This window comes from Desulfosporosinus sp., assembly GCF_014237355.1.
GTDB lineage: Bacteria > Bacillota > Desulfitobacteriia > Desulfitobacteriales > Desulfitobacteriaceae > Desulfosporosinus.
In genome coordinates this window covers 1-97,736 of the sequence record NZ_JABZFS010000002.1, presented here as the reverse complement: position 1 = coordinate 97,736, position 97,736 = coordinate 1, and the positions used below count along the sequence as shown (strand labels likewise).

Below are 97,736 nucleotides of genomic sequence, written 5' to 3'. Positions count from 1 at the left end.
GTCAAATTGGGATTGTAATGCAAGAGCCATACCTTTTTAATGATACTATTGAAGAAAATTTAAGATACGGCAAAAAGGATGCCACTCTGAAAGAGATGATGGAGGCTTGTAAGGCTGCCTATATTCATGATTTTATTATGACTTTGCCTGATAACTATAAAACAATCGTCGGTAATAGAGGTATTAAGTTATCAGGTGGAGAAAAGCAACGGGTATCTGTTGCTCGAGTTATCTTGAAGGACCCAAGAATAGTTATTCTTGATGAAGCGACATCCTCTTTAGATTCCGTATCAGAAAGGTATATTCAAAAGGCAATGGTACCGTTGTTAAAGAATAGAACAAGTTTTGTAATTGCTCATAGATTATCGACTGTTCTAGCGGCGGACCAGATTTTTGTTATTGAAAATGGAACTATCGCGGAATCTGGGAATCATAAGGAACTGCTAAAACAAGATGGTCTGTATCGTCAAATCTATAATATTCAGTTTGGAGGGGAAACTTCTTCGGAGGAAGCTCTGTCCATCCAAAGTTGAGTTCTTGTCAAAATTTGTTTGTAAGCGAAGGTGGAAAAAGAGAAATGAAGAATCAGAGATTTAAAATGGAATTTGAAGTGCATTATCATGAAATAAATCGCTATGAGAAGGCTACCCCTCTGACGATACTTCACTATTTAGAGGATGCTGCAATTTCCCATTCTGAAGCAGTCGGACAGGGAATTGAACAATTAAAGGCTCAAAAGCACGCCTGGGTTTTGAATCAGTGGCAGCTTCAAATGGACAGCTACCCAGCATTAGGAGAAAAGGTTATAATCGTAACTTGGTCTGCTGGGTTTGAGCGCTTTTACGGAAAGAGGGATTTCTTAATCACTGACAAGAATCAAAGAATCATCGGTAGAGCTGCCTCTTTGTGGATTTTTTATAATACGGAAAGTAAGCGTCCTTCAAGGATTCCCGCGGAATTTCTTGATGCCTATGGATTCGACTCCAGGAGAGCTCTCGAACAGCCTATTGGTGAAGTTGAGATAGGTACAAGTGAGCAAGAAGGAGCAGAGGAACAGATATTTAACGTTAGACGAAGTGATATTGATACCAATGGACATGTCAATAATGCCAACTATCTTCAGTGGATGTTAGAAGTCGTACCAGAGGACATCTATCAGAAATATCATCTTGCTGCTCTGGAAATCACTTATAAAAAAGCAATAACCTACGGGTCAAGCATCCGCTCAAAGTGCATTAGTAGTGGTCTAGGAGTAAAGACAATAGGATGTAGACATGTTATACTCTGGGAAGATGCTGAAGGTCAGGAGCTAGCTTCAGCCAAAACAATTTGGGAACTAAAAGGGGTTAGCGATTGCTAACCCTATTGTTCATGTGGAGGAGTAGTCATTTTTTAGTTAACCCATGGTCGAAGAAGTCGACTAGCAAGTTTAAGGGGATTAAGCCTCTCATGATTCAAAACCTTTTGAACAATGTTATGATGGACAAGAGATACTATACTGTCTAAATGAGAATTATTGAGTCGTTCAAGTGTTCTTCGCAGCACTAAGGAGTTTCTATAGCTTTCTCTGAAGGGTCGAGTAAGGTCGGAATAGTGACCTAGTCCACAAAGATCCTGGGCTGCATAAATACCCGTCATAATGGATTCAAACTGACCAAATCCGAAGCCGGGCATTACAGCCCCAAAGCAATTACCGACAAAGAACGTATTACCGATTCGAGGGTGTTCGCACAATCCAATAATATAGCGAGTAATTTCAAAGCGATCAGTAATATGCAAAGGTTGATTGAAGTCCCTACAGACTAATGTGTAGAAATTTTCCCATAGTTTTTCCAAGTCGAACTCCCGATTTGCGGGATAGTCAGGATAAGCGAGTGTAATGCACGCTTCCTTTTCGGAATAGGGAAGAAGGAAGGCGTATCCCTGAGGGGCAATGTCATAGTTTAACCAAATGCCAACCTTATGTCGGTCAAAATCTCCTTCGACTGTTGCACCTTTTAGCGTTACTGTGAGATCGGTCTGGAAATCTTGGATTTTAGAGGTGTAGGCTGCGTCGCCAGTCGCAAGTACAATATGTGTATAATCCTGTAGTAATTGTTCATAAGAATGTTCGGAGTTAAACCTAATGGGAGTCTTAACCTGATTGAAAAGTTGATTTTCGAAGGATTCGGAATCTCTCCCTCTAAGGTTAATAAACCCCAGCTGCCCGCTTAATACTGATTGTTCCTTTTCGGAAAAGAATAGGATATGACGCATGGGGCTAAGTGCTTGTAGGTAAATCCCATGGTTTTCTGAAAGATACGCAATGGGATCGTTGACCGGTCTTGTCAAAGCGGCTATTAAAGCTTCTCCATTAACAAAACGGTCTCCAACCTGACTTCTTTTTTCAAAAATGGTAAAAGGTACTCCGTGTTTTTCTAGAGTTATTGCACAGGCTAAACCGGATAAACCGGCGCCCATAATAGCTATTTTCATGGTGTTTCCTACTTTCTTGCGAGCGAGGTTAGGAATAGTGGGTCATCTCTAAAGTAGTATTCCCTTCAACAAATGGGTTATGAATGTTTAATCTTTATAAATTCTAGTTAGAGTTCAAATAAGTTATAGAAAGAGGCTAAAACATGCGAAGAAGTGATAAGGAAATTACAGATCAAAATTTACTGGATGAGATCATGATGAAAGCACAGGTTTGTCGATTAGCCGTATCCTATAAAGATATGCCTTATATAATTCCTATGAATTTTGGTTATAAAGAAGGAGTGTTGTATTTTCATTCTGCTCACGAGGGACTAAAACTTTTGATTCTTCGAGAAAACACTCAGGCTTGCTTTGAGGTAGATATTGATACCCAACTAGTACCTCATGAGCAGGGATGTAATTGGACAATGCGGTATCAGAGTGTGGTTGGTTTCGGCGAGGTTGAATTTATCGAGGACCTAGTGGGCAAGCGAGAGGGAATGAAAATCATCATGCAACACTATGCAAATGATATAATGCTGCCTTCAGACGCCTCATTAGCAGCGGTCACTCTCTTCAAGTTAAAGGTTAATACCATGACTGGTAAACAATCAGGCCTTTAAGCAAACTTAATAACCTGAGTTATTTATTCCTATTTCACTGAAGCTGTTAGAGCTTGTTACAAAGTTCTAAAATTTGCAATGTTATCCTGAAGGAGGAACGACTGAAGGATCCAGATCCCTCGCTTGCGCTCAGGATGACGATTGCTCTTTTGCTTTTGTAACATACACTGCTAGGCATAATCCATATAATATTCGCATAAGAAGGAATAAGTAAGATATTTGTCGAAGATAATCGTGATTCAAGGTTGTTTTAGTGTAAAATATGTAAGTCAGTTCCATGGACATGGCCGCAATCTAATTTGAAAAGTGGTGTAAAATGTCAACAAATAAAATCATGGAATTAAATCAACGAGTTGCTTTTCTGGAAGGGGCTTTAGCGGATGCTAGAGAAGATAATGAAATCTGGAAACGGATTTTCCTTGAGAATAGTTGGGGTATGGTCGTTGCCGATGCCATGAGCGGTGAATTGCTTAAAGTTAATCCCCGCTACGCTGAAATGCACGGATATAGTCCTGCTGAGTTAATAGGAAAGTCAATGTATGACGTCCTTTGTGCTCCGGGGCATCAGAAAGACCTTCTGGAAATGGGGCCTAAGATTTATAATGACCGCTATGAATATAATTCCATCCATGTCAGGAAAGATGGAACTTGTTTTCCAGTCCGTATTAATAACCATGAAATAACGGTTAATCAACGAAGATTGCGAATTGTCTCTATCTGGGATATTACTGAAAGTGAGCTTAAAGAAAAGGAATTAAGTCAGTATCGTGAAAGTTTGGAGCAATTAGTCAATTTCCGAACAGATGAGTTAGAAAAAACTAATGAACAACTTCGAAGTGAAATCCGGCAAAAAGAAGCTGCCGAAAATGAATTAGCTAAAGCAAATCAAGAGATGATTAATACCCTGGAAAGTATCGGAGACAGCTTTGAAGCTGTAAATCGTCAATGGATCATAACGTATATCAATAAGGCTATGATTAAAGCCCGGGAGGCTAATGGGCTAGATGGAAATATTGTAGGATCTGATTTTTGGGAAACTCATGAACCGGGGAGCCCAGCGATTAACGACGCCTGTCTTAAAGTTATGAATGACGGGATTCCAATGCGGTTCGAAACCTATTCACAGTCCTTAGCGCAATGGGTTGAAGCCAGCATTTATCCAACAGAAAACGGAATTTCGATTTTTCTCCGCAACATTGAGGAAAGAAGAAAAATTGAAAAGTCAGTAGAGGAAGAACATCATCGTCTCTATTCCTTATTTAATAGCTTTCCTGGTCTAATATACCTTCAAGAAGAGAATCATAAAATTCGATTTGCAAACAATAGTTTTCGGGCAAAGTTTGGTCCCTGTATAGATCAACCCTGCTTTGAAGTCATAGCAAAGTTACCATTTCCTTGTCCTGATTGTATGTCTGCCATGGTTCTGAGAAGCCATTCTGCTGTATGGAAAGAGATGGTTTTTGAGGATCGCATTTATGAGGTATATTCTCAGCCCTTTAAAGATGCTGATGGATCTAGGTTGGTATTCAAGGTGCTTATTGATATTACCGACAGAAGGAGAGCCGACCGCGAATTGGCTCGTTTAGAAAGACTAAATATGTTAGGAGAAATGGCAGCGAGTATTGCTCACGAGGTAAGGAATCCGCTGACAACCGTTCGCGGTTTTCTACAACTGCTACAATCTAAAGGGGAAACCTTAGATTATCATGAGTTTTATCAATTGATGACAGATGAACTAGACAGGGCAAATTTGATACTGTCAGATTTTTTGAGTTTAGCCAGAGAGAAATCAATGGACTTTAATCAAATTAATATTAGTCAAATAGTTAAGGCTCTGTCTCCTCTTTTGACGGCGGATGCAATTAATCAAGAAAAGAAGATTGTCCTTGAACTTGAAGAAGTCCCTGACATTTTAGGAAGTGGAAACGAGCTTCGACAGTTGATTCTGAACTTAGCAAGGAATGGGCTTGAAGCGATGCAATCAGGTTCAACCTTAACTATTCGAACAACTATATGTGAAAATAATATTATACTCATAGTCTGTGATCAAGGTGGAGGGGTTGATCCTGATATTCTAGATCAATTAGGTACACCGTTTCTAACAACCAAAGAGCGAGGGACCGGATTAGGGATCGCAATATGCCAAAGGATTGCTATACGCCATAAAGCTTTGATAAATTTTGAATCAGATCATAAAGGGACAACGGTAACCGTAAAGTTTCCTTTCTAGGGAAGGATTATCTTACTCGGCCTAAACGGACTAATCATCTATATAGCTGAATAGTACTCTAGGTAATAACAGCCTTATTCAATAATAATTTCTACGATCTTATAAGATTAATTAATATACAAAAGCCACCCCGTGGGGTGGCTTTACTGATGGTTCATATGGTTTTAGAAGGCTGGGACAATCGAACCCTGATATTTGTCTTCTATGAACTTCTTAACATCTGGGGAAGTTAAAGCTTTGGAAAGCTTTTGTAAAGCAGGATCGTTTTTGCGACTGTCTTTGACTACCAAAATATTAGCATAAGGAGAGTCTTTATCTTCCATGATAATGGCATCGCTCATAGGGTTAAGTCCGCCTTCAATGGCGAAATTTGTATTGATTACTGCTGCATTGACCTTGGGATCTTCCAGTACTCTAGGAAGCTGAGGAGCATCCAGTGGAGTTACTTTAAGCTGCTTGGGATTGTCCTGGATATCATTTACTGTTCCTTTAATCCCAACTCCATCTTTAAGTTTAAGGATTCCAGCTTTAGCTAGAAGGGCCAAGGCGCGTCCGGCGTTTGAGGGATCATTGGGAATAGCAATGGTATCTCCATTTTTAAGGTCATCTAGTTTAGTGATTTTCTTGGAGTAGATCCCCATTGGTTCGATGTGAACATTTGCAATGGAAACATTCTTGAGGGAATGGTCTTGGTTGAATGAATCTAGGTACGGCGTATGTTGGAAGAAATTAGCGTCAATATCATCAGTATCTAAGTCTAAGTTCGGTCGGACATAATCAGTGTAGTTCACAATTTGGAGGTCAATGCCTTCTTTGAGTAGAGCTGGTTTAATGTGTTCGAGGATTTCTGCATGAGGTATTGGGGTTGCACCAACTTTGAGTACGGTGTTAGTTGAGGGTGTGTCAGATCCGGTTTTTGGTGCTTCGGTAGTACTGCCACAGCCGGAGAGCACGAGGGAAAGAGAGACCAATACAGCGAGTAATAGGGTAAAATAGCGGTGGTTTTTGATTCTTGACATGATTTTCTTCCTCCTATTTGTTTACTTTTGGTGTGCTGCTAATAAAGTGTGGAAAGAGTGAGGTTCATAGCCAAAGATTAATGTGTAAGCTTGCGTGCCAGCGCGGTTCCAAGGGACTGTATTATTTGAACAATCACGACTAGAATGACGACGGTGATGACCATAATATCGGTCCGGAAACGGTTATAACCATATTGAATGGCCAAGTCTCCTAACCCACCTCCGCCAACGGTACCGGCCATAGCAGTGTAGCCGATGACGCTGATTGTCGTGATGGCAACGCCTAGAATAAGAGAGGCCTTTGCCTCTGGAAGAAGGACTTTTTGGATAATCTGTTGGGGGGATGCCCCCATGGATAAAGCAGCTTCGATAACACCGTAGGGTACTTCTTTGAGGGAGCTTTCAACCACTCGAGCGACGAAAGGGGCAGCTGAGATGACGAGTGGGACAATAGCAGCGGTTGTACCAATGGATGTACCAATAATTGAGCGAGTGAATGGGATTAAGGCTACCAAAAGGATAATAAACGGAGCGGAACGCAAGATGTTGATGACGGTTCCTAAAGTTCTTTCAACCCAAGGGTTAGGCATGATATGCCCAGGTGAGGTGACGACCAAAATGATACCTAACGGGAGTCCTATGAGGTAGGCGAGCAGCGTTGAAACGACTACCATGTAGAGAGTTTCGCCGGTTGCAGGCAGAATAAGCTGGAAAAGTGAGGCGATATCAAAGCTCACGGTGAATCACCTCCACATTTAATTTGCGAGCTGCCAAATAGCGATGAGCCTCTTTGAGTTGGTCGGAGTTTCCTAGGAGTTCTATAGTAAGTGTACCAAACAAGGTGGATCTTAAGTGGTCAATACTTCCATAGAGAATATTAGCTCGGACATCGCAATTACGCAGTAAGTCCGTGATGATTGGATCCGAGGCTCGAGAACCGAGGAATTGAATGCGAACAATTTCTGAGTCTTTGTGGGTTGCAAGCTCTTTAAGAAGGTCGGCAGGGAGTTCGTTTGGAAAAACCGTTGAGATAAACTGTTTTGCGATATCTGACTGAGGTTTAATAAATACAGACTCGACGGGACCGTTTTCAACGATGCGGGCTTCGTGAATAACCGCAACATCCGTGCAGATCTCTTTGACGACTTTCATTTCATGGGTAATCATTACAATTGTTAAGCCAAGTTTTTGATTAATATCACGCAGGAGGTTTAGAATAGAAAGGGTGGTCTGGGGATCTAAGGCAGATGTGGCTTCATCGCATAAGAGGACTTGCGGTTTAGTGGCAAGGGCTCGAGCAATGCCGACCCGCTGTTTTTGCCCCCCGCTCAACTGAGCTGGGTAAACATCCGTTTTGTCTTCGAGACCCACTAGATGGAGTAATTCTTTGACACGTATCGAGATTTCCTTCTTAGAAACTCCAGCTATTTCTAAAGGAAAGGCAATATTCTCTGCTACGGTTCTTGATTGAAGGAGGTAGAAATGCTGGAATATCATTCCGATATTCTGCCGGGCTTGCCGGAGTTCCTTGCTAGAAAGTAGGGGCAGGTCTTGACCGGCAACGATGACGTGTCCGCTCGTTGGTTTCTCAAGTAGATTTAAGCAGCGAACCAGTGTGCTTTTTCCAGCACCGCTTAATCCGATAATCCCGTAAATGGACCCTGGCGATATGTTCAAGGATACATTATCAAGGGCGATGACGTCGCCTTGGCGAGAGGAGTATTTCTTTACTAATTTTTTAATTTGAATCAAAGGTTATTGCTCCTTTGTTTTAAATTCGGGAACACTTTGTCGGCAATTATACACAACAAAACTCCGCGAAGAAAACCCGCGGAGTGCCATTCGGTTTTCCTCTTATCTCCCAGATTTCTCTGCAGGAGTTAGCACCGTGCAAAATGCCGGTTGCCGGGTTTCATCGGGCCAGTCCCTCCACCTACTCTGAATAAGAGTCTACTATTAGGTTTTATTGTATCAAAATGCTACTAAAAGCTGTCTATATTTTAGCATATGGGATATAGGATTTGCAAGCGTTAAAATATTGACTCAACGCATAAAAAAGCTTGACAATAACACAACGCTTTAATAGATTAAAGTAAGACAGTGATCTTGTTTGGTGTAGGAGGGAATGCTATGTCAAGTGATGAACGATTAAGGAACCCTTTAACGGATGCCCTAGCTGAAGCAGTTTTATTGCTTAAGAGCAAAGAAGAGTGTTATCGGTTCTTTGAAGATATTGCGACGGTTGCTGAAATCAAGGCTTTGGCGCAGCGCCTTGAGGTTGCTAAGATGCTGCAGAGAAATGAGACCTATACAGCAATTACGGAAAGGACAGGAGTAAGTACTGCAACCATCAGTCGGGTAAAACGTTGTTTAAATTTCGGGGCAGATGGCTACCAACTGATTTTGCGGCGTTTGAAAGAACAAAATGAAAAGCACGAAAGCTATGAAGGAGAATTATGATGCTAAGAACTAATCTAGGGTTACGTATACCAAAAGGAATGCGGGATCTACTTCCTGAGGAAATTGCAGTGCAAGAGGGTCTGGAGAAGAAAATTCTGGCGCTCTTTCGACAATGGTCTTATGAAAAAGTATTAACTCCAACCTTGGAGTATTCTGCTTGTGTTCAGCCGGATATTGAACAAGATGATTTGTTATACAAGTTCTTTGATAGGGAAGGACGAATATTAACCCTCCGCCCGGAACTGACCATTCCCATTGCCCGCCTAGTTAGCACACGTATGAGGGGGGGAGAATTTCCGCTGCGCTTGTGTTATGGGGCAGATGTATATCGTAACACTACAGTTAGGCATAGAGAGTTCCGTCAAGTGGGTGTGGAACTTGTTGGTTCTGACCAAGAACTCGCTGATGCGGAAGTGATTGCTCTTGCGGTGGAAGCTATTGCGGGTTTAGGCCTAGAGAATTACCAGTTTAACCTTGGTCATATGGGAATCTTTTCGGGGCTCATGCTTGAAGCTGGGGTAAATGAGGGGATACAGGCCAAGCTGGAAGAAGTATTAGCTCGTAAGGATATGGTGGGTGTGGAAAGCTGTGTTAGACAAAGTGGGCTGCCAGAACGGGTTCAGGAACTATTACTGCGGTTGCCTCATTTTCACGGAGGAGAGGAAATTCTCGATGAAGTTCTAGGCTGGAGTGAGCAACCTGCAATTCGAGAAGCAGTTGAAAGGTTAAGAAAAATTTATCAGTATTTAGAGGATTTCGGAGTTCGAGAGAAGGTTTCCTTAGATTTAGGAATACTTCGCGGCTTTTCATATTATACTGGAGCGGTTTTTGAAGGGTATGTTCCAGGAATGGGTTTTCCCATTGTTGAGGGCGGACGGTATGACGCTTTATATGCTGACTTTGGAATTCCACAACCTGCAACTGGGTTTGCAATACACTTAGGGAATTTGTTAGAACAATTTCCACTTCCGGCAGTACAGGGAGCCGATGTACTGGTATATGGATCAGATGCTAAGCAGGTGATTCGTCAAAGCCAAGCTTTAAGGGCCCAGGGAAAACGCATAGAGATGGCCCTCGGAACTTTAGGAAATGATGAGGCACAGAAAATAGCGATGAATAAGAATATTGCGCAGGTCTTATGCATCGATTAAGGGCTATTCATGAATTTCTTACAGACAGAGGACAGTTTGGTTAAGACAGGTTTAATACACATTTATATTAGAATATTATATAATTACCTAGTAGGACTACATCTAGATTAAGGGGTGTAATAATTGAGTAAACTTGCGGTACTCACGGGCGGGGGAGACTGCCCGGGGCTTAATGCGGTGATTCGGGCAATTGCTAAGAGTGCACACGGATATGGGATTGAAGTGCTCGGCATTAGGGACGGTTTCCGTGGAGCGGTAGAAGGAGATTTTGTGCCTCTGTCTCTGCAGAATGTCTCGGGTATTTTACCACGTGGAGGTACGATTCTAGGAACTACGAATCGAGATAACCCTTTTGCCTATCAAACGAAAGTGAAAGGGATTATTCAACCTGTCGACCGTTCAGAGGACGTGATTCGTAATTTACAAGGTCATGGAGTGGACGCATTACTAGCGATTGGCGGAGACGGAAGTTTGAAGATTGCTCTTGAGTTTGCCAATAAAGGCCTTAAAGTCATCGGTATACCCAAGACCATTGACAATGATCTAATGGCCACAGATCAGACCTTTGGCTTTCAAACCGCGGTGGATACAGCTCAAGAAGCCTTAGACCGTTTACATACCACCGCTGAATCACATCACCGGGTTATGGTTCTTGAAGTTATGGGGCGATATGCCGGGTGGATTGCTTTGTACGCTGGGGTTGCAGGAGGAGCAGATGTTATTCTGATTCCTGAAATCCCCTACAATCTAAATCGAGTTGCATTATGCATTCAACGTCGGGCAAAACAAGGCAAGAAATTTAGCATTATTGTCGTAGCAGAAGGTGCAAAGCCTCTGGGTGGTGAAATGGTCGTGGAACGTATGATGGAGGGACGAGTCGACCCAGTTAAACTAGGAGGAATTGGTGCCAAAATAAGTAAAGATCTCGAAGAACACTATGGTATGGAAACCCGCGTGACAGTGCTCGGGCATCTTCAACGTGGTGGTTCCCCGAATGCCTATGATCGAGTGCTTTCTACGCGCTATGGGTCAGCGGCGGTGGATGCTGCACTGGAAGGGGAATTTGGGGTCATGGTCGCACTACAGGGTAGAGAGATTGTCCGAGTTCCTCTTCGTGAAGCCGTTGACCAAATTAAACTTGTACCCCTAAATGATCCATTGTTATTATCGGCGCGTACTCTTGGGATGGAGATGGGGGATTAAAAAGGATAGGAGGGAGAGCAATGGAAGATAAGTTATCTCTTGCTGAGTTTGAGAGGTTCCTGGATGAGACTTGCGACTCTTTACGAGGAGATCGGGATGGTGAAGAATTTAAAGAGTATGTTATTGCCATTGTTTTTCTAAAACGTTTGAACGACCGATTTAATTTAGAGCGTGAGTTCAGGTATAATAAACTTAAAGCCCAGGGCTTATCTCAACCTGAAATTGAAAAAGAGTTAGAAAAAAGGGAATCCTATCGTTTGTTTGTACCAAGGATAGCGCGTTGGGATGTAGTAATACATGTAAAACAAGGCCTAGCTGATTACCTATCAAAGGCTTTTGCAGAGATTGACGATAAAAATCCAAGCTGCCTAGGTCTTTTAAATACCATTGACTTTAATAAGACCACTGAAACCGGTCAAAAGTACGTTACAGATGATGATCTAATTGAGTTAATGAAACGATTTGAGAAATTAGAGCTTTCTGATGATCACTTGGCATTTTAAAGCTGGGTAGTCCTTTGTATTTTAATTACACTTCAAAATCTAAAAACGGAGAGATTGTCACGTTGACAAATCTCTCCGTTTTTTATATACGACCTCTATATGCTGAACGGATCCACCACTTAACCCGAATGCGAAGGTTTTGAGTTACCCCACTTTATCATCAGAGGATTTATCATCAGCGTTTTAATTTTAGTTTAGGGGTTGCCAGAGTAAAAGGACGTTGATATAATAAATTAATATATTAGTGCTTTAACTAGGTAAAGCGCTAAACGATATATATAGTTTAGATAAATCGTTTGGGATATTGGAGAGGGGATGCCAAGGTTGGATAAAGACTTTTTGACGATTGCGTTACCTAAGGGAAAATTACTGATTGACTCGATTCAATTGCTGAGTCAAGTGGGAATAGAATGCAGCCATGTCGACGAAGATTCCAGGAAGCTATTTTATGATCTTCCAGACAGTAAAACTAAGATTATTATTTGTAGACCTACGGATATTCCAACGTATGTAGAATATGGAGCCGCGGATCTTGGCTTTGTAGGGAAGGATACCTTACTGGAAGAAAACAAGGATGTAGCTGAATTACTGGACCTTAAATTCGGCTATTGTCGTTTTGTGGTGGCTATGTTGGAGGCGAGTGTTCCACCTAAACTTCCGAGTGGAGAGTACGATTTAAGCGGGCTGAACCATCAAAGGGTAGCTACGAAGTTTCCCCGGGTTACAGAGAGCTTTTTTAGTGGTATAGGAATGCAGGTTACTCCCATCAAACTCCACGGAAACATGGAGCTAGCGCCATGTGTCGATTTGGCAGAAATGATTGTCGATATTGTTTCCACGGGAAAAACCCTCAGAGAAAACCATTTGGTCGAGGTGGCTCCGATTCTTGAAGCTACGACTCGCTTGATTGCTAATCGTGTGGCTTACCGCCTGAAATATGAGCGAATTAGAGATTTAGTTGAACGGTTACGTGGGCATTTACAAGAGGAGATCTCGGCGAAATAGTGGGCCTCGGAAACATTGTATATTGAATGGATAGGCAAAGGATTGGGAGGATATATAGTTATGAAGGTTGAGAATCTAAACGACGTTGATTTGAAACGTCTTACACGTAAATCCTATGGAGACGATGAGCTACTGGAGCAACGTGTTGCTGAAATCATAAAGCGTGTTCGGGAGGATGGAGAAGAAGCAATCTATCAGATGACGGAAGAATTTGATCGTGTAGATTTGCGTCAAAAAGGCTTAAAAGTCACGGAGGAAGAAATACAAGGGGCCTATAAAGTGGTTACTGAGGATTTTTTACGAGCTTTACGGACAGCTAAAGGGAATATTTTACGCTATCATGAAAAGCAAAAACGAAGTTCCTGGTTGGAACCAGATCCAGACGGGAGTATTCTTGGACAATTACTTCTCCCCCTCAAGCGAGTGGGTATTTATGTTCCAGGAGGAACAGCGTCTTATCCTTCGTCGGTTTTAATGAATGCTTTACCGGCAGTTGTAGCTGGGGTTAAAGAAATTGTCATGGTCAGTCCCCCAAGAGCAGATGGTACACTTCTTCCCGAGGTATTAGTTGCGGCTGCTGAAGCAGGGGTGACTGAAGTGTATAAAGTAGGCGGGGCTCAGGGAGTTGCCGCCTTAGCCTATGGGACGGAAACTATCTACCCGGTGGATAAGATAACTGGGCCGGGAAATATCTATGTAACCTTAGCTAAAAAGCAAGTCTTTGGAACAGTCGATATTGATATGCTGGCAGGTCCTAGCGAAATCTTAATTTTAGCGGATGAGAGCGGATCTGCGGAAGAGTTAGCGGCAGATTTACTGTCCCAGGCTGAACATGATCGTTTAGCCTCAGCAATTTTAGTCTCTCCATCTCGAGAACTCCTTGAACAGACCATCGCTGCTGTGGAGCGGCAGCTCCAAGATTTACCTCGTGTCGAAATCGCTCGCGCGTCCTGGGAAACCTATGGGGCCGCCATTCTTGTCCCAGATCTCCAAGCTGGGATGGATTTGGCCAACAAAATTGCACCGGAACATTTTGAACTGGTTGTGAAAGATCCGTATTCTTGGTTAGGGCAAGTCCGAAATGTCGGTGCTGTCTTTTTAGGACGGTATTCTCCAGAACCAGTGGGAGATTACTTTGCGGGGCCGAATCATGTTTTACCAACGGGAGGATCGGCGCGTTTTTATTCTCCCCTTAATGTGGATATGTTCATGAAGAAGGTTAGTGTCATTGGATATTCGGAAGTAGCCCTTAAACGAGATGCTCGGCAAATCGCTTTACTTGCCCGCAGCGAGGGACTAGAAGCCCATGCTCGCGCGGTGGAAGTAAGGTTTAGGAATAAAAAAGATTGAGTTAGAGGTAGAGAAAGCCATTAGGAGGGCAACTTAAGCTGTTGCCCAGAAATGGCATAAAGGAGATGTAATCAATGGAAAGTAATCCAGAACGGTTCGTTCGGCCTGGAGTTCGACAGTTGATTCCTTATGAAACGAAACATATGCCAGAATGCATTAAACTCGATGCCAATGAAAACCCCTTTCCTTGGCCCGTTGGAATGCAGGAAACCCTGTTTAAGGGGAAACCAGCGTTTAACCGTTATCCGGATGGAATGGGTCAGGAGCTTAGGACACGCATTGCTAAGTATACTAAAACCTCTCCGGAAGGAATCCTTATAGGTAATGGATCGGATGAGTTGATCCAACTGATATTACTCACGTTTGGTGGTCTGGGGAAATCTCTTATTATCCACCCGCCGACCTTCGGAATGTATCAAATTTATGCACGTTTAACCGAAACTACCGTCGTGGAAGTTCCATTGTTAAACGGTCTTGACTTAGATACAGAACAGATGTTAAAGGCAGCACAAGCACCTGAGGCACATGTAGTTGTCATTTGTAATCCCAACAATCCCACTGGATCCCAGTTCCCAAGGGATGAAATTCTCCGACTTGTACGAGAAAGCGGTAAAATCGTTGTCGTGGATGAAGCTTACGCAGAATTTTCAGAGGAAACCCTCATTCCTGAAAGTGGTAATTACCCAAACCTTGTGATAATGCGAACGTTTTCTAAGGCTTTCGGAATGGCCGGCCTCCGTTTAGGGTATTTGATTGGACAACCCGAAACCATTTCCTTAATTAACAGAGTACGACCGCCGTTCAATGTTAACTCGTTCAGTCAGAAAGCTGGAATTCTGGCTTTGGATTATCTGGAAGAGTATCAAAATCAAATCGATCAGATTAAGGTAGAGACGCAAAAATTACAATATGCCTTGAAACTACTACCGAAGGTGACGGTCTATCCAACGCGTGCTAATTTTATCCTTTTTAAGCCGGAAGATCCTGACCTATGGGCGTCGGAATTGCTTAAACGTGGCTTCCTCGTACGGAACATGGGAGAACTTCCTATTCTCGGCAAATGCTTACGTATCAGCTCAGGGATGCCACAGGAAAATGAAGAGTTCATTCGAGCAGTTAAGGAGATTAGCACTCGGCAAAGCTAACTATGAAGAGGAATCAGAAAAATTCGAGATGGTATTATGATAATCTGAAACAAAAAAACATTTAGCCTGTGAGATATTTGAGAGGAGAGAACCCATGCGAGAGGCTTGTATTGAACGTAAAACTAAAGAAACAGAAATCCGTGTGCGCTTGAATCTGGATGGAACGGGAGAGGCTCAAGTTAAGACTGGGATTGGTTTCTTTGATCATATGCTGACAGCATTTGCCCGATTTGCTTATCTGGATCTTAGCCTTGAGGCCAGCGGAGATTTAGAGGTGGATGCCCACCACACCATTGAGGATTGTGGAATCGTGATGGGGCAAGCGCTTCGGGAGGCTTTCGGCGATAAAGCGGGGATTGAGCGACTTGGGGAAGCCCAACTTCCTATGGACGAAGCACTGGTTCAAGTGGCCTTAGATCTTTCCAATCGCCCTTATCTTGTCTGGGATGTGGATTGTCCGGACGGTATGGTCGGAGAGTTTCCAGTCGAGATGGCAGAAGAGTTTTTCAGAGCGTTAGCTATGCAGAGTGGGCTCACTCTACATATTAGAAAGCTTTCAGGGAAAAACCGCCATCACATTCTAGAAGCAGCCTTTAAAGGGGTGGGAAGAGCTCTAGGTCTAGCTTTGCGCCAGAATACTCGATATCGCGGAATCCTTTCAACCAAAGGAGTTTTATAGATGATTGGAATTGTAGATTATGGACGGGGAAACTTAAGAAGTGTAGAGAAAGCATTGGAAAAGGTCGGATTTGAAGCAACTATTATGTCGTCTCCAGCGGAGTTAAGCCAAGTGAGGGGACTCATACTCCCGGGAGTTGGAGCGTTTGCCGATGCAATGCAGGCCTTAGAACAAGGGGGGTGGATTGAACCCCTTACCCAATTTGCTCGCTCGGGTCGCCCTTTTCTGGGGATATGTCTGGGGATGCAGATTCTTTTCGAAATAGGAGAAGAACACGGCGAACACTCTGGGCTAGGACTTTTAACAGGGCGGGTGGTAAAATTTCCTCATGGTAAAAAGGTTCCGCATATGGGATGGAATAGTTTGGAACTGGAACAGTCCTCAATTTTAATGGAAGGGATACCAAATCAATCCTACTTTTACTTTGTTCATTCCTATTATGCAGAGCCTGATGAGAAGAAAGATATAGTAGCAACGAGTGACTATGGGATTGTCTTTCCTGCCGTTGTAGGCAAAGACAATGTCTGGGGGGCACAATTTCACCCAGAAAAGTCAAGTCCTTGGGGACTTCAGTTATTAACGAATTTTGGAAAGTGGGTGAATGAGGATGTTGCTCTTTCCAGCAATTGATCTAAAAGAGGGGAAAGCGGTACGCCTTTTGCAGGGGCGGATGGAAGATTCCACGGTTTATGCAGAAGACCCAGTTATAGTTGCTAAGGAATTTGAAAAACAGGGTGCTGAGTATCTACATATGGTTGATCTGAATGGTGCTTTTTCCGGAAAACCTATGAATGATGAGACCATACGGAGAATCGTCGGCAGTGTATCTATGAAAATTCAAGTTGGTGGCGGAATCCGCACGATGGAGCGGATTACTGAACTTTTAGAGTTGGGAGTTGAACGGGTAATTCTGGGAACGATCGCCGTAAAAAACCCTGAATTAGTTGCCGAAGCTGCGCGCCGATACGGGAAACGCGTGATTGTCGGAATTGATGCCAAGGATGGTCTGGTAGCAGTTCAAGGCTGGGCGGAAACGACAGAAATGCGAGCGGTTGAATTAGGAAAGGCTATGAAAGCCGTGGGAATTCAGACCGTGGTATTTACGGATATCTCACGTGATGGGATGCTCCAAGGCCCTAATATTGAGAGCACAGTACAGATGGCTCAAGAAACTGGCCTATCAGTGATTGCCTCAGGAGGGATTTCTACCTTAGATGATCTGCGCAATCTACAAGGTGAGGCGCAAAAAGGAGTTTCTATCGAAGGAGCCATTACGGGAAGAGCGCTCTATAGTGGAGCCTTTACCCTTCAGGATGCATTGGAGGCTGCTCGAGGGAAAACGAGCGGCATTGGGGATGGATATTTAGGACAAGACCAAGAGGTAAAAGAGAGTTAAGGAGGGAATGGTATGTTAAGTAAGCGGATCATTCCCTGTTTAGATGTCCATGATGGGCGTGTGGTTAAGGGAACAAACTTTGTACAGTTACGTGATGCGGGGGATCCAGTGGAACTCGCTGCTCTCTATGACCAAGAAGGCGCTGATGAGCTGATTTTCTTAGATATAACCGCATCCTCGGATAACCGGGAAACCATGGTGGATGTAGTACGTCGCACTGCCGAACAAGTTTTTATTCCCTTCACCATCGGTGGTGGACTGCGGACGATTGAGGATATTCGCCGCATGCTTAGGGCAGGGGCGGACAAAATTGCTTTAAATACGTCAGCGGTTCAGACTCCAAGGCTCATTCAAGAAGGGGCTCATGCTTTCGGTAGCCAGTGTATCGTTGTGGCCATTGATGCCCGAAGCAAGGCGCCGGGTCAATGGGAAGTGTATATCCATGGAGGAAGAACGCCTACGGGCAAGGATGTTTTGGAATGGGCTGCTGAGGCTGAGGCTCTTGGTGCAGGAGAGATTCTCTTAACCTCCATGGACCGTGACGGGACCAAGATTGGGTATGAATTGGAACTGACTCGGGCAGTGAGTCGAGCCGTGACTCTACCTGTCATAGCGAGCGGTGGGGTAGGAACGTTAGAGCATTTAGCGGAAGGGTTAACGCTTGGGGAGGCGGACGCTGTCTTAGCGGCTTCGATCTTTCATTATAAGGAGTACAGTATTGAGGAAGCTAAGCGGTATTTAGCGGAACTAGGAATTTTAGTACGAGGTTCGTAGTTCGATTCGTAATACGAATTTGCACGTCAAAAGCAAGTCGGGGACGGTTCGTGACTTGCATTAACGAATCACGAACCAAGACTTGGATAAGTGATAGGTGATGGTACGTATAGAAAGGTAGAGATACTATGAATGTAAATGAAATACAAGCCTTAGACTTATCGAAGATCCGCTGGGATGCCCACGGGCTTGTTCCTGCAATTGTCCAGGATGTCGAGACGAAGGAAGTTCTGATGCTTGCATATATGAATGAGGAGTCCTTGAGGCGGACTCTGCTTGAAGGAAAGGCTTGTTATTATAGCCGAAGTCGACAATCTCTTTGGCTGAAGGGAGAAACCTCCGGACATTTTCAGGAGATCGTTGATATTAAGTTCGATTGTGATCAGGACGCCTTACTGTTGAGCGTAAAGCAGACCGGCATGGCTTGCCATGAAAACTACTTTTCGTGTTTTCACTATGATCTGACTAGCGAAGGGTTTAAAGGGACCGGGGAACCAGCAGTAAGGCCTGAGCCCACACTGGGTAGAACCCTAGAGCTATTGACTGACGTAATCCACTCTAGGAATTTGGAACGACCTGAAGGAGCTTATACAACCTATCTCTTTGAGAAGGGGATTGACAAGATTCTCAAAAAAGTAGGAGAAGAAAGTGCGGAAGTAATTATCGCTGCTAAAAATTCAGATTCGGAAGAGATAAGGTGTGAAGTTTCGGATTTGTTCTATCATGTCCTAGTGATGTTGGAAGAACGCGGTGTAGAGGTTGGAGAGGTCAGTCGAGAGCTGCTTAAGAGGCGAAAGTAGAGGTTAGAGGTGGGTTATAGTAACTTATTGTTGCTCTAGCCCACCTTAAGATATTTCAGGGAAACTAGTGGCCATGCTATGGGCTATTCCCACGTTTTACTAAACTTTGGAGTAAGATTCATATGCAATTGATGTCCTGTTGATCTGTGGCAATTAAGACAGGATTTGTTTGTCATTATTGTTTCATAATGGTTAATTTTTTCGGAGTTAGCCAATATCGGTGCATCTGAATAGTCCTTAACATCCCCCAGATGACAAGCAATACAATTATTTTCTGGTATGACTGCACTAGTGGGAAGTGTAAAATTATCAGTTACATGTTGGAAAACATAATTAAGCCCTCGACTTTTGGAATGAATCCAAGCTAGTGAGCCACGTGGTTCATGGCATTCAAGGCAGTGGACGAAATTATGGGCAGACTGCTGCCAAGAAGTAACATAAGGTTCAATGTAGTGGCATTTCGAACAGAACTGGGGTTGAGATGTATAATTATACGTGCCCTTCCACACTACATATCCAATAATTAAGACGCCAATTATACTTAAGGTTAATTTTTTCCACACAAGCTTAGCCTGCTTTCTAACAATATGATTTTAGGATAAGCACTTATAAATAAATTATTCAAGTCAACATTTAATTTGAGTAATTAAGGAATATGAATAATATTAAAAATGCCCTATAGGTTAGACTTTACTGTCCACTCTATAGGGCGAAATTATACTATTAAAGCATTGTGTACTATACTGTATAAACGTTTCCAAATAGGGGTTAAATGTGCAGGTTATACTTTACCCCCTACGTTTTACTTCGCTAAGTCTTGGTATCCTTGATAAATAAGATCAAAAAGATCTTTAAGTTCCTCTTCCTCGACACAGGAGAAGGCTACTCGAATATCGCTCTCTCCTAGTGAGATGACTCCTACACCATATTGTTCAAGGAGATGTACTCGCAAGGCTTCTGCATCCACGCCTTTGAGCTTCAGACACATGAAGTAGCCTGAATTAAAGGGATAGTAGTCCCATGCATCGTTATAATCTCCGTGATCAAGAATCTGTTTGACCTTACAAGCACGTTTCTTTAAGATTTCGAATTTTTGTAGTCTTTGAGTTTGAAATTCAGTGGATTTAAGGGCTGTTAAAACAAATGTTTGAGCTGGATGAGAGGCACTGGAAATCGTTCCTCGAAGAATGCCTAACGTCTTTTTCTCTAAGGCATCCAATACTGCTGGGAATTCTGATCCATAGGTAATAAACCCTACCCGAAAGCCCCAGAGATACTCCTCTTTCGTGGCCCCATCGACCTTAATGGCTAATATTCTTGGATGAATACTGGAGATGCGGCCAAACAGGGATTCCTGAATAGAGTCCTCATAGAATAACCCAAAATAGGCGTCATCGCTAATCACGACCAGATTCATTCCTTGATCGGCGACTTCCTTAAGAGCTTCGACTATCTCTGTTGCCTCTAGTTCTGTAGGGGTATACCCTGTCGGGTTGTTCGGAAAATTAAGTAATAAAACAGCTTTTCCGTGGTCTTTCTTTGAAAGTAAGGCCTCTTTCATGCCAGTGGTATTTAAGGTCCCCTCCTCAGTATAGAAAGGAAAGGTTACAGTTTTTGCCCCTCTACGAACCCCAAAGATAAAGTTATAATTGCCCCATAATTTATCAGGTAGAACCAAGGGGTCGTTAGCATCAATAAATAAGTCCGAGATAATACTCAAGCCATGGGTCAAGGCATTTGTTACGATGGGATTACTGAAGGATTTATCCTTTAAGGATGGGTTTTCTATTAACATTTTTTCTCGCCAAAGTTGTCTTAGCTCAGGTTTTCCTGCAGGGGGAGCATAAGGATAAAGGTCCTTAGGTTCGTAATTAGATAATGTGTCTTGGATTAATGGCAGAAACATGGGTTGATCTTTCTCAGTTGCAATTCCTATCGTAGCGTTAAAACGATAAGCCTGTTGTTTAGCTTCAGCAGTTTGGGTTAAGATCCCCTTGGGATAGAACAAGTTTTTTCCGAGTGTTGATAATAATTCATAAACATAGGGATTTTCTTGTTGTATTTGATGATTTAAGGTTTGGGCAATCTCGTTCATTAATATTTCTCCCTTGCTTAATCTTTGGTGTCATCCCCGAGCCGAATTTCATAATAGCTAGCTACTAAATTGTACACTAAAACGACGATTTCCTCTACTATTTTGAGAAGGAGAAGGAATTTTTTGAATTATAGAGAAGTCTAAGGTATTGATAGATTAAATACTAGTAACACAGGGATATTTTTATCCAATCGTTAAGCCTCCACTATTAGTGGGAGTGGTACCCCCGCTTAGGTGGGAGCAGAAAAAACACGAGTTCACTGAGTGGAGCTTTTGTAATGATTGAGTTGACCAATTTGAGGAAGAAGATAAATGGAGTGGAATTATGGATAAATCTAGCCTCGAAGATCTAATTAAAAAGTTGCAAGTGGCACCCGGGATCAATGGCAAAGATGAATACTTTAATTCCGCAGTGTTAGCATTACTTATGCTAGTCGATGAAGAGTTTCATTTTGTCTTTCAGAAAAGGGCTGCTTCAATAAGACAAGCGGGAGAAATTTGCTTTCCAGGTGGGAAGTTTGATCCATGCAAAGACGCTGATTTTAAAGAGACAGCAATCAGAGAGACTGCAGAGGAATTAGGTGTTCCCTTAGATAAGATTCAGGTCGTTGGTACACTTGATACCGTCGTAGCGACAGGCACTACGGTTGATGCATTTTTAGGTGTTATAGACATTAATAGTCTAGATGATTTACATATTAATCCCGATGAGGTTGAGAGAATTTTTTCGATTCCAGTTTCCTACTTTGAAACAACGGAACCAGAGGTATACAAGGTAAATATTGTTGCCTATCCCTCATACGTTAATCAAGCTGGGGAAGAGGTTATTCTTCTTCCGGTGAAAGAACTAGGGTTACCGGAGCGGTACACAAGGCCCTGGGGAAATACTCTTAATAATGTTTATGTTTATAGAGTTGCGGGAGTGACAATATGGGGAATTACGGCAAGATTAATTAAGGATGTTATGACAAAGATGCGAATACGCACCAAGAACTAGCTCCAAGAAACCAGTGGAGCATTTCGATTAGGAATACGGTGATATTTAAATTGTGGGTAGCCAAGCATTATGGCACCGTAACATTTGTGTCCCTCTGGCAAGCCTAAAGCTTTGGTCAAAGGTGCATAGGAATTAGCTGCCGAAGTCAAGTAGCCTGCCCAGCAGGTTCCAAGCCCTTTGGAATAGGCGTAAAGTTCCAGGTAGGTCAGGGCAATTACGCAGTCGGAAGGTACAGAGGGCAGATTGGAGGGAGCATGGGTCAAAATTATATGAGGAGCTCCGTGGAAAATCCGGTCTACCCCATCTTCCCAGCTAGAAACCAAACGTTCCATACGTTTAGCCGCAACTTCATCCGGGATTTTTTTAGCCATGATCCTGGCCCAGTCAATTACCAGGGATGCCAAAGAATGAGTTTTTGAGGAATCTTCAAATACTTTCCAATGGACTTGTTGCTTATTACTTCCAGTGGGTGCAAAACGGCCTAGATCGATAAGTTCGGCAAGAAGTTCATGGTTCACTGCTTGTTTTTGGTAGTTGCGGATTGAGCGTCTAGAAGTTAGGAACTGTTTTATAGTTTCGGAATTAGGCAGCAAGTCTTTTTGTACTAGGGGGTATTCATCTATTAGCATGTTGTTAAAAGTTAAAGCACCGTGAGGGCATACTGCTACACAGTGGCCGCAGTTTAAGCAATATTCTTCAGCATTTTTCACTGGGGTAGGGAATCTGTCCTCCGTAAAATCAATAATCTTGGTTGGACATTCTCTAGCACATATTCCGTCGCGCTTACATTTTTCCTGATCGATTTTAAACAAACTCATTTACTTCCCGTCCCTTCAGCAATATTTGAACTTAACCAAAAACAAGATTCTCAAGTCTACTATGTTTCCTAACTACTAAGTGTCCGTTTTTTTCTCTGTCTTAGATTGTTCGACATTGGTATAATGATTTTCCTTTGCAACAGGAATAATTTATGCGCGTTTATCCTATGATAATAGTCATCAAAACAAAAAAGTTAGCAAAAAGTTACTCTTGAAATCCATTTAAGGGAGTGCTATGATTATATAAACCGTTGAAGGGGAAGTAAAACCGCATGACCAACCTCACAGAGAGCCGAGTAGGGTGCAAGCTTGGCAGGTAACGGAGCGAGTAAATGGGCCCCAGAGGGTGGCGCGAAAAAGCTAAGGCTTTAGTAGTTGCCAACGCAAAGCCAGCGTTATTGGGCTAAGGGTGTGTTGGCACTCTGCATGAGAGGATGCATAATGATCTATGCATCAACTAAGGTGGTACCGCAGATTTACGTCTGTCCTTAATTTTAGGATAGGCGTTTTTATTTTGGGTCCACACTTCGTTCCATACAGTACCGCGATTAAGGTGGAACGTGCAGAGAAGGAAACCCTCAATTTTTTTAATTAGAATAGGGAGGTATCTTCTATGAAAAAGCGATTAGCGGTAATGATCTCGACTATTATGACCTTGGCTCTAATGTTCTCCTTAACGGCATGTGCACCTAACAAAACTGAAACCCCAGCGGACAGTTCAGACGGGAAAAAGACAATCGGGATCGTGCAAATTGTTGAACATCCTTCGCTAAACACGATTAGAGAGTCTCTCATTGAAGAGTTACAGGCCCAAGGCTTTAAACATGGGGAAAAGATCACCATTGATTATCAAAATGCTCAAGGTGACCAGACGAACTTAAAAACAATTGCTCAAAAATTCGTAAGTAATAAATATGACCTCATTGTTGCCATAGCAACTCCTTCCGCTCAAGCAGTGGTCAGTGAAACTAAGGATATTCCCATTCTTTTCTCGGCATGTACTGATCCCCTAGGATCTGGCTTAGTTACGGATATGCAGAAGCCGGGTGCCAATGTCACTGGGACGTCAGATGCGGTTTCGGCAGAAAAAATTATGGAACTGGGTATGCGCATTACTCCCAATATCAAAACAATAGGAGCTTTATATAACTCCAGTGAAACAAATTCTGTTTCCGTAATCAAGGAATTAAAAGAGTATGCTCAGAAGAATAATATGACCGTGGTAGATGCTACCGTGACCAATTCTTCGGAAGTACAGCAGGCAGTTACTTCACTGGTTGATAAAGTGGATGCAGTTTTCTCGCCTATTGATAACACGGTTGCTTCAGCTATGCCTGTCGTGACTCAAATAGCCAATAAAGCAAAAAAACCCATTTATGTAGGTGCAGATTCCATGGTTAAAGATGGAGGACTTGCAACTTACGGTATTAATTATCAAGTCTTAGGTAAAGAGACTGGAGTAATGGCTGTAGAAATCTTGAACGGTAAAAAGGCTGGAGATATTCCAGTAAAAACTATGAAGGATATGGATATCTATTTAAATAAGACGACAGCCAAGGCAATCGGGATTAATTTACCGGATGATGTATTGAAAGAAGCTGCTCAGGTTTTTGAGAATTAAGAATTAACAAGGGGTTTAAAGTAATGAGTGTCATGGTTTTAATGGGTTCCTTTGAACTTGGAATAATCTACGCAATTATGGCTCTAGGAGTTTTTATATCTTTTAGAACGCTTAATATGCCTGACCTAAGTGTAGACGGAAGTTTTGTCCTCGGTGCAGCAGTGTCCGCCGTTATGACTCTAAGCGGGCATCCGTTTCTCGCCTTAGGGGTCGCATTTATAGCAGGATGTGGAGCAGGGTCGATTACAGCCTTGCTTCATACCAAACTAAAGATTCAACCTCTTTTAGCTGGAATTCTAACCATGTTAGCTTTATACTCTTTGAACCTTAAGGTTATGGACGGTAGGGCTAATATCCCGCTGATTAATAAGGTGACTGTCTTCAGTGCTTTACAAGAGACGGCTATAGGAGATTATAGTAAGTTAGTGTTCTCCTTAGCAGTGTTGACCTTGTTGCTCCTAATATTGTTCCTCTTTTTGAAGACGAGGCTAGGATTTGTTTTAAGAGCGACAGGGGACAATGACCACATGGTCAGAGCACTAGGGGTTAATACAGATTCTGTTATTCTAGTGGGATTAGCTATTTCCAATGGACTAGTTGCCGTGGCTGGTGCGCTGATCGCCCAGTCTCAATCTTATGTCGATGTTGGTATGGGAATTGGTATGGTCGTTATCGGACTCGCCTCAGTCATTATCGGTGAAGTCGTTTTTGGAATTAGTTCTCTCCTAAGAAGGCTCATTGCCGTGGTTTTAGGGTCAGTGCTATATCGCTTGATCATTGCTATCGCGCTTGAAATTGGGATGCCAGCCACCGACCTTAAACTTGTATCTGCGGTAATTGTAGCTTTAGCTATGGCGATGCCGATTATTAAGAAGCGCCTTTCTGTTGTGAAGCGGAAATCATCACTTCGTGGAAGGAGCAAAAAAACGGATGCTTAGAATAGAATCCTTGAGTAAAACCTTTGGAAAAGGGAGCACTAATGAAAAAGTTGCTCTCAATGAGATTAACCTAGCTCTTCAGGAAGGGGAATTTCTGACGATCATTGGTGGTAATGGCGCCGGAAAATCCACGCTCCTCAATTGTATCTCAGGAGTATATGAGATTGATGAAGGTAGAATCATCCTTGACTCGAAGGATGTTACTTTTGCTCCGGAGTATAAACGCTCAAGACATATTGGCAGGGTCTTTCAAGATCCCCTAAGGGGAACGGCCCACGATATGACCATTGAAGAGAACTTGGCTATCGCCTTTGCTAAGGGGAAATCCGTAGGATTACAACCCGGTGTGACAAAAAAGGATATGACTCTTTTTAAGGAACGGCTTGCGCTGTTAGAGCTTGGTCTTGAAAATCGAATTAAGCAGAAGGTGGGGCTTCTTTCCGGTGGACAGCGTCAAGCCCTCACGCTTCTTATGGCTACCCTCATAAAACCGAAGCTCTTGCTTTTGGATGAGCACACTGCAGCCCTTGACCCTACCATAGCAAGAAAGGTATTGAGCTTAACTCGCAAACTTGTTGCTGAGGAAAAACTCTGTACTTTGATGATCACACATAATATGAAGGCTTCGTTGGAATACGGAACTAGGACGATTATGATGCATGAAGGTAAGATTATGATGGATCTTCAGGGCCAAGAAAGAAAGGATATGACTGTCGATCGATTGATCGAGCAGTTCGAGAAACGCAGTGGAGCTGAGCTGGACAACGATCGAATGTTATTAGGCTGACTCGAAGAGTAAAAAGTGTGTAATTCAGAAAAACGCAAAAACGCCCCTAGCAGAATTCGCTGGCGGCGTTTTTGCGATTTCTCTACCGAGGATCGGTATGTGAAAATTTCCTTCTATGGCATATAATAGATAGAGAGCGAAATTCTAAATTTAAGAAGCTAAAATTGAACTGAGAGTGTAATAGGGAAAGGTTGGAGCATTCTTGAAGAAACGTCTAATGAAATTTTTGGTTTCTATGGTTCTAATAACAATACTTGGTTGTACTACTATTTTAATTGTTAACAACCATGTTGAATCAGTTGGTAAGACCTACATATTAAGCCCGAGCGACATTCCTAAAGCGGATGCTATACTCGTCTTAGGTGCCTATGTTTTTCCGAGTGGAACTGTGTCTACTATGCTTAACGACCGTTTGACCGTTGGGTATGAACTATACGAGCAAGGAAAAGCGCCCAAACTACTAGTTAGTGGGGATCACGGACGGAAGGATTATGATGAAGTCAATTCTATGAAAAACTTCTTAAAGAATAAAGGAGTACCTAGTGAGAATGTGTTCATGGATCATGCTGGTTTTAGCACCTATGAGAGCATGTACAGAGCACGAGATATTTTCCAAACACAAACGTTAATTATCGTTACTCAGGAATATCATCTTAAACGAGCAGTTTTTGTGGCTAGAGAGCTAGGGATAGATGCCTATGGAGTAGCTTCCGACAAACGTGATTATGGACAAGCTATGACTTATTATAACCTTAGAGAGATTGCAGCTAGAAACAAAGACTTTTTCTGGGCGAAGATCATTAAACCTGAACCAACGTTTCTGGGAGAATCAATCCCGGTTTTTGGTAACGGCAAGGTGACGGATGATAAATAGTTAAATAAACAGAAATTATGGTTAGGGGAATAGAGGAATATAATAAATTTCGGCGAATTCCAATTTATCAGACTATGAATAACCATTCATAGTTATAGCTGGCAGTGCCCATGCATTTAGGAAAGGTGGAAAACTGATGAATTGGAAAACAGTCAAACTTGATATTATGGATACGGGAGTAGCAGTGCTTACCCTGAATCGACCTGAAACCATGAATTCCGTTAACGATGAATTCTGTGCAGATGTCCAGGCGGCTTGCAAAGAAGCCTCGGAAAATGAGGCTGTCAAAGTCTTAGTCATTACCGGAGCCGGTAAGGGATGGTCGAGTGGTGGTGATATTTCGATGCTAGCTAAAATTAAGGATCCTATCAGCGCCAAAGAAACCTATGATTCCTCCGGTGAACTTGTAACGGCAATCTATGAAATGAAGAAACCTGTTATAGCTGCACTTAATGGAGTGGTAGCAGGTGCTTCAGTGGCTGCCTGTATGGCTTGTGACCTGATTATTGCCTCTGAAAGGGCACGCATGGGGTTTACCTTCATGCAATTAGCATTTTGTCCGGATAGTGGAGCCTCGCATTTTCTAATTCAGAAGGTAGGCTATCATAAAGCCCTGGAATTACTCTGGTTTGGTAAAATCCTTAACGCAGAGGAAGCTGAAAAACTAGGATTCTTTAATAAAGTAGTGCCCCATGAAGAGTGCTTGCCCGAAGCCATAAGATGGGCTGAAACGTTGGCTCTGCAACCATTAATGACAGTAGGCCTCGATAAGAAACTATTGCGTGAGGCAGTACGGAACGATTATTACCAACAGACAGAGTTAGAGGCCATGTATCAGGTTCTGACTTGGTCTTCAGAGGATTTCAAAGAAGGGTGTGCAGCATTTGCCGAGAAACGTAAACCGATTTTTAAGAATCGATGATAGGGCTTAGTTAAAGTTACAAATGACTAATTGACTTAGGACTCTAAGATAAGTCGACTTTATCTTAAGAGTCCTATTTATTGTGGAAATAGAACTGAAAGTAAGAAGAACGTCCAGCGCTTCCTTTACTTTATGTATTCATAGAGGTATATTAGATTTTAGCGAAAATGTTGAGGCGTTAAAGGAGGTCTACCCATCGATGAGAGTTACAGATCTAACTCATAGTATTTATTCAGAAATGCCTGTTTACCCAGGGACAGAACAGCCAATTCTTCAGAAAGCAAACACGTTGGAGAAGGATGGTTTTCAAGAGGCAAAAATCACAATGTACTCACATACTGGTACTCATATAGATGCGCCAGCCCATATGCTCGAGGATGGATTATACTTAGATCATTTTAAGATCGATCAATTTATTGGGAAGGCTATGATTATCGATTTTTCAAAGGTTAAGACCCCCTACATGGAGCTTGATCAGTTAAGACCTTATGAGGAAAAAATAAAAAGTGTCGACTTCATTATCCTCAAAACAGGATGGAGCAAGTATTGGGGGGAGCCTCAATACTATGAAAATTTTCCTTCTTTAACTGAAGAGGCAGCTCATTGGTTATCGGGATTTAAGCTAAAGGGAATTGGAATTGATGCAATATCCGTTGATGATATAAAAACAACTACATTTGCGATTCATAAACTATTCTTGAGTAAGAACATTTTGATTATCGAAAACATAACTAACTTAGAATCCATTGACAATGAAGATTTTATTATAAGTATTATGCCACTAAAAACTAAAAATGCTGATGGTTCACCCGTACGAGCATTTTCAATAGAAGATCGGAATTGCTTTTTGGGGGCCAAGTAAAAAGAATGACTAACCATAAGTGGGAGTGCAAAAGGCTCCTCATTCAATTGCGAATGAGGAGCCTTTGACTATGTGCTTATAGTTTAACCTTGACCAGGGAGTTTTTTCAGTCTTGAATTATTTGTTGCAATAATATATATTGCAGCTGCCCAAATCAAGCTGGCAATAATCGTTCCAGCATTGAAGAATCCTTTTTGAGCGGTGTAAAGGATAGAATAACCAACCGCACCTGGGAGAAGAGCGTAATATGTGAATACGACCATTGTCTTACGGATAATATAGCCTTCTTTTCCAAGGAGACCTACAACGGCTGAAGCAGCAACTACATTGTGTACGCAGATAACATTACCTGCGGCACCTCCAATGGCTTGAAGAGCTACAATCCATGTAGGATCAACCCCAATTCGTTCTCCCACACCGAACTGGAACAAGGAGAACATCATGTTGGAAACTGTGTTACTTCCAGCTACGAAAGCTCCAAGGCCACCGATCAAAGGAGCAAAGATTGGCCATGCAGATCCTGCTAACCCAGCAACAGCGTCAGCAAGGACGATAGGCATACTATCGAGACCAGCTCCGCCGCCTTTTGAATTCATGAACACTTGAACCATAGGGACTGTGAAGATTAGAGCAGAACCAGCTCCAAGCATTGTCTTTGCTGAGCCTTTCCATGCTCTGGCATAGGCTTTTCCATTCATTTTATGCATGAAGAAGGTAATAAGGGATACCACGATAAATACCGTACCAGGTAAATAAAGAGGTTGGAAGGAGGCTGTGATGTTTGTTCCCAAAATTTTTGGCCAAACAACATTCCAACTCTTGACCCAACCTAAGAAGGGCAAGAAACTGAGTCGAGTAAGCACAAGGAACAAGCCGACGAGAACATAAGGCATCCAAGCCATCATACCACTCATCTTAGTTTTAGCGGAGATGTCCTTAATTTCAATGGAGCCAGTCCAGGAGGGATCCCATTTTTCTTTGGCTTCGAAATCCCAAGCTTCTCCTTTGGGCATGAGGAAGCCTTTTTTAGCAGCTGTTACAACAATTGCAAGACCTGTTAATCCACCGATCATGGAAGGGAATTCTGGTCCGAGAAGTTTAGCTACGGCAAGGTAAGGAATTGTCATAGAAAACGCAGCGAAAAGTGCAAATTTCCAAATCTTGAGACCTTCACTAAAGGATTTATTTTTCCCAAAGTAGCGGGTCATGAAAGCTACGACGAATAGGGGAATAAAGGCACCTGCAATGAAATGAAGCGTAGCAACTTTGGTTGCGATGGCAAATCCGACGAATGAACTCCAGTCGGCATAGCCTAAAGATTGGGCATAAGCTTGTAATTCAGGAGTTTTGAGACCTGTACCAACTCCAACGAGCATTGGTGTTCCAACAGCTCCGAAAGATACAGGAGTACTTTGAATCATCATTCCAGCAACGACGGCAGCCATAGCTGGGAATCCAAGTCCAACCATCAAAGGAACAGCAACTGCAGCAGGAGTACCGAATCCTGAGGCACCTTCAACAAAGGAACCAAACAACCAAGCAACGATAATAACTTGAATTCTTCGGTCGGCGGTGATTCCAGTGAAGCCTCTCCGAATGGCTTGAATCGCTCCACTTTCTTGCAATGTATTTAATAGAAGAATAGCACCAAAAATAATGTATAAGAGTGTACCAGCAGTAATAATACCATTAATAGTTGCTGCGCCTACTTGGGCACCCGGAATTTTCCAAACAAAAAGTGCTAGTACAACTGCTGTGAAAAATGAGAGCGGCATGGCTTTACTTGCAGGCCATCTTAACCCTACAAGAAAGATTGCAACAACAGCGATGGGCAGTAGGGAAAGTATTGCTAATAATCCTGTGCTCATGTAAAGACCTCCTTGATTTTTTTGTAGAAAAGATATGATAGTCTAATTCGAAGCCAGTTCGACAAGTCACCCCCTTTTTATTTCGAGGCTCCTCTTTTCAATAATAGCCGTAATGCAGCTGCAGATGGTCGACCTATCAGACCGCACAGGTCAAAAAAATATCTAAAAGAGGTATATTCATATAATAAACTAAATCCAAAATATTTTCAATAAATAGAGTTTATTTTCACTAATGTTTATTTTTAAGGTTGAAATTATTAAATAATTACTTCAAATGCAATTCAGATAAGTTAGAAAATATAATATTTGCAGAAATGTTTACTAGGTAAAAGAATATTGAAATCTATAGATAGGTTAATAGTTCGGTATAATAAATGTTTATAATAATATGGTATTATTAATAATTACCATATTATTTATATAAAATACCATTTCCTGTCTACCTACATTTGTTCTAAAAAGTCAGAAAACGTTTCTTTCTCCGTCTCTAAGTGTAGAGTTGGTAACTTCATTTCAAGGGACATTAGAGGCTTGGTATAGTTCAGTATTGAAGACTGCAATAGTGGGGAGTCCGGTCAGCAAAGCCAAACTAACTAATGATTTGGATATTAGTGTTTTACTTGAGTACAATGTAGATATAAAACTTGAAAGGGAGGTAAAGGGATGGAACGATTAATACTGCTTTTACTTGGAATTGCGGTAATCTTCGCGGGTATAACCTATCTTCTCGGGCGAGTATTATCGCGTGTAAAGAGTATTAAATATTCACCAGCCGTACTGTGCTTAATTGTGGGTCTGTATTATCTTTACTTGGCTAAGATTGTGCGAAGCGGTGAAGGATTTGAAGACTTAGCGAATGTTCTATTATCAGTGATGTCTCTCACGGGCTTTGTATCAGGGCTAATTACAGCTTTAATCTTAGATTTCGTATTGCCTCGGTTTAAACCTTAGTAATGACATAAAAAAAAGTTTGAAGTTCTACTTTACATTGACGTTACGTAAACGTGTATATTAGTTTTAGGAGGTGATCACGTGGAATACACAGTGCAAAAATTTGCTCAGATGGCGGGTGTCAGTACTCGTACTCTAAGATATTATGATGAGATCGGAATTCTTAAGCCAGCAAGAATTAACTCTTCAGGGTATCGAATTTACGGTCAAGCAGAGGTCGATCGATTACAGCAGATACTTTTTTACAGAGAGTTGGGTGTGGGCTTGGAACGTATCAAAAGTATTGTGGCTGCGCCGTCCTTCGACGGAACAAAGGCACTGAAAGAACATCGTGAGAAGCTTCTTGAAAAAAGAGAGCAATTGGATGCATTGATTTCCAATGTTGACAAAACCATCGCCTTAACCGAAGGGAGAATTACAATGTCTGATAAAGAAAAGTTTGAAGGTTTCAAGCAAAAGCTTGTAGATGACAATGAAGCAAAGTATGGCAAAGAAATTCGCGAAAAATATAGTGATCAAACAGTGAACAAATCCAATCAAAGACTTATGGGCTTGTCGCAAGAGCAATACGACAAAATGACAAAGCTTGCCACAGAAGTTAATGAAACCCTTTATGCAGCCTTTAAAACAGGAGATCCCTCAGGGGAACTTGCTCATAAAACTGCAGATCTGCATCGTCAATGGCTATGCTATTCTTGGGCTAGTTATTCAAAAGAAGCTCATGCTGGGCTTGCTCAGATGTATGTTGACGATCCGAGATTTACAGCTTACTATGATGAAAAACAACCAGGAGCCTCTGAATTTTTAAGAGATGCAATCTTCATCTATACAGGAACGTAAAACAAGGGGACAGGTGCACTGTTTCGCCGAAAACGCGAAATGGTGCACCTGTCCCCTTATTTCGAGTTAAGATAAGATTAAATAAGACAAGATGGCCGTTCCCACAAGGATACTCTCAGGGATGATAAGCATTTGCAGAACCTTATTTAGATCAGCTTTAAAATATTCAATAGTAAGGGATAGGCAGAGGTGCATAGGACTGAGCATTGTTCCAGCTGATCCGGCCATAAAAACCAATATTGCCAGCGGTAGACTAACCTGTCCCCCAGAAGCGGCCATAACAATTGGAAAGGCAATGCCGATGTAAGAACCAGTTTGTCCTGTCAAGAAAGCGAGCAAAAAGGCAATCAAGGCGAAAATTAGAAACTCGGGCACTGGGAGCGATCCTAGCAAGGCAGGTAATTCATCAAAAGAACCGACGGTTTCCATCACCTGTTTAAAGAGCATAATCCCCCAGATCATAATTAGAGTTTTTATAACGATAGCTTTGCGAGCAATTCTATAGAATTCTATTAGATTGGTTTTATGCCTCAGGATGAGTACAGCAATAATTATTGTAATGGCTAAGGTTATAGGTACTTTAGCAAAAACAAGGCCCACGAGTGCTAATACAGGGAGGGTACTAAAGAAAACGTCTGTTAGAAGTTTCTTTTTAGTATTGTTCGCCGAGCTTTGAAACATTGTTTCACTATTTAAATGAGGAGCAACTGCTAATTCTTCATCAACCTTGATACGGAACAGAAAAGGTAGTCCTAGAAGAATTACTAAAATACCATAAGGCATAAGTCCCAGAAGTACTTGAGTTAGCGGTATACCAGTAATGGTTGAGACTAGAAGTACTCCCGTATACAGAGGCAAAAAGAATTCCCATATGTGACGGTAATAGAAATTGATAAAGGTTTTTTGCACTGCAGGGACACTTTTACCCACCGCTTGTTCAACTAAGGGTGCAGAGAAAAGGGCCCCTCCGGCACTAGGCATGAGTCCTATAAAGGCGGGTATGATTGCCATTACAATTCTACGATCTTTTATTAGCCGAGTTAAAGAATTAAGCATACGTTCTAAATACCCTTTTTGCCTTAAGATTTGCTCGAGAATCATAATCAAGACTAAAATAGCCTCGATTTCTATGGTAGAAGGATCTTTCGTCGCATCCCAGGCCATTCCAAGTAACCCAGTAATATCAGTACCGAATAAAAAGGCTAAAACAATTGAAGCCCCAATCACCACATAAACTAAAGGAATCTTTCGCCATAGCAGGACCATCATAACAATGAATACAATCAGCAATTTTGCAGTCTCCATGAATTACTCCCTCTTTTTCTATAATATAATTGCATTTGAAATATTCGTCACTTTTGCTAAAATACCTTTATCGGTTGTTACGTGCTTTTGAGCCATTCACCTTGGATTAAATTATCAGTCGTATTAGGTTTGAAAGTTGAAACCATCCAAAGGGGTTTTGAGAGTCCTTGGATGGTTCGCTGTTTTTATTGCTTCCGCAAGGTTACATTGTTGGTAAAACAAGGTATAATAAGAAGATCAAGTACTTTTTAGTTCAGTGATAATAATCCTAATAGTAATCTGCTAAACCGTTAGTTATTTTAATTTGGAGGTTTAAAATGATCGTTGAAGTTTATCCTAGAATTTACAAGAACGAAATACCTCTCCCTAATAATCCGCTTAAAGCTATCAATAGTTACATCATAGTATCTGAGAAAAGGAATTTGATTATCGATACAGGTTTTAATACGATAGAATGCCTGACTGAGTTAATGAAGGGTCTAAAAGAATTAAACGTTGACATAAGCAAGACGGATCTTTTTATAACGCATATGCATGTTGATCACTCAGGTCTTGCACATATACTTAAAGAACAAGGAGTGCAAGTCGTATATTTTAGTCAGATCGATGGAGAAATCTCAAATCGGTCATCTCAACGAGATGAGTTTATTGAATCAATCAATAAGTTGTTAGGCTTTAGTACTGATAATGAAATAGAATTTGGCAAAGAGTTTGGAGTTAGGCGGACTGAGCCTCTTGATTTCAGCCCATTGTATGAAGGGGATAGTATTGAAATTGGAGATTACTGTTTCGATGTCGTAGATATTCCTGGACATACGCCTGGGCATATAGGCTTGTATGAGAAAAAACATAAGCTGTTTTTTTGTGGAGACCATATATTAGATGAGATTACTCCAAATATAACCTTTTGGGGATTTGAGCAGGATATTTTAGCAACTTATATCAAAAGCCTCAACAAGGTCTATAACTTTGAAATAGATTACTTGTTGACGGCACATAGGAAAATTGTTAGGAATCATCGAAATAGAATTAACGAGCTTCTCCATCATCATGAGGAACGCCTCCAAGAGATTTTAAGCATCTTAAAAGGTGGCAGAAAGACTCCTGTTGAAATGGCTGCATCCATGCACTGGGATATAGGTCATAAGAAATGGTCGGATTTTCCACCTTCTCAAATGTGGTTTGCTTCAGGAGAAGCACTATCCCATCTAGAACATTTAGTTCACATCGGCGTTGTTGAGAGGACAAGAGAGTCCGGGGTGCTTTATTACGAAATTAAGGGGAAATAGCCCAATAGCATTGGCGCATGTAAGATAACCGTAAGGAAACAATTTTGTGCCATTTCTTGTTAAGCCAACAAGAGGTGGTTTTTCTTGCGCTTAATTGTGTATTGTTATTGATAAAGGTCTTCCCGACGTTGCCTTAAGATTGGCAAAGCCTCTCTAACCTCTGCAATTTGAGTAAGATCAAGATCAACTAAAAGAATTCCCGGTTTTTCGTCCAGTTGAGCAAGTACTTGACCCCATGGATTCGTGACTAAGGAATGACCATATGCTACATAAGAAGCATGAGGATTACGGGCGGGGGAAGTGCCCAGCATGAAGATTTGGTTGTCTAAGGCACGGCTCCGAAATAACAACTCCCAATGGGCGGGACCCGTGGTCATATTAAAAGCGGCTGGGACTATGACCAGACTGGCTCCTTCCGTAGCCAATTTCCTGGTTAATTCCGGGAAGCGTATGTCATAGCATATTTCTATACCGAATTTTCCCCAGGTTGTTTCAAAAAGCGTGGCAGTATTTCCAGGAGACAAGACCCTTGATTCAGTAAACTCAATCCCATTTTTGACACATATGTCAAAAAGGTGGATTTTACGATGTGTAGCAATAATATCCCCTTTGGGGTCGAATACAACACTGGTATTGTAGATCCGTTCACCATCCAGTTCTGGAATTGAGCCGCCTATGAGAAACAGGCCATTGGTACGTGCTAAGTTTGCAAGGTGGTTTGTAGTTTCTCCTGAGGGAATTATCTCAGCATAGCCTCGAAAGGAATGTATATCATAGGGGCAATTGAACATTTCTGGTAAGACCGCTAGTTGTGCACCACCTGCAGCGGCCTCTTGTAACATTGACGCGGCTTGGTTGAGATTTTGTTGCTTATCAGCCGTAACAGGTAGTTGACATAACGCTATCCTTAGATTGTTCATAGAGAGCCCTCCTAATTCTATTACTAAGTTAATAATTCACGTGTTCACCATCTTCTATATTATAGTATGAATCTCTCGTCCTCAAGCACAAGAGTGCTGAACCCAATCGATATATAGATCTATAAGATCCAGAAATCTCTTATCAAGGTGAGTATAATCAGTAGGAATGAAATCTAGATTTACTGCCATAATAACAATTAGGTTAAATGAACAGGAGGAATAAGAAATGAAAAATGTGACTATGTTTACCAACAATACCTGACCATACTGTACCGTAGCGAAGAAGTTTCTTTCGCAAAACAATATTCCGTTTGAAGAGAAGAATATCAGCACAGATCAGGATGCTTTGCTAGAATTACAACGAAGAAACATCAATAGTGTACCCGCTTTTTTGGTAGGGGATGAAACAGTAGTTGGTTTTAACAAGGATAAGATTCTCGCTCTTCTGCATTAAACTTAACACACTGATGTGAACCGCTGAGCCCTTAGGCTCAGCGGTTTGATGCTGTCTTATTCATTTTTATCTTTTTCTGCAATTCCACTTCTTCTGTTTCCGTTTGCAAATTGTAATTTAATTTGTCCGCCGCCTTTTGCTTTTAGTTCCTTTTCAGAATTACTGCGTTACTGATAATGATACGATTAACACAAAAACAAGCTGGAAGCAATTATGCTACCAGCCATGTCTTTGAACTTATCCCATTTTCCCTAAAGCCGTTTCAATACGCTCTAAAGCTTTTTGTATATTCGCTACAGAATTTGCATAGGAGAAGCGGAGGTAACCTTCCCCGTAGGAGCCAAAGGCGGTTCCTCCTAAACAAGCGACGCCTGCCTCGTTTAAGAGATAATCAGCGATCTCTTTACTGTCTTTGTCGAAGGACTTTACATTTGGAAATACATAGAAGGAACCCTCTGGTAAGAGGCAACTTACTCCGGGTATAGAGTTTAAGCCGTTAACCATAATATCGCGACGTCGTTTAAACTCAGCAACCATATTATCGACTTCGTCCTGAGGTCCTGTGAGCGCTTCCTTACCGGCCATTTGAGTAAATGCCGAAGTGCAGGAATTAGAGTTGACCATAAGTTGAGCAATACGGGCAGAAATTTCTTGATGCATCACCCCGTAGCCTAAACGCCAGCCAGTCATTGCATAGGTCTTAGAAAACCCGTCTAAGATAATGGTCCAATCCTTCATTCCTGGTAATGAGGCAATGGAAAGCGGATGCGTTTCTCCATATACAATGCGGTCATATATTTCATCAGAGAGAACTAGGATCTCTTTTCCCCGAACCAAGTCAGCGATGGATTTGATGTCTTCATTTGTCAGAACCCCACCAGTAGGGTTACCGGGGGAATTAATTATGAGCATTTTTGTTTTAGGTGTAATCAGTTGGGCAAGCTCATTTACGTCTAAACGGAACTGGTTTTCTTCTCGCAAAGGGATTGGGACAGGCTTTCCGCCTACAAACCGAATGACTGATTCATATATAGGGAAGCCGGGGTTTGGATAAATGACTTCATCTCCTGGATTCACAGTCGCCATAATAGAGAAAAACATAATGGGTTTTCCGCCGGGGACAATTACTATTTCCTCAGCAGAAGTATCAACATTTTTATGATTACGAATATAGGTGGCGATTGTCTCCCTTACTTCTGGAATACCGGGTGCGGGAGTATAGTGAGTATATCCGCTGGTTAGAGCATGGCACGCAGCGTCAATAATATTCTTAGGGGTATCGAAGTCCGGTTCGCCAATCTCTAGATGAACAATATTTTTTCCTTGAGCTTCTAACTTTTTGGCTTTTGCTAAAACTTCAAAAGCTGTTTCGGTACCGAGCAAGGACATTCTATCTGCAAGTACTTTTTTCATTAACTATCATCCTTTTTGAGAGTTATTAGGATTTTTTTTGTAAACCTCCGGGTTTAGACAAGTAGGGGGAAGTTCTCCATTCATTGCCGCTATTATATTAGACACAGCGATCATGCCCATTTTAGTGCGGGTGTCAATTGTGGCACTGGCAATGTGAGGGCAAACGATAGCATTGTCCAGTTCCAATAGACCTTCAGAAAATTCAGGTTCGAATTCATAGACATCTAGGCCTGCACCCCAAATTTCTCCCGATTGTAAAGCCTTCACTAGGGCGGCTTCATCAACTACGGGCCCGCGAGAGGTGTTAATTAGAATTGCCGTATTCTTCATAAGCTTAAACTCTTTCTCACTCAATAAATGATGGGTTTCAGGGAGAAGAGGAGTATGGATTGAAACAAAATCGGATTCTTTTAGAAGAGTCTCCAAACTGACAAATTGGCCACCCGTTTCTTTTTCGAATTCAGGGTTAGCCGCTATATCAGTATAAAGTACCGTCATATCAAAGGCCTTTGCCCTTTTTGCAAAGGACAAGCCAATTCTACCAGCACCTATGACGCCAACGGTTTTATTCATTACATCTTGCCCAAGAAAAAGCATCGGGCCCCAACCCTTATAGTTTCCCATTCTTGAGTATTTATCCGATTCAACGACTCGTCGTGCAACAGAAAACAATAAAGCCCAAGCCATTTCGGCCGTTGTATCCGTAAGTACACCAGGAGTGTTGGAGACCATAATTCCACGATCTGTTGCTGATGGAATATCAATGTTGTTGTAGCCGACTGCATAGTTAGCAAAGATTTTGACCCCTTTAGCAGTATCCATGACCTCTGAATCAATTGGATCTGTAAGTAAGCTCAATACAGCATCTCTGCCTTTAACTTTTTCCAATAGCTCAGATCGTTCAAGAACCCGACCTGTACGATTAACTTCAATGTCGCAAAACTCTTCTAGTCTGTCAAGAGCTGGTTTTGGTATTTCATTCGTAACATAAACATTCCACCTAGTCATGTTTAACCTCCCAAATTGTAATCTAGCAAGTCATATGAGTATTATACCAAAAGCATATTGTATTATTACTCAAAAAGATAGTCCAGGCGCCAAGACCTAGACCTTTTTGCAGAATCTTATTTTCAATTTAAAATTTTTTTGAAGCAGGATCTTCTTGACTGCTTTCTATAGGTGTCCATCTTATTCTTATGCACGTTCTGAAGATACATAAAAGAGTATTTAGTCTCAGGTAGAAGGGATTTATCAAATTAATATAGAATGTACACCCTAAGAGGAAAAACTATTAAACGGCTTTTAAGAAGCATGTGCCAACAAATTAAGAGTAAGAATTTGGATAAATAGTTGTCCATTGGCAGGCATGTTCATAAGCTGTAGTCTGTTTACCCGCAAAATCTTTTTTCTGAGTATCTGCGTCTAATGGTTCAGTACATTCTTGATACAGATCTAACCCAATAACTTCAAAGTCATTTGTCATCTTCTTAATCTCCTTTTTTTAATGTAATTAAGGTTCGATTTTATGGTTGGACTTTTGTAGGTTGTTTTAAAATGTGTTATTTACTTAAAAATTATTCGCAATTTAGTTGTAAAGAATTATGAATCATTTGTTGAAATGGCGATTAGATGAACTTTCTGAAAGGGGCTAATCTATGCCACTCTCTCAAAAGTCTTATTCTCAAGAGAAACTATGCTTGCTTTACGTTCTAATGAACGGAATATTAATTATATTTTCGGAATTGACAATCTATTTTTTTAGTAAAGATTACGTATTAGCTTTTAAATATATAGGAGTTAGAAGCGGGCTCTTGGTCCTGTTTACAACGTTATTCTTTTACCAATTCAAGAGTTATACATGTAAAACTCTTGAATCCAAGAACTTGCAAGCAATCAAAACAGTAAGCAAGCAGAATCGGAAAGTGAATGAAGAATTGTTAGAATCCACTTTTAACGGTATTACTCAGCGTATCCTTTCCGAACAACCCCTGAATGATATCTTCCAATACTTATGTGATGAATTAGTTCATTCTGGGGGGTATCCAGTGGCTTCAGTCGGGTTGAAAATGCCGGAAGGTTCGATTAGGATTGTTGCTCATGCCGGAGTTGGAAATGAATATGTTAAAGAAGGGATTAAAATAAGATGGGACGATAGCCCAGAGGGACAGGGTGCCATGGGTAAAGCTATCCGCAGTGGTTCGTCGCAAGTTGACAACCTAGATGAAAATCCCCACTTTGAACCATGGAGTGATATTTTTAAGAAATATAACCTGAAGTCGATAGTAACCCTACCCCTGTTAGCGCACGGTCAATGCTTAGGGGTAATAGCCCTTTATACACATGTCCCAGATCATTTCGATTCAGAGTGCGTTGAACGTCTGCAATCCTTGGCAGAACAGATTACTGTAGCCCTTCTAGCCCATGATGATCGAAGTAAACTTCGGATTCAAAGTACAGCTCTTTTAGCCGCCGCAGATGCCATCGTGCTAACAGATCAAACGAGTAAGATCCTCTGGGCTAATCCTGCCTTTGGTAAATTAACAGGTTATTCCTTAGGAGACGTATATGGTAAGAAAATGAGCTTCCTTCAATCAGGCTATCAAGATAATAGATTTTACAAAAAAATGTGGGATACGGTTCTCGCTGGGGAAACTTGGCGTGGTGAACTAATTAATCGCCATGCAAAAGGAACCCTCTACCGAGAAAAGATGACTTTAACTCCAGTACAAGCAGACGGTTTAGCAATCTCTCATTTCATTGCTATTAAACAAGATGTCAGCGACCAACGAGCTCTTATGAACCAGCTTTCCTACCAGGCACATCATGATGCATTAACAGGCTTGCCGAATCGGATATTATTTAAAGATCGTGCACGTCAAGCCATTGCTCAAGCACACCGTCATAAGACCCACGTTGCATTGCTTTTTCTCGATCTGGATCGATTCAAACTCATTAATGATACACTTGGACATACAGTGGGGGATCAACTTTTGCAGGCTACCGGAGAAAGACTTAGTGCTTGTTTAAGGGAAGGGGATACTGTGTCTCGGCAGGGGGGAGATGAATTCCTAATTCTTCTACCCGAAATGCGTACAGAAGACCAAGTCGCACAGGTGGCCCAAAAGCTCGTAAGTATCTTCACTACACCCTTTCAACTGCATGAGCAGCAAATCTATATCACTGCAAGCCTTGGTATTGCTATCTTTCCTACTGACGGAGAAGATATCGACACCTTGATTAAACATGCTGATACCGCTATGTATCACGCTAAAGAAGAGGGGCGTAATCGCTATCAGTTTTATACCCTTGCTTTTAATCGTACTCTTTCCGAGCGATTGGGCTTGCAGAATGATATGCGACGAGCTTTGGCCTACGAAGAATTTGTACTTTACTTCCAGCCACAGTATCGAATCAGTGATGGTCAGATGTGTGGTATGGAAGCTCTGGTGCGCTGGCAGCATCCTGAGAGAGGTTTTCTTCTACCGAGAGATTTCATTTCGACGGCTGAAGAAAGCGGGCTTATTTTACCCCTGGGAGAATGGGTCTTGCGCAAAGCTTGTCAACAAAACAAACGTTGGCAGGATATGGGCTATCCACCTGTTCGTGTTGCTGTCAACCTATCTGCACGTCAATTTCACCAGACGAATCTAGTCAAACAGATCGCCCAGATACTTAAAGAGACTGGCTTAGACCCAAAGTGGCTTGAACTAGAAATCACGGAGAGTATAAGTATGGAAAATTCGTCATTAACCCTTACTATACTTCGGGAACTCAAAGCGATGGGGATTCATCTCTCAATGGACGATTTTGGTACGGGTTTTTCGTCACTAAGCTATTTAAGCCAGTTTTCCTTGGATACTTTAAAAATTGATCGCTCCTTTGTGAGCTCGCTTAATATTCGATCGGATGAGAAAGCACGCGGGAATGAGATCGTGACGACGATAATTCAACTTGCGCATAATTTAGGTCTTCGGGTCATTGCCGAAGGGGTAGAAACCAAAGCTCAGCTAGATTTTCTCCGCTCTCAAGGGTGTGCTGAAGTGCAAGGATACCTGTTAGCTAAACCAGTATCAGCTGAAGACCTGGTCTATTACTTAATAGAGATTAGCCAAAATTTAAAGAAGTTCCAAAATACCAACGTGACGTGTGGTTAAGTTAAGTCTAATAGGGTTGAACGTTTAACGCTCCGCTTTGTTCGAAGTTATTAAGTCAAGTGGAAGCTAGTTCTCCTAATATTACCTCAACCTGCTGCGTTCGTTCGTCGCGAATATAGGTTATTGTTACTTTATCGCCGACATTATTTTTATAGAGTTCTCGAATAAGGTCCGAAGGATCTTCTACTTTAACATCGTTAACCATGGTGATGACATCCCCGTTTTTGATTCCAGCCTTAGAAGCTGGTCCATTCGGTAATACGCTTGCAATGTAAGCTCCTTGAGGTTTGTTGTTAATTGTCGCGTAGGAGTTGTATTGATCATCTGTACTCACTAGAAGGGCTGGATGTTTGGCCACACCAGATTTAATTAGTTGATTGATGGTTGGTAGAGCATCGGAAATTGGGATAGCGAAGCCCATTCCCTCAAAGCCAGTTGCCGCATATTTTACCGAATTAATGCCTATAACCTGTCCCTGATAATTCACAAGGGGTCCGCCACTATTTCCGGGGTTGATGGCGGCGTCCGTTTGTATTAGATTGTGAGCTTCTACACCTTGGAGGTTAAGGGCACGATTGGTTGCAGAGATGACTCCTGTGGTCACTGAACGTGCAAATTCATCTCCGACAGGATTTCCGATAGCGATTACCGATTCCCCAACTTCAACGACTGAAGAATCTCCAAGCTCAACTGCCGTTAGATTAGTAGTATCCGAAATCTGTAATACTGCAAGATCAGTGCGTGGATCAGCACCAATGAGTTTCGCATCAAGAGTACGTCCATCACTCAAGCTGACAGTGATCTTTTGTGCGCCCTCGATCACATGATTATTAGTCACGATATATCCCTTTTCAGCATTAACGATAAAACCAGAACCGTTGCCAGCTTGTTGAAGACCTGAGTTTCCTGAAAAGCCCCGGCTGGTTTGGGAATTTGAAACACCCACTACAGCTGGGCCGACATCTTTGGCAATTTGTGCTACTGGGAAATTGGTTTCAGGGGCTGTAACATTCGAAACTTGTGTAAACCCTGAAGCTGTTGTTTGCGTTGGGGAGGATATATTAGTAGGATATATATAGGGGACCGCAGCAACAGTTGTAAGACCACCGATGACAGCGCTCATCAGACAGAGGCTGGCTAAGGCGATGACATTTTTCTTGGGTTTTGAACTGGGGATAGGCCGAATTTCTTCTTCCATTACAAAGCCTCCTCGAGAAAATTAGCATCCTTAGTGAATCTATGTATTAAGGATAACGAATAAGTGTTAAGGAAAATGGTACAAATTATGAAAGTTTATTGGAGCTCAAGTGGGGATTTTGTGAAATAGTAGGACTGTATCAAGGGTGCTGAACTATTGAAAGTCTTTCTCAGGTTGTTTTCATCAAAAACTGTGACGGAATAGGAAGTGTACTATGAAATCTGAAGTAAAACAATCCGTATGCCCTTATGATTGCCCAGATATGTGTGGGCTTTTAGTAGAAGTTGTTGATAATCAAGCAGTAAAGGTGACAGGGGATCCAGAACATCCCTTTACCAGAGGAACTTTATGTCCTAAGATGCATCATTATGAGAGAACTGTTCATTCCCCTCAGAGGCTAACTCAGCCTTTACTGCGTATAGGGGAGAAAGGAGAGGGCAAGTATAAGAAGATTACTTGGGATGAGGGAATTCAACGGATTGTCAACGCTTGGAAGGAGATTATTTCAGAATACGGGGCCGAAGCAATCTTGCCTTATTCATATGCGGGTACCATGGGTCTTGTCCAACGCAATTCTGGAGAAGGGTTTTTCTATCGATTAGGAGCCTCAAGATTAGCTCGTACAATATGCGCCTCATCTAAGGGCTATGGTTGGACTTCGGTTATGGGGGAAACTTTAGCACCCCACCCCAATGAAGTCGAAAAAAGCGACTTTATTATTTTATGGGGAACGAATGCTCTGGCAACAAATATTCACCTGCTGCATAAGGTTCGAGCAGCAAAAAAACGTGGTGCCACGGTTTGGTTGGTTGATACCTATGAGAATCCTACAGCTCAAATAGTCGACAAAGTGGTGCTTGTAAGGCCTGGGAGAGATGGTGCTTTGGCCTTAGGTATAATGCACATCCTAGTGCGTGAAGGGTGGATAGATCAACCCTTTGTTGCTAGATATGTCCAAGGGTTTGAACAACTCCGAACAGAAGTTTTGCCTGATTATACGCCGGATAAAGTAAGTCGAATGACTGGGATTGAAGTAAGCCTGCTCGAAGAGATGGCACTACAATATGCTAGAGCTAGTGCACCCTTTATTGCTTTGGGTTCCGGGCTTTGTCGTTATGGAAATGGCGCCATGACCGTCAGGGCAATTACATGTCTTCCTGCACTCATAGGAGCTTGGAGCAAACCGGGAGGCGGACTGCTGGCTAGTATTTCCACGGGTTCCGCCTTTAATATGAGTCGAGTAATACGCGAAGACTTCTTACAAAAGCCAACTCGTGTTGTGAACATGAATCAGCTAGGGGATGCCCTGACGGAATTATCGAATCCTCCGATCATGAGCATGTACGTATACCACTCCAATCCCGCTGTTGTAGCTCCCGACCAGACTAAGATTATTACCGGACTAAAGCGAGCGAACCTTTTTACGGTTGTCCATGAACGATTTATGACGGATACAGCTCGTTATGCTGACATTATTTTGCCAGCTACAAGTTCCTTAGAACATTCGGACTTATACAGATCTTATGGACATTATGGCATCCAGAAAGCGGCAGCGGTTATTCCCCCAGTCGGTGAAGCTAAATCCAATTGGGAAGTTTTTCAGTCGCTCGCCCATGGAATGGGTTTTAAAGAGCCATTTTTTAATCAAACCCCTGACGACTTAATCAATCAACTGATTGATCCACCCAAGCCATGGCTGGAGGGAGTCGATCAGTTGAAGCTGCGAGCAGGCCAATATGTAGAACTCTCCCTACCAGAGAACTACAAAGCAACCTTTCTTACTTCAAGCGGTAAGATCGAGATATACAATCCCTTGGAAGATGAGCCTTTGCCAATCTACTCAGAGCCCTACGAGGATGATGCCCCTTTTTATCTAATGAGCGCCCCTAGCGTCTATTCCTTAAATTCTTCCTTTAACGAGCGACCTGATTTACTGCGTAAGAGGAAGGCTCCCTATCTCTTAATGAACCCTGAAGACGCTGGTAAAAAGAATTTGCAAGACGGTCAGAAGGTGATCGCTTTCAATGAACGGGGGGAGGTCCGGTTTATTCTTAAGATAACGAAAACCGTTCCCCAAGGTGTAGTTGTAACTGAAGGCTTATTTTCCAGTGAAACTCAACACGGAGGTAGTACTGTAAATGCCCTAACCGCCCAACGCTTAACAGATAAAGCTGAGGGTAGTACTCTATATGATGTTAAAGTCGATGTCCGTTTATGGGAGAATTAACACTGTTTAACTAAAAGCCCGATGATTGATGTGCTCTCACATCGATCGATCGGGCTTTTAATGATCCTTGTTTTAATCCCTCCGACGGAATACTATGTGCTCCATAATCAATACAGCGATTACCCCTACTACAAAGCCATTCCCTAAGACAGGTCTAAGAATTGGGGGGAAGGTATTCAAAACTGCTGGAGGTAGATAAGATATGATGACCCCAAGAATCATAGGCAGACCGATGATTAGGCCAGAGTTAAACTTATAGTTTTGACTCAATGCTACCTGGAGACCACCCGCGATCTGTGAGCACATCAGATAAACCATGGAGCTACCGATTACTACGGAAGGGATGCTGCCTAAAACAGCGATGGTTTTAGGTAAAAAGGATAACATTAATAGTCCAATGCTTGTTGGAATCAAGGTGTATCTAGAAGCTGCTCCGCTGGCGATAATTACCCCCGAACTGAAGGAAAAATTCACCGACCCGATGACTCCTAGGAAACCTGAAAGGACATTAATCAATCCAGTCACAATAACCCCTCTTGTAATCCGTTTTTCCATGTTATCCGGTTTAATTAGTTCATCGACTGATTGAATTGATCCTAGATCATTGACAGAGAGAGCAAGAAAACAAATCAAAAAGGAGAGGAAGACACCCGAATCGAAGACGAAGGAAGGGCGTAGCCCGTTCCAAAAGGTAGCAACTGTCGGAAGGTCGTAAGTAGAAGGAAGTGATTGTGGGAATATAAGGAAATGAGCTAAAGTTCCTCCGAGTATAGCCCAAAAGATGAGGGTTGATTTCCATAAACCTCTCAAATAGTTCGCTGCAATAAACATGCTGAATATCATAACTAAGGAGAAGCACAGGTGGGCAAAGGAACTTGCCTGAGTCGTTGGAGTAGTAATTAGATTAAGAATCATGGGTGTAAGTGTCAAAGCAACCAGAATTAGAATCACCGCTATAACAGTTGATGTGAAGAGTTTCTTAAGTTGGGCAAACAGTCCAGTAACGCTTATAGCTGTTAATAGTAGTCCGCCTAAGAAAATCGAGGTATATACCGCTTCAAGGTTGCTCTTTCCTCCGGCCGCCATGCCTACTAAGAAGACCGTTGCCGGACCGATGATGATAGGAAGGCGGTGTCCCCAGACAACTTGTGAGAATAGGGCTATGGCGACTACAAAAAAAAGCTTTTGAATGTAAACGACCTGTTGGCTTAACCCGCTAGGATGAAGACTGGTTACTGCAGTTCCCATAATAAGAATAATGGGGGCTATGATTGCCAGCCATTGTATACTAAATAACAGGAGATGCCCCAAAGGGGGAATTTCATTAAGTGCGTATTTAAACTTCATGTGTTTCACCTACTTATTTTGGTAAATGTAGTTACTTTTGAAGACTAATACTTATTATAGCTTAAAAAGGGACTATGTACATCCCTAAGGTATCTTTAGTTGGGGAAGGAAAGGGGGTTTGATTATCTTTAGTGCTCAGTGGATCTATATTGTGTCTTTTTTCTTTTTATAGGCGCGTTACAAACTTATAGAACATAAATTAAGGAAAGAGATTTGCGCGTGCTTAGAGGAGGATAAATATGCAAATACATGTAATAAGATCCGGTGAAACTCTTACTAAAATAGCCCAGGCTTATGGTCTCTCTGTTCAAGAGATTGCAGAAACTAACGAAGTCCCGGATCGAAATAGGTTAGTTGTAGGTCAAACCTTGGTAATACCAACCTATGGGGAATACCACTGGGTTCAGCCTGGAGAAAGTCTATGGTTAATCAGTCGACGCTATAATGTCACGGTAGAAGAACTAGTCCGAATTAACAATATCCAAAATCCTAATAACATTCCAATTGGTTTACGCTTATACTTGCCCCAGAAACCAAAGCGGGTGGTAGAAACAAATGCTTACATTGATCCAAGGATGACTAGAGGCCGATCAGCGGCTGCTGTTGATAAAGTAGGAGAGCATCTTACCTACCTGGCTATTTTTAGCTATGCAGTCAATCGGAACGGAGAGCTTACTCCGGTTGAGGACCAGCCATCGTTAAATGCTGCCTTTAATGATAGAGTACTACCTTTATTAGTTTTAACTAACTTTGAAGAAGGTCAATTCAGCACGGAAATTGCCACGGCAATCTTGACGAATGAAGCTTTGCAGGATCGCGTGCTAAATCAGGTGCTTCAGATAATGGAGGAAAAAGGATATAGAGGTCTTGACTTTGACTTCGAGTATTTGGGAGCAGAAAATAGAGAACGATATGTTCGCTTTTTACAAAAAGCTCGGCAGTTATTAAAGCCTCGTGGGTATTACCTTTCCGCTGCCCTAGCACCTAAGTATCGAGCAGGACAACGGGGAGTTCTATACGAGGGTCATGATTATCAAGCGATTGGTCAAGTTGTCGATTTCATCTTCTTTATGACCTACGAATGGGGATGGTCTGGAGGCAGACCAATGGCAGTGTCGCCACTACCACAAATGAGACAGGTAATGGAGTATGCGGTATCTGTCGTACCCAGAGAAAAGATTATGTTGGGGATGCCCTTGTACGGCTATGACTGGACACTTCCCTATGTAGAAGGGGGAAAGTTTGCGAAGTCTTTCAGCCCTCAAAGGGCTTTGGAGCTCGCGATTCGCTACGGTGTAAGCATTAATTATGACCAAACTTCTCAAGCTCCATGGTTTAGATATACAGACGAACAGGGAAATCAGCATGAAGTTTGGTTTGAGGATGCCCGAAGCATGCAGGCTAAATTTGATTTAGTCAAGGAACTTGGGATTCGAGGCTTCTACTACTGGGTATTAGGAAATGACTTTCCTCAAAATTGGCTATTAATTGAAGATAATTTTGTGGTGCGTAAACTTATATAGAGGGACGAGAATGTTTGTGGTGAATACAAGGAAACTATAGAGCAAGTAGCCTACCACTCAACTAGGTAACTACTTGCTCCTATACTTAAAACTCGAGTAAGCGACCATACTCAACTTAAACACTAGGAGGATGTCTTAAAGACACCCTCCAATTAAACATAATACGAAACTCATTGTTTAGGAGCAGTACCTTGACCAGCAGCATCAACGGCAGTACCTGCTCCTGGAGTTTTCCCTGCATCAGGTCCAGTCGCACCCCCAACAGCTGACCCTACTCCCAGATTTGCTTTGAGTTGTGCTTGTCGGGCCAAATCAAGCCCCTCACTGAGTATTCTTAAGGCCTCTTTAGGACTGTGCCATCCCATACTATTCTCCGCTGAAATGTAATCCCATCGCCACTGGGCTTGACGGTGCAAGTTTCTTGACTCATTCATCATATCAGCTTTAGCAGCAGGGTTCTTAGCAGCGGTTGTAATGGCATTTATCGCATCTGAAAGAGCCGTTTCTAAGGAAACTTTTGCCTTAAACACTGTATCCTGTGTCCCGATGACTTGATTTTTTAGGTACTCTTCGCTCTGATTATGACAGGTTTGACAGGATTGAGAAATATGATTAAGTGGACTTTGGAGATGATGAGAGGACATTTTGGTTTGACCCTGTTTTACATAGGGCATATGGCAGTCTGCACAGGCAACGCCATTTGCTGCATGAACCCCTGTTGAGAAGAGTTCGTAATCTGGATGTTGAGCTTTTAGCATAGGAGACTGGCTTTCTTTATGATCCCAATCTTTGAAGTTAATCTCGTTATATAACTTTTCTGCATCATCCATTTTTAAGCCGTAGTTCCAAGGAAAGGTGACTTTCTTGTTTTCTGGTTTGAAATAATACTCAACATGGCATTGGGCACAAACCATGGTACGCATTTCTTGACGACTAAAATTGGCAGGATCCATTCCTCTGGTTTTCAACGCGTCAAGAAGAGGAACACTTGTGATCGTAAGGGCCATAGTTTTGGGGTCATGACAGTTAGCGCAGGAGACCGGATGCTTTATCTGGTCCTTTAGGTCTAAAAATGGAGTTGACCAGAAGGCATCCCCCATTGTATCAACCAATGGTTTTACGTTAGGACTCTTGCAATTCCAGCAGGAGCTGATAGTTTTTGCCCCTACACGCTGAGTACCCGTAACATCTTCTAAAGCCCAAACATGCCCTCGTTCTTCGTTATAATCTTCCGAAAAAGGGTATCCGGCAAATAGTTTAATTTGAGCAGGGGATTCTTTCAAGTGGGATTCTGGAACGGAACCACCGTATTTGGAATTTCCTTTGGTTTGTTCCTTTTGCTTTAGGTAACTAGCATATTGATCAGGGTATACTTTTCCCCAGACAGCAGGATCTAGTTCTCCTTCAGGTATAGCAGCCGTTGTGGAAGGGGTTGGGGTTTGCTGATTACATCCGAGTGCAAGAACCGCTATCATTATTAACATAAGACCAAGTAATAGGGAACTTTGCCATAATTTTTTCATTAATTAATTGCCTCCATTCTTAACGTATTACCGTATAGATAGGTTGACTACTGAAAGGTTGAGTGGGCGTATCATGTGGCTCTCCGCGATGACAATCAAAACACTGTTTTCCATCACTAGTGTTAATTTGGGCAACGACGGTGGAATGACAGCGAAGACAGTTTCGCTGAAGTATTTTTCGACTCCATTCTTTAGTATGTAGTGTATCAGGTGGATCAAAGGTGTTTTTGTAATAATCTCTGGCACCTGAATATCCTTTGTAGGCGATTTGCTCCAAGATATTATCATGAGGAATGTGACAATCCTTACAACCGACTCCGTTTGTTTCACGATGTACACTGTGAAAAGAGGTTTCATACGGTGGCTTCATAATGTGACAGGTTGTTCCGCAATAATGGGTAGTCGATGTTCGCTCATATTGACCTACAAGAAAAATTCCGAAGACTATTAAGAGGGGTAAGCTGATTAACAGCCACTTTTTTGTCCTTGACGATAAGTTTTTCATAAGAACCTCCTCCCACTTTAATCAGTTCTAGTATGAACGTAATATCTTATAATATGTAAGGGCTATCTGAAATATTGCCATGTAACAATGGAACTTGAAAAAGGACCCTAGGCCAAGCAAGAGCTTGAAGCCTAAGGTCCTATAAGCAGTGGGATAAGTTAAATTGGGTCGGAATTATTTTAAAGTACTCTATTTTAGGAAACCATTAAGAATTGTATCCTCGGCCTCCTGCTCAGAGAATCCCATGGACATTAATTTGATCAATTGTTCGGATTCTATTCTGCCAATGGCAGCCTCATGCACCAGTTGTGCTTCGCTATGATGGGCTGAAATTCTTGGGGTCGAAAGAACTTGGGCGTTATGCATGATAATTGCATCGCATTGTATATGACCTCGACCTTTATTTCGACCAACTAAATCAAAATAAAATACTTGCTTTGAATCGTCCTGAGCAACAGAACGGGATATTATCTGGGCGGAAGAATCTGCTCCAAATAATTCTACAATTATATTTGATTCTGCTTGTTGATCTTTGTAGGTAAGAAGTCTTTCCGTCACAACAAGCTTCGCATTATCCATTAGGCGAATTTCTGTATCCCTTTTTGTTTGGTCAATTCCCTTTATTTGAACTAGTTCGAGCTCGACCACAGCACCTTCTTCGACCTCAATGATTGTTTTAGGATTTAAGACCCTTTGTCCTTCGCCGTTACCCTGTCCATAATGCTTTTCTACATATTTAAGTTTGGCGCCTTTTCTAACGAAAAAGGTGTGTATTCCGTCATGCTGGGATTTGTGGTGTCCTGCATTATGTATTCCACATCCCGCAACGATCAGTACGTCAGAGTATTCACCAACTTCAAAGGTATTATAAACAACATCGTTAATGTTTTCTTCTGTTACGATAACTGGGATATGGACACTTTCTCCTTTGGTATAGGGTTTTATAATAACATCGATCCCTGACTTATCTGCTTTGGTGACAATATCTATATTTGGGGTTGTGTTACGCTGTATTCCCGAACCATTTTTACGGATGTTAAAAGCCCCTTGGGGAATCTCATGAAGGTCAGCCACTTTCTCTAGCATCAGTTTATCCAACGCATTCAGCATTTTGACCAACCCCTTTCACGCATTTAGTACTGCATGCACAATCACCGTTATTCATGATTCCGGCAAGAATAATATCTCGTTCAGATTGAGCACTGATCGCTCCATTAGACATAATAATTATTTCGTCCGCTAGCTCCATGATTCGTTCTTGGTGGGAGATAATGATAATGGTAGTATTATATTTCACGTGAATATCCCTAAAGGTTTCAGCAAGCTTTTGAAAGCTCCATAAATCAATCCCGGCTTCAGGTTCATCAAAGACCGCAACCTTTAGATTACGGGCAAGTACTGTAGCGATTTCGATTCGTTTCATTTCTCCGCCTGAGAGACTGGCATCCACGTCTCTATTTAGATAATCCTGAGCACATAATCCGACATCATATAGTAAATCGCAAATATTTACTTTTTCCGGATTATGTGAGGCAGCCATCTTTAGAAGTTCTTTTACTTTTATGCCCTTAAAGCGTGGCGGGCTCTGAAAAGCATACCCAATACCCAGACGTGCTCTCTCTGTAATAGTCAGGCTGGTAATAGCTTGTCCGTCCAGTAGAATTTCGCCTGAGGTAGGATTATAAACTCCCATAATAATTTTGGCCAGAGAAGATTTTCCTCCACCATTTGGCCCTGTAACCACATATATTTTTTTGTCATGGAATTTTAGATTAATATTTTTTAGAATTTCAAAACTTGTATCTCCTTCTATTTCCAGAGATACTTTTTGTAGCTCAAGCATTCAGACTCCTCCTCTATGTCAATTATGTTCACAATAACATAATTCTACATTTTATTATAGCTGAATTGATAAAAGTATTGTATAAAAAAGAATTAGAAATAGTATTACCTAACCTTGTAATGAATGGAAAGAAAAGACTGAGTATGTAGCGCAACGGTCGTAGGAGACCGTTGCAGATTCCAATTAAGCGAATTCTACTGTTCCACCAGCTGATTGAACTGCATTGATAATTGAGTCGAGATTCGCAGCGGTACTAGATCCGCCACCAAGGAAAGGCAAACGAATAATTAAACAAATGCCACTAGGTGAAGCGACTTCGATAAGGTTTAACAGATTGACGACAGCACCCGGTGGAATAAAAATTCGTAGCAGTGTTCCTGGCAGTGGACCGCATTGAGGTGGTTTTGGTTTTGGTTTAAAGCATGCTTGGGGTGAATTAGATCCGCTGAAAAGCATAATATCACTCCTCTTCTTTCATGTGACTGTTTACACAGTCCATAAGATCTCCAAGATCAGAGGGGAAAGTTATAGAGTGATAACATTTGCTTTCTGCTCTATTGTATGATTGATTGTCCAAGATGGTTACAACGGAAAAGCAAAGCATGATTTATAGAGAGGCACAGGGTCCAACTGAGCATTTGCCACAAACATCGCAAAGACCTAAATCGGGAAAGCGTTTATCTACGTCTAATAACTCTGTATAGCATCGTTGTTTGTCCAAACCTTCGAGTGTCAAAGCTCCTGTAGGGCAGTTTTTAACACAAAATTGGCATTTTGAATCTTTAAGGTATAAACAATTCTCTATGCTTCCACGAGGAGATGCTGGTATTTTAGCGGAAATAACAGTACTGCCAAAACGGCCTGCGCATCCAGCTTTGGTAATTAGGAGGTGATTAATCCCGAAAGTACCCAGCCCTGCAACATAGGCCATGCTTTTGTTAGACCAACTCGCAGTGAGATCTTGTTCATTAAAATTGTGGGTGGCCGGCTGTGTAACTACATTTATTCCGAGAGGAGTTAGTTCTTTCTTAAGCTCAGAGCTGATCCTTTTGATGAGGGCGTTCGTTTCTATGTAGGCTACAGCCCACTCTCTAGCTACTTCAGGGCTTTTTCGATTAGCATTCACAATTGTTTCTGCGAAAGGTAGGAAGAACGCTATAACCGTTTCAGCGCTTGGAAGGAGTTCTGTTGGGTGTAAATGATGGGGACCAACAATTTCTTTCATTTGATCAAATAATGGATCATGGGCAGAGGCAAATCCTATCAATGGTTTGCGATATTGGGTAATAGTAGTGACATTCTCGACTTGGCGGTTAATTAAGTCTATAATCTTCTCTGCTAACATCTGCAATAGCTCCCATCTCCTCTAGTTAGTCTTCTCAATACTAGTATGATAAAGCATAATACATATGAAACAGGGTTCTGTCCTCCCTGTTTCGCTAAACGACGTTTATAATCCATTCTTTAAAAGAGTCGACACTATCAAAGGCTTTGGCTGGATTCATTGCCAACACTTTTTGAGCTTGTGCAGTTTCGGCCCAAAGTGCGCTAATTGGTAAAACACCCACTTCTCTAGCAGATTGAACATCATAAGCAATGTCACCCACATAAGCGACTTCATCAGGCGAAAACTCCCATTGGTCTAGAATTTGCTGAATATGTTCAGGTTTACTGGCTCGGTCTTCTGAACCAGTTGTTATAACTTCAAAATATTTCTTTAATCCCGAATGTTTTAGAGATATTTCCATGCTGCCAGCACCTTTTCCGGATACAAGAGCTAATTTGATTTTCCTATCATGCAACAAGGTAAGAGCTTCGACAATACCAGGAAATGGTTCAGCATAGGGCACATGAAGACGGTTATATTCGTTAAGATAAAACTGCAAACTTTCTCTCCAAGAATCAGGATACAATTTTTTAAAGATTCCTTCTTCCGAAGGTCCAAATAAGGAGGATAATTCTTCATTAGAGTATTCTCGGCCAGAGAATTCTAATAAGGTACGACTTAAACTGGTGCGTACCACTGGCAAAGAATTAATTAACGTCCCGTCCAGGTCAAATATAAATCCTTTAAGTTTCATTGTTTACCCCTTAAGTACTAGAGTTAACTGACTTTTTCTGATTAATTTTATAACAAAATTAGGATAAACGCTATACCTACTTACCTACTCTCTTTTTTGTTTGCTTATTAATCATATTTAGTAGAGTTATAGTTCGGCGATTGGCCCAGCGTAATTCCGTCGCTACGACAGAAACTTCCATTAATGCTCGTAAATAGAAGACGCCGCTAACTTTACGGTTCCACTCATCAATAGCCTGGTCAAATAATTCCCAATAAACAATATCTTCCTGATGAAAGCCTGGACTTTTCTTGTCTGAGATTCCTAGGTGTAGAGAACTAATAAGTCCAGCAAGCTTCTCGTAGCCAACGGACAAGATTTCTATAATTCCCTGAAATTCCGCTGTTATTGCTTCCAGTTCAGCGGGAGAATAGGACTCTCTTCTTCTATTGACTCGCTGTGCTGTCATTTGATTAATGCTTTCTCCACGTTCGATAAAACCACGACAAATTTCCAATAGTCGTTCTATAAAGGGAGGGTTGTCTTCATAAGTCATTTCTTCTCGGGCATGATCATATAGGATAGTCACTTCCTCCAACAAGTTATTCTGTTCTTGTGGATCAGGTTTTTCATAGTAGGAAAGGTCACCTGCATGAATGAAAGTACGTAGACTATCCAAAAAATAATTCGAGGTGAGAAGAACAAGAGAGGGAAGAGTACTAAGAAACTTCGATTTATATTTAGGCGGTGCTAGGATTCGGTTAATTAATAGGGCGACCCCAAGACCGACAAAAATGCTGAGAGATCGGGATGAGGCATTGATGAGAAAAGTTTCTCGGGGAGAATCGAGGATAAAAATAATTGATACTATCCCCATGACAATCCCGTTCGACCAACCTATCCAATTACACAACAAAATAAGAAAAACTGCCATAGCTCCAATGAATAAGGGATTCGTTCCAAAGAGTAACCCTATTATTAAGGAGAAAGTTACAGCGAGTAAGTGAACCCCGATTTGTTCCCAAGCATTCGTTAAGGATTTACTAACGGAAGGTTGCATATTTACAACAGCCGTAATGGCTGCAAAAGATGCGGGTTCGATATTAAATACTTTACAGATGAAAAGTGACGCTGCTACAGCTAGTCCTGTTTTAATGGTACGTGCTCCAATAAGCATTTTGGGCCCCCCTTTTTAACTCACCAATTTAATAGTTTATCATAGGTGTAGTTTAGAAGCTAATGACTTATAATTAGTTGGAAAAATAAAGCTTTCCGAGCTGTATCAAAGAATCTTTTTGGAAAAGAAGGAGAAAATGTTGCTAGGTTAAGCTTTATAAGTGTTAGTATAAATAAAGGGATTCAAGGATATTTTGCCGAATAGCAGAATGTTAGTTAATAAAATAAATTATGGAAAAACCAATTACTAGATTTATTAATCCATTAGGTTTATTTGACAATCGGGAAGGAGAACATAAAAGTCTATGCGTATTGTCATAGTTGGAGCGGGTAAAGTAGGATTCAGTTTGGCCCAGCGATTATCTGAAGAGGGACATGAAATTACAGTAATTGAGCAAGATGAAGAGCGGCGTCTCATCGTTCAGAATGGCTTGGATGTGATGACAATCAGTGGAAACGGAGCTAGTCCGCAAATTCTTGGGGATTTTAGTTTGTTGAAAGCTGATCTGATGGTGGCTGTAACAGACAGTGATGAAGTGAATATGATTGCTTGCATGGCCGCTAAACAAGCAGGGATAACTCGTACTATTGCTCGTGTAAGAAATCAGGAGTATGCTGGGAGAAATCAGCTTGAATTCAATAAGGCCTTAGGTATTGATCTAACCATCAACCCGGAAATGGTAACAGCCGTTGAAATAAGCCGGATTCTTCTCACTCCAGCCGCTTTGGATGTCGAAGACTTCGGAGATGGCAGAGTGCGCCTCTTAGAAGTTCGCGTTAGAGCGGAGTCCCCATATGTGAATATACCTCTTAAGAAATTGACGTTACCAGAGCGGATACTCGTTGTCGGAATCCTACGTCAGAACCGAATGATTATTCCTCATGGTACGGATTGTTTATTGCCCCAAGACAGTGTTTTCTTTGTCGGGGCACAGAGTGCTATTGAAGAATTCAGCGAGCAATTCTCTGAGCGGAAAACCAAGATTCAGCGTGTTATGATCATTGGTGCCGGTCGAATAGGAAGACATCTAGCAAGAATTTTAGACGATGTTGGAATTTCAATTAAAGTAATTGAAAAAAGTCGTGAACGTTGCAGTGAATTGGCAAAGGTTATCGATAAGGGACTTGTGCTGTGTGGTGATGGTACGGATATTGATCTTCTAATCGAAGAGGGAGTTGGGGAAACGGATGCCGTCGTTTGCCTAACCAGTGATGATAAGCTGAATTTATTGCTTGCTCTTTTAGCTAAAGATTTGGGAACGCAGAAGACGGTCGTTCGGGTAGGCCGTTCAGAATATATGGCCCTCATGGGGAAAGTAGGGGTTGATGTGATCCTTTCTCCCAGACTTTTAACTGCGGGGGTAATATTACGACAAGTGCGCCAGGGGGAAGTGGTTTCTGTATCACTATTGGAAGGCGCCAAAGCTGAGGCTATGGAAATCGTGGTTTCTGCGAAATCCTCGATCATTGGTCGTAAACTTAAAGATGCAAAGATACCAGATAATATTTTGATCGGAGCCCTTGTAAGAGGGGACGACCTTATTATTCCTGATGGAAACACTATACTTCATACTGGAGATCGCGTTGTTATCTTCACGCTTCCAAACTTAGTTAAGAAAATTAGCAAAATATTTTAAGGCAGGGTAAGGTAATGAACTATTCATTTGTAGGTAATATTCTTGGCCGTTTAATGATTGCCTATGCTGGATTTATGGGAATCCCTTTTCTAGTAGCTTTGGTCTGGCAGGAGGGGAGCATGCTCTCGTTTCTACTCTCCATAATTATAACTTTCGTTGTAGGGCTCATTCTATTGGCCTATGGACAGAAAGACGGGCGCATGGGTGTGCGGGAAGGATTTGTTATCGTCGCTGGTGCTTGGCTACTTACAAGTTTTACTGGAGCCTTACCCTATGCAATTAGTGGAGCTGTACCTACCTATCTTGATGGGTTGTTTGAGTCAGTTTCAGGTTTAACCACTACGGGTGCGAGTGTCATTGATAATGTTGAGATACTGCCTAAGAGTGTTCTTCTTTGGCGAAGCCTAACCCATTGGCTCGGAGGAATGGGGATTATCGTTTTATTTATCGTCCTTCTTCCCAATATGACGGGTGCAGTTCATCTATTCAATGCAGAGGTTACCGGGCCGACGTCCGAAAGGGTACTCCCTAGAATCCGAGATAATGCTCTAAAACTTTGGCAAATCTACATGGGTTTTACAGTTTTGCAGTTTGTTCTTTTGTTATTAGTAGGTATGCATTGGTTTGATGCTATTAATCATTCTTTTGCAACGATGGCTACAGGGGGATTTTCGACCAATAATACTAGTATAATGTACTATGATAATTTGGCGATTGAACTCATTATAGTGGTTTTCATGATCATTGCAGGTGTTAACTTTGGATTATATTTTCAAGCTTGGCGCTCCGGGATTAGCAAGATATTTAGAGATATTGAGTTTCAATTTTATCTGGGGATTATCATAGTCTCGACTCTTCTAATTTCCCTAAGCCTGTGGTGGACTATGGGTATTGAAGGGGGAAATTCACTAAGACAAGCACTCTTTCAGGTTGTCTCAATTATTACCACTACGGGTTTTATGTCAGCTGACTTTGATCAGTGGCCCTCCGTAACCAAGATTATCCTTTTATGTCTCATGTTTATAGGTGGATGTGCAGGTTCTACTGCCGGTGGAATGAAAGTGTCTAGAATTATACTTCTTTTTAAACTTGGTTGGGTAGAGTTAAAAAGAACAATTCACCCTAAAGCAGTAATTAATGTACGTTTTGCTAAAAGGTCCGTTGATCCTGTTATTCTTAATACAGTATCCGTTTTTTTCTTTCTCTTTTTCTCTATTTTTGCATTTGCCACTCTGCTCCTCGCTGCAACGGGGTTGGAGCCCTTTGATGCCATGAGTGCGGTGGTTGCAACTTTGGGAAATATCGGTCCAGGTTTTGGGGTAGTCGGTCCCTCAACAACGTATTCTTCAATTAACCCCTTCGGTGAAAGCGTCCTTATTCTCTGCATGCTCCTTGGTCGACTGGAGATCTTTACTTTGCTGGTAATCATTCAGCCGGAATTTTGGCGCAGCCGTAAAGGGTGGTAGGTTTTATGGGAAGTCTTCTCACATCGGATAAAGGAAGTATAGAAAGGGATAGGAAAGATGATCGAGATTAGAAATGCTAAAGAAATTGATTTTGAACAAATCTGGACGATCTTACATGAAGTCTTTTCTAAGGGAGATACATATTCTTTCTCGCCTAATATTTCTAAAGAAAATGCACTGCATATTTGGGGAGAAGTACCATTAGCAACCTATGTGGCAACACAAAATAAAGAAATTCTAGGGACTTATTATTTAAAGCCTAACCAACCTGGTTTAGGGTCACACGTTTGCAATGCGGGTTATGCGGTCAGTACTGAGTCTAGAGGTAAAGGGATCGGTAAGCTGATGTGTATGCATTCTCTTAAAGAAGCTCGTGTTTATGGGTTTAAGGCAATGCAGTACAACTGTGTAGTAAGTTCTAATCATCCAGCCATTGAATTATGGAAGAAATGCGGTTTTAACATAGTTGGGACTCTTCACAAGGCGTTTAAACATAGGGAAAACGGATTTGTCGATGCTTTTGTTATGTATCAATGGTTTGATGATATTCAAGAGCCATAGCAAAATTTAATGACATTTAATGGATAATCAATTTTCACTTCAGTACGTTTGATGATACGGGCTGTAAACTTTAGTTTACGGCCCGTTTATCATGCTAATGCTGTTCGAAAAATACACCTGATTTTATTCGTCTAAAAGCATGGACCATGCAATGGGTAACAATAAAAAAGAAAAAAAAACCATTGTGAAAATTGTCGTATTATGTTAGATTATCGTAGAAAGAGTAATTAATGAATCTAATTGCTATTCCCTGTTTTCCATTATCGTGACTGAAGATGCGTATTAAAACGCGAAAGGAGTTGTAAAGAGATGTCACAAAATAAGCGGATAAATTTATCTCGTCGTACTGTGATAAAAGGTGGAGTACTGCTCGGAACGGCTGTTGCAATTGGACTCAATCCTATGAAGTTGGTCCAAGCAGAAGAAACTGTGACGAGCGTTGCAACCAACGCGAAAAAACAAATCGGTTTTAGCTACGATGAAGGCAAATGTATTAAATGTAAGGCCTGTGTATTGGCTTGCCAAGAAACTTACAAATGGGAGAAGGATACTCCTTGGAGAACTCTTCTTCGTAGTAAAAAAGGTGACGTCTTATCTATGAGTTGTAATCACTGTGCCGATCCGGCTTGTGCCAAAGTATGTCCAGTAAAAGCTTATACCAAAAGGGAAAGCGACGGAATTGTCGTTCAAGATTCTAGCAAATGCGTTGGTTGTGGTTATTGCTTGTATGCCTGTCCCTATCATGCTCCTCATATTCAGAAAAAAACCGGTGCTGTTTCAAAATGCCATTTCTGTTATGAACTACAGGATTCTGGATCAGGTCCTCGTTGTATAGGAGCTTGCCCTACTCAAGCCTTAACTATGGGAGATATGAAGGAATTATCGAAAATCGGAAACCTAGATTTTAAAGGACTTCCTAATCCTAATATTACGAACCCATCTATGATTGCAATTCCAAAATAATAAAAAACGGGAGGAGGAATTCAAAATGGGACATTGGGGTTGGCTCATTGCCATATACCTATTTTTGGGTGGACTAGGCGCAGGCGCATATCTGACTTCTTTTGCAGCGGAAAAAGGACTCCTAGGAAAAACAACCAATTTGAATCGAGCGGGTTATTATGTTTCTGGACCCCTTGTTGCTTTTGGAGCCTTTCTATTAATTTTTGATTTAGGGCAAGGTTTAAAGAAACCTTGGCTGATTATCAACATGTTTCTCAATTTTAGTTCGGTTATGACCTGGGGGATTTATATTCTTAGTGCCTTTATCTTTGTAGCCTTTATTAAGGGGTATTTTGTTTGGAAGAAGAAACAAGCTCCAGGTGTATTATCTTATGTCGGCGCATTATTGGCGTTATCAACAGCTGCTTATACAGGAATGCTGTTGGCAGTCGTTGAAGGAGTCCCCTTTTGGAACTCATATATAATGCCAGTAGTTTTTGTGGTATCTGCTCTTTCCACGGGTTTATCATTGACCTCGTTACTAGCACATTTTTTCGAAAAACACCAGGCACACGAGGCACGAGTTACTCAAGTTCACTTAGGATTAGTTGGAACTGAAATTTTAGCACTTGTTGCTTTCTTTGCACTCATTTATTCAGGAAGCCAAGGAGCCGTCGCTAAGGTATCTGCTAACCTTTTACTGACAGAATCTCTTGCTATACCTTTCTGGCTGCTCCTCATAGTAATAGGTTTAGTTGGACCCTTGGTGTATTACCTTCAACTGTCACGTGGTTATAAAAAATCAACTTTGTTGTCGGAAGAACCAGGTATGCATGGGGAAGCAAAACAGGCAACTAGAAGTAGCGCGAAAAGTGGTAAGCTATCATTGCTTTTTGATGGAGCAGTAATGGTTGGTGGACTAACTTTAAGATGTTTGATTGTTTTCGCAGCACTTCCTGTTTGGAATGGTCAAATAGGTTAATATTAGGTGTCTTCAAATAAATACGCTAAGGTTTAAGAGGGGAAGTATAGCTTCCCCTTTTTTTGTACGTGAGAAGAAGGTAATAAATGCCTTCGAGTCAATTAGTTTTTTGAGGGATTGTTTCCAGGCTGGTTTCTAGGTAAACTAATAAGGGAAATGTAATCTAAACAAAGCACTACCTACGACCAGAAGTATGAGGAGGCTACGAAATGTCTAGAAAAGCTTATACTGCAGATGGTGCAGTAGCTATTGGCCCATATTCCCATGCAGTCGAATCCGGCGATCTTATTTACCTTTCCGGTCAAACTCCTATAGATCCGGCATCCGGGAAACTCGTTCCAGGCGATATTAAAACTCAAACTGAACAATGCTTTAAAAACTTATTCAATGTTTTATCGGCATCAGGTTTAACACCCGATAATGTAATTAAGGTAAATGTTTTTCTCACGGATATGCATAACTTTGACGCTATGAATTCGGTCTACAAAAAGCAATTCTCTGCCCCTTATCCTGCTCGCACAACCATTGGTGTCGCCTCACTGCCGCTAGGGGCCCAAGTTGAAATTGAAATGATCGCTAGAAGAGATGACTAATTTTCACTTCGCCATCATATCTCGAGTCTGAAATAAAGAAGGCATCTAGAGAAGGGATTATTAGACATGCTTGAACGTCACGTCATAAAGTATTTAGCGCCGGGATGGTTCGCGGTAGTCATGGGTACAGGAGGGCTTGCCAATATCTTGTTTCAATGGCAAAAAGGTTTTCAAGGAGGATATATTCTGAGTTTAGTCATTGCGCTAATTGCAGTTGGTTTATACTTCTTGGTACTCGTACCTTGGGTTATTCGATGGTTTTGGTTTTTCGATTATGTGCAAAGGGATCTTCATCATCCAGTAGCAAGCAACTTTTTCGTCACTATGCCTGTAGCAACCATTATTGTAGGTACGAATGTTTATACAATTTGGAGTACATATCTAGGTGAAACTATGACCTTTATTATTTCCATAACTGCCTGGATCATAGGGGTAATTGGAGTGGCCTTTTTTTCTTTTTATACAACGTTTAGGATTATTCGAGTTGAAGAGTCGCCCAGGCCAGAAACCACAAATTTTTCTTGGATCATGGCGCCGATCGCCAATATGGCTACCTTGTTGTTAGGAAACTCCGTATTAGTTCTAAGTTTAAGTCATAAGCCCATGTGGAGCATGTCAATATTAGTTGTCAACATCATTATGCTAGGGATCGGGTTCTTCCTTTTCATATTTATTAGTGCTGTGATTTTTGTTCGGCTAATTCAGCACGCTCTTCCTCCGGCAGACTTAACTCCTTCTTTTGGAATCCTATTAAGTGCTGTTGGTCTGGCCGTAATCGCTATTGTTGATATTACAACAAGCGCTCAATATCTTGGGATATTGACCTCCATTGAGCTAGCCTATTTGGGAGCGGCTATTATATGGGGGTTTGGAATTTGGGTGATTGGGATCACTGGACTCATTTCTATCCATTATGTGCGTAGAGGCGGAATCCCTTTTGGATTGGGATGGTGGGCATATATCTTCCCTTTGGCAGCCTATACTATAGCAAGTCAGAAGATAGCTTCAATTTTTCTTTCGCCTCTTACCTATGGGTTTTCGGCATTTTTAACGTTTTTTTTGGTTTTTCTTTGGAGCTTTGTTTTTTTAAAACCATGGCAAGTGCTTTCAACGGCAAACTATTTTTGGGAATCCCGATTAACCCAAGTGAAAATCAAAGAGCTTAAGTTGGCGTAAAATCATAAATGCGGTATTATTGTAAGTAGAAGCTTAACTTTATTTTAGTGGAGGACGTGAAAACAAATGGCAATTACGGCACAGCGTATCTATTCTGAACAGTGGAATCCTACAGAGGAAGATATTAAGAGCCTTTTTCCCATGGCCGACTTAATAGCAGAACTTGGTAGGGACCCAGGCATAAAAGTACTACGAGATGACGAAATTCGACTTCAATACCCCGGCCAATATAACATCTCTGTTCAAGCTAGAGCATACAACCTGAGGCTGACTCAACTCTTACAGGAGTATTTCACCAACTACTGTAATAGTCCAGAGTTAGCGGGTTTGCTAGGGGTCCAAATACCACAAATTATGTGGGTGGATACACTAGGATTTGAAGACCCTTTAATTAGCCTTCACATTTCGAAGCTGAACAAACAAGAAATTTTTATTAATGATATTGTTTTGGTTAAAAACAATGATTTTGACTTATTAAGTGATGGACTTATCGAAAAGGTACTTGATAATTTGAGGGCTTTTGCCCGAAATCAAGGGGTTAAATATATTTCCGGATACGCTGCAAATCGCAGTACTCTAAACCTATTGAAAAGTAAGGGGTTTTTAGAAGATACCAGAGAAAGTATGGGTAATGATTATCTATGGAGATTGGCAGTTATCAGAGGTGAGCAATTGCCCTTCTATGAAGAGCTGTAGACTATGACAAATATAATAACGGTTTTTTCGGATTTCTTATGACCTTTTTGCATGATAGGGAAAGTCCCCCTTGACCAGTTGGCCAGGGATAAAAATTTAACCATAGAATGGAAGTCCTTTGAGCTTAGACCTGAGGGAATTGAACTTCCCGAAAAATCACCGGAATATCTGGCCAGAGCCAAGGCTGGAATTGAAGCCTTAGGGAAAAAGTATGGGCTCCAAATGATCTTTAATGAAAGAAGTAAGCACTCAAGATTAGCCCTTGAAGGCGCAAAATTTGCAGAAGATCAAGGGCTTGGTAATGTATATCATGATGCGGTTTTTACAGCACAATTTCAAAATCAGCAAAATATTAATGACCTAAATGTTCTATGTGAGCTGGCAGAACGGATCGGATTGAATCAGGAAGAATTTAAGCAGGCGCTTATTACTAGAAAATATGAACAAGCTGTTTCTCGGGACGTAGCTGAAGCTCAGAGATTAGGGATTCAAAGTGTTCCGTGTTTTATTGTTGATGGTCGTGCAGTTCATGGAGCCCAGAGCTATGAAGCTCTTGAGAAGTTCCTAAAGGGAACTGCTAGCGGATTTCCTTTAGATATCAAAGTGTAGTCATTGTCCAAAAACTTGGTAGATATAAAAACTTTTAGAGAGGGTAAGTTAATTTTTCAAGTTTTATTAACTAAGGTATTGCAGATGGTTTTAACAGATGAGCAGAAGAAGGTACTAAAGGGACAAGGTTATATCGCCTATAAAGATGGGGTGCATTTTTCCTGTAGGGTTCAGATTAATGCGGGAAGAATGAATGCCCAGGAAACTCGTAAAATAACAGAGGTATCTGAGATATATGGCAGGGGATATTTTACCCTAACCCAACGCTTAAACGTAGAAATTCCTTGGCTTAAGTATCAGGATCTGGAGAATGTGGCACGGGAGCTTAAGGAAGCGGGCTTATCTATTGGAAGTACTGGAATGAGAGCTAGGCCGGTCCATACTTGTAAAGGAGATGTTTGTCAAGTAAGCTTTTTTAATACAGCGGAAGTGGCTGAACAAATAAACGAACAATTTTATAAAGGGAAATACGATGTTGTACTGCCCAACAAATTTAGAATAGCACTTAGTGGGTGTCGAAATAGTTGCTCGAAACCACAACTTGGATGTATTGGAATACAAGGGCGAAAACCAGGCCAAGTAGCCATTACCATCGGGGGAATGTTTGGCAAAGAACACTTCGTCGGAAGGGAATTACCAGAGCTGTATTCTATCGGTGAGGCACTTATTATAGTGGAAAAGGCTTTGGACTATTATCGTGAAAATGGTCAAAAAGGAGAGCGATTTGCCAGAATGGTGGAGAGAGTTGGTTTTGAAACCGTTGCAAATTTCTTAACAATCTAACCCTATAGGTTAGGTTGTTGGAATCTACAAATACTATATTAGAAACTGGGGTTGAGATCCTTAGAAAAAGGAGGATTTCTACCCTAGTTTTGTATCTTGCATAAGTTACGACTTGAGTTGTTTTATAGGCATCTTTACAAGGGAGTAAGATTTTGAACATTGAGCAAAGAAAGAAACCTAAAAAAAGCATAAGTTCTTGTGGAGAGTTCCCACAAACCCGTGTCTTAATAGTGACAGCAGTCTCCGCAGAAAAGGATGCAATAATCCAGGCGTTACACAATGATCCCAGGTTTGAGGTTTTGGTAGGGGGGGTCGGCTCAGTTGTTGCGGCAGTGAATACGACAAGGGCTCTTGCTGAAGCTGAATATAGTTTGGTTATTAGCGCAGGTATCGGGGGAGGCTTTCCAAGTAAAGCAGAGGTAGGCTCACTTGTAGTGGGGACACAGATCATCGCCGCAGATTTAGGGGCAGAGACTCCAGATGGATTCAATAATCTAGAAACGTTGGGTTTTGGTTTTACACGTATTCAGACTGACTCAACCCTTGTAGAACGTATTACTAAGGCCTTACTAGAGGCTCAACTCCCGGTTCATGCTGGTCCGGTACTCACAGTTTCAACGGTTACGGGCACAACTGAGACTGCTAGGGAACTAACTGCAAGGATAGAGGGAGCTTCGGCTGAAGCTATGGAGGGGTTTGGCGTTGGATGCGCAGCCCTCAATCGAGGACTACCTGTTTTAGAAATTCGTGCAATCTCAAATTTAGTGGGTCCCCGTGACCGATCTGCATGGCGTATCAAGGATGCTCTAGGGATATTAGAAGCTGCTTGCGAAGTATTGGTGGAGGTATTATGATGAAAATTGCGTTTTCTCCTTGTCCTAATGACACGTTTGTTTTTCATGCCTGGGTACACGGGCTGATACCCGGTGCACCTAAGCTTGATGTAACCTACGCAGACATAGATATCACGAATAGTATGGCAGCAGGGTCGAATGGTCCTGATATAGTCAAGATTTCCTACGCAGGGTTACCGTGGGTATTGTCCGAATACGCGTTACTGCCCTGTGGAGGTGCATTGGGTAAAGGCTGCGGTCCATTGTTGCTGTCATCAAATAAAAAAGATATGAACGATAGCACAAGGTTACATAGCTTTCGTGTAGCGGTCCCCAGTGAGCGGTCAACTGCTTATTTGCTTTTTCGGTTATGGGCAGCTCGACATGTACCAGGGGGAATAGGCGAGATTGTTGTTCTCCCCTTTCACGAGATTATGCCCGCTGTACGTGATGGTTTGGTCGATGCTGGACTTGTAATTCATGAGGCTCGTTTTACCTATCCTTCCTATGGGCTGACTCTCATGGTAGACTTAGGAAGTTGGTGGGAACAAGATACTAATCTGCCGATTCCGTTGGGAGCTATCATTGCTCGTAGGTCGCTGGATTTATCCGCAATCACCAGCTGGATTCAGGCCTCCGTCAGATATGCGTGGGCACATCCGGAGGCTTCGAAAGCATACATTCTTCAGCATAGCCAAGAGCTATCAACTGAAGTAACTCAAGCTCATATTGAACTTTACGTTAACGAATTTACAGAGAATATTAGTACCCTCGGGTATAAGGCGGTGGAATCCTTGCTAAGTAGAGCTTCGCAAGAAGGGCTGGTACCAAGCGTTGATTTGGATCAACTATATTTTTAATAGATCAATCAAAGACAGTAACTTACTTCTGCCCCAAGCAAAGTTAATATTTTGCTTGGTTTTTTTTATAAAAAGGGCTAGATTACAATGGAATATTATACCAATAGATGCTTCTGGTGCATATAGTAAAGCTAAGGAGGTGAGTTTCTAATGCATGGTAATTGTTGTAAACCAATCTGTTGTCCCCCACAGTATTGCGTAAGAGATTTCTACGCTCAGCGGTTGATCCCCGTTATTCATCCAGTTGTGAATATTAATCGTCAAAATATCATTGATGTCCCTCAGCATATTTATCAACAGACTTCAAGAAATGTTGTTGTTGAGCAAGGATTTCAAGCTCCAGTTGCACAAGGTAGAGGTTTCCTAGGAGGTCCAGGTTTTCTAGGAGGTAACCAAGGATTCGCTGCTAATCGCCTCTTCTTTTAATCGAGTTGTAAAACTACGAGCCACGCCATTCTAAGCGTGGCTCGTTATACGTTAAGATTAATAACCACATCCTGAGATTAATTCGGATTGTGTTCATCCGACGGATCTAGTAATAACATGCCTAAGGGATTATAATAGCCTTGGAATTGTTTAACTTCTTTGCAATTGGAGAGAAATAATTCTTTTTAAGAAGATTATACTTTAGGAATCAAACTACTATGAGTAGAGCTTTCGTAAAAAATACTATAGAGAAGGAAGTATGAATAAGTGACTAAAATCGAAAGAATACTGGCTGCCACACGCTTTGAGCGAGTTGATCGCATCCCTAAAGGGGAGTTTCATCTCGAAGATGATTTAATTGCGGAATTACTAAATTTAAAAGATACAGTGTCGTTTAAAGATAGAGTTGAGGCCTGTGAACTTTGTGGGCTAGATGCTTTAGCTTTTTCTCCGCCCTTCTCTCAGCCAGACAAAGCCAAGGTTTGGGAGGGTATTAAACTATGGCGAAAAGAAACAGATTTTTTCATTTTCGCTATAATTGACGGTCCTTTTCAAGGAACTGCTAAGCTATTCACGTCGTTTACAGATTATTTGCTGGCAATTGCTAAGCATGACCCTTTGCTTCCGGAGCTCGTCGCAAAATCTGTAGCAGCTAATGTTGAACTCGGACTAAATGCTTTGGCGTCTGGGGCGAACGGAATAATCGTTGCGGATGACATTGCCTATCAAGGTGGTACGTTTATATCACCGGCAGCTCTACGTAAGGACTTTTTCCCTAGCCTGGCAGAGCAGGTTGAGGTTCTAAGCGGCCAGAATGCTCCGGTTTTCTTTCACGCCGATGGAAATTTATTGCCTATAATTGATGATATTATTAATTTAGGTGTTGATGGCTTGCATTCTCTAGATTTTGCTTCACTAGCCGATATCGCAAAAGTCAGACTGGCAACAAAAAATAGACTCTGTTTGATGGGCGGATATGATCTGGCCTGGTTTGAAGAAGACAATCGGACTGATAAGGCGTTGCAATTACTAACCGCGACTTCCCTAGAGTCTATGGAGAGCGGGTATATTTTTGGTAGTAGCGCAGGTATCTTGGGTAGTATTCAAGGGGCAAATAAAGTACTAGATGTATATCAATATGTTAATAACCTTTCGGTGGGTAACTATGGTTACAGGTAAAAAGCTCTGGACAATTTAGCAATAGTTCGTTAGAATAAAAATTGTAGAAAACCTGTGAGTGTTCTCACTGGTCTGTAGTGGGGTAGAGCGGTAGCTTAAAAAAGAAATTGGTTTAAACATAATAGAATAGAAGGATGGTAGAATATGGGCGTTTTTGGTTATACAAATAGCTATCCTTTTGGAGGGTAGCTATTTTTATTTTATTAATATTTCCATAGAAGTGAGGTTGGTTAATTGTGATCTGGAATGCCGAAGAAGAATGTATGAGCCGTAGTCGAATGGAAGAACTACAACTGGAACGTCTTAAGTGGACCGTCAACAGGGTGTATAACAGAGTACCTCACTATAGAGGGAAATTTGAGAAATTAGGGATAACCCCTGAGCAGATTAGGTCCTTAGATGATCTGAAGCGCCTGCCATTTACGACAAAGGACGATTTAAGGAGCAATTACCCTTTTGGTCTTTTTGCTGTCCCGCAGAGGGAGGTAGTAAGGGTTCATGCCTCATCGGGAACAACAGGTCGACCTGTCGTCGTAGGCTATACGGCTAAGGACCTTGATACCTGGACGAATTTAACGGCACGGATGGTTAGTTTAGCAGGGGTCACCTCGGAAGATGTTGCTCAAATAGCGTTTAATTATGGCCTTTTTACAGGTGGTTTTGGCCTGCATTATGGGCTGGAACGGGCAGGCGCCCTAGTCGTTCCCGTATCAGGAGGTAATACGGAACGTCAGCTTATGTTAATGCAGGATTTTGGTACGACAGTTCTAATATCAACCCCGAGCTATTCTCTCTATATAGCGGAAGTTGCCGAGAAGATGGGAATTGATATTTCTTCTTTAAGTCTAAAAATCGGTCTGTTTGGTGGTGAACCTTGGACAGAGGAAATGCGTAATGAAATTGAATCCAGACTACACATTCTTGCCACAGATAACTATGGCTTAAGTGAGGTAATGGGACCAGGTGTCGCCGGGGAATGCAGTTGCAAATGCGGCCATCACATAGCCGAGGACCATTTTATCGTTGAGACGATTGACCCCGACACCGGTGAAGTTCTTGAGCCGGGGCAGGAAGGGGAATTAGTCTTTACTTCCTTGACTAAGGAAGCTTTTCCAGTAATACGTTTTCGAACCAAAGATATTTCTCGTATCAACCAGGAGCCTTGCAAGTGTGGACGAACTACAGCTCGAATGCGGAAGATTATTGGTCGTACAGATGATATGTTGATTATTCGTGGTGTCAATGTTTTTCCTTCCCAGATCGAAAGTGTGCTAATGACCATTGAAGGTATTGGCCCTCATTATGTGATAAATGTTCATAGGCGCAACTTTCTCGATGAACTGGAAGTGTTGGTCGAGCTTACCCGTGAAGATCTTCTCGAACCATACTCAAAGTTGGAGGACTTCTCGAGTTACATCCGCCAAAAGCTCCATAGTGTTCTTTCAATTAACGTTCGCTTAAAAATTGTTCAACCGGGAACCCTAGAAAGAAGCGCTGGGAAAGCTAAGCGGGTCTTCGATTATCGAGACCAGCCCAAAGTATAGTCTCCCGGGTCTTCTTATATGGGGCCTTCTAAGTACTTACATGATACTTGACTCCCCCCTTCAAGAATTGGGAGTCTTATCGATCGGATAAATAAGGAGTTTTAATTGTGGTATCTATTAGTTCGCTTTTATTAACTTTAATGCCGATAGCAGTGATCATAGCCATGCTCGTCATCTGGAAAAAACCTGCAGATATAAGTGGCGTTGTTGGTTGGATGGTCGTATCCCTTATCGCGTTCTTATTCTTCCAAACCAGTCTGGAAGTGATTTTTAGGTCTACAGTAACAGGGCTAGTCAGGTCCTTTACAGTTTCTCTAGTGGTTGCCGCATCATTGTTGCAGATGGCTTATATGGAGAAGACCGGAGCGCTGAAAAGAATTATCGTCTTTATAAAAACTATTGCCGCCGAAAACAAAGCTGTTCAGATAATGATAATTAACATTGGTTTCGGTACACTTATGGTTTCAGTAGGAGCCACCCCGGTCTCACTGCTGCCTCCCATTATGTTGGCACTGGGTTATTCAACCTATGTCTCGATTGCTTTACCGTGTATAGGGTATGATGCTCTTTGCACCTATGCTTTATTAGGGGCTCCCATTGTCGTGTTTGTGGATGTAGCCAATTCATTTTTAGGGAAGGGTCACGAAATTACTTTATCTCAGGCGGGCAGCGTATTTTTCATGTTCCTACCGATCATTTCCACTTTGATTGGTTTCTGTATGCTTTGGATTATCGGACGGTGGCAGGGTATAAAAGAGGGTTGGCTGCCTGTTCTTATCACCGGAGCAGCAATAACAGGGGTCTCATATTTTACGAACAAAGTTGACAGACTAGTCGTTCTAACAGGGATCATGTGTGGTGCTGCTGTTATTATTGTTATGGCACTCTATCTTTTATCAACAGGAAAAAAGATCATCGATAAACGTCGACTTAGTCGTGAAGAATTAGCTTATGAGAATACATTTCCTTTATGGAAGGCATTAACTCCATGGGGTCTCCTTATTATTCTAATCTTAGCGCTCAACCTTCCGACGGATATGTTTAATCTTCTATATAGAAAACTAACTCTCCCCATCGCGGGCTTATCGGCTGATGGTAAACCTATTATGACAAGAGCGTTGTGGAACGCCTATACCTGGATTTTTGTTAGTACCTTTCTTTCTATGCTCTTTATCAAACCAACTAAGTCGCAATTGAAAGAGACCTTTAGTTTATGGTGGAAGAGGGCTCCCAGACCAGTCTTTGCCGCGGCTATTTTCTTCGTTATCGGAGAGATCATGAATATGTCTGGCTATGATATGGCTTCAAATAAGTATGCTGTTGAGAGCATGGTTCAAGTTTTGGCCAATTTCTCATCTCAAGTTTTAAATAATGCCTATGGTTCAGTCGTTGCTTTCATTGGTTTATTGGGAGGATTTATTACAGGGAGCGAAGCTTCTACTATAGCTATGTTCGCCACCTATACTTTAAAGACCTCAAAGATACTCGATATGGGATTATTAGAAATGCTGATCATAACTGCAGGCTTAGCCTTTGGAGGAGGTTTAGCGAGTGTTGTTTCCCCAGCAAAGTTGCAGAATGCTGCGGCAGCAATTGATAAGCTGGGTGAAGAAACTAAGGTAATCAGAATCGCCTTTGTATTTGCCTTATTATTGACGGCAGTGACGTCAGCCTTGGTAATGATATTATTAGGTGTTTATGTCTAGCTAATGGGAAATGTTGTAGATCCCCTTCCCTTAAACTCGGGAATGGGGATCTCTTTATTTCTACTTCTTTAAATGTTACAATTATCCCAAATTGTGAAAAATAATCAGTTTCCTGAACTCACTGCTTATAAGTGAGGCGGATAGATCTATGTCAAGAGTGGATTAGACTCTAGAGGAGGCAATTTAGGTCGAACATGTCAATAAGAGCTTGTAAGGATTTAAGTGGCAAAGATTATGAGGAGGTACTTAACCTAGAGACAATTTGTATTGATCATGATAATCTTAGCGGGAGCTTCTTTTTAGATCCATCCCTGAACTTTGACAGTCGTATTAAGAGTTTTTTTCTGTTATATGAAAAAAGTAAGTTAATAAGTATGCTATCCATGTTTATCCCTACAAACCATGAGGCGGAAATTACGGCTTATACACTCCCAAAGTTTCGAGGCAAAGGATATTTCAAGTCTTTATTAGGCAGGGCAGTCGAAGAATTAAGACAATTTCATGTCACAGACCTATTATTCGTATGTGAGAGCACATCGATTCCGGGTAAAAGGGTAATACGTGCTCTAAAGGCAGATTATGACCATACAGAGTATTTTATGAGATTGAATAAATCCAGATATACCCCCTTAGATACATATCGGCTAATGCTTTTAGAGGCTGGGCAAAAGGATCTAGAAAGGGCCATCACCGTGAATATGAGGGTTTTTGAGGATAGCTATGAAGAATCTAAGAGCCTTATTCAAAATTGCTTCCAATCGGATATTCGAAAACAGTATCTTGCAGTTTTAAAGGATCTGATTATCGGTCTAGGTTCGGCAAATTTTGCCGGAGAAGACGTGTCAATATATGGTGTCGGAATATTACCTGAATTTCGTTTTAAGGGGTATGGTAAAGAACTAGTCCATCTAATAGTCGATAGTGTATGGCAAAGTGGAAACTCTGAAATAACCATAGAGGTCCATAGCGAGAATGACAATGCGTTAACACTTTATAAGAAGACTGGGTTTTATGTGCAAGTTGCTTATGAATATTATCGTATTAAGGCAAATGAGGTCTTATAGTGTAGGCAGGAGAATTGCGTATGAAAGGAGACACATTATGTGTTTGCTCTTTTTTGCCTATGATTGCCATCCCCATTATCGCTTGATCCTGGCAGCCAATAGAGATGAGTATTTTAGAAGACCAACTGAACGTGCACATTTTTGGAATTCACACCCTGAGGTTTTGGCGGGAAAAGATCTGGAAATGCTAGGAACCTGGATGGGGATTACCCTTGAAGGTCGTTTTGCAGCACTCACTAATTTTCGTGATCCTGCCGCACAGATTATGAACCCTCTATCCCGGGGGATGTTAGTCCGAGATTTCCTTTGTTCTCATGAATTCCCCATTAAATATATTCAAGATGTTTCGCTTAACAGTGCACTCTATAATCCTTTTAATCTCTTAGTGGGGGATACTTTTAGTTTAATGTACTATTCTTCTAAACCATCATCGCTGGTTAAAGAACTCAGTTCTGGAATCTATGGTCTTAGTAATCATCATTTAGATACACCTTGGCCTAAAGTTCAAAAAAGCAAACAAGCCTTAGCAGAATATATAGAGAATGCGTCACTAATTGAACCTCATGTTCTTTTTGAGATTTTGGCCGATAGTGAACCTGCCCAGGATCATGAATTGCCTGAGACTGGGATAAGTTTCGAGCTGGAGAAGTTGTTATCCTCGATCTTTATCCAAAAAGCCGACTATGGGACGAGATCGTCTACTGTGCTTTTAATAGATCGCGAAAACCATGTGACATTTAAGGAACGCAGTTTCTATTTAGGTCAGAAACATGTAGAAGTGGACTATGAATTTAAGATTAAAAAATAATAACTTAAAGAAGGTACTTGTTAATGTTAAACCAAAAAGAGACGCCGATTATCCTTGCTGAACAGGTGCAAACATCCCTTTCTAATTTAGCACCTCTTACTCGGAAAGTTTTTCTATCCCTTAACCCACCCAGCTCTTTGGATAACCGAGCAGATGTAGATCAAGTTCGCCATATGCTGGAGCGTAGCTTTGGCTCTGTAAGTGTACCTCTGGAGATTATGCCAAAGGTACCTGGTACATGTCGTAGTGCTGACTGGCAGGTTACCGCAACACTAGCGGATATTGGTTGTGGCTGGAAGTTGATTGATCTAGAGCCCGGCGATACTTCTAGAGAACAATTTGGACTAGCCATTGACATTGGTACAACAACCGTCGTTGTCTATCTTGTTGATTTATGTAGTGGTGAGGTTCTTAGACATGCTGCCGACTATAATGATCAAATCATGATGGGGGAAGATATTTTAAACCGTATCCGTTACGCCGCAGAACCAAATGGTTTGGCCCAACTGCAAAAAGCAGTTTTAAATACTCTAAATCGGTTAATTAAGGTCCTTTGTCCTCTTCCTATGGAGACAAGTAAGATTACAGCAGCAGCTATTGGGGCTAATACAACGATGATTCACCTCTTGTTGGGATTAGACCCTGCTTCGATTTGTCGTGCTCCATATACTCCGATGATTAACAATCCGGGCTTAATTCCTGCGAGGGAAATCGGTATTGATATCCATTCTCTAGCCCCTGTCTATTGCCTGCCTAGTATTGGAAGTTATCTTGGGGGAGACGTCATAGGAGGAATATTAGTCAGCGGTATGCACAAACAGCCTGCTATTTCCCTTTTTGTAGACATCGGAACCAATGGAGAAATTGTTTTAGGTAACGAAGATTGGCTTGTCGCTTGTGCAGGTGCCGCCGGACCTGCTCTGGAAGGTGGAGTTACCACCTTTGGTATGCGAGCAGAACCCGGAGCTGTCGACCATGTTTCCATAGATCCCAAGACTGGTTGGGTAGAATACTCAACGATTGATAATCTCCCTGCTAAAGGTATCTGTGGTTCAGGCTTGGTGGACACACTAGCTGGACTTTTTCTTGGAGGGTTTATCAATCGATCGGCCCGCTTTCAGAACGGACAGAATGAGTTTGTTATAGTACCTGCCCATGAAGCAGCAGAGGGGGAAGATATCGTTATTTCACAAGTGGATATTAATAACTTCATGGCAACGAAAGGAGCGGTCAACGCGGCTACGGATCTATTAATGGAAAACGTCGGCTGCCCTTGGCAAGAAATTAGTCATTTTTATGCTGCGGGAGCGTTTGGTCAGTATTTACCAATTGAATCGGCCGTTACCATAGGCCTCTATCCAGATCTTCCACGTTCAGCGATCCTTCGTCTAGGTAATAGCTCAGGCGAAGCTGCCCGCCAAGTACTTCTTTCTCGGACTAAGCGTTTGGAGGCAGAAGCTATTGCAGAAAAAGTTACTTATTTCGAATTAAATGCTAATGCAGCTTTTATGGACAAATTTGTAGGCAGTAAATTTCTTCCTCACACCGACCTTGAACGGTACCCCAGCGTGAATCGACTGCTAGAAAATAATATCTAAGTTGTAGGGTATGTCGCTAAGTGAGGATCTATCGCGGTTTAAATAATTTCACTTACCAGAGCAGACCAGTTTTTCCCTTTATAAGCGTTGTAGCCTCGAGTATGAGCATAGCCATATATTTTAAGCCCCATTAAGTCTTTTTCGAAGAGGTAACCATAGGTTTCACCCTTTATTGCAAGCTGGGCAGCGTTGAGGGTTTTTAGATTATCGACAAGGATACCCTTGCGGCTTCGGCAAGCAATGACGTATCCTTCGTTATTGATGATGAATAGATCGCCATTCTTGCTGATTCTAGCCGAATCAATGATATCATAAATAAAATTCCAATTAAATCGTGTAGAAAAATAACCTAATATTTGACCTTCGTCACTTCGAATAGGGCAAGTGTATGCAACCGTATGAGCATTAGCAACTGTAGAGAAATAGAGGTCACTGACCGATATTGTATTTACAGCCTTAGCTTCTTTAAACCAACTTTTCTCAGCCATAGACTGACCGATTAGTTTGTGATGAACACCAGCCGCTACAACTCTCCCTTCTGTATCCAGAACATAGAGGTCAAGATAGACTTCGTAAATATCCACTAGTTTTTTCAAGAGTTTATTAGCCACTATAGATCGATCGGAGTCACTGGAGGTAAAACAGTTCTTTACCTTATCAAAGCCAGCCCATGCTTGGGCATCACAATTACGTTCGAAAAGATTTCGATCAATTTTGTCGATGGTATCATAAGCAACATCCGCTGTTCTGACAGCCATAACTTCATTTGCCTTGGATTGAATGTTTTCGATAATCTTGGTACTTTCTTTGGTTGAAGTTAGGCTGCGTGTAGCTAACTTTTTTATTTCGTCAGCAACGACGCTAAATCCCCGCCCTGCTTCCCCTGCTCTGGCTGCTTCAATTGCTGAGTTTAGAGATAGCAGGTTTGTGTGCTGGGCAATTTGCCGAATAGACTCAATGACTTGCCCCATTTCTTGGTTGGCTTCTTTAAGTTCACTAAGTAGTACGGAAGTATCGATCGCTAGATTCTCATTTGCCATTTGTACGCCTCTTTGCCAATCTTTTATAATTATACGATAGACGTAGGAATTTGCAAGATATTTCTTACCATGAATAGGGTGCCTATAATAGAGTTTAATTATGGTATTCAGGACTTGGGACGGTAAAGGATAGTTTGCTAAACGTAAGTACATCCCCAAACTCAAGAAAGTCGTAATTGCTTGATTGGGCTTTTTCCATGAGTTGAGATATTGGAGTTGTTGTAAGGATTAAATCTTTAGGTTGAAGTAGTTGATCGATAAGGCCGAAGTGCTGGGAATTAAAGCGGATCTCAATATGAACTCCATTTACCCAGGTGAACTGAAGAACATAGGCATCTTTGTGTTCAGTTGCAAACCAATGATAGGTATATTCCGACAAGCCGGATTGGTTAACGGCCTTGACCTCTTCACTAAATTCTTTGACGTAAAGAATAAGTACGTCACGACCATTTTCAAGTTTACCAAAAGCAGATTGTTCAGGAGTATAAGCCCGAGTAAACATTCTGACCCTCCATGCTTTCTTTGTTAATCGATATATTTGATATTATAGCTTATTTAGTTTTCTTATGAAAGTATTAGTTGTTAAGTAGTGTTGTTAAGTAGAGGCTCCTTGAAGGAAACCTTGAAGGAAAAAGGATCTCCAAGCTGGAATTATATACTATCTAGAATTAGACGCCGAAAGGAAGAAGATTATGAGTAATCCTTGTGGAACAACTAAGGCCAATGTCTTTGATAGTACAGAGGTAAACGGAATTCCTGTCTATTTTGGCGCAGGAACTAATCCGGTTAATTCTCCTGCTCAATTCTTTGTTGCTTGGGGCAGAGGAGTGCTGTCAGGTGGTTTAATCCATACATTTAACAGTGAGTCTCCTGAACAAGGGTCCCAGTGGTTTATTGAAGAAGACGAGGCCGAGGCTTGCTATGTCAAGATACAGCAGTTATTGGCAGACAAAAGAGGATGAGCTAAATAGCGCAATTTTGGCCTGCTACGGTTTGAATAATACGTCAAAGCGAACGTTTTTGTCATATTCGTAGTAAACGTTCGAAAAAATGTTGACCTGTAAGGGAATATCTTGTAAAATGAAAAAAGACAAACGAATTAAAATGTTCATATAGTCGCAGTAATAAGGTCTGCAAGTTTCTACCGGACTACCGTAAAATTGTCCGACTATGAGCGAAAGTGTACCTAGGGCTTTGGTCCGAGTGGTACAGGTCCAAAGATTTTATAAGGAAGTGTACTTTCTTTTTTGGATTACACCGAAGGGATAAAAACCCAGGCGGACAGGTTTCACTCAACGTTATTTTGAGTTGAAATCTGTCCGCCTGGGCTTCTTTGTACCAGATAGTACAACTCCATCTTAGTTATCACTTACTTAGATCAAATAAAAACTTGACAGAAATACTTGAAGGGAGGATATTGCGTTTTTATTTGGAGACGATGTTTTTGCTAGTAGCCCTAACTGTTTGCGGTCTTATAATTCAAAGCTAATTATCATCGGAAGTATTAATAATGGTTAAAGATTAAGGAGGAATACATAATGCCTAATAAAGAAATGTTATTGGTTCCAGGTCCTACTCCAGTGGTGGATGAAATATATGAGGCTTTATCCAGTGAAACAATGGGGCACACTGATCCTCGATTTGGAAATATTTTCAAGAACAGCTTAGAGCTAAGTAAGAAAATGTTCAACACGGATGGGGAAGTTTTTGTTATTGCAGGTTCAGGTACTTTGGCGATGGAAATGGCTATTATAAATACTGTTGCTCCAGGAGAAAAGTTGTTGGTCGTAAGCCATGGCTATTTTGGGGACCGCTTTATTCCTCTGGCCAAAGTTTTTGGTATCCAAGTTGAGACTCTTCAAGCGGAATGGGGTCAGCAGATTAGCAAAGAATTAGTGGAAGAAAAATTGGCTGAGGGTGGTTTCAAGGCAGTAACCGTGACACATGTAGATACATCGACGGGTGTCATGGCCAATGTTGAAGAATTGGTTCCGGTTGTTAAAAAAACAGGAGCACTCTTTATTCTTGATGGAGTTTGTGCTTCGGCTGCCCTGGAAGAGGATATGCAAAAAGCATATGGTCATCCGGATTATAAAATAGATGTCGTGTTAACAGGTTCCCAAAAAGCGATTGGAGTTCCGCCGGGACTTGGAATTGTGGCTTTTGGACCGAAAGCACTGGCAGCTCGTGAAGCGATGCCTTCTGTTATGGGATACTATACAGATATTAAGAATTGGCTTCCGGTCATGAATGACCCAGTTAAATATTTTGCTACTCCCCCGGTTAACATGATTGTTGCCTTTAATAAAGGGATGGAACTGGTAATGGCCGAAGGATTGGAGAAACGTTATCGTCGACATTTAGCTCTGGGACGAGCTGTGAGAGCTGGTCTGAAAGCCTATGGTATGAAGCCTCTAGCTTCAGAAGATGTCGCTGCTCCGACATTAAGTTGCATCATTTATCCAGAGGGCCTAAATGATGTAGAGTTCCGATCAAAGTTGGCTTCGAAAGGCGTGATCGTCGCCGGGGCTTTAGCAGCATTAGCTGGGAAGGCTTTCCGAATCGGGCATATGGGAAATGCTACTGAAGAAATGTTTGTTAAAGCCCTCCAAATCGTTGGCGAGACTCTTCAGGAGATGGGATATACCGCTAATATTGATGCAGCAGTCAATGAGTTTAAAGGGATTTATCATTCTGCTTAAAGGGCTTAAATGTTCAGTCCTAGTACATGTTAAATAATGAAAACGAATACTAGTGAAGCAATAAGGCTGCAAGAATTAACTTGCAGTCTTGTTTTACAGTTGAACGAGTTCGCAGGGATTGATTAAGGGTGAATCCTTGAGGGGACAACGCAATGATCGAACGATATATACAAATATATGCATAACGTTCGGAAAATGTATTGACCTCTGAGGAGATTTCTTGTAGAATAAGCTCATGATCGACAAATGAATAGTGTTCATATAGTCGCAGAGATATGGTCTGCAAGTTTCTACCGGACTGCCGTAAATTGTCCGACTATGAGCGAAAGATATACCGCAGGGCCAGTTCCCAGGCGGCAGATTTCTCTCACCAATTTTGAGTTGAAACCTGTTCGCTTGGGTTATTTTTTTGTACTAATGACTTAGAGCCAAATGAGGAGGGGTAAGCATGTTTACCATAACAGATTTAGTTCAACCAGAAAACTTAGCAGAAGCTTATCAGATCTTGACGGATAAACGAAATAATACCATTCTTGGAGGCTGCGCCTTTCTGAAGATGGGTAAAAAACAGATCAATAAAGGAATAGATCTTACGAAACTTAATTTAAATTATATTCGAGAACAAGATGGTTTTATTGTGATCGGCGCTATGACAAGCTTGAGAGAACTTGAAACTCATCCTCTCTTAAAAGAGAATTATAATGGGATACTTCCTAAATCCGTTCGTGACATTATTGGCGTACAATTTAGAAACGGCGTTACAGTGGGTGCTTCAATTTATTCTAAATACGGTTTTTCTGATTTGATCACGGCTATGTTATGCCTGGACACGGAAGTTGAGTTATTTAAGGGTGGAAGAATGTCTTTGGCTGACTTTCTAGCCAGACCGTTAGAAAAAGACCTTCTTGTTCGATTATGGATCCAAAAAACTGTGCGTCAAGCAACTTACTTGAGTTTTAGAAGTTCTGCCAGCGATTATGCAGTGTTAAATGTGGCGGTCTCTAAGCTTGATAATCATTGGACAATTGTAGTGGGCGCTAGGCCGAGTAAAGCCGACATTGCATTTGGTGCTTCCGAAATGCTTGAGCAGGAAGAACTGACGTTAGAAAGGATAGAAGAAGCAGCTCAGAGAGCATCGGAAGAATTATCCTTTGGAACGAATACTCGGGGAACAGCAGTGTATCGTAAAGCCCTTTGTAAAACGCTTGTTAAACGTGGAATAATGGAGGTGGCAGCATGCAAATCGAATTAACGATTAATGATAAAGCAGTTAAATGGGATGTGGCAAATGATGAGCTTTTAGCGGATACCTTGAGATCCCATGGACTCTTGAGCGTTAAAAAGGCTTGTGATACAAGCTGCTGTGGACTTTGTACTATATGGATTGACGGCAAATCAATGCTTTCATGTTCGATTCTTTCTGTACGCGCCCATGGTAAGAAAATCACAACCATAGAGGGACTTCCTCAGGAAGCAGAAGAATTTGCCCGTATACTCAGCGCGGAAGGGGCGGAACAATGCGGTTTTTGCAGCCCAGGTTTTATTATGAGTGTCTTAGCTATGAAAAATGAGTTAGTTAACCCTACGGAGGAAGAGATTATTCACTATTTAACAGGCAACTTATGCCGGTGCACGGGTTATATGGGACAGCTTAGGGCGATCAAGACCTATCTGGGGGTGGCATAGGATGAAAAGCGTTGGTCAAAGCATACGAAAAATTGATGGAATGGCAATCGCTATGGGTAAACCAGTCTATACTGAGGATTTGGCCGTGGCTAATGCCTTAGTGGTAAAGATTTTAAGAAGCCCACACGCTTATGCTAAAATTACGTCCATTGACATTTCAAAGGCAGAGAGTTTAGAAGGGGTGGAATGTATCCTTACCTATAAGGATGTTCCCAACCAGCGATTTACCTTAGCTGGTCAATCTTATCCTGAACCTTCACCTTATGATCGTCTCATACTCGATCAAGTTGTTCGCTATGTAGGGGATGAAGTGGCTATTATTGCAGCGGTGGATGAAAAAACGGCGCTCTTGGCGATGAAAAAGATCAAGGTTGAGTATGAAGTGATGGAGCCTGTATTAGATTTCGAGCAGGCCATAGGGCATTCCTCGGTGGTGCATACTGAAGAGGATTTAAGCTGTAACTTTGATATTGGACTACAAAAGGACCAGAATATTACGTCTTCCTGTCATGAAGAAGTTGGTGATGTGGAAGAAGAATTCAAACAATGTGCCGTGGTGGTCGAGGATGTCTATTATCCACAAGCTCAAGCGCATACTATGATGGAAACCTATCGGTCTTTCACCTATCTGGATCACGTGGGCAGGCTGATCGTACTCAGTTCCACACAAGTTCCTTTTCATATTCGAAGACAATTAGCACGAGCCTTGCAAATCTCCTCTACAAAAATAAGGGTAATCAAGCCTAGAATCGGTGGCGGATTTGGGGGAAAGCAAACTGGGGCAGGAGATATCTTTGCCGCCATTGTAACCTTGAAAACAGGTAAACCAGCCATGATCATTTATGATCGAAAAGAAACCTTTAGCTGTACGACAAGTAGACATGCTATGAGAATATCAGTGAAACTAGGTGCTGACCAAGATGGTTTTATTAGAGCGCTGGATATGCAGGTCTTATCTGATACTGGTGCCTACGGAGAGCATGCTCCAACGGTTTTAGGTTGTGTAGGTCATTACACTCTCCCCCTTTATAATAAAACGAGAGCAGTACGGTTTGATGGAAAAGCTGTATACACTAACAAAATGCCTGCCGGGGCTTTTAGAGGATACGGAGCAACCCAAGGTACCTTCGCTTTGGAATCTACGGTCAATAAGTTAGCAGAACACTTAAAGATGGATCCAACAGAACTTCGTTTAAAAAATATTAGTAAAGTTGGAGAAACCTTTCTTACAGGTCATGGAGTTAGGCTCGGCAGCTCGTCTTTAGATCGGTGTATCGCTAAGGGTAAAGAGCTCATTGGCTGGGAAGAGAAATTCCCAAGTCGAGACGTCGGTAACAACAAAGTTAGAGCGGTTGGTATGGCGATCACGATGCAGGGCTCGGGGATTGCCACTATCGGGACTGCTTCTGCTGAAATTCGCTTAAATGATGATGGAAACGTTACTCTTCTTACTGGGGCAACGGATATGGGAACGGGTTGCGATACTATTCTCAGCCAGATGGCTGCAGAGATTTTAGAGATCCCTATGGAAAAGATTATTGTTAATGCGGGAGATACAGATACTTCTCCCTACGACCCAGGTTCTTATGCTTCAAGTACGACCTATGTAGCAGGGGCGGCGGTCGTAAAGGCAGCAGAGGAGTTAAAAGGAAAAATACTCGAACAAGGCGCAGCATTTTTAGAGGTTACCTTGCAAGACGTTGAATTCGATGGCTCTGGGGTCCGTACCTTAAGCGGGGATCAAGAGATAAGCTTGGCTAAACTAGCGGAACTTACCATCCTAGGTAGGGGAAATCTACAGCTTGTGGGGTATGTTACTCAGGGGTGTGAAGTATCCCCCCCGCCTTATGTTGCCGGTTTTGCTGAGGTGGAAGTTGATCGAGAGACCGGAAAAGTAGACTTAATTGACTATGTTGCAGTTATCGACTGCGGTACAGTAATTAACCCAAATCTCGCTCGTATTCAAGCCGAAGGCGGAATTGCTCAAGGAATTGGCATGGCCCTTTATGAACAGGTAAGGTATGATGAGATCGGAAAAATGGCTACAAACAGCTTTATGCAATATAAAATTCCTACTCGTAAGGATGTTGGGAAAGTGCGTATAGAGTTTGAAGAGAGCTTTGAACCCACAGGTCCCTTTGGGGCAAAATCCATAGGAGAAGTCGTGGCTAATACACCACCGCCAGCCATTTCTCATGCGATTTACAATGCCGTTGGAGTCAGAGAGCATCATTTGCCGATTACACCGGAAAAGGTTTTCTTAGGTATGAAGAAATTGATTTAGGTCTTGATTAAGAATTAGTAGCTCCCTTACTTTAGGTAGGGGAGTTTTTTATTTCATTGTGATTTGACGATTAAGGAGCGTTCTTGGGATATGGATGCTATAATAAATTCATACTGATAGATAAGAGATTCGAGAGGTCGTGGTGTAATGGATCCAAACCATAAATTTAGCAAAGAACAGCTTGTTTCTAAGACCGTAACCCTTCCTCGTTTAAACCGTTTGAGCCCTTCTCTAGAAAGCACTGCCTTGAAAATCATGGAGGAATCTGGAGAGTTAGCGCAAGCAATAGGTAAACTGAGGGGATTAAGTGGAGAACGTCAGCGTATGGAAGAAGCTGAAGCGATGCAGATGGTTGCTCGAGAATTGGTCGATGTAGCACAGACTGCGGTCACGATGATGTTTGTCCTGGAAGAGCAATATGGCATTAATTTGGAAGATATTTTGGCAGAGCATTTAACGAAATTACGTAACAAAGGGTATTGTGATTGACTTACTAGGTTGATTCATAAACAAAGTTTGATGTGATCAAAATCACGATATGTCAGATAGGGATTTGATATACTTTAGATAATAAATAATCGAACTATTCTGACAGGAAGGAGGTTGTTATGTATGCTGACAGGTCAAGCATTAACAACCGCCATGGGTATTTTACCTCACACTAGTTTAACAGAGGCACAAAGATTGGCGCTTAGTTTAGACATCCCCTTTTGGCCGCAGTTACCCCGCTTCCGTTTTAAAGAAGACATGTATGCTCAATTTGCCGAGCATTTCCCTGGAATCATCGTTGATGAAGGAAAACAAAGCCTCCATTTCTCCCATGAACGCTTTGCACAAGAACTTGATGAATACCTGGAAGCTAGCAGTAATACGGATCATTTTGCTTTATCGGAGGAGTCCTCAGCAGCTTTTAATGGCTTTTTGACGCATGATTTGTCGTCTTATAAAATGATTCATGGGCAGACAGTTGGCCCAATCAGTTTTGGACTTAAAATTTGCGATGAAGAACGTAAACCCATGATTTATAACGATTTTGTCCGTGAGATTCTTTACGATTTTCTTACACATAAGATCACTTGGCAATATAATCAGTTAAAACAAGTCCATCCTAACCCCTTTGTATGGTTGGATGAACCAGGCCTAGAAATGATTTTCAACTCCCTTAGTGCTTATACTTCAGAAGTTGCACAGGTGGAGTACAGAGCTTTCTTATCTAAACTGCCGGGCCCAAAGGGAGTTCATTTATGTGGAAACCCTGACTGGGACTTTCTGTTAAAGGCAGACATTGATATTCTTTCGGTTGATGCTTTTAGCTGGGGTCACATTTTGGTACGCTATGTTGATGAGTTAAAAGAGTTTTTGCAACGTGGGAGAATAATATCCTGGGGGATAATCCCCACTTTGACAAGCGAATTAAGTTTAGAGACCAGTCAATCTCTGATAGATCGGTTACTTGATTTATGGAGATTTCTTAATCAGCATGGATTAGATGATCAGCTAATTTATGATCGTTCCTGGTTAGCCCCATCTCGATGCTGTCTAATCAATGGGGATGGAACTGCTAGTATCAAACACTCCTTTGAACTTTTACGTGAAATATCCCAAAATCTAAGACAAAGACTTGGGTAAGGAAAGAATTCGCCAAGATAGGCTGGCCCATGTATCCAGCCTTTTTTCTGTTTAAGTGAATAAAATTTCTCTAATATGGGAAGAGGAATTTATCGGATTTTACCGAATGATGTAGGTAGATGGAAATGTTATTAAACGGAGGGTTCAAGATGAAAAGGATTGCCCTGGTGACAGATAGTACGGCGGATCTTACGGAAGAAGTAAAAAAGGATTGTGATGTCCATGTCATCCCTCTAAAAGTGAGATTTGGAGAGCAGGAGTATACTGATGGTGAACTTTCAAGTGAGGATTTCTATCGGCGGTTAATGGAAGAAAATGTACTTCCGAAAACATCACAACCTACTCCGGAAGAGTTCGAACGTTTATACAGTCAGTTACTAGAGGAATATCAAGAGGTCATCTCTGTGCATATATCCTCAGCACTGAGCGGTACATTCAACGCCGCCTATCTTGCCAAAGAGAAGTTTAAAGAGAAGATTCATCTTGTAGATTCAAAAACCATCAGTCTTGGTGCAGGTTTAATGTTGATGGAGGCTGCGAGAAATATTAAAGCAGGTCATGAAACTGAGTGGATTCTTGAGAGCCTTAAGAAGGCTCGACTAAATATAGAAACACTTTTTACATTAAATACGTTGGAATACCTGCAAAAAGGTGGGCGTATCGGAAAGGTTCAAGGTTTCATGGGAGCTCTTTTAAATATTAAGCCTATTATCAGAGTAGGGGATGATGGAGTATATCATACCTATGGAAAAGCACACAGTCAGAAGAAAGCTTTAGATAATGTTGTCCAGGCTTATAAAGATTTAGCAAAAGGCAGGAAACCAATCCATTTAGTAGTAGTTCATGGTGCAGCACAAAAGGCTGGAGTATATCTAAAGGAAGCTTTAGAATATGCTTTTCAAATACCGACGACTGTCTTTACTCAGGTGGGACCGGTCATAGGAGTGCACACTGGTCCAGGTACAGTGGGGGCTGCTATACAGTTCGAGTAAAAAGCTAGAACCCATGGGATATTACACCCAAGGGTTCTTTTCATATGACTATTTAAGAATCTTTAATAATACTATTATTGGAGAACTATTAAAATAAGGGTTACATCAGGAATTGAGTAGGGCAGAATTTGCATATTTATAAAAGGATTAATTGTGTCAGCAAGAAGGGTGAGTGGATATGGGCTATTGGACGTTAGGGATAGCTATAGGAATTATTGTGTTATTTGGTTATTGGTCAAATAGACGGCGTCTAAAATCAGAGAAAAGACAGAAACCCAAGGTATCTAAAGTCTATCCTTTATCAAAAGCGAAGAGCCAGACTAAACTGCGAAGAGTCAAATAGGGTTAAGCATGTTGATAGGCACCAACTAATGGCTTAACTTCAGTCTCCCATAGTGCTTGAGAGGTTGCAGCATTTAAGTTGGGCTTTTTCATCATGGCTTTCAAGAACTCTTCTTGTTGAGTAGAATTATTATAGTTAGAGATTTGGGTTAAAGCAAATTGTGCAAAGTCTCGAACTAGGAAGCTAAAGATCTCATCAAGCAAAGCTGAAGAGATGGTATGAAGTTTGGAATTTTCCAAGATCAGCTGGGCATAAACGATTAATGTAAACATTTCACCTAAAGCAAGCATATAGTCAATGTTTTTTGATTGCTCCTGACTAGGGCTAGCCTGTTCTAAGAAGGAACGGAAGAGTTCGATTTGTTCTTGGAAGATAATAACATTAGAGACTTGGATTCCTTCGTAAGCCAAGCGGTAGTCAGGGAAACGGACAGAAGCAAGCTTTCCCGCTTTTTGACGGAAAAGGTAGGAATCGTCAGCGATGTCATCTCGTTTAGGAATAGTGGGGTATTCCGTAGGATTAAAGAAATAATTAGACATAAACTTAATTACTAGGGCAATGTTTACATGGGTCGTGCCTTCCAAGCGGGGTATCATACCAATATCACGGATGGCGGTTTCGAAATATGTGTCTTGCTCAAACCCTTTAGCTGCAATTGCATCAAGCAGCATTTCGATAATTTTCATTCCCTGGGTGGTAACTTTCATTTTTTGAATAGGATTATAAAGTAGATAGCGTCTGTCATCATCAGAAGCGGAACGGAAATAATCTAAACTTCTTAAAGCATATAATTTCATCGCAATTAGACGAGCATAGGATTCGGTAAAGATTTTCTGAATATGTGGAAATGCTGTGACCTTCTTGCCGTATAATTCCCGGTTAGAGGCGTGATTCAAAGCTTCATAATAAGCATGTGTGCAAATACCAATGGATGCAAATCCTAATTGGAATTTTCCGATATTAATACTAGAAAGAGCTGAATCCCAAGCCAGAGGACCACTTGATAGGATCTCATCCTGAGTAATCGGATAATCTATAAGTTCGTAATCCCCAACATAGGCGGGACGGACTCCTGATGTTTGAATTTTCTTGATCAATTTGTAATTACGGTGTTGGCTATCAACGACAAAGAACACGTAATCTTTGGTGTCTTCATATTTAGCAAAAGTTGATACAAGTGCTGCTTCATTGGCATTTCCGATATAATATTTGCCTCCGTTCGCTAGGTAGTGTCCGTCATTACTTGAAGATAACGCCATTTCATTGCTGTAAAGGTCAGCGCCATGTGCTTTTTCGGACAAACCGAAGGCAAAGATTGCACCGTCTCTTAATTTTTGAGCGGTTAAGTGTTTGGCCTTTTCATTATCTCCCATCCAAATTGGTCCAAGTCCGAGAATGGAAACCTGGTAGGCGTACTGGTAAGATAACGAATAAAATGCACTAATTTCGTTGAATTCACAGACTCGACTTAAATCAAAACGCGAGTCAGGTGCACCATAACCGGCGGGAGTAAGCAGGGTTGAAAAGACTTGTTCGTTTTTAATAAACTTCAGGAAATCAGTGTACCATCTACTTGCCTGATCATCTTCTTTGATGCTTTTGAGCCCTTTATCTTCGAAGAAATGAATTGTTTTCTCCATTATTTCTTTAGAAGGTGAATCCTTTTGCGGACATTCATAGTTTTGAGGATTAAGTAACAGGGACAATACACCTCACACCTTTCATTTTTACTCGCAAATGAATAATCATTCACTCATTCGTCTCAATTATCTCACAAATCTTAAGAATGTAAAGCAATTGTTTTCAGAATAGTTTAAATTGATTTTTCCGATACTAAGCAAAAATGAAAGCCCTCGTCCAATTGTAGTGAACGAAGGGCCTTTCGGTTATCTATATGATCTGAGAAACTTGTTGTACGATTTGAGTACTCTCTGTAAAACTTTGTATCCCAGCAGTCATTTCTTCAGTTGCAGCTGCCTGTGCATGTGCGACATCGGTTAATTCCTCGACTTGCCTCATAAGATCATTAACTCTTTCGTTAATAGTAGATAAAAGTTTCTTGGTATCATTAACCGATTTCGCACTATTTTCTGCCATTTTTCTTATTTCATCAGCAACGACAGCAAACCCTCTTCCATATTGACCCGCCCTAGCAGCCTCAATAGCAGCGTTTAATCCTAAAAGTCTTGAATTAGAGGCAACATTATTCACAAAGTCAAGAATATTATTAGTTTGTTCAATGAGTTTAATTATTTCTTGGGTTTGACCTTGAACTTCCGATACGCTACCAGAAAGAAGCATTGCTGAGGATGCAAGACTCTCGGTGGAAGCCGAGAGCTGTTCTGCAGAAGCTGAGATATTCTCTGCTGATTCCTGTAAAGCCGTTTGATTTTTCAAGCTTAAAGCAAGAGTTAAAGTACCTATGGTCGTATTATTCGAGTTCTTAATGGGTAGGGTTGAGGATTTAAACGCTACCCCATACACTTCCTTAGGGATTATTCCTCTTTGTAGAGTACCTGTTTGCAACGTAGTCGGAATATTGCCAGCCTTAGGGAAGGGTTTCCCAATTATATCAGCTTGTGCAGACACTGCTTCGGTGCCCATGCAATAATAGAGGAACTTTTCTTTATCAGTAACCGCAATGGTATTATCTATTGGGATTAGTTCATGAAATAAAGACGCCATTTCTCCGATGATTATTAAAAGCTGATTATCACTAAGGGTTGAATCTTCATGATGTAGCATATTAAAACCTCTTTCTTATAGTCTTTATACATGAGTATGATTATTTCTGTTTATCAAATAATAGCATAAAGAAAAAAACTGCGCAATTGTAATAAATTCTGACTAGTTTGAAGAATGTGAGGGAAATTATGAATAATATCAGATATGAACTTGCTACCTTTGCTGGAGGCTGTTTTTGGTGTATGGTGAAACCCTTTGAGGAACTACCTGGAATCATTAGTGTGCTTTCAGGATACACTGGAGGTCACTTGGAGAATCCAAGCTATGAGGATGTGTGTTCTAAAAAGACAGGACATTTCGAGGCTGTTCAAGTCAGGTTTGACCCGGATTCATTATCATATAACTCCTTACTGGAGACTTTCTGGAGACAAATCGACCCAACTAATCCTAATGGACAGTTTGTTGATTTAGGACAAGCCTATAAAACTGCTATTTTTTATCACAATCAGGAGCAAAAGAATTGGGCGGAAAGGTCAAAAGAAGCCCTCGAAAAAAGCAAACGATTTAGGGGTCCTATCGTTACTGAAATTCTACCGGCAACCACGTTTTATCCTGCAGAGGACTATCATCAGGACTATTATAGAAAGTTCCCATTAAGATATGGGGCTTATCGCCAGGGTTCGGGGCGAGATACTTTTCTGAAGGAGCATTGGAGTAAAGATGATCAAGAGAAAGAGGCATTAAAATCTAAACTTACAGTGATGCAATATGAAGTTACTCAGAACAGGGGTACCGAACCCCCTTTTCAGAATGAATACTGGGATAACGACCGAGAGGGTATTTATGTTGATGTGATATCCGGGGAGGCTCTCTTCAATTCTCTGGATAAATTTGATTCGGGGTGTGGATGGCCAAGCTTTTCGAAACCTATCCAGCCAGAAAGGGTTATAGAAAAGCCTGATTTCAGTCATTCGATGAGACGGACAGAGGTTGTAAGCACTAGATCTGAAGCACACCTTGGTCATGTCTTTGCTGACGGTCCGAAGCCCACAGGGCTGCGCTATTGTATTAATTCAGCTTCCTTGCGGTTTATTCCGAAAGAAAATTTAACTGAAGAGGGATACGGAGAGTACCAGAGGTTTTTTGATAACAATCTGAAAGAATAAATTCGTATTATATCAAAACCTCCTCGGTTATGACCGAGGAGGTTTTTGCGCAAAAAGTTTTACCAATTGTTACGTGGAGTAGGATGGAAACAATCCCGACAATATACAGGCTTCTCTCCAGACGGACGAAACGGTACTGTCGTTTCCTTCCCGCACGTAGCGCAAGTAGCAGGGAACATTTCCCGTTCCTGACGGTTATATCCCCCAGAAGACCTAGTCTGAGCCTTTTTGGCTGCACGACATTGAGGACATCTTCCTGGCTCGTTCGTAAACCCTTTCTCAGCAAAAAACTCCTGTTCTGATGCGGAAAAAACAAATTCCTGACCACAATCCCGACAAGTCAAAACCTTGTCATTAAACATAAAAACACCTCTTTTAGCTAGAACTTCCTGATGTTATACACCGATATTATAGAGTATAACCAAGTTTCATTTTTTTATCATTGTTTCGTTCACTCGGAGAGGTCGATACGTTTAATAATCACTCAAGTTGACCGAGGTAATTTCGGGGGAGTATAATTATTTACTTAAGTAACTCAAAATTCTAAGATGAATACAAGCCAGTCAATTAGGTCAAATAATTAAAGAACCTAGTTAGACAGAATAGGAGTAAACTTGTGCGCAAACAATTTGTGGTGATTGGTTTAGGTCGATTCGGAACTAGTGTTGCAAGAACCATTAGTGAGCTAGGACATGATGTTTTGGCTATTGATAAAGATGAAACTATGGTTCAGGCTATAATGAACGATGTAACTCAGGCTGTACAGGCCGATGCTCGCGATGAGGAAGTCCTTCGAACGTTAGGAGTTAGAAATCTAGATATAGCGGTAGTAGCCATGGGGGATGATCTTGAAGCAAATATTCTGATCACTCTTATGCTAAAAGAAATGGGTATTCCGTATGTCATTGCTAAGGCCCAATCCACTCAACACGGAAAGGTGTTAGAAAAAATAGGGGCAGATAAAGTCATCTATCCAGAAAAGGATATGGGAATTCGTGTAGCTCACAATCTAGTGACTTCTAACGTCATGGATTTTATTGAATTATCTCCCCAGTATAGTATTTTTGAGATTCTTGCTTCCTCACATTTTATAAACAAATCACTGGGAGAATTAGATTTCAGAGCGGTTTATGGAATCAGCGTAATAGCTATCAAAAAGACGGAAGACGAAATTATCATTGCTCCAGGAGCAAATGCTGTAATTAACCATGGAGACATTCTAGTTATAGTAGGAAATAAAAAGTTACTTGCAAAATTACCGGATTGATTCCAGTAATCTGTTCAAATAAAGAAGGACGCAACACCAAATAAAAGGGTGGTTATTCCAGCGGCAATTAACGATAGCTTTAACTTTGATCGGGCATACTCCATCACGGGCAGATCAAGGATTGCACAAAGTGTTATGGAATTATCACTCAGGGGAGAGGCAAAAGCTCCGAAGGTGCCACTAGCAAACACAGCCCCGATGACAAGGATGATATTAGATCCGGTCTGATGAGCAAGGGTTACAGCAAGGGGCATCAACAATCCCCAAGTTCCCCATGACGACCCTATAAAATAAGAGAGCAAGCTGCCTAAGATAAATACAACGGGGGCTATAAAGGCTGATGGAATCCAGCCTACTAGATTTGATGTAATATAACTTGAGAAACCTAAGTCTTCTGAGACTGCTGATAAGGCCCAAACTAACGTAAGCATAAGGATAACCGAGATCAATTCATTGCCCCCATCAATGAAATGGTTGACTAATTTCGCGATACTATAGCGTTGGATAAAGAAAAAAATTAAGGAAAGAATCAATGTAATGAACAAGGCCTCGAGCATAACTCCAAGGGCGTCAGCTTTAACAAAGGCATCAAAGAAGCTACTTGCTCGGGCATGTCCATCCCACCAACTTAAAAAAAGAGTCATAATTAAGACGATACTAAGGGGCATTAAAAGGTTTAGAGGCTTACTGGGGATTTCCTTTTCGAAGGCTTGTATGCATTTTTGTAGTTCTTCCTCTTCTCGCTGTTCTTCAGAATTTCCAATTAAATCGGCATTGGCAGATTGGCTCATTTCCTTAAAAAAGCTAAAGTAAATGCCTATTCCTATTATAACTAGTGAAAAAAAGTTAAAGGGTATACTCTTGATATAAACACTGTAGGGGGATTCATTAATACCTATTTGCTGCATCGCTGTCCCAATCAAAGAGACCATATAACCGACAAAGGCCGTGGCAACAGGCACGAGCGCAACAACAGGATTTGAAGTGACTTCAATCATAAAACCGATTTTCTGAGTAGATAGGGGTAATCTCCTTTTTAGAAGTTTCATGATAGGTGCAATTGTTACAATTCGAAAATTTGGATTATTAAATGTACCAATTGTCGAGAGCCATATAAGTAACATTGCTGACCGTTTGGTTTTAACTTTGCGTCCTACTAGGTCGACAAAACCTTTTATTCCTCCCGTAATCCTAGTTAAACTGATAAGGCCAGCAAAAACGTAAAGAAAGATAATAATCCTAATATTATTCGGCTGTACAAGATTGTTTATAAGATAGGAGATAAGGGTCTTAATTCCACCAAATAGATCCGGCTGTACAAGGTAACTTCCTAATATTAAACCGGCGAACAGTCCTGGTTGAACTTGTTTGGATAGGATAGCTATTGGAATAACGACTAGAAATGGTAAAAGTGAAATCCATGAGGCTTCCATACATGCTCCTGCTTTCTGAGTTTTCTTCTATTTATATATTATCCCCTGAATGGCAATGCTATTATTAGAAGGATTTAGCTAATTATTACCGAATTAAATAGGGATATAGTATTTTCACATTTAAATTTCTATGTAGATAAGGAGATTTTGTTTTGGAAAGACCACAAAGTAATCCTAGTCGAATGGTAGTTATTGAAGATAAGAAGAGCGGTGAGCGTTTTTTAGTTGACCTGTTAAGAGGTCAAACCTATGACAAAGAACAGTATACGAAGATTACTTATGAAGTACCTCTAAAGAAAGAATTCTGGGATCTACCGCGCTTAACCAAGTCAAAATGAAATACATCAGAAAACCTAAATTAACCCGTCATACAATTAAGGCATTAAGGCACTAGCTCCATTGCTAGTGTCTTAATTGTATACAGCGGTCTAATTACTTTAATCACTACCTGGAAAGATGAGATACGAAAAAGTATCCCTAATCTAGTTGAAGACGCTTGAAAGTAAGCATATTACAATGGATTAAGAAGTATCTAGCATAATATTGAGAATGTTTAAAATATTTGGGGATTTAGCTTTACTTACCCGCCTATGGCCCTTATAATGTTTACAAAAGATACAAAAAATGAGGGATAAACATGAGTGCCGGAGTCCATGCTGTCACAACAAGTATTATTCCACAATGGAATCGTGAACTCTTATTTGAAATCTTGGATAATATCCATGATGTAGTACTAGTTATTGATTCGGACACTACAATTGTCTATGCTAATGAGGCTTATGCAAAAATTTTAGGGGTTCCCGTGGCCAAAGTTCTAGGCCGAAGACTAGACGTAATCGAACCTGACTCACCAACTATCAGAATGCTGCATACGGGAAAGCCAAGTAGAGGGAACGGTTATGTTGAATCTCTAGACATTAATGTAGTGGGTAGCTCTTTTCCTTTATATAATGGAAATAACATCATTGGGGCAGTCTCAATCTTTAAAAATATTTCAGAAGTGGTTGAGCTTAATCGGGAATTACAGCAAACTAAGGGTGTTGCAGATTATTTGAAAGAGCAGTTAGAACAATGGGAGCACCTTCCTATGTCCTTCAAAGAATACGTAGGACAGAACAGTCGGTTAAAGGAAACCCTGGTGTTAGCAGCTAAAGTAGCACTAACTGAAAGCACAGTGTTGATTCTTGGTGAAAGCGGAGTGGGCAAGGAAGTTCTGGCTAGGGCAGTTCATAATTGCAGCCGACGTAAAGATAAGCCTATGATTAAGGTCAATTGTGCTGCCATACCGGAGGATTTAATAGAAAGTGAACTCTTTGGCTATGAAGAGGGAGCTTTTACAGGAGCTAAAAAGGGAGGCAAACTTGGTAAGTTTGAATTAGCTCATAGTGGTACAATATTTCTAGATGAAATAGGCGACATGAGTATTACTATGCAGGCTAAATTATTACGTGTATTACAAGAAAAGGAATTTGAACGTGTCGGTGGTACAAAGACGATCAAAGTTGATATACGTGTGATCGCAGCCACCAACCGTGATTTAGAAAGCATGATCGATAAGGGGACCTTCCGTCGTGACTTGTACTATCGTTTGAATATAGTTCCTCTCCATTTAACTCCTCTTCGTGAGCGGAAAGATGACATATTAGAGTTAGCCAAAACATTTCTCAAGCAATTCTCGCGGGAAGTGGGGCATGAACTTAATCTATCCCCACAAGTAGTAAGGTTCCTTCAGCAGTATGAGTGGCCCGGTAATATTAGAGAGTTGCAAAACGTATTAGAACATGCAAGCATTGTATGTAGCGGTACCACGATTGAAGTTCGTCATTTGCCGGCGCATGTAATTGCTGTCAATAATGAGAATTCAAGCATTGAGGATAAACCCTACGATGTAAAAGAAATTATAGGTAGGATGGAAAAGGAATTAATTCTATCAGCATTAGCTACTTATAATAATAATCGTACCCAGGCTATGAAAGCGCTAGGTATTTCCAGGAGAGCTTTTTATGATAAGTTACGTAAATATGGTATCGAAGATTGATCAGGCAGGGGAGAGGATGAGCTTTTATGAAAGTCACATCCTCTTTTGGCTTCTGCAAGTCGCTATCGATTAAGTGAGATTTTAGATGATATATTAAGTAAACGATATCCTTGATAGAATGTATCTATACTATACATTCTTAGGATTTGAACAAAGAATCCCTTAGTAATAGAAAGCCATGTCAGAATTTTTTAAGGGAGCAAAAACAGCCTAGATATGAAAAAAGGGTGTGTCTTTTTTAAAGGCCCACCCCTTTTAGTTCAAAGAAACGCAACTTTCACTAATAAGGGTATGGTAAGTTGTGGAAATGAAATATCCCTGGGTTGATTAAGAGGTAATGGCACAATAATTGCAACTATTAAAATAGTATAATCATTCTGAATATTTTGATAGAGGGAGAGGGTGTGTATAGGTTAATCAATTAATTACACAGTAGATTGGATAGGTATCGCTTAGAAGTAATATATAAAGTAAACAACAATGATCAATTAGTGTATGCAAGTGATACATTCGAACAGTCTAAGTTTAGAAAAAAGCTAAGGCAGAGGACCGATTATAGGAATTCTAAAAGGAATAGGGATTAGGCACAAAATTTGCATAAATTATAAAGTGAATATTCAAAATTTACAAAATATTATATTAAACAAGTAATTAAAAGGGGGGAATCTGACAATAAACCGTTCTAAGAAAAATGAGCTTGGAAAACAGTGTCCTTGAGAAAATGAAAGAGGTGCAAACACGAAATGAAACGAAGAAAAAGTATATGGCTTATTCTTACACTAATCATACTCCTGGTGGTCTCAGGTTGTTCCAAACCGTCTAACAATACTCCTTCCTCATCTTCTGAACCTAGCGAGGAAATCAAGACGATAAACATCGGGTACACAGGACCTTTAAGTGGCGGTGCTGCTTTATTTGGTAAGGAAGTAACTGAAGGTTTGGATATGGCTGTTGATGAAATAAATGAAAAAGGCCTTATGGTTAATGGGCAAAAGTATAAAATTAATCTCGTAAAACTGGATGATCAATACATGCCTGATAAGGCTGCAACGAATGCGCGCAGGCTGAAATCAGAATTTAATGCTCCTGCAGTTTTCATTCCGCACAGCGGCGGTGCTTTCGCTCTCCAACAATTCAATGAGACGGATGGATTTCTGATTATGGCTTATACCAGTGAGCCTAAGATTGCTCAAGCAGGTAATAAGTTGACTGTACAAATGACTTCTCCATACAATCTTTATCAAGAAATTTACTCTAAGTTGGTAATGGATAAGTTTGGAAAAAAACTAGCCCTTATTCCTACTACTAGTCAATATGGTAAGGACTGGACCTCTGCAATGGTGCCTGCTTGGGAAAAGTTAGGCGGAACGATTGTAGCCAATACCCCAGTGGATTATAACAAAGAAGCCGACTTTAATACCTATGTCAGTAAGGCCCTGGCAGCAAAGCCAGATGTGTTGTTTGTAGGAGGTCCGTCACAGCCAACCGCTTTGGTTATTAAGCAAGCTCGACAGCTTGGTTTCAAGGGTGGATTCGTTGTTATGGACCAAGCTAAAGTAGAACAAATGGCCGCTATAATACCGATGACAGATTTAGAAGGGGCTATAGGTGTTACTCCGGTTTTCCAATACCCTAGCGATGGAGCCCTTCCTTTTGTAGAACGCTTTAAAGCTAAATACAATGGTAAAATACCAGCTTGGGAAGCGAGCAAAAACTATGACCACATGATGCTATTAGCCAGAGGAATCGAAAAAGCTGGAAATGTTACAGATGCTGTCAAGATCTTTGAAGGAATGAAGGCTGTAACGCCAATAACGGACGCATCTGTCACAACACCCATACCTGGAATTGCTGCCGGGGGAGGATCAATGACGCCGGGAGTAGGGATTATGATCGAAAATGGCAAGTATGGTAAACCATTTATTATTCCGAATCCTGCAGATACTACAGGATATAACCTGGAAATGATGAAGAAGCAAGAGGCCAAAAGTTAGAGACTAGAAGCCAAAAGGCCTGAAAGTCCCTAGACAACTTGATGTAAAGCCTCAAATTAATATCTATTATGTCTTAGCCACGGTAAGCTTAGGGGGCCGTCATGGCGCTGAAGCTCTGACGGTCCTTCCTAGTTCTATTATTTGGAAAACAACAGTACAGGATGGATTAATCTGTCCTGGAGAGGATTGGGAAGGGGTGGCTCTATGGATTTATTGATACAACAGGTTGTCAACGGATTCACTTTAGGAAGCATTTATTGCCTGGTAGCCTTAGGACTCACTCTAATCTATGGCATCATGGAGGTGCCGAATTTTGCCCATGGACATTTATACATGGTTGGCGGGTATGTTACCTTTTTCATGATGACGTTATATGGTATTAACTATTGGGTGTCAGGTCTGATTGCCGGAATTGTTTTAGCTGTACTTGGTATTCTATTAGAAAGAATAGTCTTCAATCCCATGCGTAACAGTCCTAGTACAAATAAATTCATAGCGGCCGTAGGGGCTATGATGTTTATTGAGGCTGTCGCTCGGGTGCTTTGGGGGTCCGATTTCCGGAGTATTCCAGCAATCTATGATAATGTGGTCATGATTGGCGGGGTTCGACTGACCGAACAACGACTAATCATCATTGCAGGAGCGGTCATTTTAATGGTAGCCCTGTATGTGTTCCTAAAACATACACTCATTGGATCCACCATTGAAGCTATGGCGCAAAACAGGGACGGTGCCAGTCTCGTTGGTATTGATGTCAATCGAGTGGCGATGCTGACCTTTGCCGTAGCCTCCCTTTTGGCTTCAGCAGCAGCCTCATTATCAGGGCCGATTTTTTTAGTGTATCCTTCTATGGGTGCGCTGATTATCATGAAGGTCTTTGTGATTATTGTCATTGGCGGGATGGGAAGTATTCCAGGAGCCGTGCTCGGAAGTTTCATCTTAGGTATGACGGAGAGCTTAGGTGCGACCTATATTTCCAGTAACTATAAAGATGTTATTGCCTTCGCTATTCTAGTTTTAATCCTCTCGATCAAACCCTCAGGCCTTTTTGCAAAGGGAGGGCATTAACCATGGACTTAATTAAAAAAATGTATAAAACTAAATATATCGCCTATTTAGCTGTTTTTGCGCTGGCCATCGCCTTTCCCTATATAAGCCCTAATCGATATTACCTAACCGTCGTGACCCTAGGCTTTATTTATGCCATTGCGGTCTATGGATTAAACCTAATCGTCGGTTATTTAGGACAGCTTTCTCTAGCCCAAGCCGGTTTTTTTGGACTGGGAGCCTATACCTCCGGTCTGCTCAGTTTAAAGCTGGGACTGTCGTTCTGGTTATCCCTGCCGATTGCTGCTGCAGTAACCACCATCGTGGCCTTACTGGTAGGGTTGATCTCCTTTCGAACTCGGGGACATTACTTTGTCATCCTGACGTTGTGCATTGGTGTTATCATTCACTTAGTCATTGAAAAATGGGATAGTTTAACCGGAGGAGTTCGAGGTTTAATCGGAGTCCCTATACCGTCCAACATCGGGCCCATTGAATTTAAATCCCTGGAATCACAGTATTATCTAGTTCTCGTCTTTTTGATACTAACCATCTTTGTCATGAGTCGAATCGTTTCCTCCCTTGTCGGTCGAACCTTCAAATCGATTCGTAACAGCGAAGAATTAGCAGCTACCCTGGGGATTAATGTCATGAAAAGCAAGTTA

92 protein-coding genes, 1 pseudogene, 3 riboswitches and 1 other annotated feature are annotated in these 97,736 nt (G+C 41.4%); of the genes and pseudogenes, 64 read left to right on the top strand and 29 right to left on the bottom strand.

The window, feature by feature from the left end:
• Nucleotides 1-533: ABC transporter ATP-binding protein (locus HGJ98_RS00485; RefSeq protein WP_291349027.1), on the top strand; the 533-nt coding region annotated here is incomplete at its 5' end.
• 44 nt (nt 534-577) lie between these two features.
• On the top strand, nt 578-1,360 hold the full coding sequence (locus tag HGJ98_RS00480; RefSeq protein ID WP_291349026.1) for an acyl-ACP thioesterase domain-containing protein: 783 nt from the start codon (nt 578-580) through the stop codon (nt 1,358-1,360).
• A 32-nt stretch (nt 1,361-1,392) separates the two neighbouring features.
• Here HGJ98_RS00480 and HGJ98_RS00475 read toward each other — a convergent pair whose 3' ends face one another.
• Nucleotides 1,393-2,475, bottom strand: coding sequence for an NAD(P)-binding protein (locus HGJ98_RS00475; protein WP_291349025.1), 1,083 nt, complete (start codon nt 2,473-2,475; stop codon nt 1,393-1,395).
• Nucleotides 2,476-2,618: 143 nt separating this feature from the next.
• Here HGJ98_RS00475 and HGJ98_RS00470 point away from each other — a divergent pair, with 143 nt between their 5' ends.
• Both HGJ98_RS00470 and HGJ98_RS00465 read left to right on the top strand, forming a co-directional pair.
• The gene (locus HGJ98_RS00470) at nt 2,619-3,077 is read left to right on the top strand and encodes a pyridoxamine 5'-phosphate oxidase family protein (RefSeq protein ID WP_291349024.1); all 459 of its coding nucleotides are present in this window, start codon (nt 2,619-2,621) and stop codon (nt 3,075-3,077) included.
• A gap of 316 nt (nt 3,078-3,393) precedes the next feature.
• Nucleotides 3,394-5,307 (top strand): PAS domain S-box protein, encoded by a 1,914-nt coding sequence (locus tag HGJ98_RS00465; RefSeq protein WP_291349023.1) that lies wholly within the window; start codon nt 3,394-3,396, stop codon nt 5,305-5,307.
• Between the two features lie 164 nt (nt 5,308-5,471).
• On the opposite strand, the gene HGJ98_RS00460 is transcribed toward HGJ98_RS00465, so the two are convergent.
• The 3 genes from HGJ98_RS00460 to HGJ98_RS00450 form a co-directional block, all read right to left on the bottom strand.
• Nucleotides 5,472-6,326 carry a MetQ/NlpA family ABC transporter substrate-binding protein gene (locus tag HGJ98_RS00460; RefSeq protein ID WP_291349022.1) on the bottom strand — a complete coding sequence of 285 codons (855 nt, stop codon included), beginning with the start codon at nt 6,324-6,326 and terminating at the stop codon, nt 5,472-5,474.
• Between the two features lie 77 nt (nt 6,327-6,403).
• Nucleotides 6,404-7,063, bottom strand: a complete 660-nt coding sequence (locus tag HGJ98_RS00455; RefSeq protein ID WP_291349021.1) for a methionine ABC transporter permease — start codon at nt 7,061-7,063, stop codon at nt 6,404-6,406.
• Nucleotides 7,053-8,078 carry a methionine ABC transporter ATP-binding protein gene (locus tag HGJ98_RS00450; RefSeq protein WP_291349020.1) on the bottom strand — a complete coding sequence of 342 codons (1,026 nt, stop codon included), beginning with the start codon at nt 8,076-8,078 and terminating at the stop codon, nt 7,053-7,055. Before HGJ98_RS00450 ends, HGJ98_RS00455 begins: the two co-directional genes overlap by 11 nt.
• Nucleotides 8,079-8,177: 99 nt before the next feature.
• Nucleotides 8,178-8,275, bottom strand: a riboswitch (SAM riboswitch).
• A gap of 181 nt (nt 8,276-8,456) precedes the next feature.
• On the opposite strand from HGJ98_RS00450, the gene HGJ98_RS00445 reads away from it, so the two are divergent.
• From HGJ98_RS00445 to hisIE, 12 genes are all read left to right on the top strand, one after another.
• Nucleotides 8,457-8,786, top strand: a complete 330-nt coding sequence (locus tag HGJ98_RS00445) for a YerC/YecD family TrpR-related protein (RefSeq protein ID WP_291349019.1) — start codon at nt 8,457-8,459, stop codon at nt 8,784-8,786.
• Nucleotides 8,786-9,937 (top strand): ATP phosphoribosyltransferase regulatory subunit, encoded by a 1,152-nt coding sequence (hisZ, locus tag HGJ98_RS00440; RefSeq protein ID WP_291349018.1) that lies wholly within the window; start codon nt 8,786-8,788, stop codon nt 9,935-9,937. The genes HGJ98_RS00445 and hisZ overlap by 1 nt, the downstream gene beginning before the upstream one ends.
• Before the next feature lie 123 nt (nt 9,938-10,060).
• The gene (locus HGJ98_RS00435) at nt 10,061-11,140 is read left to right on the top strand and encodes a 6-phosphofructokinase (RefSeq protein WP_291349017.1); all 1,080 of its coding nucleotides are present in this window, start codon (nt 10,061-10,063) and stop codon (nt 11,138-11,140) included.
• A 20-nt stretch (nt 11,141-11,160) separates the two neighbouring features.
• Nucleotides 11,161-11,643: a type I restriction-modification system subunit M N-terminal domain-containing protein gene (locus tag HGJ98_RS00430; RefSeq protein ID WP_291349016.1), complete on the top strand. Its 483-nt coding sequence runs from the start codon at nt 11,161-11,163 to the stop codon at nt 11,641-11,643.
• 324 nt (nt 11,644-11,967) lie between these two features.
• Nucleotides 11,968-12,648, top strand: coding sequence for an ATP phosphoribosyltransferase (gene hisG / locus HGJ98_RS00425; RefSeq protein WP_291349015.1), 681 nt, complete (start codon nt 11,968-11,970; stop codon nt 12,646-12,648).
• Nucleotides 12,649-12,708: 60 nt separating this feature from the next.
• The gene (gene hisD, locus HGJ98_RS00420) at nt 12,709-13,998 is read left to right on the top strand and encodes a histidinol dehydrogenase (protein WP_291349014.1); all 1,290 of its coding nucleotides are present in this window, start codon (nt 12,709-12,711) and stop codon (nt 13,996-13,998) included.
• Between the two features lie 74 nt (nt 13,999-14,072).
• On the top strand, nt 14,073-15,143 hold the full coding sequence (hisC, locus tag HGJ98_RS00415; RefSeq protein WP_291349013.1) for a histidinol-phosphate transaminase: 1,071 nt from the start codon (nt 14,073-14,075) through the stop codon (nt 15,141-15,143).
• Between the two features lie 94 nt (nt 15,144-15,237).
• Entirely contained in the window at nt 15,238-15,822 is a 585-nt protein-coding gene (gene hisB, locus HGJ98_RS00410; RefSeq protein WP_291349012.1) for an imidazoleglycerol-phosphate dehydratase HisB, read from the top strand.
• On the top strand, nt 15,823-16,452 hold the full coding sequence (hisH, locus tag HGJ98_RS00405) for an imidazole glycerol phosphate synthase subunit HisH (protein WP_291349010.1): 630 nt from the start codon (nt 15,823-15,825) through the stop codon (nt 16,450-16,452). It begins immediately after the preceding gene.
• Nucleotides 16,430-17,218, top strand: a complete 789-nt coding sequence (hisA, locus tag HGJ98_RS00400; protein ID WP_291349032.1) for a 1-(5-phosphoribosyl)-5-[(5-phosphoribosylamino)methylideneamino]imidazole-4-carboxamide isomerase — start codon at nt 16,430-16,432, stop codon at nt 17,216-17,218. The genes hisH and hisA overlap by 23 nt, the downstream gene beginning before the upstream one ends.
• Before the next feature lie 12 nt (nt 17,219-17,230).
• Nucleotides 17,231-17,992, top strand: a complete 762-nt coding sequence (gene hisF, locus HGJ98_RS00395; protein WP_291349009.1) for an imidazole glycerol phosphate synthase subunit HisF — start codon at nt 17,231-17,233, stop codon at nt 17,990-17,992.
• Between the two features lie 128 nt (nt 17,993-18,120).
• The gene (gene hisIE / locus HGJ98_RS00390) at nt 18,121-18,792 is read left to right on the top strand and encodes a bifunctional phosphoribosyl-AMP cyclohydrolase/phosphoribosyl-ATP diphosphatase HisIE (RefSeq protein ID WP_291349008.1); all 672 of its coding nucleotides are present in this window, start codon (nt 18,121-18,123) and stop codon (nt 18,790-18,792) included.
• 83 nt (nt 18,793-18,875) lie between these two features.
• On the opposite strand, the gene HGJ98_RS00385 is transcribed toward hisIE, so the two are convergent.
• Both HGJ98_RS00385 and HGJ98_RS00380 read right to left on the bottom strand, forming a co-directional pair.
• Nucleotides 18,876-19,355 carry a NapC/NirT family cytochrome c gene (locus tag HGJ98_RS00385; protein ID WP_291349007.1) on the bottom strand — a complete coding sequence of 160 codons (480 nt, stop codon included), beginning with the start codon at nt 19,353-19,355 and terminating at the stop codon, nt 18,876-18,878.
• A gap of 239 nt (nt 19,356-19,594) precedes the next feature.
• A complete protein-coding gene (locus HGJ98_RS00380; protein ID WP_291349006.1) occupies nt 19,595-20,887 on the bottom strand; it encodes an aminotransferase class I/II-fold pyridoxal phosphate-dependent enzyme in 1,293 nt (430 codons plus the stop codon).
• A gap of 325 nt (nt 20,888-21,212) precedes the next feature.
• On the opposite strand from HGJ98_RS00380, the gene HGJ98_RS00375 reads away from it, so the two are divergent.
• Entirely contained in the window at nt 21,213-21,884 is a 672-nt protein-coding gene (locus HGJ98_RS00375; protein ID WP_291349005.1) for a CoA pyrophosphatase, read from the top strand.
• On the opposite strand, the gene HGJ98_RS00370 is transcribed toward HGJ98_RS00375, so the two are convergent.
• Nucleotides 21,881-22,702 (bottom strand): nitroreductase family protein, encoded by an 822-nt coding sequence (locus HGJ98_RS00370; RefSeq protein WP_291349004.1) that lies wholly within the window; start codon nt 22,700-22,702, stop codon nt 21,881-21,883. The genes HGJ98_RS00375 and HGJ98_RS00370 overlap by 4 nt on opposite strands.
• Before the next feature lie 242 nt (nt 22,703-22,944).
• Nucleotides 22,945-23,195, top strand: a binding site (T-box leader).
• A gap of 120 nt (nt 23,196-23,315) precedes the next feature.
• Between HGJ98_RS00370 and HGJ98_RS00365 the strand changes: the two genes are divergently transcribed.
• From HGJ98_RS00365 to HGJ98_RS00340, 6 genes are all read left to right on the top strand, one after another.
• Entirely contained in the window at nt 23,316-24,323 is a 1,008-nt protein-coding gene (locus HGJ98_RS00365) for an ABC transporter substrate-binding protein (RefSeq protein ID WP_291349003.1), read from the top strand.
• Between the two features lie 23 nt (nt 24,324-24,346).
• Nucleotides 24,347-25,261 carry an ABC transporter permease gene (locus tag HGJ98_RS00360; protein ID WP_291349002.1) on the top strand — a complete coding sequence of 305 codons (915 nt, stop codon included), beginning with the start codon at nt 24,347-24,349 and terminating at the stop codon, nt 25,259-25,261.
• Entirely contained in the window at nt 25,254-26,048 is a 795-nt protein-coding gene (locus HGJ98_RS00355) for an ABC transporter ATP-binding protein (RefSeq protein ID WP_291349001.1), read from the top strand. The genes HGJ98_RS00360 and HGJ98_RS00355 overlap by 8 nt, the downstream gene beginning before the upstream one ends.
• 202 nt (nt 26,049-26,250) lie before the next feature.
• Nucleotides 26,251-26,922, top strand: coding sequence for an ElyC/SanA/YdcF family protein (locus HGJ98_RS00350; RefSeq protein WP_291349000.1), 672 nt, complete (start codon nt 26,251-26,253; stop codon nt 26,920-26,922).
• A gap of 136 nt (nt 26,923-27,058) precedes the next feature.
• Entirely contained in the window at nt 27,059-27,844 is a 786-nt protein-coding gene (locus HGJ98_RS00345; protein ID WP_291348999.1) for an enoyl-CoA hydratase/isomerase family protein, read from the top strand.
• A gap of 199 nt (nt 27,845-28,043) precedes the next feature.
• Nucleotides 28,044-28,706, top strand: a complete 663-nt coding sequence (locus HGJ98_RS00340; RefSeq protein WP_291348998.1) for a cyclase family protein — start codon at nt 28,044-28,046, stop codon at nt 28,704-28,706.
• A gap of 83 nt (nt 28,707-28,789) precedes the next feature.
• On the opposite strand, the gene HGJ98_RS00335 is transcribed toward HGJ98_RS00340, so the two are convergent.
• Entirely contained in the window at nt 28,790-30,574 is a 1,785-nt protein-coding gene (locus tag HGJ98_RS00335; RefSeq protein WP_291348997.1) for an L-lactate permease, read from the bottom strand.
• 663 nt (nt 30,575-31,237) lie between these two features.
• Here HGJ98_RS00335 and HGJ98_RS00330 point away from each other — a divergent pair.
• Entirely contained in the window at nt 31,238-31,525 is a 288-nt protein-coding gene (locus HGJ98_RS00330; protein ID WP_291348996.1) for a hypothetical protein, read from the top strand.
• A gap of 81 nt (nt 31,526-31,606) precedes the next feature.
• Nucleotides 31,607-32,365, top strand: a complete 759-nt coding sequence (locus HGJ98_RS00325; protein ID WP_291348995.1) for a MerR family transcriptional regulator — start codon at nt 31,607-31,609, stop codon at nt 32,363-32,365.
• Nucleotides 32,366-32,431: 66 nt separating this feature from the next.
• Here HGJ98_RS00325 and HGJ98_RS00320 read toward each other — a convergent pair whose 3' ends face one another.
• A complete protein-coding gene (locus tag HGJ98_RS00320; protein WP_291348994.1) occupies nt 32,432-33,670 on the bottom strand; it encodes a DUF401 family protein in 1,239 nt (412 codons plus the stop codon).
• 317 nt (nt 33,671-33,987) lie between these two features.
• On the opposite strand from HGJ98_RS00320, the gene HGJ98_RS00315 reads away from it, so the two are divergent.
• Complete coding sequence (locus tag HGJ98_RS00315; RefSeq protein WP_291348993.1) at nt 33,988-34,959, top strand: MBL fold metallo-hydrolase; 972 nt, start codon at nt 33,988-33,990, stop codon at nt 34,957-34,959.
• A 104-nt stretch (nt 34,960-35,063) separates the two neighbouring features.
• On the opposite strand, the gene HGJ98_RS00310 is transcribed toward HGJ98_RS00315, so the two are convergent.
• Nucleotides 35,064-35,879, bottom strand: coding sequence for a carbon-nitrogen hydrolase family protein (locus HGJ98_RS00310; RefSeq protein WP_291348992.1), 816 nt, complete (start codon nt 35,877-35,879; stop codon nt 35,064-35,066).
• Nucleotides 35,880-36,105: 226 nt separating this feature from the next.
• On the opposite strand from HGJ98_RS00310, the gene HGJ98_RS00305 reads away from it, so the two are divergent.
• On the top strand, nt 36,106-36,333 hold the full coding sequence (locus tag HGJ98_RS00305; protein ID WP_291348991.1) for a glutaredoxin family protein: 228 nt from the start codon (nt 36,106-36,108) through the stop codon (nt 36,331-36,333).
• A 237-nt stretch (nt 36,334-36,570) separates the two neighbouring features.
• Here HGJ98_RS00305 and HGJ98_RS00300 read toward each other — a convergent pair whose 3' ends face one another.
• The 3 genes from HGJ98_RS00300 to HGJ98_RS00290 form a co-directional block, all read right to left on the bottom strand.
• Nucleotides 36,571-37,746, bottom strand: coding sequence for a pyridoxal phosphate-dependent aminotransferase (locus HGJ98_RS00300; RefSeq protein ID WP_291348990.1), 1,176 nt, complete (start codon nt 37,744-37,746; stop codon nt 36,571-36,573).
• 6 nt (nt 37,747-37,752) lie between these two features.
• Complete coding sequence (locus HGJ98_RS00295; protein WP_291348989.1) at nt 37,753-38,754, bottom strand: D-glycerate dehydrogenase; 1,002 nt, start codon at nt 38,752-38,754, stop codon at nt 37,753-37,755.
• 316 nt (nt 38,755-39,070) lie between these two features.
• A complete protein-coding gene (locus HGJ98_RS00290; RefSeq protein ID WP_291348988.1) occupies nt 39,071-39,229 on the bottom strand; it encodes a hypothetical protein in 159 nt (52 codons plus the stop codon).
• 439 nt (nt 39,230-39,668) lie between these two features.
• Here HGJ98_RS00290 and HGJ98_RS00285 point away from each other — a divergent pair, with 439 nt between their 5' ends.
• Nucleotides 39,669-41,900: an EAL domain-containing protein gene (locus tag HGJ98_RS00285; RefSeq protein WP_291348987.1), complete on the top strand. Its 2,232-nt coding sequence runs from the start codon at nt 39,669-39,671 to the stop codon at nt 41,898-41,900.
• Between the two features lie 55 nt (nt 41,901-41,955).
• Here the strand turns inward: HGJ98_RS00285 and HGJ98_RS00280 are convergent, their stop codons facing one another.
• On the bottom strand, nt 41,956-43,098 hold the full coding sequence (locus tag HGJ98_RS00280) for a trypsin-like peptidase domain-containing protein (RefSeq protein WP_291348986.1): 1,143 nt from the start codon (nt 43,096-43,098) through the stop codon (nt 41,956-41,958).
• A 214-nt stretch (nt 43,099-43,312) separates the two neighbouring features.
• Between HGJ98_RS00280 and HGJ98_RS00275 the strand changes: the two genes are divergently transcribed.
• Nucleotides 43,313-45,325 (top strand): molybdopterin-dependent oxidoreductase, encoded by a 2,013-nt coding sequence (locus HGJ98_RS00275; protein ID WP_291348985.1) that lies wholly within the window; start codon nt 43,313-43,315, stop codon nt 45,323-45,325.
• A gap of 72 nt (nt 45,326-45,397) precedes the next feature.
• On the opposite strand, the gene HGJ98_RS00270 is transcribed toward HGJ98_RS00275, so the two are convergent.
• Complete coding sequence (locus HGJ98_RS00270; RefSeq protein ID WP_291348984.1) at nt 45,398-46,672, bottom strand: solute carrier family 23 protein; 1,275 nt, start codon at nt 46,670-46,672, stop codon at nt 45,398-45,400.
• Between the two features lie 239 nt (nt 46,673-46,911).
• Here HGJ98_RS00270 and HGJ98_RS00265 point away from each other — a divergent pair, with 239 nt between their 5' ends.
• On the top strand, nt 46,912-48,195 hold the full coding sequence (locus HGJ98_RS00265; protein ID WP_291348983.1) for a glycosyl hydrolase family 18 protein: 1,284 nt from the start codon (nt 46,912-46,914) through the stop codon (nt 48,193-48,195).
• Nucleotides 48,196-48,365: 170 nt separating this feature from the next.
• Here HGJ98_RS00265 and HGJ98_RS00260 read toward each other — a convergent pair whose 3' ends face one another.
• The 8 genes from HGJ98_RS00260 to HGJ98_RS00225 form a co-directional block, all read right to left on the bottom strand.
• The gene (locus HGJ98_RS00260; RefSeq protein WP_291348982.1) at nt 48,366-49,718 is read right to left on the bottom strand and encodes an ammonia-forming cytochrome c nitrite reductase subunit c552; all 1,353 of its coding nucleotides are present in this window, start codon (nt 49,716-49,718) and stop codon (nt 48,366-48,368) included.
• A gap of 19 nt (nt 49,719-49,737) precedes the next feature.
• Complete coding sequence (locus HGJ98_RS00255; protein WP_291348981.1) at nt 49,738-50,223, bottom strand: NapC/NirT family cytochrome c; 486 nt, start codon at nt 50,221-50,223, stop codon at nt 49,738-49,740.
• 189 nt (nt 50,224-50,412) lie between these two features.
• Entirely contained in the window at nt 50,413-51,333 is a 921-nt protein-coding gene (locus HGJ98_RS00250) for a SufD family Fe-S cluster assembly protein (RefSeq protein ID WP_291348980.1), read from the bottom strand.
• On the bottom strand, nt 51,314-52,066 hold the full coding sequence (locus tag HGJ98_RS00245) for an ABC transporter ATP-binding protein (protein ID WP_291348979.1): 753 nt from the start codon (nt 52,064-52,066) through the stop codon (nt 51,314-51,316). Before HGJ98_RS00245 ends, HGJ98_RS00250 begins: the two co-directional genes overlap by 20 nt.
• 183 nt (nt 52,067-52,249) lie before the next feature.
• Complete coding sequence (locus tag HGJ98_RS00240) at nt 52,250-52,522, bottom strand: hypothetical protein (protein WP_291348978.1); 273 nt, start codon at nt 52,520-52,522, stop codon at nt 52,250-52,252.
• A gap of 151 nt (nt 52,523-52,673) precedes the next feature.
• Entirely contained in the window at nt 52,674-53,411 is a 738-nt protein-coding gene (locus HGJ98_RS00235; protein ID WP_291349031.1) for an epoxyqueuosine reductase, read from the bottom strand.
• 94 nt (nt 53,412-53,505) lie between these two features.
• Complete coding sequence (locus HGJ98_RS00230; RefSeq protein ID WP_291348977.1) at nt 53,506-54,147, bottom strand: HAD family hydrolase; 642 nt, start codon at nt 54,145-54,147, stop codon at nt 53,506-53,508.
• Between the two features lie 76 nt (nt 54,148-54,223).
• On the bottom strand, nt 54,224-55,303 hold the full coding sequence (locus HGJ98_RS00225) for an aromatic acid exporter family protein (RefSeq protein WP_291348976.1): 1,080 nt from the start codon (nt 55,301-55,303) through the stop codon (nt 54,224-54,226).
• Between the two features lie 304 nt (nt 55,304-55,607).
• Here HGJ98_RS00225 and trkA point away from each other — a divergent pair, with 304 nt between their 5' ends.
• The 19 genes and pseudogenes from trkA (at nt 55,608) to HGJ98_RS00130 (ending at nt 74,765) form a co-directional block, all read left to right on the top strand.
• Nucleotides 55,608-56,939: a Trk system potassium transporter TrkA gene (trkA, locus tag HGJ98_RS00220; protein WP_291348975.1), complete on the top strand. Its 1,332-nt coding sequence runs from the start codon at nt 55,608-55,610 to the stop codon at nt 56,937-56,939.
• Nucleotides 56,940-56,953: 14 nt separating this feature from the next.
• Entirely contained in the window at nt 56,954-58,405 is a 1,452-nt protein-coding gene (locus HGJ98_RS00215; RefSeq protein ID WP_291348974.1) for a TrkH family potassium uptake protein, read from the top strand.
• Nucleotides 58,406-58,462: 57 nt separating this feature from the next.
• Nucleotides 58,463-58,966: an N-acetyltransferase gene (locus HGJ98_RS00210; RefSeq protein ID WP_291348973.1), complete on the top strand. Its 504-nt coding sequence runs from the start codon at nt 58,463-58,465 to the stop codon at nt 58,964-58,966.
• A gap of 309 nt (nt 58,967-59,275) precedes the next feature.
• Nucleotides 59,276-59,929 carry a 4Fe-4S dicluster domain-containing protein gene (locus HGJ98_RS00205; protein WP_291348972.1) on the top strand — a complete coding sequence of 218 codons (654 nt, stop codon included), beginning with the start codon at nt 59,276-59,278 and terminating at the stop codon, nt 59,927-59,929.
• Nucleotides 59,930-59,954: 25 nt separating this feature from the next.
• A complete protein-coding gene (gene nrfD, locus HGJ98_RS00200) occupies nt 59,955-60,890 on the top strand; it encodes an NrfD/PsrC family molybdoenzyme membrane anchor subunit (protein WP_291348971.1) in 936 nt (311 codons plus the stop codon).
• Nucleotides 60,891-61,099: 209 nt separating this feature from the next.
• Nucleotides 61,100-61,483: a RidA family protein gene (locus tag HGJ98_RS00195; RefSeq protein ID WP_291348970.1), complete on the top strand. Its 384-nt coding sequence runs from the start codon at nt 61,100-61,102 to the stop codon at nt 61,481-61,483.
• A gap of 66 nt (nt 61,484-61,549) precedes the next feature.
• A pseudogene (locus HGJ98_RS00190) lies at nt 61,550-62,649 on the top strand (C4-dicarboxylate ABC transporter).
• A 76-nt stretch (nt 62,650-62,725) separates the two neighbouring features.
• Nucleotides 62,726-63,355, top strand: a complete 630-nt coding sequence (locus tag HGJ98_RS00185; RefSeq protein ID WP_291348969.1) for a hypothetical protein — start codon at nt 62,726-62,728, stop codon at nt 63,353-63,355.
• 3 nt (nt 63,356-63,358) lie between these two features.
• On the top strand, nt 63,359-63,964 hold the full coding sequence (locus HGJ98_RS00180) for a DsbA family oxidoreductase (protein WP_291348968.1): 606 nt from the start codon (nt 63,359-63,361) through the stop codon (nt 63,962-63,964).
• An 84-nt stretch (nt 63,965-64,048) separates the two neighbouring features.
• On the top strand, nt 64,049-64,747 hold the full coding sequence (locus HGJ98_RS00175; RefSeq protein WP_291349030.1) for a sulfite reductase subunit beta (hemoprotein): 699 nt from the start codon (nt 64,049-64,051) through the stop codon (nt 64,745-64,747).
• Nucleotides 64,748-64,905: 158 nt separating this feature from the next.
• Nucleotides 64,906-65,601 (top strand): futalosine hydrolase, encoded by a 696-nt coding sequence (locus HGJ98_RS00170; protein WP_291349029.1) that lies wholly within the window; start codon nt 64,906-64,908, stop codon nt 65,599-65,601.
• Complete coding sequence (locus tag HGJ98_RS00165; RefSeq protein WP_291348967.1) at nt 65,601-66,440, top strand: 1,4-dihydroxy-6-naphthoate synthase; 840 nt, start codon at nt 65,601-65,603, stop codon at nt 66,438-66,440. The genes HGJ98_RS00170 and HGJ98_RS00165 overlap by 1 nt, the downstream gene beginning before the upstream one ends.
• 150 nt (nt 66,441-66,590) lie before the next feature.
• Entirely contained in the window at nt 66,591-66,866 is a 276-nt protein-coding gene (locus HGJ98_RS00160) for a spore coat protein D (RefSeq protein ID WP_291348966.1), read from the top strand.
• A gap of 267 nt (nt 66,867-67,133) precedes the next feature.
• Entirely contained in the window at nt 67,134-68,045 is a 912-nt protein-coding gene (locus HGJ98_RS00155; RefSeq protein ID WP_291348965.1) for a uroporphyrinogen decarboxylase family protein, read from the top strand.
• A 236-nt stretch (nt 68,046-68,281) separates the two neighbouring features.
• Nucleotides 68,282-69,589 (top strand): phenylacetate--CoA ligase family protein, encoded by a 1,308-nt coding sequence (locus tag HGJ98_RS00150; protein WP_291348964.1) that lies wholly within the window; start codon nt 68,282-68,284, stop codon nt 69,587-69,589.
• 116 nt (nt 69,590-69,705) lie between these two features.
• Nucleotides 69,706-71,295, top strand: a complete 1,590-nt coding sequence (locus tag HGJ98_RS00145; protein WP_291349028.1) for an L-lactate permease — start codon at nt 69,706-69,708, stop codon at nt 71,293-71,295.
• A gap of 194 nt (nt 71,296-71,489) precedes the next feature.
• Entirely contained in the window at nt 71,490-72,359 is an 870-nt protein-coding gene (locus HGJ98_RS00140) for a GNAT family N-acetyltransferase (RefSeq protein WP_291348963.1), read from the top strand.
• Between the two features lie 37 nt (nt 72,360-72,396).
• A complete protein-coding gene (locus HGJ98_RS00135; RefSeq protein WP_291348962.1) occupies nt 72,397-73,167 on the top strand; it encodes an NRDE family protein in 771 nt (256 codons plus the stop codon).
• A gap of 23 nt (nt 73,168-73,190) precedes the next feature.
• Entirely contained in the window at nt 73,191-74,765 is a 1,575-nt protein-coding gene (locus HGJ98_RS00130; protein ID WP_291348961.1) for an ASKHA domain-containing protein, read from the top strand.
• A gap of 38 nt (nt 74,766-74,803) precedes the next feature.
• Here the strand turns inward: HGJ98_RS00130 and HGJ98_RS00125 are convergent, their stop codons facing one another.
• A complete protein-coding gene (locus HGJ98_RS00125; RefSeq protein ID WP_291348960.1) occupies nt 74,804-75,805 on the bottom strand; it encodes a methyl-accepting chemotaxis protein in 1,002 nt (333 codons plus the stop codon).
• 94 nt (nt 75,806-75,899) lie between these two features.
• Complete coding sequence (locus tag HGJ98_RS00120) at nt 75,900-76,307, bottom strand: hypothetical protein (protein ID WP_291348959.1); 408 nt, start codon at nt 76,305-76,307, stop codon at nt 75,900-75,902.
• 190 nt (nt 76,308-76,497) lie between these two features.
• Here HGJ98_RS00120 and HGJ98_RS00115 point away from each other — a divergent pair, with 190 nt between their 5' ends.
• The 8 genes from HGJ98_RS00115 (at nt 76,498) to HGJ98_RS00080 (ending at nt 85,098) form a co-directional block, all read left to right on the top strand.
• Nucleotides 76,498-76,767 carry a hypothetical protein gene (locus HGJ98_RS00115; protein WP_291348958.1) on the top strand — a complete coding sequence of 90 codons (270 nt, stop codon included), beginning with the start codon at nt 76,498-76,500 and terminating at the stop codon, nt 76,765-76,767.
• Between the two features lie 126 nt (nt 76,768-76,893).
• Nucleotides 76,894-76,996: riboswitch (purine riboswitch) on the top strand.
• Nucleotides 76,997-77,343: 347 nt separating this feature from the next.
• Nucleotides 77,344-78,507: an alanine--glyoxylate aminotransferase family protein gene (locus HGJ98_RS00110; protein WP_291348957.1), complete on the top strand. Its 1,164-nt coding sequence runs from the start codon at nt 77,344-77,346 to the stop codon at nt 78,505-78,507.
• Nucleotides 78,508-78,744: 237 nt separating this feature from the next.
• Nucleotides 78,745-78,846, top strand: a riboswitch (purine riboswitch).
• A gap of 109 nt (nt 78,847-78,955) precedes the next feature.
• The gene (locus tag HGJ98_RS00105) at nt 78,956-79,759 is read left to right on the top strand and encodes an FAD binding domain-containing protein (protein ID WP_291348956.1); all 804 of its coding nucleotides are present in this window, start codon (nt 78,956-78,958) and stop codon (nt 79,757-79,759) included.
• Nucleotides 79,744-80,193 (top strand): 2Fe-2S iron-sulfur cluster-binding protein, encoded by a 450-nt coding sequence (locus HGJ98_RS00100; protein ID WP_291348955.1) that lies wholly within the window; start codon nt 79,744-79,746, stop codon nt 80,191-80,193. Before HGJ98_RS00105 ends, HGJ98_RS00100 begins: the two co-directional genes overlap by 16 nt.
• A 1-nt stretch (nt 80,194) precedes the next feature.
• A complete protein-coding gene (locus tag HGJ98_RS00095) occupies nt 80,195-82,477 on the top strand; it encodes a molybdopterin cofactor-binding domain-containing protein (protein WP_291348954.1) in 2,283 nt (760 codons plus the stop codon).
• 147 nt (nt 82,478-82,624) lie between these two features.
• Nucleotides 82,625-82,966: a MazG-like family protein gene (locus HGJ98_RS00090; protein WP_291348953.1), complete on the top strand. Its 342-nt coding sequence runs from the start codon at nt 82,625-82,627 to the stop codon at nt 82,964-82,966.
• 123 nt (nt 82,967-83,089) lie between these two features.
• Nucleotides 83,090-84,106 carry a hypothetical protein gene (locus tag HGJ98_RS00085; RefSeq protein WP_291348952.1) on the top strand — a complete coding sequence of 339 codons (1,017 nt, stop codon included), beginning with the start codon at nt 83,090-83,092 and terminating at the stop codon, nt 84,104-84,106.
• A 149-nt stretch (nt 84,107-84,255) separates the two neighbouring features.
• Nucleotides 84,256-85,098 (top strand): DegV family protein, encoded by an 843-nt coding sequence (locus HGJ98_RS00080; protein ID WP_291348951.1) that lies wholly within the window; start codon nt 84,256-84,258, stop codon nt 85,096-85,098.
• Between the two features lie 345 nt (nt 85,099-85,443).
• On the opposite strand, the gene HGJ98_RS00075 is transcribed toward HGJ98_RS00080, so the two are convergent.
• Entirely contained in the window at nt 85,444-87,081 is a 1,638-nt protein-coding gene (locus HGJ98_RS00075) for an acyl-CoA dehydrogenase (RefSeq protein WP_291348950.1), read from the bottom strand.
• 250 nt (nt 87,082-87,331) lie between these two features.
• On the bottom strand, nt 87,332-88,186 hold the full coding sequence (locus tag HGJ98_RS00070; protein WP_291348949.1) for a methyl-accepting chemotaxis protein: 855 nt from the start codon (nt 88,184-88,186) through the stop codon (nt 87,332-87,334).
• Between the two features lie 128 nt (nt 88,187-88,314).
• Between HGJ98_RS00070 and msrB the strand changes: the two genes are divergently transcribed.
• On the top strand, nt 88,315-89,292 hold the full coding sequence (gene msrB, locus HGJ98_RS00065) for a peptide-methionine (R)-S-oxide reductase MsrB (protein ID WP_291348948.1): 978 nt from the start codon (nt 88,315-88,317) through the stop codon (nt 89,290-89,292).
• 59 nt (nt 89,293-89,351) lie between these two features.
• Here the strand turns inward: msrB and HGJ98_RS00060 are convergent, their stop codons facing one another.
• A complete protein-coding gene (locus HGJ98_RS00060) occupies nt 89,352-89,654 on the bottom strand; it encodes a zinc-ribbon domain containing protein (RefSeq protein ID WP_291348947.1) in 303 nt (100 codons plus the stop codon).
• A 254-nt stretch (nt 89,655-89,908) separates the two neighbouring features.
• On the opposite strand from HGJ98_RS00060, the gene HGJ98_RS00055 reads away from it, so the two are divergent.
• A complete protein-coding gene (locus HGJ98_RS00055; protein ID WP_291348946.1) occupies nt 89,909-90,559 on the top strand; it encodes a TrkA family potassium uptake protein in 651 nt (216 codons plus the stop codon).
• A gap of 14 nt (nt 90,560-90,573) precedes the next feature.
• On the opposite strand, the gene HGJ98_RS00050 is transcribed toward HGJ98_RS00055, so the two are convergent.
• Complete coding sequence (locus HGJ98_RS00050) at nt 90,574-91,992, bottom strand: Na+/H+ antiporter NhaC family protein (RefSeq protein WP_291348945.1); 1,419 nt, start codon at nt 91,990-91,992, stop codon at nt 90,574-90,576.
• Nucleotides 91,993-92,144: 152 nt separating this feature from the next.
• On the opposite strand from HGJ98_RS00050, the gene HGJ98_RS00045 reads away from it, so the two are divergent.
• From HGJ98_RS00045 to HGJ98_RS00025, 5 genes are all read left to right on the top strand, one after another.
• Entirely contained in the window at nt 92,145-92,330 is a 186-nt protein-coding gene (locus tag HGJ98_RS00045) for a hypothetical protein (RefSeq protein ID WP_291348944.1), read from the top strand.
• Nucleotides 92,331-92,629: 299 nt separating this feature from the next.
• Nucleotides 92,630-94,030 (top strand): sigma 54-interacting transcriptional regulator, encoded by a 1,401-nt coding sequence (locus HGJ98_RS00040; RefSeq protein ID WP_291348943.1) that lies wholly within the window; start codon nt 92,630-92,632, stop codon nt 94,028-94,030.
• Nucleotides 94,031-94,773: 743 nt separating this feature from the next.
• Nucleotides 94,774-96,024: an ABC transporter substrate-binding protein gene (locus HGJ98_RS00035; protein ID WP_291348942.1), complete on the top strand. Its 1,251-nt coding sequence runs from the start codon at nt 94,774-94,776 to the stop codon at nt 96,022-96,024.
• A gap of 204 nt (nt 96,025-96,228) precedes the next feature.
• Entirely contained in the window at nt 96,229-97,092 is an 864-nt protein-coding gene (locus tag HGJ98_RS00030) for a branched-chain amino acid ABC transporter permease (protein WP_291348941.1), read from the top strand.
• A gap of 20 nt (nt 97,093-97,112) precedes the next feature.
• Nucleotides 97,113-97,736, top strand: a 624-nt coding sequence (locus HGJ98_RS00025; RefSeq protein ID WP_291348940.1) for a branched-chain amino acid ABC transporter permease, incomplete at its 3' end; no start/stop codon positions are given.

Coding starts and splice junctions, on each gene's coding strand:
- HGJ98_RS00445 (WP_291349019.1), top strand. CDS start 8,457: ATGTCAAGTGATGAACGATTAAGGAACCCTTTAACGGATGCCCTAGCT.
- HGJ98_RS00235 (WP_291349031.1), bottom strand. CDS start 53,411: ATGTTAGCAGAGAAGATTATAGACTTAATTAACCGCCAAGTCGAGAAT.
- HGJ98_RS00060 (WP_291348947.1), bottom strand. CDS start 89,654: ATGTTTAATGACAAGGTTTTGACTTGTCGGGATTGTGGTCAGGAATTT.
- HGJ98_RS00120 (WP_291348959.1), bottom strand. CDS start 76,307: ATGTTTACTCGGGCTTATACTCCTGAACAATCTGCTTTTGGTAAACTT.
- HGJ98_RS00035 (WP_291348942.1), top strand. CDS start 94,774: ATGAAACGAAGAAAAAGTATATGGCTTATTCTTACACTAATCATACTC.
- HGJ98_RS00290 (WP_291348988.1), bottom strand. CDS start 39,229: ATGACAAATGACTTTGAAGTTATTGGGTTAGATCTGTATCAAGAATGT.
- HGJ98_RS00215 (WP_291348974.1), top strand. CDS start 56,954: ATGAACTATTCATTTGTAGGTAATATTCTTGGCCGTTTAATGATTGCC.
- HGJ98_RS00040 (WP_291348943.1), top strand. CDS start 92,630: ATGAGTGCCGGAGTCCATGCTGTCACAACAAGTATTATTCCACAATGG.
- HGJ98_RS00130 (WP_291348961.1), top strand. CDS start 73,191: ATGTTAAACCAAAAAGAGACGCCGATTATCCTTGCTGAACAGGTGCAA.
- HGJ98_RS00310 (WP_291348992.1), bottom strand. CDS start 35,879: ATGAACAATCTAAGGATAGCGTTATGTCAACTACCTGTTACGGCTGAT.
- HGJ98_RS00355 (WP_291349001.1), top strand. CDS start 25,254: ATGCTTAGAATAGAATCCTTGAGTAAAACCTTTGGAAAAGGGAGCACT.
- hisB (WP_291349012.1), top strand. CDS start 15,238: ATGCGAGAGGCTTGTATTGAACGTAAAACTAAAGAAACAGAAATCCGT.
- HGJ98_RS00335 (WP_291348997.1), bottom strand. CDS start 30,574: ATGAGCACAGGATTATTAGCAATACTTTCCCTACTGCCCATCGCTGTT.
- HGJ98_RS00080 (WP_291348951.1), top strand. CDS start 84,256: ATGAAAAGGATTGCCCTGGTGACAGATAGTACGGCGGATCTTACGGAA.
- HGJ98_RS00340 (WP_291348998.1), top strand. CDS start 28,044: ATGAGAGTTACAGATCTAACTCATAGTATTTATTCAGAAATGCCTGTT.
- HGJ98_RS00075 (WP_291348950.1), bottom strand. CDS start 87,081: ATGGAGAAAACAATTCATTTCTTCGAAGATAAAGGGCTCAAAAGCATC.
- HGJ98_RS00360 (WP_291349002.1), top strand. CDS start 24,347: ATGAGTGTCATGGTTTTAATGGGTTCCTTTGAACTTGGAATAATCTAC.
- HGJ98_RS00095 (WP_291348954.1), top strand. CDS start 80,195: ATGAAAAGCGTTGGTCAAAGCATACGAAAAATTGATGGAATGGCAATC.
- HGJ98_RS00465 (WP_291349023.1), top strand. CDS start 3,394: ATGTCAACAAATAAAATCATGGAATTAAATCAACGAGTTGCTTTTCTG.
- hisC (WP_291349013.1), top strand. CDS start 14,073: ATGGAAAGTAATCCAGAACGGTTCGTTCGGCCTGGAGTTCGACAGTTG.
- hisF (WP_291349009.1), top strand. CDS start 17,231: ATGTTAAGTAAGCGGATCATTCCCTGTTTAGATGTCCATGATGGGCGT.
- HGJ98_RS00185 (WP_291348969.1), top strand. CDS start 62,726: ATGGCAATTACGGCACAGCGTATCTATTCTGAACAGTGGAATCCTACA.
- HGJ98_RS00250 (WP_291348980.1), bottom strand. CDS start 51,333: ATGCTGAATGCGTTGGATAAACTGATGCTAGAGAAAGTGGCTGACCTT.
- HGJ98_RS00280 (WP_291348986.1), bottom strand. CDS start 43,098: ATGGAAGAAGAAATTCGGCCTATCCCCAGTTCAAAACCCAAGAAAAAT.
- HGJ98_RS00475 (WP_291349025.1), bottom strand. CDS start 2,475: ATGAAAATAGCTATTATGGGCGCCGGTTTATCCGGTTTAGCCTGTGCA.
- nrfD (WP_291348971.1), top strand. CDS start 59,955: ATGGGACATTGGGGTTGGCTCATTGCCATATACCTATTTTTGGGTGGA.
- HGJ98_RS00050 (WP_291348945.1), bottom strand. CDS start 91,992: ATGGAAGCCTCATGGATTTCACTTTTACCATTTCTAGTCGTTATTCCA.
- hisH (WP_291349010.1), top strand. CDS start 15,823: ATGATTGGAATTGTAGATTATGGACGGGGAAACTTAAGAAGTGTAGAG.
- HGJ98_RS00135 (WP_291348962.1), top strand. CDS start 72,397: ATGTGTTTGCTCTTTTTTGCCTATGATTGCCATCCCCATTATCGCTTG.
- HGJ98_RS00470 (WP_291349024.1), top strand. CDS start 2,619: ATGCGAAGAAGTGATAAGGAAATTACAGATCAAAATTTACTGGATGAG.
- HGJ98_RS00275 (WP_291348985.1), top strand. CDS start 43,313: ATGAAATCTGAAGTAAAACAATCCGTATGCCCTTATGATTGCCCAGAT.
- HGJ98_RS00375 (WP_291349005.1), top strand. CDS start 21,213: ATGGATAAATCTAGCCTCGAAGATCTAATTAAAAAGTTGCAAGTGGCA.
- trkA (WP_291348975.1), top strand. CDS start 55,608: ATGCGTATTGTCATAGTTGGAGCGGGTAAAGTAGGATTCAGTTTGGCC.
- HGJ98_RS00110 (WP_291348957.1), top strand. CDS start 77,344: ATGCCTAATAAAGAAATGTTATTGGTTCCAGGTCCTACTCCAGTGGTG.
- HGJ98_RS00380 (WP_291349006.1), bottom strand. CDS start 20,887: ATGAACGAGATTGCCCAAACCTTAAATCATCAAATACAACAAGAAAAT.
- HGJ98_RS00260 (WP_291348982.1), bottom strand. CDS start 49,718: ATGAAAAAATTATGGCAAAGTTCCCTATTACTTGGTCTTATGTTAATA.
- HGJ98_RS00265 (WP_291348983.1), top strand. CDS start 46,912: ATGCAAATACATGTAATAAGATCCGGTGAAACTCTTACTAAAATAGCC.
- HGJ98_RS00300 (WP_291348990.1), bottom strand. CDS start 37,746: ATGAAAAAAGTACTTGCAGATAGAATGTCCTTGCTCGGTACCGAAACA.
- HGJ98_RS00480 (WP_291349026.1), top strand. CDS start 578: ATGAAGAATCAGAGATTTAAAATGGAATTTGAAGTGCATTATCATGAA.
- HGJ98_RS00370 (WP_291349004.1), bottom strand. CDS start 22,702: ATGAGTTTGTTTAAAATCGATCAGGAAAAATGTAAGCGCGACGGAATA.
- HGJ98_RS00030 (WP_291348941.1), top strand. CDS start 96,229: ATGGATTTATTGATACAACAGGTTGTCAACGGATTCACTTTAGGAAGC.
- HGJ98_RS00070 (WP_291348949.1), bottom strand. CDS start 88,186: ATGCTACATCATGAAGATTCAACCCTTAGTGATAATCAGCTTTTAATA.
- HGJ98_RS00315 (WP_291348993.1), top strand. CDS start 33,988: ATGATCGTTGAAGTTTATCCTAGAATTTACAAGAACGAAATACCTCTC.
- HGJ98_RS00255 (WP_291348981.1), bottom strand. CDS start 50,223: ATGAAAAACTTATCGTCAAGGACAAAAAAGTGGCTGTTAATCAGCTTA.
- hisIE (WP_291349008.1), top strand. CDS start 18,121: ATGAATGTAAATGAAATACAAGCCTTAGACTTATCGAAGATCCGCTGG.
- hisZ (WP_291349018.1), top strand. CDS start 8,786: ATGCTAAGAACTAATCTAGGGTTACGTATACCAAAAGGAATGCGGGAT.
- HGJ98_RS00460 (WP_291349022.1), bottom strand. CDS start 6,326: ATGTCAAGAATCAAAAACCACCGCTATTTTACCCTATTACTCGCTGTA.
- HGJ98_RS00090 (WP_291348953.1), top strand. CDS start 82,625: ATGGATCCAAACCATAAATTTAGCAAAGAACAGCTTGTTTCTAAGACC.
- HGJ98_RS00240 (WP_291348978.1), bottom strand. CDS start 52,522: ATGCTTTTCAGCGGATCTAATTCACCCCAAGCATGCTTTAAACCAAAA.
- HGJ98_RS00320 (WP_291348994.1), bottom strand. CDS start 33,670: ATGGAGACTGCAAAATTGCTGATTGTATTCATTGTTATGATGGTCCTG.
- HGJ98_RS00105 (WP_291348956.1), top strand. CDS start 78,956: ATGTTTACCATAACAGATTTAGTTCAACCAGAAAACTTAGCAGAAGCT.
- HGJ98_RS00245 (WP_291348979.1), bottom strand. CDS start 52,066: ATGCTTGAGCTACAAAAAGTATCTCTGGAAATAGAAGGAGATACAAGT.
- HGJ98_RS00295 (WP_291348989.1), bottom strand. CDS start 38,754: ATGACTAGGTGGAATGTTTATGTTACGAATGAAATACCAAAACCAGCT.
- HGJ98_RS00175 (WP_291349030.1), top strand. CDS start 64,049: ATGGTTTTAACAGATGAGCAGAAGAAGGTACTAAAGGGACAAGGTTAT.
- HGJ98_RS00165 (WP_291348967.1), top strand. CDS start 65,601: ATGAAAATTGCGTTTTCTCCTTGTCCTAATGACACGTTTGTTTTTCAT.
- HGJ98_RS00345 (WP_291348999.1), top strand. CDS start 27,059: ATGAATTGGAAAACAGTCAAACTTGATATTATGGATACGGGAGTAGCA.
- HGJ98_RS00270 (WP_291348984.1), bottom strand. CDS start 46,672: ATGAAGTTTAAATACGCACTTAATGAAATTCCCCCTTTGGGGCATCTC.
- hisD (WP_291349014.1), top strand. CDS start 12,709: ATGAAGGTTGAGAATCTAAACGACGTTGATTTGAAACGTCTTACACGT.
- HGJ98_RS00125 (WP_291348960.1), bottom strand. CDS start 75,805: ATGGCAAATGAGAATCTAGCGATCGATACTTCCGTACTACTTAGTGAA.
- HGJ98_RS00205 (WP_291348972.1), top strand. CDS start 59,276: ATGTCACAAAATAAGCGGATAAATTTATCTCGTCGTACTGTGATAAAA.
- HGJ98_RS00430 (WP_291349016.1), top strand. CDS start 11,161: ATGGAAGATAAGTTATCTCTTGCTGAGTTTGAGAGGTTCCTGGATGAG.
- HGJ98_RS00085 (WP_291348952.1), top strand. CDS start 83,090: ATGCTGACAGGTCAAGCATTAACAACCGCCATGGGTATTTTACCTCAC.
- HGJ98_RS00100 (WP_291348955.1), top strand. CDS start 79,744: ATGCAAATCGAATTAACGATTAATGATAAAGCAGTTAAATGGGATGTG.
- HGJ98_RS00230 (WP_291348977.1), bottom strand. CDS start 54,147: ATGAAACTTAAAGGATTTATATTTGACCTGGACGGGACGTTAATTAAT.
- HGJ98_RS00195 (WP_291348970.1), top strand. CDS start 61,100: ATGTCTAGAAAAGCTTATACTGCAGATGGTGCAGTAGCTATTGGCCCA.
- HGJ98_RS00210 (WP_291348973.1), top strand. CDS start 58,463: ATGATCGAGATTAGAAATGCTAAAGAAATTGATTTTGAACAAATCTGG.
- HGJ98_RS00330 (WP_291348996.1), top strand. CDS start 31,238: ATGGAACGATTAATACTGCTTTTACTTGGAATTGCGGTAATCTTCGCG.
- msrB (WP_291348948.1), top strand. CDS start 88,315: ATGAATAATATCAGATATGAACTTGCTACCTTTGCTGGAGGCTGTTTT.
- HGJ98_RS00140 (WP_291348963.1), top strand. CDS start 71,490: ATGTCAATAAGAGCTTGTAAGGATTTAAGTGGCAAAGATTATGAGGAG.
- hisA (WP_291349032.1), top strand. CDS start 16,430: ATGTTGCTCTTTCCAGCAATTGATCTAAAAGAGGGGAAAGCGGTACGC.
- HGJ98_RS00115 (WP_291348958.1), top strand. CDS start 76,498: ATGAGTAATCCTTGTGGAACAACTAAGGCCAATGTCTTTGATAGTACA.
- HGJ98_RS00365 (WP_291349003.1), top strand. CDS start 23,316: ATGAAAAAGCGATTAGCGGTAATGATCTCGACTATTATGACCTTGGCT.
- HGJ98_RS00160 (WP_291348966.1), top strand. CDS start 66,591: ATGCATGGTAATTGTTGTAAACCAATCTGTTGTCCCCCACAGTATTGC.
- HGJ98_RS00225 (WP_291348976.1), bottom strand. CDS start 55,303: ATGCTTATTGGAGCACGTACCATTAAAACAGGACTAGCTGTAGCAGCG.